The organism is Streptomyces sp. NPDC059696 (genome assembly GCF_042733745.1).
In the GTDB taxonomy this organism is placed as follows: domain Bacteria; phylum Actinomycetota; class Actinomycetes; order Streptomycetales; family Streptomycetaceae; genus Streptomyces.
On sequence record NZ_JBHWFG010000025.1, the window covers coordinates 1 to 113,785 of the forward strand.

102 protein-coding genes, 1 tRNA gene and 2 pseudogenes (1 of these 105 cut by a window edge) are annotated in these 113,785 nt (G+C 71.4%); 61 read left to right on the forward strand and 44 right to left on the reverse strand.

What is annotated here, in order from left to right; genetic code table 11:
* Positions 1-104 precede the first annotated feature (104 nt).
* Complete coding sequence (locus tag ACFV20_RS25195; RefSeq protein WP_385659931.1) at positions 105-2,435, reverse strand: MMPL family transporter; 2,331 nt, start codon at positions 2,433-2,435, stop codon at positions 105-107.
* 121 nt (positions 2,436-2,556) lie between these two features.
* Positions 2,557-3,558, reverse strand: a complete 1,002-nt coding sequence (gene sbnA, locus ACFV20_RS25200; protein ID WP_385659933.1) for a 2,3-diaminopropionate biosynthesis protein SbnA — start codon at positions 3,556-3,558, stop codon at positions 2,557-2,559.
* Positions 3,559-4,031: 473 nt separating this feature from the next.
* Between sbnA and ACFV20_RS25205 the strand changes: the two genes are divergently transcribed.
* A complete protein-coding gene (locus ACFV20_RS25205) occupies positions 4,032-4,709 on the forward strand; it encodes a DUF4097 family beta strand repeat-containing protein (RefSeq protein WP_385659935.1) in 678 nt (225 codons plus the stop codon).
* 107 nt (positions 4,710-4,816) lie between these two features.
* On the opposite strand, the gene ACFV20_RS25210 is transcribed toward ACFV20_RS25205, so the two are convergent.
* The 6 genes from ACFV20_RS25210 to ACFV20_RS25235 form a co-directional block, all read right to left on the reverse strand.
* Positions 4,817-6,700 carry a BTAD domain-containing putative transcriptional regulator gene (locus tag ACFV20_RS25210; RefSeq protein ID WP_385659937.1) on the reverse strand — a complete coding sequence of 628 codons (1,884 nt, stop codon included), beginning with the start codon at positions 6,698-6,700 and terminating at the stop codon, positions 4,817-4,819.
* A 233-nt stretch (positions 6,701-6,933) separates the two neighbouring features.
* The gene (gene sbnB, locus ACFV20_RS25215) at positions 6,934-7,974 is read right to left on the reverse strand and encodes a 2,3-diaminopropionate biosynthesis protein SbnB (protein WP_385659939.1); all 1,041 of its coding nucleotides are present in this window, start codon (positions 7,972-7,974) and stop codon (positions 6,934-6,936) included.
* A 249-nt stretch (positions 7,975-8,223) separates the two neighbouring features.
* Positions 8,224-8,727, reverse strand: a complete 504-nt coding sequence (locus ACFV20_RS25220; RefSeq protein ID WP_385659941.1) for a hypothetical protein — start codon at positions 8,725-8,727, stop codon at positions 8,224-8,226.
* A gap of 97 nt (positions 8,728-8,824) precedes the next feature.
* Positions 8,825-9,106 carry a hypothetical protein gene (locus tag ACFV20_RS25225; RefSeq protein ID WP_051185769.1) on the reverse strand — a complete coding sequence of 94 codons (282 nt, stop codon included), beginning with the start codon at positions 9,104-9,106 and terminating at the stop codon, positions 8,825-8,827.
* Positions 9,103-9,438: a metalloregulator ArsR/SmtB family transcription factor gene (locus tag ACFV20_RS25230; RefSeq protein WP_020277685.1), complete on the reverse strand. Its 336-nt coding sequence runs from the start codon at positions 9,436-9,438 to the stop codon at positions 9,103-9,105. The genes ACFV20_RS25225 and ACFV20_RS25230 overlap by 4 nt, the downstream gene beginning before the upstream one ends.
* A gap of 147 nt (positions 9,439-9,585) precedes the next feature.
* Complete coding sequence (locus ACFV20_RS25235; RefSeq protein ID WP_385659944.1) at positions 9,586-10,644, reverse strand: hypothetical protein; 1,059 nt, start codon at positions 10,642-10,644, stop codon at positions 9,586-9,588.
* A gap of 892 nt (positions 10,645-11,536) precedes the next feature.
* On the opposite strand from ACFV20_RS25235, the gene ACFV20_RS25240 reads away from it, so the two are divergent.
* From ACFV20_RS25240 to ACFV20_RS25265, 6 genes and pseudogenes are all read left to right on the forward strand, one after another.
* On the forward strand, positions 11,537-12,232 hold the full coding sequence (locus tag ACFV20_RS25240; RefSeq protein WP_385659946.1) for a DUF4190 domain-containing protein: 696 nt from the start codon (positions 11,537-11,539) through the stop codon (positions 12,230-12,232).
* Positions 12,233-12,383: 151 nt separating this feature from the next.
* Positions 12,384-12,649 (forward strand): annotated as a pseudogene (locus tag ACFV20_RS25245) (molybdopterin-binding protein); the annotation flags it as partial.
* Positions 12,650-12,982: 333 nt separating this feature from the next.
* Entirely contained in the window at positions 12,983-13,618 is a 636-nt protein-coding gene (locus ACFV20_RS25250; protein WP_385659948.1) for an RNA polymerase sigma factor, read from the forward strand.
* A complete protein-coding gene (locus ACFV20_RS25255) occupies positions 13,615-14,715 on the forward strand; it encodes a CU044_5270 family protein (protein WP_385659950.1) in 1,101 nt (366 codons plus the stop codon). The genes ACFV20_RS25250 and ACFV20_RS25255 overlap by 4 nt, the downstream gene beginning before the upstream one ends.
* The gene (locus tag ACFV20_RS25260; protein ID WP_385659952.1) at positions 14,716-18,105 is read left to right on the forward strand and encodes a S8 family peptidase; all 3,390 of its coding nucleotides are present in this window, start codon (positions 14,716-14,718) and stop codon (positions 18,103-18,105) included. It abuts the gene before it with no gap.
* Positions 18,106-18,343: 238 nt separating this feature from the next.
* On the forward strand, positions 18,344-18,550 hold the full coding sequence (locus tag ACFV20_RS25265) for a hypothetical protein (protein WP_385659954.1): 207 nt from the start codon (positions 18,344-18,346) through the stop codon (positions 18,548-18,550).
* Between the two features lie 893 nt (positions 18,551-19,443).
* Here ACFV20_RS25265 and ACFV20_RS25270 read toward each other — a convergent pair.
* From ACFV20_RS25270 to ACFV20_RS25280, 3 genes are all read right to left on the reverse strand, one after another.
* Positions 19,444-20,580, reverse strand: coding sequence for a pentapeptide repeat-containing protein (locus ACFV20_RS25270; RefSeq protein ID WP_385659956.1), 1,137 nt, complete (start codon positions 20,578-20,580; stop codon positions 19,444-19,446).
* Between the two features lie 585 nt (positions 20,581-21,165).
* Positions 21,166-21,708: a flavoprotein gene (locus ACFV20_RS25275; protein ID WP_385659958.1), complete on the reverse strand. Its 543-nt coding sequence runs from the start codon at positions 21,706-21,708 to the stop codon at positions 21,166-21,168.
* On the reverse strand, positions 21,705-22,919 hold the full coding sequence (locus ACFV20_RS25280; protein WP_385659960.1) for a helix-turn-helix domain-containing protein: 1,215 nt from the start codon (positions 22,917-22,919) through the stop codon (positions 21,705-21,707). The genes ACFV20_RS25275 and ACFV20_RS25280 overlap by 4 nt, the downstream gene beginning before the upstream one ends.
* A 107-nt stretch (positions 22,920-23,026) precedes the next feature.
* On the opposite strand from ACFV20_RS25280, the gene ACFV20_RS25285 reads away from it, so the two are divergent.
* The 5 genes from ACFV20_RS25285 (at position 23,027) to tgmC (ending at position 26,267) form a co-directional block, all read left to right on the forward strand.
* The gene (locus ACFV20_RS25285; RefSeq protein WP_385659962.1) at positions 23,027-23,608 is read left to right on the forward strand and encodes a hypothetical protein; all 582 of its coding nucleotides are present in this window, start codon (positions 23,027-23,029) and stop codon (positions 23,606-23,608) included.
* The gene (locus tag ACFV20_RS25290; RefSeq protein ID WP_385659964.1) at positions 23,605-23,793 is read left to right on the forward strand and encodes a hypothetical protein; all 189 of its coding nucleotides are present in this window, start codon (positions 23,605-23,607) and stop codon (positions 23,791-23,793) included. Before ACFV20_RS25285 ends, ACFV20_RS25290 begins: the two co-directional genes overlap by 4 nt.
* A gap of 91 nt (positions 23,794-23,884) precedes the next feature.
* A complete protein-coding gene (gene tgmA / locus ACFV20_RS25295) occupies positions 23,885-24,196 on the forward strand; it encodes a putative ATP-grasp-modified RiPP (protein ID WP_385659965.1) in 312 nt (103 codons plus the stop codon).
* A complete protein-coding gene (tgmB, locus tag ACFV20_RS25300; RefSeq protein ID WP_385659967.1) occupies positions 24,193-25,143 on the forward strand; it encodes an ATP-grasp ribosomal peptide maturase in 951 nt (316 codons plus the stop codon). Before tgmA ends, tgmB begins: the two co-directional genes overlap by 4 nt.
* The gene (gene tgmC / locus ACFV20_RS25305; protein WP_385659968.1) at positions 25,143-26,267 is read left to right on the forward strand and encodes an ATP-grasp peptide maturase system methyltransferase; all 1,125 of its coding nucleotides are present in this window, start codon (positions 25,143-25,145) and stop codon (positions 26,265-26,267) included. The genes tgmB and tgmC overlap by 1 nt, the downstream gene beginning before the upstream one ends.
* Before the next feature lie 865 nt (positions 26,268-27,132).
* Here tgmC and ACFV20_RS25310 read toward each other — a convergent pair.
* Positions 27,133-27,206: transfer RNA gene (locus ACFV20_RS25310), tRNA-Gly, on the reverse strand.
* 548 nt (positions 27,207-27,754) lie between these two features.
* On the opposite strand from ACFV20_RS25310, the gene dcd reads away from it, so the two are divergent.
* Both dcd and ACFV20_RS25320 read left to right on the forward strand, forming a co-directional pair.
* Positions 27,755-28,330, forward strand: a complete 576-nt coding sequence (dcd, locus tag ACFV20_RS25315; RefSeq protein ID WP_385659969.1) for a dCTP deaminase — start codon at positions 27,755-27,757, stop codon at positions 28,328-28,330.
* Positions 28,331-28,341: 11 nt separating this feature from the next.
* A complete protein-coding gene (locus tag ACFV20_RS25320) occupies positions 28,342-28,851 on the forward strand; it encodes a phosphoribosyltransferase (protein WP_385659971.1) in 510 nt (169 codons plus the stop codon).
* Between the two features lie 95 nt (positions 28,852-28,946).
* Here ACFV20_RS25320 and ACFV20_RS25325 read toward each other — a convergent pair.
* A pseudogene (locus ACFV20_RS25325) lies at positions 28,947-29,245 on the reverse strand (hypothetical protein); the annotation flags it as partial.
* A gap of 241 nt (positions 29,246-29,486) precedes the next feature.
* Between ACFV20_RS25325 and ACFV20_RS25330 the strand changes: the two are divergent.
* Positions 29,487-29,792 carry a putative quinol monooxygenase gene (locus ACFV20_RS25330; protein ID WP_385659973.1) on the forward strand — a complete coding sequence of 102 codons (306 nt, stop codon included), beginning with the start codon at positions 29,487-29,489 and terminating at the stop codon, positions 29,790-29,792.
* A gap of 177 nt (positions 29,793-29,969) precedes the next feature.
* On the opposite strand, the gene ACFV20_RS25335 is transcribed toward ACFV20_RS25330, so the two are convergent.
* From ACFV20_RS25335 to ACFV20_RS25395, 13 genes are all read right to left on the reverse strand, one after another.
* Complete coding sequence (locus tag ACFV20_RS25335) at positions 29,970-30,980, reverse strand: Yip1 family protein (protein ID WP_385659974.1); 1,011 nt, start codon at positions 30,978-30,980, stop codon at positions 29,970-29,972.
* 248 nt (positions 30,981-31,228) lie between these two features.
* Positions 31,229-32,653, reverse strand: a complete 1,425-nt coding sequence (locus tag ACFV20_RS25340) for an FG-GAP-like repeat-containing protein (RefSeq protein ID WP_385659976.1) — start codon at positions 32,651-32,653, stop codon at positions 31,229-31,231.
* A gap of 35 nt (positions 32,654-32,688) precedes the next feature.
* A complete protein-coding gene (locus ACFV20_RS25345) occupies positions 32,689-34,101 on the reverse strand; it encodes an FG-GAP-like repeat-containing protein (RefSeq protein ID WP_385659978.1) in 1,413 nt (470 codons plus the stop codon).
* 315 nt (positions 34,102-34,416) lie between these two features.
* The gene (locus tag ACFV20_RS25350; protein ID WP_385659980.1) at positions 34,417-35,946 is read right to left on the reverse strand and encodes a VCBS repeat-containing protein; all 1,530 of its coding nucleotides are present in this window, start codon (positions 35,944-35,946) and stop codon (positions 34,417-34,419) included.
* 371 nt (positions 35,947-36,317) lie between these two features.
* Positions 36,318-36,698 carry a hypothetical protein gene (locus tag ACFV20_RS25355; protein ID WP_385659982.1) on the reverse strand — a complete coding sequence of 127 codons (381 nt, stop codon included), beginning with the start codon at positions 36,696-36,698 and terminating at the stop codon, positions 36,318-36,320.
* A gap of 20 nt (positions 36,699-36,718) precedes the next feature.
* Positions 36,719-37,282, reverse strand: a complete 564-nt coding sequence (locus ACFV20_RS25360) for a hypothetical protein (RefSeq protein ID WP_385659984.1) — start codon at positions 37,280-37,282, stop codon at positions 36,719-36,721.
* A 242-nt stretch (positions 37,283-37,524) separates the two neighbouring features.
* A complete protein-coding gene (locus tag ACFV20_RS25365) occupies positions 37,525-38,814 on the reverse strand; it encodes a glycosyltransferase (RefSeq protein WP_385659986.1) in 1,290 nt (429 codons plus the stop codon).
* Between the two features lie 41 nt (positions 38,815-38,855).
* Complete coding sequence (locus tag ACFV20_RS25370; RefSeq protein WP_361297021.1) at positions 38,856-39,029, reverse strand: hypothetical protein; 174 nt, start codon at positions 39,027-39,029, stop codon at positions 38,856-38,858.
* A gap of 28 nt (positions 39,030-39,057) precedes the next feature.
* Entirely contained in the window at positions 39,058-40,323 is a 1,266-nt protein-coding gene (locus ACFV20_RS25375; protein ID WP_385659988.1) for a nucleotide sugar dehydrogenase, read from the reverse strand.
* A 495-nt stretch (positions 40,324-40,818) separates the two neighbouring features.
* The gene (locus ACFV20_RS25380; protein WP_385659989.1) at positions 40,819-41,616 is read right to left on the reverse strand and encodes a DUF1963 domain-containing protein; all 798 of its coding nucleotides are present in this window, start codon (positions 41,614-41,616) and stop codon (positions 40,819-40,821) included.
* Positions 41,617-41,697: 81 nt separating this feature from the next.
* Positions 41,698-41,865: a hypothetical protein gene (locus ACFV20_RS25385; RefSeq protein ID WP_385659991.1), complete on the reverse strand. Its 168-nt coding sequence runs from the start codon at positions 41,863-41,865 to the stop codon at positions 41,698-41,700.
* A gap of 90 nt (positions 41,866-41,955) precedes the next feature.
* Entirely contained in the window at positions 41,956-42,735 is a 780-nt protein-coding gene (locus tag ACFV20_RS25390) for a GntR family transcriptional regulator (protein WP_385659993.1), read from the reverse strand.
* The gene (locus ACFV20_RS25395) at positions 42,732-43,274 is read right to left on the reverse strand and encodes a GntR family transcriptional regulator (RefSeq protein ID WP_385659995.1); all 543 of its coding nucleotides are present in this window, start codon (positions 43,272-43,274) and stop codon (positions 42,732-42,734) included. Before ACFV20_RS25395 ends, ACFV20_RS25390 begins: the two co-directional genes overlap by 4 nt.
* 438 nt (positions 43,275-43,712) lie before the next feature.
* Here ACFV20_RS25395 and ACFV20_RS25400 point away from each other — a divergent pair, with 438 nt between their 5' ends.
* Positions 43,713-44,021, forward strand: a complete 309-nt coding sequence (locus tag ACFV20_RS25400) for a hypothetical protein (RefSeq protein ID WP_385660112.1) — start codon at positions 43,713-43,715, stop codon at positions 44,019-44,021.
* 238 nt (positions 44,022-44,259) lie between these two features.
* Here the strand turns inward: ACFV20_RS25400 and ACFV20_RS25405 are convergent, their stop codons facing one another.
* Positions 44,260-46,584, reverse strand: a complete 2,325-nt coding sequence (locus ACFV20_RS25405) for a (Fe-S)-binding protein (RefSeq protein WP_385659996.1) — start codon at positions 46,582-46,584, stop codon at positions 44,260-44,262.
* Positions 46,585-46,835: 251 nt separating this feature from the next.
* On the opposite strand from ACFV20_RS25405, the gene ACFV20_RS25410 reads away from it, so the two are divergent.
* The 7 genes from ACFV20_RS25410 (at position 46,836) to ACFV20_RS25440 (ending at position 54,841) form a co-directional block, all read left to right on the forward strand.
* Positions 46,836-47,855: an undecaprenyl/decaprenyl-phosphate alpha-N-acetylglucosaminyl 1-phosphate transferase gene (locus tag ACFV20_RS25410; protein ID WP_385659998.1), complete on the forward strand. Its 1,020-nt coding sequence runs from the start codon at positions 46,836-46,838 to the stop codon at positions 47,853-47,855.
* Positions 47,856-47,949: 94 nt separating this feature from the next.
* Positions 47,950-49,806 (forward strand): molecular chaperone DnaK, encoded by a 1,857-nt coding sequence (gene dnaK, locus ACFV20_RS25415; RefSeq protein WP_385660000.1) that lies wholly within the window; start codon positions 47,950-47,952, stop codon positions 49,804-49,806.
* Positions 49,803-50,462, forward strand: a complete 660-nt coding sequence (gene grpE / locus ACFV20_RS25420; RefSeq protein ID WP_385660001.1) for a nucleotide exchange factor GrpE — start codon at positions 49,803-49,805, stop codon at positions 50,460-50,462. The genes dnaK and grpE overlap by 4 nt, the downstream gene beginning before the upstream one ends.
* Before the next feature lie 33 nt (positions 50,463-50,495).
* Entirely contained in the window at positions 50,496-51,680 is a 1,185-nt protein-coding gene (gene dnaJ / locus ACFV20_RS25425; protein WP_385660003.1) for a molecular chaperone DnaJ, read from the forward strand.
* 5 nt (positions 51,681-51,685) lie between these two features.
* Complete coding sequence (locus tag ACFV20_RS25430) at positions 51,686-52,138, forward strand: heat shock protein transcriptional repressor HspR (RefSeq protein ID WP_142166878.1); 453 nt, start codon at positions 51,686-51,688, stop codon at positions 52,136-52,138.
* Between the two features lie 282 nt (positions 52,139-52,420).
* Positions 52,421-53,530 (forward strand): substrate-binding domain-containing protein, encoded by a 1,110-nt coding sequence (locus ACFV20_RS25435; RefSeq protein ID WP_385660005.1) that lies wholly within the window; start codon positions 52,421-52,423, stop codon positions 53,528-53,530.
* Positions 53,531-53,788: 258 nt separating this feature from the next.
* Entirely contained in the window at positions 53,789-54,841 is a 1,053-nt protein-coding gene (locus ACFV20_RS25440; RefSeq protein ID WP_385660006.1) for a LuxR C-terminal-related transcriptional regulator, read from the forward strand.
* On the opposite strand, the gene ACFV20_RS25445 is transcribed toward ACFV20_RS25440, so the two are convergent.
* Together ACFV20_RS25445 and ACFV20_RS25450 are read right to left on the reverse strand one after the other, a co-directional pair.
* Entirely contained in the window at positions 54,804-55,793 is a 990-nt protein-coding gene (locus ACFV20_RS25445; protein WP_385660008.1) for a helix-turn-helix transcriptional regulator, read from the reverse strand. The two genes, ACFV20_RS25440 and ACFV20_RS25445, sit on opposite strands and share 38 nt — an antisense overlap.
* Positions 55,790-56,809, reverse strand: coding sequence for a helix-turn-helix transcriptional regulator (locus tag ACFV20_RS25450; protein ID WP_385660010.1), 1,020 nt, complete (start codon positions 56,807-56,809; stop codon positions 55,790-55,792). Before ACFV20_RS25450 ends, ACFV20_RS25445 begins: the two co-directional genes overlap by 4 nt.
* 316 nt (positions 56,810-57,125) lie before the next feature.
* On the opposite strand from ACFV20_RS25450, the gene ACFV20_RS25455 reads away from it, so the two are divergent.
* Entirely contained in the window at positions 57,126-57,461 is a 336-nt protein-coding gene (locus ACFV20_RS25455; protein WP_030846386.1) for a hypothetical protein, read from the forward strand.
* A 167-nt stretch (positions 57,462-57,628) separates the two neighbouring features.
* On the opposite strand, the gene ACFV20_RS25460 is transcribed toward ACFV20_RS25455, so the two are convergent.
* Positions 57,629-58,045, reverse strand: coding sequence for a pyridoxamine 5'-phosphate oxidase family protein (locus ACFV20_RS25460; RefSeq protein ID WP_385660012.1), 417 nt, complete (start codon positions 58,043-58,045; stop codon positions 57,629-57,631).
* A 102-nt stretch (positions 58,046-58,147) separates the two neighbouring features.
* Here ACFV20_RS25460 and clpB point away from each other — a divergent pair, with 102 nt between their 5' ends.
* The gene (gene clpB, locus ACFV20_RS25465; protein ID WP_385660014.1) at positions 58,148-60,745 is read left to right on the forward strand and encodes an ATP-dependent chaperone ClpB; all 2,598 of its coding nucleotides are present in this window, start codon (positions 58,148-58,150) and stop codon (positions 60,743-60,745) included.
* A 10-nt stretch (positions 60,746-60,755) separates the two neighbouring features.
* On the opposite strand, the gene ACFV20_RS25470 is transcribed toward clpB, so the two are convergent.
* Positions 60,756-61,244 carry a hypothetical protein gene (locus ACFV20_RS25470; protein WP_385660015.1) on the reverse strand — a complete coding sequence of 163 codons (489 nt, stop codon included), beginning with the start codon at positions 61,242-61,244 and terminating at the stop codon, positions 60,756-60,758.
* Positions 61,245-61,409: 165 nt separating this feature from the next.
* On the opposite strand from ACFV20_RS25470, the gene ACFV20_RS25475 reads away from it, so the two are divergent.
* On the forward strand, positions 61,410-61,937 hold the full coding sequence (locus ACFV20_RS25475; RefSeq protein WP_234848941.1) for a YbjN domain-containing protein: 528 nt from the start codon (positions 61,410-61,412) through the stop codon (positions 61,935-61,937).
* Between the two features lie 82 nt (positions 61,938-62,019).
* On the opposite strand, the gene ACFV20_RS25480 is transcribed toward ACFV20_RS25475, so the two are convergent.
* Complete coding sequence (locus ACFV20_RS25480; RefSeq protein ID WP_385660017.1) at positions 62,020-63,219, reverse strand: pyridoxal phosphate-dependent aminotransferase; 1,200 nt, start codon at positions 63,217-63,219, stop codon at positions 62,020-62,022.
* Positions 63,220-63,347: 128 nt separating this feature from the next.
* On the opposite strand from ACFV20_RS25480, the gene ACFV20_RS25485 reads away from it, so the two are divergent.
* From ACFV20_RS25485 to ACFV20_RS25570, 18 genes are all read left to right on the forward strand, one after another.
* Positions 63,348-63,653, forward strand: coding sequence for a hypothetical protein (locus ACFV20_RS25485; protein ID WP_385660019.1), 306 nt, complete (start codon positions 63,348-63,350; stop codon positions 63,651-63,653).
* Between the two features lie 727 nt (positions 63,654-64,380).
* Positions 64,381-64,908: a DUF2617 family protein gene (locus ACFV20_RS25490; protein ID WP_385660020.1), complete on the forward strand. Its 528-nt coding sequence runs from the start codon at positions 64,381-64,383 to the stop codon at positions 64,906-64,908.
* 141 nt (positions 64,909-65,049) lie between these two features.
* A complete protein-coding gene (locus ACFV20_RS25495; RefSeq protein WP_385660022.1) occupies positions 65,050-66,705 on the forward strand; it encodes a polyamine aminopropyltransferase in 1,656 nt (551 codons plus the stop codon).
* A 187-nt stretch (positions 66,706-66,892) separates the two neighbouring features.
* On the forward strand, positions 66,893-67,840 hold the full coding sequence (locus ACFV20_RS25500; RefSeq protein ID WP_385660024.1) for an SRPBCC domain-containing protein: 948 nt from the start codon (positions 66,893-66,895) through the stop codon (positions 67,838-67,840).
* Between the two features lie 400 nt (positions 67,841-68,240).
* Complete coding sequence (locus tag ACFV20_RS25505; RefSeq protein WP_385660026.1) at positions 68,241-69,029, forward strand: aldose 1-epimerase; 789 nt, start codon at positions 68,241-68,243, stop codon at positions 69,027-69,029.
* A 10-nt stretch (positions 69,030-69,039) separates the two neighbouring features.
* Complete coding sequence (gene pyrE / locus ACFV20_RS25510) at positions 69,040-69,588, forward strand: orotate phosphoribosyltransferase (RefSeq protein ID WP_385660028.1); 549 nt, start codon at positions 69,040-69,042, stop codon at positions 69,586-69,588.
* A 147-nt stretch (positions 69,589-69,735) separates the two neighbouring features.
* Positions 69,736-70,758, forward strand: coding sequence for a class II fructose-bisphosphate aldolase (gene fbaA, locus ACFV20_RS25515; protein WP_385660029.1), 1,023 nt, complete (start codon positions 69,736-69,738; stop codon positions 70,756-70,758).
* A 70-nt stretch (positions 70,759-70,828) separates the two neighbouring features.
* Positions 70,829-72,295 carry an MFS transporter gene (locus tag ACFV20_RS25520; protein WP_385660031.1) on the forward strand — a complete coding sequence of 489 codons (1,467 nt, stop codon included), beginning with the start codon at positions 70,829-70,831 and terminating at the stop codon, positions 72,293-72,295.
* Between the two features lie 31 nt (positions 72,296-72,326).
* Entirely contained in the window at positions 72,327-72,740 is a 414-nt protein-coding gene (locus ACFV20_RS25525) for a DUF3151 domain-containing protein (RefSeq protein ID WP_190198187.1), read from the forward strand.
* A 150-nt stretch (positions 72,741-72,890) separates the two neighbouring features.
* Positions 72,891-73,721, forward strand: a complete 831-nt coding sequence (locus tag ACFV20_RS25530; protein WP_385660032.1) for a tryptophan 2,3-dioxygenase family protein — start codon at positions 72,891-72,893, stop codon at positions 73,719-73,721.
* The gene (kynU, locus tag ACFV20_RS25535) at positions 73,714-74,925 is read left to right on the forward strand and encodes a kynureninase (protein WP_385660034.1); all 1,212 of its coding nucleotides are present in this window, start codon (positions 73,714-73,716) and stop codon (positions 74,923-74,925) included. The genes ACFV20_RS25530 and kynU overlap by 8 nt, the downstream gene beginning before the upstream one ends.
* 240 nt (positions 74,926-75,165) lie before the next feature.
* Positions 75,166-76,029 carry an alpha/beta hydrolase gene (locus tag ACFV20_RS25540; protein ID WP_385660036.1) on the forward strand — a complete coding sequence of 288 codons (864 nt, stop codon included), beginning with the start codon at positions 75,166-75,168 and terminating at the stop codon, positions 76,027-76,029.
* 208 nt (positions 76,030-76,237) lie between these two features.
* Entirely contained in the window at positions 76,238-77,236 is a 999-nt protein-coding gene (locus ACFV20_RS25545) for an alpha/beta hydrolase (protein ID WP_385660038.1), read from the forward strand.
* Positions 77,229-78,575 (forward strand): acyltransferase, encoded by a 1,347-nt coding sequence (locus ACFV20_RS25550; protein ID WP_385660039.1) that lies wholly within the window; start codon positions 77,229-77,231, stop codon positions 78,573-78,575. Before ACFV20_RS25545 ends, ACFV20_RS25550 begins: the two co-directional genes overlap by 8 nt.
* Positions 78,568-79,944, forward strand: coding sequence for a sensor histidine kinase (locus ACFV20_RS25555; protein WP_385660041.1), 1,377 nt, complete (start codon positions 78,568-78,570; stop codon positions 79,942-79,944). The genes ACFV20_RS25550 and ACFV20_RS25555 overlap by 8 nt, the downstream gene beginning before the upstream one ends.
* Positions 79,941-80,624, forward strand: a complete 684-nt coding sequence (locus ACFV20_RS25560) for a response regulator (protein WP_385660043.1) — start codon at positions 79,941-79,943, stop codon at positions 80,622-80,624. Before ACFV20_RS25555 ends, ACFV20_RS25560 begins: the two co-directional genes overlap by 4 nt.
* A gap of 98 nt (positions 80,625-80,722) precedes the next feature.
* Complete coding sequence (locus ACFV20_RS25565) at positions 80,723-82,063, forward strand: sensor histidine kinase (protein ID WP_385660045.1); 1,341 nt, start codon at positions 80,723-80,725, stop codon at positions 82,061-82,063.
* Complete coding sequence (locus tag ACFV20_RS25570; RefSeq protein ID WP_385660047.1) at positions 82,060-82,725, forward strand: response regulator; 666 nt, start codon at positions 82,060-82,062, stop codon at positions 82,723-82,725. Before ACFV20_RS25565 ends, ACFV20_RS25570 begins: the two co-directional genes overlap by 4 nt.
* 54 nt (positions 82,726-82,779) lie before the next feature.
* Here the strand turns inward: ACFV20_RS25570 and ACFV20_RS25575 are convergent, their stop codons facing one another.
* Positions 82,780-83,157 (reverse strand): SH3 domain-containing protein, encoded by a 378-nt coding sequence (locus ACFV20_RS25575; RefSeq protein ID WP_385660048.1) that lies wholly within the window; start codon positions 83,155-83,157, stop codon positions 82,780-82,782.
* A 146-nt stretch (positions 83,158-83,303) separates the two neighbouring features.
* Here ACFV20_RS25575 and ACFV20_RS25580 point away from each other — a divergent pair, with 146 nt between their 5' ends.
* Positions 83,304-84,509 carry a cytochrome P450 gene (locus tag ACFV20_RS25580; protein WP_385660049.1) on the forward strand — a complete coding sequence of 402 codons (1,206 nt, stop codon included), beginning with the start codon at positions 83,304-83,306 and terminating at the stop codon, positions 84,507-84,509.
* On the opposite strand, the gene ACFV20_RS25585 is transcribed toward ACFV20_RS25580, so the two are convergent.
* Entirely contained in the window at positions 84,510-86,108 is a 1,599-nt protein-coding gene (locus ACFV20_RS25585; RefSeq protein ID WP_385660050.1) for an ABC transporter permease, read from the reverse strand.
* Positions 86,105-87,010, reverse strand: a complete 906-nt coding sequence (locus ACFV20_RS25590) for an ATP-binding cassette domain-containing protein (protein WP_385660052.1) — start codon at positions 87,008-87,010, stop codon at positions 86,105-86,107. The genes ACFV20_RS25585 and ACFV20_RS25590 overlap by 4 nt, the downstream gene beginning before the upstream one ends.
* 74 nt (positions 87,011-87,084) lie before the next feature.
* On the opposite strand from ACFV20_RS25590, the gene ACFV20_RS25595 reads away from it, so the two are divergent.
* A complete protein-coding gene (locus ACFV20_RS25595; protein ID WP_385660054.1) occupies positions 87,085-87,594 on the forward strand; it encodes a GbsR/MarR family transcriptional regulator in 510 nt (169 codons plus the stop codon).
* Between the two features lie 124 nt (positions 87,595-87,718).
* Here ACFV20_RS25595 and ACFV20_RS25600 read toward each other — a convergent pair whose 3' ends face one another.
* Positions 87,719-88,600: a diacylglycerol kinase family protein gene (locus ACFV20_RS25600; RefSeq protein ID WP_385660056.1), complete on the reverse strand. Its 882-nt coding sequence runs from the start codon at positions 88,598-88,600 to the stop codon at positions 87,719-87,721.
* 185 nt (positions 88,601-88,785) lie between these two features.
* Here ACFV20_RS25600 and ACFV20_RS25605 point away from each other — a divergent pair, with 185 nt between their 5' ends.
* Complete coding sequence (locus tag ACFV20_RS25605; RefSeq protein ID WP_385660058.1) at positions 88,786-90,069, forward strand: adenylosuccinate synthase; 1,284 nt, start codon at positions 88,786-88,788, stop codon at positions 90,067-90,069.
* Positions 90,070-90,203: 134 nt separating this feature from the next.
* Complete coding sequence (locus tag ACFV20_RS25610; RefSeq protein WP_190901256.1) at positions 90,204-90,497, forward strand: hypothetical protein; 294 nt, start codon at positions 90,204-90,206, stop codon at positions 90,495-90,497.
* A 9-nt stretch (positions 90,498-90,506) separates the two neighbouring features.
* On the opposite strand, the gene ACFV20_RS25615 is transcribed toward ACFV20_RS25610, so the two are convergent.
* From ACFV20_RS25615 to ACFV20_RS25625, 3 genes are all read right to left on the reverse strand, one after another.
* Positions 90,507-91,157 (reverse strand): hypothetical protein, encoded by a 651-nt coding sequence (locus tag ACFV20_RS25615; RefSeq protein WP_385660060.1) that lies wholly within the window; start codon positions 91,155-91,157, stop codon positions 90,507-90,509.
* A gap of 121 nt (positions 91,158-91,278) precedes the next feature.
* A complete protein-coding gene (locus tag ACFV20_RS25620) occupies positions 91,279-91,980 on the reverse strand; it encodes a GntR family transcriptional regulator (protein ID WP_385660062.1) in 702 nt (233 codons plus the stop codon).
* Between the two features lie 142 nt (positions 91,981-92,122).
* A complete protein-coding gene (locus ACFV20_RS25625) occupies positions 92,123-93,478 on the reverse strand; it encodes an aspartate aminotransferase family protein (protein WP_385660064.1) in 1,356 nt (451 codons plus the stop codon).
* 167 nt (positions 93,479-93,645) lie between these two features.
* Here ACFV20_RS25625 and ACFV20_RS25630 point away from each other — a divergent pair, with 167 nt between their 5' ends.
* From ACFV20_RS25630 to ACFV20_RS25645, 4 genes are all read left to right on the forward strand, one after another.
* On the forward strand, positions 93,646-94,251 hold the full coding sequence (locus ACFV20_RS25630) for a DJ-1/PfpI family protein (protein ID WP_385660065.1): 606 nt from the start codon (positions 93,646-93,648) through the stop codon (positions 94,249-94,251).
* A complete protein-coding gene (locus ACFV20_RS25635) occupies positions 94,248-94,706 on the forward strand; it encodes a MarR family winged helix-turn-helix transcriptional regulator (protein WP_385660067.1) in 459 nt (152 codons plus the stop codon). The genes ACFV20_RS25630 and ACFV20_RS25635 overlap by 4 nt, the downstream gene beginning before the upstream one ends.
* 79 nt (positions 94,707-94,785) lie before the next feature.
* The gene (locus ACFV20_RS25640) at positions 94,786-96,963 is read left to right on the forward strand and encodes a serine/threonine-protein kinase (protein ID WP_385660069.1); all 2,178 of its coding nucleotides are present in this window, start codon (positions 94,786-94,788) and stop codon (positions 96,961-96,963) included.
* Positions 96,964-97,093: 130 nt separating this feature from the next.
* Positions 97,094-98,635 (forward strand): substrate-binding domain-containing protein, encoded by a 1,542-nt coding sequence (locus ACFV20_RS25645; protein ID WP_385660070.1) that lies wholly within the window; start codon positions 97,094-97,096, stop codon positions 98,633-98,635.
* A 225-nt stretch (positions 98,636-98,860) separates the two neighbouring features.
* Here ACFV20_RS25645 and ACFV20_RS25650 read toward each other — a convergent pair whose 3' ends face one another.
* Positions 98,861-99,619, reverse strand: coding sequence for an SLATT domain-containing protein (locus ACFV20_RS25650; RefSeq protein WP_385660071.1), 759 nt, complete (start codon positions 99,617-99,619; stop codon positions 98,861-98,863).
* A 276-nt stretch (positions 99,620-99,895) separates the two neighbouring features.
* On the opposite strand from ACFV20_RS25650, the gene ACFV20_RS25655 reads away from it, so the two are divergent.
* The 3 genes from ACFV20_RS25655 (at position 99,896) to ACFV20_RS25665 (ending at position 101,583) form a co-directional block, all read left to right on the forward strand.
* Complete coding sequence (locus ACFV20_RS25655) at positions 99,896-100,237, forward strand: YbaB/EbfC family nucleoid-associated protein (RefSeq protein WP_385660073.1); 342 nt, start codon at positions 99,896-99,898, stop codon at positions 100,235-100,237.
* 94 nt (positions 100,238-100,331) lie between these two features.
* Entirely contained in the window at positions 100,332-100,931 is a 600-nt protein-coding gene (gene recR / locus ACFV20_RS25660) for a recombination mediator RecR (RefSeq protein WP_003991835.1), read from the forward strand.
* Entirely contained in the window at positions 100,924-101,583 is a 660-nt protein-coding gene (locus tag ACFV20_RS25665; protein WP_385660075.1) for a DUF5063 domain-containing protein, read from the forward strand. Before recR ends, ACFV20_RS25665 begins: the two co-directional genes overlap by 8 nt.
* Before the next feature lie 118 nt (positions 101,584-101,701).
* Here the strand turns inward: ACFV20_RS25665 and ACFV20_RS25670 are convergent, their stop codons facing one another.
* Positions 101,702-102,538 carry a PhzF family phenazine biosynthesis protein gene (locus tag ACFV20_RS25670; protein ID WP_385660076.1) on the reverse strand — a complete coding sequence of 279 codons (837 nt, stop codon included), beginning with the start codon at positions 102,536-102,538 and terminating at the stop codon, positions 101,702-101,704.
* Between the two features lie 410 nt (positions 102,539-102,948).
* Between ACFV20_RS25670 and ACFV20_RS25675 the strand changes: the two genes are divergently transcribed.
* From ACFV20_RS25675 to ACFV20_RS25690, 4 genes are all read left to right on the forward strand, one after another.
* Entirely contained in the window at positions 102,949-104,223 is a 1,275-nt protein-coding gene (locus tag ACFV20_RS25675; RefSeq protein WP_385660078.1) for an aspartate kinase, read from the forward strand.
* Positions 104,223-105,308, forward strand: a complete 1,086-nt coding sequence (locus ACFV20_RS25680) for an aspartate-semialdehyde dehydrogenase (protein WP_385660080.1) — start codon at positions 104,223-104,225, stop codon at positions 105,306-105,308. The genes ACFV20_RS25675 and ACFV20_RS25680 overlap by 1 nt, the downstream gene beginning before the upstream one ends.
* A 745-nt stretch (positions 105,309-106,053) precedes the next feature.
* Positions 106,054-106,629, forward strand: coding sequence for a SigE family RNA polymerase sigma factor (locus ACFV20_RS25685; RefSeq protein ID WP_385660082.1), 576 nt, complete (start codon positions 106,054-106,056; stop codon positions 106,627-106,629).
* A 116-nt stretch (positions 106,630-106,745) separates the two neighbouring features.
* Complete coding sequence (locus ACFV20_RS25690) at positions 106,746-107,783, forward strand: hypothetical protein (protein ID WP_385660084.1); 1,038 nt, start codon at positions 106,746-106,748, stop codon at positions 107,781-107,783.
* A gap of 55 nt (positions 107,784-107,838) precedes the next feature.
* Here the strand turns inward: ACFV20_RS25690 and ACFV20_RS25695 are convergent, their stop codons facing one another.
* Positions 107,839-108,633: an SURF1 family protein gene (locus ACFV20_RS25695; RefSeq protein ID WP_385660085.1), complete on the reverse strand. Its 795-nt coding sequence runs from the start codon at positions 108,631-108,633 to the stop codon at positions 107,839-107,841.
* 100 nt (positions 108,634-108,733) lie between these two features.
* Complete coding sequence (locus ACFV20_RS25700; protein ID WP_385660087.1) at positions 108,734-109,558, reverse strand: class I SAM-dependent methyltransferase; 825 nt, start codon at positions 109,556-109,558, stop codon at positions 108,734-108,736.
* Between the two features lie 104 nt (positions 109,559-109,662).
* Here ACFV20_RS25700 and ACFV20_RS25705 point away from each other — a divergent pair, with 104 nt between their 5' ends.
* Complete coding sequence (locus ACFV20_RS25705) at positions 109,663-111,531, forward strand: prolyl oligopeptidase family serine peptidase (RefSeq protein WP_385660088.1); 1,869 nt, start codon at positions 109,663-109,665, stop codon at positions 111,529-111,531.
* 105 nt (positions 111,532-111,636) lie between these two features.
* On the opposite strand, the gene ACFV20_RS25710 is transcribed toward ACFV20_RS25705, so the two are convergent.
* Positions 111,637-113,532: an NAD-binding protein gene (locus ACFV20_RS25710; RefSeq protein ID WP_385660114.1), complete on the reverse strand. Its 1,896-nt coding sequence runs from the start codon at positions 113,530-113,532 to the stop codon at positions 111,637-111,639.
* Positions 113,533-113,714: 182 nt separating this feature from the next.
* Between ACFV20_RS25710 and ACFV20_RS25715 the strand changes: the two genes are divergently transcribed.
* Positions 113,715-113,785 carry the 5' end (the start) of a permease gene (locus tag ACFV20_RS25715; protein WP_385660090.1) on the forward strand. 988 nt of this gene lie beyond the right edge of the window, so only the first 71 of its 1,059 coding nucleotides appear in the window; its start codon is at positions 113,715-113,717; its stop codon lies beyond the right edge, outside the window.

Consider the following 113,785-nt stretch of genomic DNA (forward strand, 5'->3'; position numbering starts at 1 on the left):
ATTAGTCGCGTTATACGGGTGATTTGGGGCCGGGGGGGAGAACGAGCCCGCCGCGGCCGCCCGGGGGGGGGCGGCCGGGCCGTGGGGTGGGTGAGGGCCGGGGCTCAGACGCGTTCGACGTCCTTCGTCCGGTCCTCCGTACCGCTGTCCGTGGCCGCCTCCTCGTGGCCGGCAGGCGGCTGCGGGGTCTTCTCGGCGGCCACGGCGGGAATCCAGGCGAGCGCCCGCGGCAGCCTCCAGCTGCGGTCCCCGAGCAGGGCCAGTGCCGCCGGCAGCAGCACTCCGCGCACCAGCGTGGCGTCCACCAGGATGGCCACCGCCATGCCGATGCCGAGCATCTTGTAGTCGAGCATGGACAGCGTGGCGAAGATCGAGAACACGGCGATCATGACCACGGCGGCGCTGGTGACGACGCCGGCGCTGCCGCCGATGCCCCGCGTCACCGCGGTGCTCGTGTCGGCGCCCTCCATCCGCAGTTCCCTGATCCGGCTGAGGATGAAGACGTGGTAGTCCATCGACAGACCGAAGAGGATCACGAACATGAAGAGCGGGAGCCAGCTGATGATCCCGCCGTACGACTCGAAGCCCAGCAGGCCGCTGAGATGGCCGTCCTGGAAGATCAGCGTGACGACTCCGTACGCGGCCCCGATGGACAGGACGTTCAGCGCGATGGACACCAGCGGGATCGCCAGTGACCGGAACGCGGAGACGAGCAGCAGGAACGCGAAGACCAGCACGAAGGCGAAGACGACGGGCGTACGGCTGTCCAGGGCGGCCGCCATGTCGGCCGGGCCGGCCGTCTGGCCGGTGACCGCGTAGCGCAGCCCGTCGACCTCGCCGAGGCTGCGCGGCAGTGCCTCCTCCCGCAGCAGCTCCAGCGCCTTCAGCGACGTGGCGTCGTTCCCGGTACCCGCCAGCGGGACGGTGACGACGACGGTCCCGCCGTCGCCGATCTCCGCGGTCCGGACCGGTTCGGCGAGCGCTCCGCCGCTCTTGGCGACCTGCTCGCGCAGGGCGGTGACCGCCTTGTCGAAGGCGCCGGTGCCCACGGCGTCGCCGGTGACGACGACCTGGGCGGGGGCCGGCTTGCCGGGGAACGCCTCCTGGATGGCGACCAGGTGGGAGATCTCCGGCACGCTGTCCGGGAACCGCTCCTGCAGCCCGGGGTCGGCCAGCCGCATCCCGGCGGCCGGCAGCGCGGCCAGCACGAGCGCGGCGACCGCCGCACCGCCCCAGACCAGCGGCCGACGCACGACCTGGGTCACGACGGCCGTCCAGACCCGGGATTCGCGGGCCTCGGCGCGGCGTCGGCCGATCCAGGGCAGGCGCAGGCCGTCCACCTTCGGACCGAGCATGGACAGGACGGCGGGCAGCGCGGTCAGCGAGCCCACGACGGCGAGCAGCACCACGGCGATCGTGCCGACGGCCATGCCGGTGAAGGTGTCGATGCCGGTGAGGAAGAGGCCCGCCATCGAGACGGCGACGGTGAGCCCGGAGATCACGACGGCCCGACCGGAGGTGGCAGCGGTGACCCGCAGGGCTTGTTCCGTGGTGCGCCCGGCCAGCCGTTCCTCCCGCTCCCGGCGCAGATAGAACAGGGTGTAGTCGACGCCTACGGCCATGCCCACGAGGAGCACCACGGAGGAGGCCGTGTCGTTCACCGGGAGCCAGTTGGCCGCGAGGGTCAGCAGTCCCATGGAGGCGAGGACGGCCGTCACGGCGAGCAGCAGCGGGATGCCGGCCGCGATCAGCGCGCCGAACACCACGAGGAGGATGACCAACGTCAGGGGAATGGAGGTCAGTTCGGCCGTGCCGAAGTCCTCGCTGGTGGCCTGCTCGACGGCGAAGTCGACGCTGGCGTCACCGGCTTGGACGATCTTCAGGCCCTTGTGGTCCTCGGCGACCTTCGCGATGCGCTGCTGGGTCTCCTCCACGACGCCCGCCGCGTTGTCCCAGCCGTGACCGGGTCCCGCGAGGGAGAACGTGACGAGTACGGAGCGGCCGTCGGAGGAGACCAGACCGCCGGGTTCGGCGGGTGTCGGGACCACCACGTCCGACACCTTGCCGGACAGGCCGCGCAGCGCCGTGCCGACGTCCTGGACCGCCTGCTGAAGCGCGGTGTCGCTGCGGAAGCCGGGGGAGCCGTCGCGAGCCTGGACGAGGACGTTCTCACTGGGCGGCCGGGTGTCGTCGCCCGCCTCCTCGACCATGACCTGGGCCCGGCCCGACTCTCCCGGGTCGTGGTTCTGCGGGCCTTTGCCGCCCACGGCCGCGCCCACCACGAAGGTGAGCACGACGAAGAGCAACCAGCCGAACAGCGCGGTCTTGCGGCGGCGTGCCGACCACGCGGCCACTCTCTCGACCAGGGGTTCCGGCTGGCCTCTTCCCGGCTGGGACGGGGTCGTGGGGGTAGCCGGCGGACCGTTGGAGGGCACGAGCGGCTCTCCCTTCTCGTTCGATTCCTTCAAGTACCGCGCGGGCGTGCGCGACACGCCTGAGGGCCCGCCGGGGCGCTGTGCGGGGAGCCGGCTGACCGGGACGGGCGGGAGGCAGGGGTCAGCCGTCGCTGTCCTTCTGCTGCTTCCACAGGTGGGAGATCTCCCCGAAGGACGAACTGACCCACCGGTCCGAGTAGATGGTGTCCAGGTATCTGTCGCCCCCGTCCGGGAAGATCAGAACGCAGTTGGAGTCGGGAGTGATGCGGTCGGCGAACTTCTCCAGCGCCGCCACGGTCGCGCCGGAGGAGCCTCCGGCGAGGACCGCCTCGGAGAGCACCAGCCGGCGGCAGGCCACGACACAGTCGATGTCGGACACGTGCACCACGTGGTCGGCGGCGTCGGGATCCAGGAGCGCCGGCGGTACGGAGGCTCCGTGCCCGGGGATGAGCCGGGGCGCTCCCTGCCGGCCGAAGATCCTGCTGCCCACTGCGTCGACCGCCACGACGGTGGTGTCCATCCCCTGGTCGCGCAGGTACTCGGAGCATCCGCGCAGGGTGCCGAAGGTGCTGACGGCGGCGAACAGGTAGTCCACCTTCCCGTCCAGCGCCTCGACGATCTCCCGCATCGTGTCGCGGTGTGCCTGTGGGTTGTGCAGGTTGGAGTACTGGTTGGGCCAGTAGGCGCCCGGCACGGTCGCCACCAGTTCACGCACCCGGGCCAGCCGCGCCGCCAGGTACTCGCCCGACTCGGGGTCCGGTGTCAGGACCACTTCGGGCCTGGCGCCGTAGGCGCGCAGCAGCGCCAGGTTCTGCTGTGTGGTCTTGGCATCGACGACACAGATGAAGTCGATTCCGTAGTAGCGGCAGATCTGCGCGATTCCGACGGCCAGATTGCCGGAGCTCGACTCGACGACGACCGAGCGCCCCGGGACGAGTTCGCCGTCCTGGATTCTGCGCAGCAGCATCCCGAGGGCGGACCGGTCCTTGACGCTTCCTCCCGGGTTGAACCTCTCCATCTTGGCGAAGACCCTGGAACCAAGCCCAGGGAAGATCTTTCCCAGCTCCACCAAGGGGGTTTCCCCAATGGCCGCCAGAATTCCGTTGAGCACGGGACGGCCCATAGTGGCTGCCCTCCGCTGCTTGATCGTTTTGTTCCGGGGCCCGTGGGCAGATGCCGCGGGCCGCCGGCTGACGGCGATCAGCCTGGAGGGCTCCTCTATGGCGCACCTATCGCGCATCCATGGCAATGACTCCCCACCGGTCCGCACGGGCGCCTGACCACCACGAACGTCCATGTCCCAGGCCCCCCGTCGGTCCGCGCACACCACGGCGGCCGAGGCCGGGGGTGTGGGTTGTCTCGCGTCCGGACGGCGAACGCGGCGGCCCCGGGCGGTCGGCCGGGGCACCGCATCACCATGGCACACCGCAACCGGCCGGAGGGGGGAGCTCGGTGCGACCGCGGCGGCAACAACCTGCCACCGCAGGCTCCTGCCAACGCAGTCGCCTGACAGCACTTACACGGGTTGAGCAGACTTGTCGACTGGGGCCTTGGGGCCTCCGTGCGCCGTGTCACTCAAGGCAAAGGAAACACTCCGTGAAGACCAAGGCTTCCGCCGCAGCAGCACTGACGCTCATGGCGCTCGTAGCAGGCTGCACGTCGGACGACGAGAAGTCCGAGAGCAGCTCGTACACGGTGAAGGAAGCCGTCTCGGCACTGAGCGTGAAGAGCAACGGCGGCCTCATCGAACTGATTGCCAGCGACCGCTCGACCGTACAGGTCACCGAGAAGTTCCTCTACTCGGGGTCCAAGCCGAAGACCCGGCACGCGGTGAGCGGCTCCACGCTCTCCATCGAGACCCCCGGCTGTTCGGGCGACTCCTCGCCCTGCGAGGTCTCGTACCGGATCGAGGTGCCGCGGAAGCTGACCGTCAGCCTCAACTCCGAGGGCGGTGACGCCGAGGTCACCGGTCTGGCCGGAGCGCTCACCGTCAGCACCGACGGCGGCAGTGCGAGCGCGGAGAAGCTGGCCTCCACCACCGTCAAGATCACGAGCGGTGGCGGTGACGCCGCCGCCGGGTTCACGTCCGCGCCGGACAGCGCCGAGGTGAGCACCGACGGCGGTGACGTCAGCGTACGGCTGCCCGCCGGGTCGTACGCCGTGGACGCGGACGCCGACGGCGCGGAGGAGAACGTGACCGTCAAGAAGGACCCCGCCTCGTCGCACAAGGTGATCGCCAGGTCCGGCGGCGGCTCGATCTCCGTCACCTCCTGACGCCCTGACGCCCTGACGCCCTGACGCCCCGACGCCCCGAGGCGCGGGGCGTCCGGTGGGCGACCGCCCGCTGTCCCTTCTCCCCGGCGGGAGAAGGGACAGCGGGTTCAGGCCACTTCGCCGCGCTCGCTGACCAGTCGCCGATGCGGCCGGCCGGCCCGGTCCAGCGCCGTGTGCGCTTCCCGGCCCGGCTCTCCCCATGTCGCCCGCTCCCGGCCGAAGGCCCGGACCAGCCGGTTCATGCGGTAGCCGCGGTTCTCGCCCTCGACGGGCTCCAGCAAGTGGTCGTCGACGAGGAGGTCCAGCACGTCCTGCGCCGCGTCCAGCGGCAGTTCGAGCAGCAGCGACGCCGTACGGGCGCAGAACGCGGGGACGTCGTGCCGTGCCAGCACGCGCAGCGCACGCTGGGCGGGCTCGGCCAACCGCTGGTAGCCGGCCTCCAGGGCGTCACGCACCCGCAGATCGGCGAGGCACAGCTCGTCCAGGCTGCGCCGCGGATCGTTGAGCCGGTCCGCCAGGCTGCGCGGCGTCCAGTGCGGCCTGGCCGCCAGTCGCGATCCGGCTATCCGCACGGCCAGCGGAAGCCCCCCGCAGGCCTCCGCGAGTTCCTCGGTGGACTCCGGATCCGCGGCGAGCCGTTCCTCGCCGACCGTGCTGCACAACAGCGCGGTGGCCTCGGCCCGGGTGAAGGTACCGAGGACGAGGGGACGTACGCCTTCCAGGGCGCTCAGCCGGGACCGGGAGGTCACCAGCACACCGCAGCCGGGCGCGGCGGGCACCAGGGGCCGCACCTGCCAGGCACCCGCGGCGTCGTCCAGCATGATCAGACAGCGCCGGTCGGCCAGCGTGCTGCGGTAGAGCCGGGTGCGCTCGGCCAGGCCGGCCGGGAGGTCCCGGCCGTCGACGCCCAGCGCCCTCAGCAGGTCGGCGAGCGCGTCGGCGGGCTCCAGCGGTGCGGACGAGCTCCCGCGCAGGTCCACCCAGAGCTGGCCGTCGGCGTAGTCGTCGACGAGTTGGTGCGCGACGTGCAGCACGAGCGAGGTCTTGCCCACGCCGGGCATGCCGGTGACCACGCCCACGGCCGGTGTCCCGGCGCGGGGCCGGGTGGCCAGCTGGGTCCGCAGCCGGATGGTCTCCTGCTCGCGGCCGGTGAAGTCCCACAGCGCGGGCGGCAGTTCGGCGGGTGCCTGTCGCTGTTCCTCGGCCCGGGGGGCCATCTCGCCCGGAGTGGCCAGTACGGGCGCGGCGACCAGGATGGACTGGTACAGGCCCTGGAGCGAGGGGGTGGGGTCGATGCCCAGTTCGTCGGCCAGGGTCTGGCGGCAGTCCTGGTACACGGTGAGCGCGTCGGCCTGCCGACCGCACCGGTACAGGGCGGTCATGAGCTGGCCGCACAGCTGCTCGCGGAGCGGGTGGGCGGCGGCCAGGCCGATCAGTTCGGAGACGAGTTCGGCGTGGCGCCCGAGGGCGAAGTCGGCGTCGATGCGGCGTTCCAGGACGGTCAGCCGCATCTCCTCCAGCCGTCCACGCTCGGCCTCGGCCAGGAACTCGGTCACACCGCCCAGCACGGGCCCGCGCCAGACCGCCAGCGCCCGGCGCAGCAGGTCCGCGGCCCGGTCCGCCTCACCCGCGGCCAGCGCGTCCCGGCCGAGCGCGGCGAAGTGCTCGAATTCGGCCACATCGGTGTCCCACGTGCCCTCCTGCCCGGGGCCGTCCGGCAGTCGCAGCAGATAGCCGGGTCGCTGCCGGACCACCTCGGCGTGTTCGCCCAGCAGTTGGCGCAGCCGCGACATGTAGGTCTGGATCTGGGCGGCCGACGTCGTGGGGGGTTCCTCGCCCCACAGAAGGGCGGAGAGCCGGGAGTCCGGTACCACCCTGCCTCGCGCGAGGACCAGCGCGGCGAAGGCGGTTCTCAGCTTGGATCCGCTGAGGGCGATCTTGTGGTGGGGCGTCGTCCACGCTTCGACCGAGCCCAGAACCAGGAATCTCATGTTCTCCCTCTCAGTGCATGCGCAAGAGGGGTGCGTCCCCACTGAGGACGCCCGCATGCTGTGGCTGTGGTGCGTACTGGCGAGTGAGCGGGAACCGCGCTTGTGGGGAAGCCCGTCGTTCCGCACGCTCTGGGGCCGGCGCGGCGGGCGGTGGGGGGCACCCGCGGCGCGACCGGGGGGCACGGCTTGTGGCCGTGCGTCACCGGTGGGAAGAGTCGATCGGGCGGGCCGGATCAGCCGCGCCCGTATCGGTCCAGTTCGTGGAAGAAGTTGTCGACGACGGCCAGTTCGCCCCGTCGCCGCATCTCCTCGTAGACGAAGCCGCCGACCGCGAGGTCGAGGACACCGAGGCCGAACGGGGAGAACACCAGGGGCCGGCCCGCGGGCAGGGCGGCCCTGCCGGCCAGCACCTCGGGCAGGGTGGCGTGCACGAACTCCCGGTGGCCGACGCGCTGTTCGGCCAGGTGCGGTGAGGTGTCCGCCTTCAGGCAGTGTTCGACGTCGTCGACGACGTTCGTGGCGGAGAGGATGATCTCCGGCGACAGGTCGCGCAGTGACACGTTCAGCACCAGCGGGTGGTGGGCGAACCACGACGGGTCCGTGATGTGCGGTGCCGCCGCGACGGTGGCGCACACCACCAGGTCGCAGGAGCGGATCAGGTCCTCGGCGCTGTCGTGCACGGTGACCCGGCTGTCGTCGCCGGTGGTGGCGAGGTAGGAGCGGAAGCCCTCCGCGGACTCCGCGGACAGGTCGTGCAGCCCGGTCTCCTCGAAGGACCAGCCGGTGCCCGTGAGGTAGGTGTGGATGTACCGCGCGATCAGTCCGGTGCCGATGAAGCCGACCCGCGTGGGGCGGTGGCGGTCACGGGTGAGGACGTCGGCCGCCAGGGCCGCGGAGGCGGCGGTGCGGGTGGCGCTGACGATGGAGCTTTCCAGACAGGCGAAGGGGTAGCCGGTGTCGTGGTCGTTGAGGACGAGCACCGCGGAGGCCCGGGGAAGCCCGCCCGCGACGTTCTCGGGAAAGCTGGAGATCCACTTCAGGCCGTCCAGCCGGTGCCGGCCGCCCAGAGAGGCCGGCAGAGCGATGATCCGGGCCGTGGGGCGGTCCTGAAAGCGCAGGAAGTAGGACGGAGGATTGACGGTCTCTCCGGCGCCGTGCAGCCGGTAGGTCTCCTCGACCAGTTCGACGATCCTCTTCTCCTGGCCGTGCAGTGCGTCCCGCACCTGCGCGCCGGAGATGACGGCGAACGACGGTGTCGTCACACCTTTGGACATCCAGGACTCCCCCCACCACCCCGCCGGAGGCGAGGTACAAACAGGCCATGTCGAGGGGACGATCCCGATACACATCAGTCTCGTGCAGTGCTCGTTCAGTACTCGTTCAGAAATGATCAGGCTCGCTCGCGAACCATCAGGATTCCCCCGTCGGTCTGAATCCTGCCGCTCTGGCGCGGAACTGTCAGCTCGTCAGGCTGTCAACCTCCTGCAATGACAGGACGATGCCAAAGTGATCTCAGGGGAGTCTCAGAGCATGTGAGGCGTTGCGGGTACCGGCCACAGGGCGCTGTGCAGCCGGTTCTGCGCGGTCGTGACGGTGACCCCGCGATAGTCCCCCGCCGTCTCGGCGAGCCAGAAGTCGGGGCCCAGCCGCGTGGCCAGAATCGTACGCGGGGCGCCCCCTTGCGTCTCACCGACGAACTCCGCGCAGACGCTGAACTCACCGGCGGGCAACCGCCCCCAGGCCAGTGACCACGGCCGCTCACCGCGCCGGCCGTGCAGCGCCCCGGCCAGCACGCGGCCGGAACCGGCCAGGGCCGGGGTCAGCGCCACCGGTTCGTCGTCGGACAGCAGGGCGAGTGCGGGACGGCCGCCGGACGCCGGGTTCGGAACCAGCCGGACCACGATGCCGCTGTTCGCCAGCACCAGGTCGCCGCCGGCACCCGGCGGACGGACCGCGCCCTGGCGGGGTGCGGGCTCGGCCGCCGGTTCGGGGGCCACCGCCAGGGCGGCCGTCGGCGTCTGGGTCATTACGGCGTTCCTGAACACGGAGTTGTCCTTCCAGCCGGGGGTGCGGGCGAGGGGCTCTGGGTGAGCCCCTAGTGACGTATAACCGGGCGGCGCCGAGTCACTCGACGTCCTTGAGGACCCGCTCGACGGTCTTGACCCGGTCGCTCATGTCGTTGAGCTGGAGACGCACCTCGACCAGCTCCCGCTCCATGTCCTGCTGGGCCATCACCGCCTTCTCCGCGATGCTCTTGTAGTCGCTCTCCCGGGACATCACGGTCTTGGCACGCCACACCGCGATCGTCGGCCAGATCACGAGCACCGCGCACACGAGGATGAATCCCATGGACCCGAAGGACCAGATCATGCCGTCGTCGTAAGCGGCCAGCTGCACAGAGCTCATTTACGGTCTCCTTGACTTTGGTCAGCGGTGAGTGAGAGCGCGGCCGCTGCGAGGGCCTCGGGCGTGAGGTGCAGCGAGAACGGCTCGATGTCGTAGTACTTCATGGCCTTGCCGTCCTCGGAGAGCACGAGTCTCGAGGTGACCAGCCCTGCCGCTTCCAGCTTGCGCAGGTGGACCTGGAGCAGCGCACGGCTGATCCCCATTTCGCGCGCCAGCCGGCTCACGTAGTCCTCGCCGCCCGCCAGGGCGGCCAGGATGCGCATCCGGTGCGGGTTGGCGAGCGTGGCCAGGATCTGCACCAGCCGGTCACCCGTCACTTCGGAAAGCTCCATGCTCCTCCTCCATCTGCAAACAAATACTTGCAGGTGCTAGAGCAAGGTGTCAACTGCCTCCTGGAGTGAGCACATGCAATGACCGTGCCCGTGGAACGGCGAAGGGCGCCCCGCCGAGGCGGGACGCCCTTCTGGTGGTGGTGCGGTTCAGCTGCAGCGCCACACGGCCGGGAACCGCGGGAAGGTGCTGCCCGCGCGGGCCTTGGCGCCCGCCAGCGTCCCGTCGTCGGCGAGCGCGTACAGCGAGCCGTCGCTCGGGGCGGCACCCACGCCGGTGGTCAGCTGCCACAGGCTGGCGACCAGCCGCTTGTCGGTGCCGAGGATCAGGCCCTGGCTGTTGATGGCGGAGGCGCTCTGACCCTTCGGCAGGGCCGTCGCCTTGCCGTCCTTGTTCCACAGGACCGCGGACGGGGTGAAGTCGGAGGTCAGCGCCTTGCCGATGACATAGCCGTTCGAGATCCCCGTGACCTGGGCGTGCGCCGCGCCGGCCGGGATTGGCAACTGCTTGGCGACGCCGTCCTTCCACACGTACGGCCGCCAGGTGCCCTTCGGGTTGTCGACGACCGTGATCGCCACCGTGCCGTCGCTGTCGACGCCCTCGACCTGGCTGCCGCGGGGGAGCCCGGGCAGCTTGACCACGGTGCCGGGCTGGTCGGCCGGCCACTTGTAGACCTCGGTGTAGTTCGGGTCGGCGCCCCAACCGTGGCCGTAGATGTCCCCGTTCTCCGTGATCGCGCTGGTGTGCACGTCGTAGGTGCCGGGGAGCACCGGGAGCTTCTCCAGCTTGCCGTCGCGGGAGACGACCGGGAACCAGGACCAGGTCGGGAAGCCCTCCGTCGCACCGGTGATCTTGGCGCCCTGCCCCACGACGGTGCCCTTGGTGTTCACGTCGCTGACCATGAGGTCGAAGTCGGCGCCGTCCGCGGGCCCCAGGTCCGTCACCTTGCCGCCCGACCAGAGGACGGCATGCTGCAGCGAGTCCTCCTCGGGGAACTCGACCTCGCCCGCGTACACCCCGGGCCCCGCCGTCGCCGTCACGGCCCCGGCCTTGATGCCGTCCGGCACCGGCAGGTGGCTCGCCTTGTACGCGCAGGCCTGGGCGGCGGCCTGCGGGGCGGCCTGGGCGGACGGTGCGAGGCCGGTCACTGCGGAGGCGGCGAGGAACGTCGCGGCCAGTAACGTGACGTTGCGTCTTTTCGGGTTCATGTCATCCCATCCAAGCGGTGAAATGCGGCCCGCCCAGTATTCGGGCGGCCTCTATGTTCCGCCTATGTCACACACAGTGACGTCATGGCGTCCTCCCTCCCGCACGAGACAGCGGGCGTACCGGCCACGTCCGACGGCCTCCGGGCACGCGAACCACCAGAGGCTGAGCCGTACGGCGCGCGGCGCGTACGGCGGTGCCGAAGAGCACTGGCGTGGTGAGCCTGCTGACTGGCGGCATCCCGGCCCACCAGGTCGGCGGCCACAGTCGTTCATGTACGGCCGAGACCGACTCCGCCCATCGGAGGGGCAGTTGGGCGATCGGCGGGACACCTTCCGTAACCCGGCGGATGGTCGACCGCTCACCGCCTCGGCAGGGTCGTCCCGATGACCGAGATCGAAAGCGCCCAGAAGACGCCTTCCCGGCCCCTGCCCTCACCCGGGTCCGACACGGCGACGGAGCGCCCCGCGCCGACGGCACAACTGGTCGGGGTGGACCTCGCCCGTGCACTGGCCGTGTTCGGAAAGTTCACCGTGCACGTCGGCCCCGCACCCACGCCGCACGTGCTGTGCGATCACTACGGGAACGGGGACCACCAGCGCCCGAAGGGCCCCCAGCCGGCCGCGTACGTGCGCGTGCTGACGCACTGCCCCCGGGTGGGCCTCCTGCGAACAGTCCGGCGCAGACCTCTGAGCTCCCGTCGCACCTGCGTCCACACCCTGTGGACGGTGCCCGGGCCCTCCGCAAGCTCACGCACTGGCAGGCAGCGGGGCCCGGCCTCGCAGCCCCCGGCGGTTGATAACGATCAGGTGAACACCGCTAGCTCCAGGCAACCACACAGCGGCTTCACAAGTCACACACCCGCAACTCACAACGCAAGTCCCAGGGGGGACCATGAGCCAGCAGTACCCGCCCCAGCTCCAGCAGCCCGGCTACGGCGAGCCCCAGCCGCCCGGCAGCAACGGTCTGGCCATCACCGCACTCGTCCTCGGCATCATCGCCGTCGTGGTCAGCTTCATCCCTGTCCTCAACGTCGTCGTCTGGCCGCTCGCGATCCTCGGCATCATCTTCGGCGCCATCGGCCTCTCCAAGGCGGGCAAGGTCCGCAAGGGCAAGGGTGCCGCCATCACCGGCCTCGTCACGTCGGCCGTAGCGATCGTGATGTTCTTCGCCATGAACGCCCTGTTCTTCTCCGCCGTCGACAAGGCCAGTGAGGAGCTGGACAAGTCGTACGACTCCACCTCCGTCGGCGACGGTAAGTCCAAGACGGGTGGCGCCAAGGAGTCCGAGGTCATGAAGGACTTCAAGGTCACCAAGTGCGACGTGATCACCGGTGACTTCGACATCAAGGAGATGGCCATCCACGTCGACTACACCAACAAGGGCGACCGCCGGTACTCGTACTTCGTCGAGGGCGAGGTCCTGGCCGACGGCAAGAAGGTCGGCGACTTCATGTCAACCGCCGAGAACCTCGCCCGGGGCCAGAAGTTCACCGACAAGGACGCTGGTGCGCTGGTGAACGCGGACGAGATCAAGGGCGCCAAGAAGCTGGAGTGCAAGACCCTCAAAGCGTCCCGATCTGCCTTCTGATCGCTGACGCCGCACGACGCCGACCCCCCACCCCCAGGCCCCGCCGCGCACCCCGCAGCGGCGGGGCTCGCTGCATCCATGGAGGCCACGGAACGCCTTCCCCGGAAAGGCCGACGTAGCAGCAGGGCCGCCCCACCGAAAACTCGGCAGGCCGTTCTCGTTCGTGCCGGTGCACTACGCGGTGGCGTGGCTGGTGACCGGGGCCCTGGTGCTGCACATCGCGGTCAAGACCCCCTGCATCCGGGCGCATTGGAGCCGACGGTCGCCCGGGACGCCGGCCTGCCGGCACAGGACGTCGCCGACCGGCGGTCGTTGCTGGCGGCGGTGGGCGCGTCCGTCGGAGCCGTCACGCTCACCACGGTGGGCCAGTCCTTCACCCCGTTGAAGGACCTCGTCCTGCTCGCGCCGCGCCACCCCGCGTACGACGACAACGGCGCCGTTCACCGTCGGTGAGACCGGTGCCCGCCCGCGCCGGCGGGCGTTGCCGGATCAGCCTGTTCCGCGCCCGTGTTCGGCCTCGACACCTCCAACAGCTTCTCGACCAGCCTGGGAACCCCCGGACCGGGCCCTGCATCAGATCGGGCGCCTTGCTCTCGGGCCTCGCAGCCTGAGCGGTGCGCGGCTGAGCGGTGCGCGGCTGAGCGGGTGCCATGTCCACCGAGTCCTCGTACGGTCACCGCCCCGGTGACCTGTGCGACGGCTGTGACGTGTCTCACGGGAACTCGCCCGCACCATAGGTCAGTTCAAGACGTGACCACAGATATGCGATCCCGGGTGCGAAACGGCGATCCGGACGCCTTCGCGGAACTCTTCGACGCGTGCGCCCGCTCGGTGTACAACCACGCCTTCCGGCTGACCGCCGACTGGTCGCTGGCCGAGGACGTGATGTCGACGACCTTCATGGAGGCGTGGCGGCGCCGTGCCTCGGTCGAGGCCGAAGGCGGCTCGCTGCGGCCGTGGCTGCTGGGCATAGCCACCAACGTCGCCCGCTCCCACCACCGCAGCAACCGCCGCTACCGCAACGCGGCGAGCGCCGCGGCCGCCGCCGAGGAACGGGTCGAGGACCACGCCGAGGAGACCGCCGGACGCCTGGACGACCGGCGCCGTATCAACGCCACGCTCGCCGCCCTCAGCCTGCTCAAGCGCCCCGAGCGTGAGGTCCTGACGCTGTGCCTGTGGGAGGGGATGGAATACGCCGAGGCGGCTCGCGCCCTGGGTATCCCGGTCGGCACCGTCCGCTCCCGCCTCTCCCGCGCCCGCGCCAAGCTGCGCAAACTCGCCGACGCGCAACTGCTCGGAGAAAAAAGGGAACCCACCCGCACGAACCGGCAGATAACAGGTGATCGCGAATACGCGGTCCGGTCCGCACAGGAAGGAAACCGATGAACGCCAGCCCCTCCCACCGGCCCCACCCGGCCGAGTGGACGGAGACGCAGAGTCTGCTGCCCTCCGCCGAGCGGGATCTGCCGGCGGGCCGCCACCAGTTCCACAAGGAGCAGATGATGGCCCGGATCCACGAAGACCTCCGCACGTCCTCCCGCACGTCCGCCACCTCCTCCCGTACGTCCGCTACCGCCCCGGTCGCGCCCGTGAAGCGCTCCAACCCGTTCCTGCGCCGTACGATCCTCCTGCCCGCCGCGGCCTTTGCCCTGGCCGGCGCGGTCGTGGGCGGCCTCGCCCTCACCGGCGGCGGGGCGGACGACGGCAAGACCACCCTGGCCACCGGCCCCGCGCTGACCACCACGATCGGCGTCGCCGACCCCAAGGGCGCCCCCCAGCTCCTCGAACGCATCTCCCTGGCCGCCGCCGACACCTCCGCGCCCGCCCCGCGCAAGGGCCAGTACATCTACATCGCCTCGAAGGTGGCCGACACCTACATCAAGACCGTCGGCGACAAGAGCGAGGCGGTCAGCAACGAGCTGCACTCCCGCCAGGTCTGGAACTCCCTCGACGGCAGGGACGGCTGGTTGATCGAGGCCGGCGAGACCAGCGACAAGGGCATCACCCTGAAGAGCGACGTCCCGTTCAGCGGCGCCTACAACGCCCTGGCCGAGCTGCCGACCGACCCCGACGCGCTGCTCCAGCGGATCTACCGCGAGTCGGACGCCGTCCGGGACCCCGAAGTCCCGCGCGACCAGGCCGCCTTCGTCGCGATCGGCGATCTGCTGTTCGAGAGCTACCCGCCCGCCGAGGTCGGCGCCGCCCTCTACAAGGCCGCGGCCAAGATCCCCGGCGTCGTCGCGGTGAACGACGCGGTCGACGCCACGGGCCGGCACGGGGTCGCGATCGCGCGGGAGAACGAGGGCGAGCGCACCGAGTGGATCTTCGACAAGAAGACGCTGCGGTTCCTCGGCGAGCGCATCGTGGTGGTCAAGGCCACGGCGGGCGATCCCCTCAAGGTCGGTACCGTCACGCACACCAGCGCGATCACCGAGCGCGCGGTCGTCGACGCCGCCAAGCAGGTCCCCGGGCAGGCGAGCTGAATGCGCGACAGAACCGCAAGCGCCTCGCTGGCCGCCCTGCTGGTGGCGGGGCTGATGACGGGCGTCTCGGTGGCCGCCACGGGCTCCGGCCTCGGCGTACGGACGCAGGACACCACCACCGTCGCCGCGCCCGGCAGCCCCGCCTCCGGCGCGCGGACCACCGCCTCCGCCTCCGCGGCCGGCCGGTACGTCACCCTCCTCACCGGCGACCGGGTCCGGCTGGACGCCCGGGGCCGGGTGACGGGCGTACGGCGGGCACCGGGCCGTGAGCACGTCCCGGTGTCCGTGCGCGGCGTCGGGGGCGATCAGTACGTCGTTCCCGCCGACGCCGCCGCCCTGATCGGCCAAGGCGTCCTCGACATGCGGCTGTTCGACGTCAGCGGCCTGCTGCGCGCCGGTTACGACGACACCCGGCGCGGCACGCTCCCGCTGATCGTGTCGTACGAGGGCACGTCCGCCCAGCGCAGGAGCACCCAGAAGGCACTGGTCGCGGACGCGGACGCCACCGTGCGCCGGGAGCTGCCCAGCGTGGCGGGCGCCGCGATCACCGTGCCCAAGGCCGGGGCCGACGACATGTGGCAGGCCCTCACCGAGGAGCAGTCAGTCGCGCGGGTCTGGCTGGACGGCCGGTTCAAGGCGCCGGCGGACGAAGACGGCGCGAACGCCGGGGAGTTGGGTGGCGGCGTCGCGCAGATCGGCGCCACGGCCGCCTGGGCGGCCGGATACGACGGCAAGGGCGTCAAGGTCGCCGTCCTGGACACCGGCATCGACACCACACACCCGGACCTCGCCTCGGCGGTGACGGCGGCGAAGGACTTCAGCGGCACCGGCAGCACCGACGACAAGGCCGGCCACGGCACGCATGTCGCGGCGACGGTGGCGGGCTCGGGAGCCCACTCCGGCGGGCGCTACAAGGGAGTCGCACCCGGCGCGAAGATCCTCAACGCGAAGGTGCTGAACGACGACGGCGAGGGCACCGACTCGTCCGTCATCACCGGCCTGGAGTGGGCCGCCGCGCAGGGCGCCAAGGTAGCCAACCTCAGCCTGGGCCAGGTCGACACCCCGGGGGAGGACCCGGTCGAGGCGGCGGTGAACGCCCTCTCGAAGAGCACCGGCATGCTCACCGTCGCCGCGGCCGGCAACGAGGGCCCCGACGCGGGAACCGTCGGCTCCCCGGGGGCCGCGGAATCGGCGCTCACCGTGGGCGGCGTAGACGGCGAGGACCGGCTCGCCGAGTTCTCCAGCACTGGCCCGACCGCCGACAGCGCGCTGAAACCCGACCTCACGGCGCCGGGCGTGGACATCGTCTCGGCGAAGGCGGCGCACGGCCACATGGGCGACCCGGCGGCCGACGGCTATGTCTCCATGTCCGGTACGTCGATGGCGACGCCGCATGCCGCGGGGGCCGCCGCGATCATCGCCCAGCGGCACCCCGACTGGACCGGCGCACGGATCAAGCAGGCGCTCACCGCGTCCACCACCCCGACCACCGGCGCGACCGTCTACCAGCAGGGGACGGGTCGGCTCGACGTGTCCCGGGCACTTCAGGGGGCGGTGGCGAGCGAACAGACCTCCGTGTCCTTCGGCAAGCAGCTGTGGCCCCACACCGACGACCGGCCGGTCACCCAGCACACCACCTACCGCAACGACGGCGACCACCCCGTCACCCTTGACCTGACGGCCGGCGCGACCGGCCCCGGAGGCAGCACGGCCCCCGAAGGCATGTTCACGCTGAGCACCACTCAGCTCACCGTCCCGGCGGGCGGCACCGCCGGCGTCGACCTCACCGCGGACACCCGCGTCGCGGCGGCGGACGGCGCCTACTCGGGCACGCTGGTCGCCACCGCGCGGAACGGCGCCGACCCCGCGGCCGCCGACCCCGCCGCCGTACGGACCGCCTTCGGCGTCGTACGCGAGGCCGAGGCATACGACCTCACCCTGAAGTTCCTCGACCGCGGCGGCAAGCCCGTGAGCGCTCCGCTGACCGAGATCCTCGGGTACTCGGGCACGTACTGGACCACGAACCTCAGGGACTCCGAGCAGATCTCCAAGGGCGTGTACCGGGTGCGGGTCCCGCGCGGCGACTACGTCGTGGACACCGTGCTGGAGGACGCCGAGGGCACCTCCGCGCTGGTCCGGCCCCGGCTCTCCCTCACCGGGGCCACCACGGTCGTCTTCGACGCGCGCAAGGCGAAGCCGGTCGGGATCACCGCGCCGCAGGGCGCGAAGATGTCCGACGGCCAGCTCAACCTCGCCGTGGGCACCGGGGACACCGGGAGCGAAGCGCACAACAGCACCCTGTTCTGGGGGACGTTCAAGAACCTGCGCACCGCGACCCTGGGGCCGAACGCCCCGGCCGGGAGGCTCAGCACGCAGCTCGGCGGCCTGTGGCAGAAGGGCAGCACCACCTACCACCTGCTCCACAACCTGCCCGACCGCTTCCCCACCGGCTACCGGCACACCACGCGTATGTCCGAACTCGCCCTGCTGAAGCGGAACTTCGGCTCGTCCGTCGCGCACCGCAAGGGCATCGTCAACGTCCTGTGGAGCGGCCCCACCCTGTCGCTGGGCACGGTGAGCGCCCCCTTCCCGCTGCCGACGACTGCGAAGATCTACGTCACCACGCCGAAGGGCTTCAAGTGGACGGCCAACTTGGGCCAGCGAAACGCCTCCGGAGACGACGATGACGTCTTCTACGGCACGGAGAGCGCGAGGTCGTACCAAGCGGGCCGGACGTACGCGGCCACGTACAACGCCGGTGTCTTCAGCCCGATCACCGGCGGCCCGTACGGAGCACGGCGCGACGGCGACACCCTGGACCTGTGCGTCCCCGACCTCGCCGACGGGAGCGGACACCCCGCCTCCTCCACAGCGAAACGCCACACCACGGTGACAGCGGACGGCAGCACCCTGCTCGACAACGACGGCGACCTCTGCCAGACCGTGGAGAAGCTGCCGTCCGTCCCGGCCCGCTACACGATCCGAACGAACCTGACCCGCCCGCCAGGCGTGGCCACGACCACGACCCGCCTGACAGCGGCCTGGACCTTCACCTCCAGCCCGTCCGACTCCGCCCCCCTGCCCCTCTCCACGGTCCGCTTCCACCCGAAGCTGACCCCGACCGGCACGGCCCCCGCGGGCCGCCGCACCACGATCCCCCTCTCCCTCCAGGGCCCGGCGGCCACTGACCTGAAATCCCTGACGGTGAAGGTCTCCTACGACGCCGGCAAGACATGGTCCCCCGCCCCGGTGACCACCACCCACGGCAAAAGGACCCTCACCCTGACCCACCCGGAAAACGCCCGCTCGGTCTCCCTCGAATCCACCCTGACCGACACCACCGGCAACACCTACGCGGTGACGATCCTGGAGGCATACCTCCTGACCTGACGTGGTCCAGACACTCCTCGACGCGGTCACGCATCACCTGGAGCACTTCGCCGCTGCCGACCGAGACACACGTTGTCGTCGATCCGCAGAGGCGGGCAACTGTGGCGGAGGGGCGACTGGGTGAAGGCTCGGAAGGCTGCGGGTGTCACGGCCGAGTCGTACTTCCACGGCCTTCGGCACACGGGCAACACGCTCGCCTCGGCTCCCGGGAGCCAGCACCCGGGAGCCGATGACGCGCATGGGCCACAGCAGCTCCCGAGCCGCGCTGATCTACCAGCACATGACCAGCGACCGGGACCGGGCCATCGCCGACCGGCTTGGGGCCATGATCCAGGGCAGCGAGCGGTATGTGGCCGAGATATCTCCCAGCACTCCGACGAGGAGCGGCAGCGCGAGGTGGCCGCCGGGCTCGACGACCTCGTGCGCGCCCCGCCCACCGGTCTAGACAACAAAGAACCCCCGGGTCCCTGACCTGGGGGTTTCGCATGGAGCGGGTGACGAGAATCGAACTCGCGCTCTCAGCTCGGGAAGCGACGGCGCCTGGGTGGGCTCCATGGCTCTGACCAGCGCATATGCAGGGTCCTTGGGGTGGTCGTGTGGGTCGGATTGCACCGCTGTTGACCGTGGTTTTCCGTTCTTATGGGCGCGCTATGGGCACGCTATGGGCACGGCGCCGGAGCAATAGGTCTGGAGGATAGGGCGACGGACCTTCAGCGCTCCGCCGCACTGATCCCCTGCCGCCGCTCGTACTCATCCCCGGTCTCACTCCAGACCGGGGCAACTACTTTCTGCTCGACGGATGCCATCGCTTCAACGCTGCACACCAAGAGGGATCAGAGAAGCTACGTGCGTGGGTTGCGCACATCGATTGCGGTGGTCGCCCCTTGCCGCACATGGACGACACCGAGTTGGCTGCCAAATAAGAGTCAGCTGATGTACCTGCGCGGCAGAGCGCTGTGACCTCTTCGTCCCGAACGCGATCAGACACCCTCGCGACGTGGGCTTGGGGAACTGGCCTGCTCGTTCAGCTCCCTGCACTGTCCACTACCGTCCGGGACCGTCTCCGTACGGCTGCCACGTTTGGCCCCTTGTTTGGCCCCCCGGCTGCCCGGGTCCTGCCGTATCCCCCTGATCAGGATCACGGTCGAACAGCACCGGCACGCGGCGCCAGTATGTTGATTCGGCTCTCGTTCGCCTTCTCTGAGGTCTGGCGCCGCAGCGTGCCGAGATGTGGATCTAGTAAATAGCTCACAGGTCCGGTTTGTGGCATCGCACAACGGGGCCCGGTCGCAGGGCTGACTTGGCCCCACCGGGCCCATCGCCCCCGATGTGGCAGCGTCACCGTGACGTCGGCAGTCCTCGCGCACCCTTTGTTTTGGCTCCGCTGAAGTCGGCACCAGTTGTCTTCGCACCCGTCAAGTCCGCGTTGGTGAGATCTGCTTTGGATAGGTCAGCAGCCGTTAGGTCGGCGCCGCTCAAGTCAGCACCACGGAGGTTTGCTTCTGAGAGGTTGGCACTCTTGAGCTTGGCCGCGTTCAGGTAGGCCCCGGTGAGATTCGGACATTCTCGCTCGAATACTTCGTCTGGTTCTATGCAGAGCGTGGCACTGGATAGGTCTGCCCCGACAAGGTCCGCCTGGCTCAAATTTGCGCCCGCAAGCACTGTATCGGTGAACTTTGTCTCGCACCTGTAGTCGCCATACTTGATTCCCTTTTCTGCGGGAAATCCTTGACAGAAGTCAGCACCCACAGCATTTACGGCTTGAAGATCGGCATCTGAAAAGTCGGATTCCCATATCGCCGCGCCAGACAGGTTTGACTTGTAGAGGCGTGCGTCTCGAAGGTCCAAGTTGACGAGCTGCGAGCTGGAAAGGTCGGACTCTTCGAATAGGGTGCCCCGATATTTTTTCGTGGGTGGTGGTTCCAGACCCCTTATTTTGGTCTGTCGCAGATCCAGGCTAAATCGATCACGCTCGGCGTTTCGGCTGGCCAGTGCGACAAATGCCGCGTAAATGTCAGGAGGTGGAGGATCGACACTGTCGGAACCGTAGGGGTCGCCAACCTCCTCAAGATCCCGTTCGGACGTGGGCGCATGCTCACGCATGTAGGCGGTGAGTATGGAAACAATCGTCGACTGGTAATTTGGAGAGTCATGCATGATTTGCTCAAGCGCGAATACTCCGCCAAGACGCGCATCTAGTGACGTGGAACTAAGATTAGTGACTGCGGAATTAAACCTGCTGGTGATCTGCCCCCGCTCAGTGATAGCCAGTTCCTTGTTGGTTTGGGAGACCTGCATCCAAGTGAAGAGCAGGGCCAGCAGTGCGGCCAGTCCCGGAAGGCTAGCTGCGATGAGTCCTCCCCAGCGCATCCCGCCTGCGCCTGCAACTCCTTCCTGGCGTGAAGGGTGCTGCCTCCGCTTGGTGCGCCGAGCCGCCACGTTGCGGAGTTGAGTGCGGTTTGGTTTCCAGGCCATGGCCCTTCCATGGCACCATCTGCAGGTCTGGCGCGCCACTGCTCACTGGGGGCAGTCAAGCCTCTGCCGTCGTGGTAGATGAGGCGGAGCAGGCTTGGCAGGTGACCTGCTACGTCTGGGGCCCATTGGGGCCGCTCGACGCGGGGCTTGGCTCAAGGGGTGACTGCAGCCTTGAGGCTGGTCTCCGCGCTCCCGTTGCGTTGGAACTCCCTCTGTCGTCAGGTGGCTGATCGCTGTGTGCGCGGCGCGGGCGCCGGCCGGGCTGGAGCGGGGCGGAGACTGGAGCGCAGGCCCGGCCGGGGGTCGGGCCGCGCGCGGGGGGCGGAGCGAGCCGCCTTGAACCCGTGAAGAAGGTTGTAACTCAGTCGGGGTTCTGCGCCTTTGTCCGGTCCCGGTAGATGCTTGACACTTCGGTCCCAGCTGATGGTTGACAGTGGCCGTGCTCGTCCAACGGTTTGGGTATGGGCATGGGGTGTAGGGGCCGTACAGGCTTTCCTGCGGGGAGAACTGCCAACGTCTGTTCCCTTGAGGGCTCTTGCCCACTCTCGCCTTCGGGTGGAAGGAGGCGTTTCGTCGTGTTCGGGGTCAGCGAGCGCCGGTCTGTCGCCGAACGCCGGCGAGCGCCTTCCCCCAGGGATACGCCTGCGGGTTCCCCCGCTTCGGAGGGTGCGACTGGTATCCGTCCGGGCCATCGAGGACCAGAATGCCCTGCTCGCGCAGGACAGCAGTCGACCGTGCCACCGCTGGCTGCGCGGCCTGGGCCTGGTTGAAGTAGGGCATCGCTACGACTGGCACGCCCATGTGCACCGCTTCCGACGGAATACCGATGGCGACAGTGTCCGAGATGCCGGCCCCCCACTTGTTCAACGTGGTGCACGACATCGGCGCGACCAGCATCGCGTCGGCCTTCGGTAGGGCGTCCTTCTCCCACGGCAACTTGTACCGCGACCGAACAGGGTGCCCAGTCAGCTCGACGAGTTCCTCCATGCGCGGCTCCCACCAGGTCGCTGCGGACGGGGTGAGGATGAGGCACACGTCCCAGCCGTCGGCCTGCGCGGCGCGGACGCCGTCGTCAATGTGCTGGGTCGGGCCAGCGGCGCAGGCGATGAGGTAGAGCACTCGGGTCATGCCCGCAGTCCACAATGCCCGGCGAGCGTGCGCAAGGCCGGTCCGGGGTCCCGGGTAACGCGGACCACGTCCTTGACGAGGTTCACCGTCTCCGGGCGTCCGCGCACCTCCTCGGGCGCCAGCTCGTCGGCCTGGAGCAGGGCTGCTGCGGCGGCGCCCCTGCGCCGGGTCAGCAGCGAGGCACGCGCGATGGCGACTCGGTGCCCGGCCTGCCGCTCCCGGGTCATCCCCGCGAGCGCTTCGGGCCTCGCATCCGCTGCGGCTTCGAGCGCAGACCATCCGTCCTCGAAGCGGAGCAGTACATCCATCCGGTGCAAGGTGACGTTCGTCGGTCCGAACTGGGTGTAGTCCTCGTCCAGGTCGGCGCCCTGCCGCGCGGCCACGTCCCCGGCCTCGTCCACGTACCTGCCCGCTGCCGAGATGCGCCCAGGGGTCCGCTCCTGTGAGGACTCGGCGAGCGCGGCGGACAGGTACAGCATTCCGAGGGTGGACAGGCCGAGCGCCCCCCGGTCGGTGAGCCCGCCGGCCAGGCGCCGCGCGGCCGCCGTCACGAACTCGACCGCCGCGGCCGGACGTTGTTGGTATACGAGGCTCTTCGCGACCCGCCGGGCGGCCGCGCCCATCTGCACCGGGTCACCAGACCGCTCGGCGGCGGCCAGCGCCCGGTCAGCGGCGAGCGCCGCCGGGATCGCCGTCGCCGCACCGTACTTGTGCAGGTACGAGGTGACGAGCTGGTACACGCGGGAGAGCAGCGCATGCGCCTCACCCTGCTCGCCGACAGGCGCCGCGTGCACCGCCCGCCCGGCGTTCCCGATCAGTGCGGGCAGGTCCCGGGAGAGCGCAGCGTAGTGGCAGGCCTGGAATGCCACGCAGCAGTAGTCGAGGCGACGTTGCAGAACGTCCCGCGGGGGCACGTCGTCGTCGCGGTCGGGGCCGTACAGGGCGTCGATGACGCGGAGAGCGTCGGCGGGCGGGGCGCTGTCTGTGGCCTGCTGGGGCGCAGTGTCGGTCAAGAGCTGCTCCAGGGGGACGCGGAGGATCTCGGCCGCGCGCACAAGTACCGAAAGCCTCGGATCCTGTTGGCGCTTGCCGCCTTCGATGTCCTGCACCCAGCGTTTCGTCTGGCCCATGAGGTGGCCGAAGTCCGACTGGGTATAGCCGCGTTCGGCTCGCCAGTAGGCGATGCGCCGGCCGATGCCTGAAGTGTCCATCCCGGAGCCCCCGTACAAGGCACGCACTGTGCGTGCCCACCTCTGTTGTACCGCGCCCTACGGTCCCATGTGTGAGGCGGACCACATACGACAGGGGAGGCGCGAGCATGAACAACGATCACAGCCATCTGGCCTTACGACCGATCGAGGCTGCGCCGGGCGTGCTCATTCACCCCACCGCTGACCGGCGGTTGGCCTCGGAGCAGTGGCTGCTGGCAACACTTCCGGCTCCGAGCCGTGACCGCGCCAGACTGGAATGGGAGCAGTATCAGGTGACGTTGCTGCCGCTGGGCATCCTGTTCTCCGCTGTGCGGATCCCCGGCCGCCTCCTCGTCGCCCTCACTGGCATCACCGAGGCCCCCAAGCTGGACCAGTTCCTGCGCGAAACCCTCGACGGCGGCCCGGTCATCTGCGATCCGCGCTTCCGCCGGTATTACGCCCTGGTCCCCGCAAGCATGCCGAGAACCTGGCAGCAGGCCCTCGACGACTGGCGGGCCATGGAGGTGGACTGCCTGGGCCGCGGCAGCTACCTAGGCGTGCCGAGAGTGGACGCGGTGCAAGGGACTCGCCCCCGCGCCACCTACTGGTCGGCGCCTATGGACTCGCCCTCGACGCTGTGCTCGCCCGTCGAGGTCGCCCGCTTGATCGCTGCCGGACGGCACCGCATGCCCGCGGAGCCGGAGGCGTGAGCGGTCGCGAGTACCCGTCGGCCGTCGAAGCCCCCTGGGCGACCGCGTTCGAGCGCCTGGCCGAGCACTGCCTGACGTGCCCGACGTGCACGGCCACTGACGACCAGGCCGCGAACCTCCGGCTGACATGCCCGGAAGCCGTACGGCTGAGCAGGGAATGCCGGGACGCGGGACGTGGCGCCTGACCCAGGGAGACTCCCGCCTCGGCCCCCAACCCTGGACAGGTCGAGCGCCGGGGCGGGCTCGTCAAGCAACCGAAGAAGAGAGGAAGAACTCTTGTTTGCTCACTCCGATCGGCTCCCGACCGGGACGCCTCTGCCGTCCGGCAGGGCCACGCCGTCCCCTTGGGGGGTGCGGCGCATGGCTCCGTATCCGGCGATGGCGTCGGGCTACGCCCGCGTCGAGCTCGACCCAACCACCCAGACGGCTCGCTACTTCGACGCCGACGACCATGTGTTGGAGATGGGGAAGCACGGCACCAGCAGTGGCACGAACCCGACGACCAACACCGGTAACCCGTCAGACGGCTCCGGCGGCGGTGGCAGCGGCGGTGGTGACCAGGACACCGGGAACGACACCGACCAGTGAGCGATCCCGGTCCGGTGCTGGTCGTCACCAATCTGGACGACCCCACGGCCGACGTGGTGATCAGTGAGCTGCACGACCGGGGTGTCCCGGTCGTGCGGTTCGACTCGGGGGACTTCCCTCACGCCCTGTCGGTCACGGCCACGATCACATCGAAGGGCGTGGGAGGAACGCTGTCCACGCCGTCACGGACCGGCGACCTGACACAGGTCCGGTCCCTGTACTACCGCCGGCCTTCCGGCTTCACCTTCCCGCACCTGGACGAGCAGGACGCCCGGTTCGCGGTCACTCAGGCCCGCTACGGCCTGGGGGGAGTCCTCGCGTCGCTACCCGGCTGCCTGTACGTCAACCACCCTCACCGCATCGGGGATGCCGAATTCAAACCGTCCGGCCTGGCCGCCGCTGCGGCTGCGGGGTTCCATCTCCCGGCCACGCTCATCACCTCGGACCCGGGTGCCGCGCGCCGGTTCATCAAGCAGCACGCACCTGTGATCTACAAGCCTCTGTCGGCGCCGCTGTACCGCATCGACGGGGTTTCCTGCACCGTAGAGGTCGCCGAGGTGGCGGCCGATGACATCGATGAGGCCGTCTCCGGCACGGCGCACCTGTTCCAGCAGCGGATCGAGAAGACCGCGGACGTACGCGTGACCGTCATCGGTGACCGGGTCTTCCCTGTCCGTATCGACTCGGACCTGCTGGACTGGCGCACCGACTACAGCAGTCTGCGCTACTCCGTGACCAGCCCGCCGCCCGGCATCGTCGACGCCCTGCACGCATACCTGGCCCGCTTCGGCCTCGTCTTCGGCGCTTTCGACTTCGCCATCGACCGCGAGGGGCAATGGTGGTTCCTGGAGTGCAACCCGTCCGGGCAGTGGTACTGGCTGGAACCGGAGACCGGCTTGCCGATGCTCGAAGCCATGGCCGACCTGCTGGAAAGGAAGATGCGCTGATGCCCCTGGTGGACTCCGCAGCCCATCGCCGTGCGCTGGCCGGTCGACTCGCCGGTGGAGGCTTCCTGCGCACCCCGCCGTGGCGCGCGGCTGTCGAAACCGTGCCCCGCCATGAGTTCCTGCGCGGCGGTTTCTTCGACCAGGTCGAAGGCTCCGCACCGACCGCCTGGCGGCCAGTCCTGCCCGACACCGCCGGCTGGCTGGAGCGCTGCTATGCGGATGAGTCTCTGGTCACTCAGATCGCCGGGACCGTCATGCCGGGCGACATCCGCGGTGAGATCCTGCGCACCCCCACGTCGTCCAGCACCATGCCGAGCCTGGTCGTGCGGATGCTGGAGGAGCTCCAGGTCGACGACGGCAACCGGGTGCTTGAGATCGGCACCGGCACTGGTTACTCGACCGGGCTGCTGTGCCACCGACTCGGAGACGAGCTGGTGACCTCAGTGGAGGTGGATGCGGAGGTGGCCAGCAGGGCGAGTGCTGCCCTGGGTTCCTGCGGCTACTTCCCCGAGTTGGTTGTCGGTGACGGCCTTGCCGGGCACAAGGACGGGGCCCCGTACGACCGACTGGTCGCCACCTGCGGGGTGCTGGAGGTGCCGCACGCCTGGATCGAGCAGACCGCACCGGGCGGGGTCATCCTGGCGACTCTGTGTGGGTGGCTGTACGCCTCGGAGCTGGCCCGGCTCACTGTCGGCGACGACGGGGTGGCCCACGGCAGACTGCTCGGGGGGCAGATCTCCTTCATGCTCGCCCGGCCGCAGCTGCCGCCCTCGCTAGGCATGCTCCCCGACCTCGACGACGGCCAGGAACGCGAGACCGTCACCGGGGCCGACGTGCTGAACAACTGGAGCGCACGCTTCGTCACGCAGCTCGCCGTGCCGGGCGCTCAACGACTGACGATGCAGCGGGACGGGCGCACCGAGGACGTCCTGCTCGATGTCGGATCCGGTTCGTGGGCCGCGGTGTACGAAGACGGGGGCCGCCGACTCGTCCGGCAGGGCGGGCCGGAGGGGCTCTGGGACCGCGTGGAAGAACAGCTCGGCCGCTGGTACGCCGCCGGTGCACCGGAGCTTGAGGAGTTCACCGTCACCGTTACCCCGGAGGGCCAGACGGTTCGCTGGTAGCCGAAGAGAGGGAACTCGACCGCCGGCGTTGATGTCAGAAGCTCATGTCAAAGGTCCCGGAACGATCATGGTCCGGGACCTTTGCGCTGGTGCGCCGGCAGGAATCGAACCTGCGACACCCGCTTTAGGAGTTCGATCGGAGCCCGTTACGACTGATGCCGCCGACTGGACCAATGGCCGGACAGGAGCGCTGATGTACGTCTCCGTCCGGCGTCGTTGATGTCAGCCATGGATGTCAACGGCCTCTGACCCCCGGCGGCCCGGAGACGGCCCAGCGGACGATTCGCCTACGCCAGAAGGCGTCATGAACTTGCGTGGGCGGACGCCAGCCACCGCTCGGCAGGGAACAGGGCCGCGAGCCCAGCCGTGATTCCGTTGGGGAGGTTCTTCGAGGCGGTTCGTCTGCCTGAGCCGATCGTGCACGGGCAGTCGCCGCTGCTGGCCCGTACACGGTGAGCGATCGATTGGGCCGCTGCCTCGGTGGTGGCCCGGTCATCCGTGACCCGGGATTCCGCCGCTACTACGCCCTCGTCCCGCCCGGCACCGCACGATCACGGCGGGAATCTGCCGCCGAGTACCTGAGTGACGGCACCTACCTTGGTGTGCCGCGAAGTGACCGCTCCCGCCGGTCGCCGGGCCCGGTGGTTATGCGGGTGTGTGGGGAGTCTGAGATCTGATCTTGCGAGTGCTGAGAACGCGGTGACGTGTGAGCGTGTCTGTGTCGCACCTGCGTCCACAAGCTGTGGACGCAGGTGCGCGGCCCTTGTGGTGGGAAGCTGGTGCGGATCTGGCGCGCTTCTGGCATACGCGGACTGATCAGTGCAGACAACAACAAGGCCCAGGTCTCTGACCTGGGCCTTCATCATGGAGCGGGTGACGAGAATCGAACTCGCGCTCTCAGCTTGGGAAGCTGATGTTCTACCATTAAACTACACCCGCGTAAGACGCCGACCGGGGTCGGTGTCGAATGCTCGCTCACTCTACCTCATGCCAGGCCTCCGGCGTTCGCGCCGCGAGGCCTGAGGACGTTTCAGGCGTGGGATGCGGCTGCGGGGGAACGCAGTTGGGGCGTACGGTGGAGTGGCTTGAGAGGGCTCGGGCGGGACCGGAGTGCCGCCTGGAGGGCCGTCCCTTTGATCCCGTACTGTGGCTTTTGTCGTCAGGCAAGCAGCAGCCAGACGCGGCTCTTGGGGAAGGGACTCTTGGACTTGATGGAGCGCACCGTCGTCCGTTGTGCCGATGGGCACGTGTTCAGCACCGCTTCGTTCCCGATGCAGCAGGCCGAGCGGCTCGGCCCCGGGCGGCTGCTTCGGTGCCCGCGCTGTGCGCGGCTCCGGAGCGTGGTGCCCGTCAGCTATCAGAAGCGGTAGCGGCAGCACCGGCCGCCTCGCGGCGGCCGTGACGGACCCAGCAGGACAGCAACAGGCACAAGGCGCGCGGAGACGTCCGGTTGTGGTCGCTCCGCGCGCCTTGCGTATCCTCGGGGCGTGCTTCTCTCAGACAAAGACATCCGGGCCGAGATCGATGCAGGGCGGGTGCGGATCGACCCGTACGACGAATCGATGGTGCAGCCGTCGAGCATCGATGTGCGCCTCGACCGCTTCTTCCGGGTGTTCGAGAATCACCGGTACCCCCACATCGACCCCGCCATCGAGCAGGCCGACCTGACCCGGCTCGTGGAACCGGAGGGCGACGAGCCGTTCATCCTGCACCCCGGGGAGTTCGTCCTCGCCAGCACCTACGAGGTCATCACCCTGCCCGACGATCTCGCCTCCCGGCTGGAGGGCAAGAGCTCGCTGGGGCGCCTGGGGCTGGTGACGCACTCCACCGCCGGGTTCATCGACCCCGGCTTCAGCGGGCACGTGACCCTGGAGCTGTCCAACCTCGCCACCCTGCCCATCAAGCTCTGGCCGGGCATGAAGATCGGGCAGCTGTGCATGTTCAGGCTCAGCTCGCCCGCCGACTTCCCCTACGGCAGTGAGCGGTACGGATCCCGGTACCAGGGGCAGCGCGGCCCGACCGCCTCCCGCTCCTTCCTCAACTTCCACCGGACCCAGGTGTGAGCGACGACAGCATGAGCGCAGTGCGGGAGAACCTGACCTACGAGAAGTTCGGCGTCGCCGTGCGCGAGCTCGCGCAGACCATCGCCGACGACGGCTACGAGCCCGACATAGTCCTCAGCATCGCCCGCGGCGGCGTCTTCGTGGCCGGCGGGCTCGCCTACGCCCTCGACTGCAAGAACATCCACCTGGTGAACGTGGAGTTCTACACCGGCGTGGGGACGACCCTCGAGATGCCCGTCATGCTCGCGCCGGTCCCCAACGTGATCGACTTCTCGCAGAAGAAGGTGCTGATCACCGACGACGTCGCCGACACCGGCAAGACGCTCAAGCTGGTGCGCGACTTCTGCCTCGACACCGTCGCCGAGGTGCGCAGCGCCGTCGTCTACGAGAAGTCCCAGTCGCTCGTGAAGTGCGAGTACGTGTGGAAGCGCACCGACGACTGGATCAACTTCCCGTGGAGTGTCCTGCCTCCCGTGCACAAGTCGGGCGAGGCGCCGAAGGAGAACAGGGAAGCGCTCTGACCTGCTGCTCCACAAAGATCCCCGGTCTGTGGTGACCGGGGATTCTTGGTCTTCGGGTTTCGGATCCGTCAGCCCGTGGCCTCATCCGGTCAGGCTCAGGCCGAGGGTGTGCCGGTGGTCAGGAGTCGGCTCGTGATTCCCGCTCGGCGGAGGCGCTCGTACGCTTCGAGCACGTCGACAGGGAGTGGCCGGCTGATCACGAATCCCTGCTCCGGGTAGATCATCAACCGCTGGCATCTCACGCGAGAAGCGGATGTTCTCGCCCGTATCGCGGGCGCGCGGCTCCACGAGAAGCGCCGTGCCGGGGACGCCACGTCAGTCCCCGCTTGCAGTCCCCGCTTGCAGTCCCCGTTTCCAGTCCCCGCTCCTTGTCGTGGACGGCCTCGCCGCGGGGGCCGACCCGCACCTCGCACAGCCGCCCGTCGTGTACGAGAGCCTTCGTCGGCATCCCTCACCCTCGGCGGAGGCCGAGCATGCTTCGGAACCCACATAGACGCGCCCAAGACTGCGAACCGGGACAAAACGGTGGAGGATGAGGTGTCGATGCGGTCATAGAGGCGAACCGTCCGACGTCAACCGTTCACTTCGGTGCCTGCCGTTCCCGGGCGGCCGAGCGTCAGAGAAGGAGTCCCCTCATGGCCGACGTCAACGTCGCGCTGCACGTACGGGTCGAGGCCCTGCCCGGCAAGGAGGAAGAGGTCGCCGCCTTTCTCCGCAAGGGCCTTGACCTCGTTCAGGAGGAGCCCGGCACCGTCGCCTGGTTCGCTGTGCGCCTGAGCCCGTCCACCTTCGCCATCTTCGACGCCTTTCCCGACGACGATGCACGCCAGGCCCATCTCACCGGCCGCCTGGGCAGCGCCCTGATGGAACGAGCCGGCGAGCTGTTCGCCCAACCACCTTCCGTCGAGCGCCTCGACGTCCTCGCCCACAAGCTCCCCTGAAGAGCAGGCGGAGCGGGCCCTTGATCGAATCGGTGGCGGTGACCTGATCCGGTCACCACTGCCTGCGGACATGGGGCGGACGGGACGGCCAGGTGCTGGACGCCTGACCAGCAGGGACAGACAGAAGACGAGAGAGGGGCTCCCCTTCGGGAGCCCCTCTCTCGTACCCGCGGAAGATCAGACCGTGCCCAGCTTCACGATCGACAGCAGGGCGATCAGCTGGATCGCCGACGCGCCCAGCGCCTTCGGCCAGGGCAAGTCGTGGGAGCGGCTGACCATCAGGGTCAGCAGGGCGCCGCCCGCGACCCAGGTGGCCCAGCCCAGCAGCTGGACGAACGTCGCGTCGCCGCCCGCGAACATCGCGAAGACCAGGCGGGGCGCGTCCGTGAGGGACATGATCAGCATCGACAGGCCGACCGTGGGCTGCCAGGCGCCGTCGCCGCCGAGCTGGCGGGCCAGGGTGTGGGTGACCACGCCCAGGACGAACGCGCTGAGCACCATCGCCACGGCCGTCGTCAGGACGATCGGCACCGCGTTGGACAGTGTGGCGTTGATCGCATCCTCGCGGGCGCCGTCGAAGCCGAAGACCGCCAGCAGGCCGTAGAGGAACGTGACGATGAGGGCCGGGCCCCACATCGAGTAGTCCCGCATCTGGAGGAACGTCTGGTTCGGGGCGAGGACGACCCCCCGGAGCAGGGCCTTCCAGTGCAGGCGCGGGCCGATCGGGCCGGGTGCGGGGGCCGCGGAGCCGGCGCGGTAGGTGTCGCCCTGCGTGTAGGGGTCCTCACCGACCGAGAAGGCCTGGGTGTGGCCCGGGTTGTTCGCCGCGTACGGGTCGGCCGGACCCTGCGGGCCGGGCGGGTACGCGCCGTCACCGAAGTACTCCGGCTCGCCCTGCCCGCCGTAGCCGCCGCCGTGCCCGGCGTTCGGCTGCGGCCACGAGGGACCGCCGCCGTTGCCGTACGGCTGCTGCTGAGGGTACGGCTGCGGCGCCGGCGGGGAGCCGTACGACGGTCCCTGCGGCGTCTGCTGCCCGTACGGAGGGTTGTGCGGTCGCGTTTGAGGAGCGCCGTTGTTCCGGCCGCGTCCGATCCTGAATCCAGCCACGTCTTCGAACGTACCTGGTCCCCGGCGGTGGCGTGCCGGGCCCGGGCTTCCGGGCCCGGCTTTGCGGCCGAGCTGTGACATCCCTTAAGGGGAAGGGGCTTTGGGTGCCGGTGGGGGGTCAGGGTTGGGCCGTACGGGCTACCCGCCGGGGCCCGTCGCTCTCCCGTCGGCCGGTCGGCGAAGCCGCCGCCCGGCTCCGGCGGGGGGCTCGCGCCGCGCGTAACCGAGGGTGTCGCCGGCCCCGCGGCCGCCGGAAGCGGTCTGGGTGAGGGCTGCCGAGGTGCCCGGGGCCGAGGACGCCGGGGGCGTCGGGTGGGACGTGGTGGTGGTCAGGAGGTGAGCGCGGTGCCGTAGCCCGGGGTGCCGGCCGTCGAGATGCCGGTCGTGCTCGGGCCGAAGCTCGTCGAGCCGGAGGTGGTCGGGCCGGTCGCCGTGCCGCGCAGGGACCAGACGGCCCCGTCGCCGGCGTTCTCGCCCGGCGCGGAGACGGACAGGTCGGCGCGGTGGTCGCCGGTGTGGTCGGTGAGGGTGACGCGCTCGCCGAACCGGTCGCCCGCCTCGGAGGCACCCGGCACACCGGCGGTGTTCTGGGTGTACGACGTGGCGCCCTTGGTGGTCAGCCCGGACGCCGAGCCGTACAGGACGGTGACCGCACCGGCGGAGCCGTTCTCGCCCGCGGTGCCGACGGCCAGGTCGGCGTACCCGTCGCCGTTGACGTCCCCGAGCGAGACGCCGCTGCCGAAGCGGTCGCCCTTCTCGGCGGCGCCGGGCACCCCGGCGGTGTCCTGGGTGAGGACGAGCGGGGCGCGGGCGCTGTCAGCGCCGGCGGGTCCGCCGTAGACGACGGTGACCTTACCGCCGAGGGCGCCCCCGGGGTCGGCGGAGGCCTCCCGGTCGTTGCCCACGACGATGTCGGCGTGGCCGTCGCGGTCGATGTCGCCGACGGCGGAGACGAACCCGGCGGGCAGCTTCTGCAGCCAGTCGCCGTAGTTGCTGATCTTCATGTCGGCGAGGGAGGTGGCGGCGGCGTTGTCGTGCGCGGTACGGCCGTGCAGGACGACGCGGGGGCGGCCGTCGCCGGCGACGTCGCCGGAGGAGAGGTGGGTGACGCCGTTCGAGGACGACCACCAGTCGTTGCTCGAGCCCGAACCGCCGTTGTGAGCGCCGGTCTTGTCGATCGGGCCCTTCACGAGGGAGAGGGTGACCGGGCCGGTGGAGCCGACCGCGACGTCCACGTTCCCGTCGCCGTCGAAGTCGCCCGCGGCCAGCGTCCGGCCGTAGCGGTCGTAGTCGGTGCTGAAGAAGCTGAACAGCGTACGGGCGCCGGACAGGCCGGACGGCGAGCCCCACACGATGGTGACCGTGCCGTCGTTGTTGTCGCTGCCGTCCTCGCCGGGCGTGCCGACCAGCAGATCGGCGTAGCCGTCGGTGTTCAGGTCGGCGGAGGCGAGGGCGGAACCGAAGGCGTCGTCGGCTTCGGCGGTGCCCGGCATCCCGGCCGTGTTCTGCGTCAGGAGGGTCCGGGTGGAGGTCTTCGGGCCGCTCGTGCTGCCGTAGACCACCGACACGGCGCCGGCCCGCGCCTGCCCGGCGACCGTGGCGCCGGGCGCGCCGATCGCGAGGTCGGTGCGGCCGTCGCCGTTGAAGTCGTACGGGGCGGCGGCCGGTACGGCGTGCGCGGCCGGGGCGGAGAGGGTGAGGGCGAGCGGGGTCAGGGCCGCGGCGAGGACGGTGGTCGCGATACGGGTGCGCATGGGGGTTCGTGCCTCACGGAAGGGTCGACGGGACGTCACTGAGCGATGGCCGAGCCGAAGTAGAGGCCGGACTTGAGGGCGATGGCGGCGGTGGTGATGCCCTGCGCGCCGCTGGTGGTCAGGCCGGAGGCCGAGCCGCGCAGGAACCACAGGCCGCCCGTGGAGTTCTCGCCGTCGACGCCGACGGACAGGTCCGCCTTGCCGTCCTTCGTCACGTCGGTCAGGTCGACCGCGGTCCCGAACTGGTCCCAGGACTCGGCGGAGCCGGGCACACCGGCGGTGTCCTGCGTATACGACTTCGCGCCGCTGGTCTTCAGCCCCGACGCGGAGCCGAACAGCACGGTCACCGAGCCGGCGTTCTTCGTCGCGCCGATGTCCTCGCCCGGGGCGGCGACCGCCACGTCGGCGTATCCGTCGCCGTTGATGTCGCCGGTGCTCACGGACAGGCCGAAACCGTCGTCCGTCTCGCCCGCGCCGGGCACGCCCTCCGTGTCCTGGTGGACGACGGTCGGCTGCTGCGCCGGGTCGGGACCGTCCGGACCGCCGTACCAGACGGTGATCTGGCCGCCCTTGTGGCCGCCGGGCTTGAGCTCGTACGGGTCCGTGGAGTCGCCGAGGACGAGGTCGCCGTAGCCGTCGTGGTTGATGTCGCCGATCGCGCCCTGGGTGCCGTCGGCGTTCGGCAGCTCGGCCATCTTGTGCGACATGCCGTTCCAGCGGAAGTAGAGGATCTGGCCGCCGGAGTCGCCGTCGACGGTGAACGGGTAGACGCGCTCGGCCGTGCCGTCGCCGGTGAGGTCGCCCGCCATCACCTGGAAGGTGGTGCCGAGTTCGCCGACGCGGAGGTTGTTCAGCGGGCCGCCGGTGCGGGTGAAGGGGCCGTTGTAGATGCGGGTGTGGCTCTGGCCGGTGAGCGTCACGTCGAGGTCGCCGTCGCCGTCGAAGTCGCCGGTGGCGATGCCCTGGGAGAAGCCGCCGTACTCGGCGAGGGTGCTGGGCTGCGGCAGGCCCTTGCCGCCGGCCAGGCCCGACTTGCCGCCCCACAGGACCGTGCCGGAGCCGACGGCGTCCCGGTCGCCGATGCTTTCGTTGGGGGCGCCGACGACGAGGTCGGAGTAGCCGTCCCGGTCCAGGTCGCCCGCGGCCAGAGAGGCGCCGAACAGGTCGGCGGACTCGGCGGTGCCGGGCACCCCCGTGGAGTTCTGGGTGATGACGGCCTTGCGGGTGGCCGACACACCGGACGCCGAGCCGTAGAGCACGACGACGGCACCGGCGCAGGAGGCCGAGCCGACGGTGGTGCACGGGGCGCCGGTCGCGATGTCCCGGTAGCCGTCGCCGTTGAAGTCCCCGGCGAGACCGGAGGGGGCGGCGGTGGCGGGCGAGGCCAGGGCGGTGGTGAGCAGGCCGGTGGTGAGGGTGGCGGCCAGCAGGAGGGTGCGCTTGCGCAAGGTGTGACTCCGGGTGGGAAGGGGCCGGGCCTGGGAGACCGGGCCCCGGAGGGGGTGCGGGGTGCTCCGGCGGCGGGTGGCCCGGCGGCGGTGCGGTGTTCCGTCGGCACGTAGCCCGGCGGCGGTGCGGTGTTCCGTCGGCACGTAGCCCGGCGGGGGCGAGGTGTTCCGTCGGGCGGTGGCTGGGTGGTGTGGGTGGCTCCGCCGCCCGACGGGTGGCTGTTCGGGGCGGGTTGGCTCCGCCCCAGGGGGCTCCGGCGACGTGGGTGGATCCGGCTCGGCCGGTGTGAGACGAGCCCGTCGGATCGGGACGGCTCAGTCGCCGAAGTTCGCGCCGAAGTTCGGGTAGCCCGTCGTCGAGACGCCCGAGTCGCTGGGGGAGACGGTGCGGGAACCCGTGGCGGTGATCTTCGTGCCGTTGGACGGCAGGTAGAGGACCGCGCCGTTGCCGCCGTTCTCGTACGAGCCGGCCACCACGTCGGCCTTGCCGTCGCCGGTGACGTCGTCGAGCTTCACGTCGGTCCCGAGGAAGTCGCCCTTCTCGTCCGAGCCGGGCACGCCCGCGGTGCTCTGCGCGAACGACTGCATGCCGGTCGAGGTGTTGAGGCCGGAGGCCGAGCCGTACAGCACGACGAGCTGGCCGGCGTCGGCGACCGAGCCGATGTCCTCGCCCGCCACCCCGACCACGAGGTCCTGGTAGTCGTCGCCGTTGACGTCGCCGAGTTCCAGCTCGTAGCCGAAGTAGTCGTTCTTCTCCGAACTCCCAGGCACATTGCCGGTGTTCTGGGTGATGCCGGTGGTGGAGCCGACGCCGTCCGCGGTGCCGTAGGTGATCCACACCTTGCCGCCGTCGGAGGCTCCGGGGAAGGTCACTCCGTCATCGGTCTTGTTCCAGTGCATGCCGGTGACGATGTCGCCGAACCCGTCGCCGTTGATGTCGCCGATCCCGGTGATGACACCGGCCTTCAGCGGCTGGGCCCCGGCGGCGGACAGCCCGGAACTCGTGCCCGGCAGCAGGTAGTTGGTGTTCCAGTACTGGCCGGTGGCGGTTTCGAAGCCGTCGACGACCAGGTCCGTGCGGTGGTCGCCGTTGACGTCGCCCGCGGTGATGTTGAGCGGGCCGGAGCCGTCGCCCGACGCCTGGACCGGGGCCTTGACGCCGTAGCGCCCCTTCACCGCCGTGCCGGAGGCGCTGATGCCGCCCTTGAGCACGTAGACGGTGTTGGAGGTGTTGCCGACGGCCAGGTCGGCCTTGCCGTCACCGTCGAAGTCACCGGCGGCGAGATTCCGGCCCCAGCGGTCGTGCTTGGTGGGGGCCGCGTCGGCGATCGAGACGCCCTTGCCGGTGATGCCCTGGGGGGAGCCCCACAGGAGCGTGACGGAGCCGCCGTCCTTGTCGCTGCCGACGTCCTCCATCGGGGAGGAGACGGCGAGGTCGTCGTAGCCGTCGCCGTTGAAGTCGGCGTAGGCGCTGTCGGCGCCGAACACGTCGCCGGTCTCGGCGGTGCCGGGGGTGCCGGTGGTGTTCTGGCTGATCGCGGACCGCTTCGCGGAGGACACTCCGGTCGTAGTGCCGTAGAGGACGACGAGCTGCCCGGCGTCCTTCTTGCCGCTCACGTACGCGCCGGAGGCGGAGAACGCGACGTCGCCGAAGCCGTCGTTGTTGAAGTCGGCCCGCGGGGTGTGCGTGCCGTCGGCGGCCGTCGCCGGGCCGGTCGCGGCCGAGAGCAGCGTGCCGGTCAGCGCGGCCGCGGCGGCGGTCGCCAGGGCGAGCCGCGCGCGGGAGCGCCGGAACGGGCGGGCGGACGCGGGACGGCGCCCGGCGGGGCGCTCGTGCTGCTGCATGCGGGTCTCCTGCTGCATGCGGGGGATGCCTGGCGGACATCCACAGTCGATGGAGGGCCGTACCGGCCGTGTTCGCCGGGCGTTGCCCGGGCGTTCACGGCCGGTCGGCGATCAAGAGACCCTTGGAGGGGCGTAAGGGTTGTACGTGAGTTCGGTTAATTTCCGGGGGCAGGGGCGCCGGGGGTGCGGGGGCGCCCGGAGGCTCCGGGGTCCCGGGCGGGCCGGACGCCGCCCCACCCGCCGGTCACGCCGTCGGACATGTCATTGCACATGTCATTGCGCATGTCATTGCGCATGTCATTGGACATGTGGTCGGACACGTGGTCGGACATGCCGTCACTCATGCCGTCGGTCGGCCGAACACCTGCCGGTCAGAACAGGTGAGGTGCCAGACCGGCGGTCGCGCCTCCGACGACGGGCACGAGCAGGACCGGCCAGCCGCGGGCACTGCGCAGCGGTGACTCCTCCTGGCGGATGATCAGTGCCAGGGCCATGCCGGCCATGGCGGGGAGGGCGATCCCGAGGATGGCGAGCACGAGCAGGTTGGGCACCTCGTGGCGGGTGACGGCCCACCCCGCACCGAGGCTCAGCGCCGCGGCGGTGATCAGCTCTCCGGTGGGCTGGATGAGGCCGAGGCGCGGACGCTCGGCCCCGGCGACCCGCGCCCCGGTGCGGACGACGGCGAGCATCCAGATGATGCCCGTGACGACCAGCAGGGTCTCGCAGGCGAGAACGATGTTGGCTGCCAGCATGTCGATGCCTCCGATCGTTGCTAGTGGCAGGCTGCCTTGACGCCTTCGAGGCCCAGGAGCTGGGCGCCGACCCACTGGAGGTCATTGGCGAGTGTGTGTCCCTTGCCCTTGCGGATGGCCTTGATCGCGCTGACGATCCGCTTGACCCCGACGCGCTTCGCCACCTTGACGATCTTCACCATCTTCGCGGCGGGCAGGAGGTTGGTGCCGATGGCGACCGCGACGGCGCCCATGCAGCCGAAGCTGGGCCAGCCGAAACGCTGCCCGCGGGGCGGCTTGCTCTTCTGCTCCTGCTCCTTCAGGTAGGCGGCGGTGGCCGCGTCCCCCTTCTCCAGCACGTCCTCGGGTATGGACAGCATGGAGGTCAGCAGGGCCTCCCACTGGGCGTCGTCACCGGCCTCGTCGGCGGTGACGGCGGCGGCCGGAGCGGTGATTCCGGCGGAGACCGGAGCGGTGGTGCGCGGGGTGGCGTCGGCCGCGTGCGCACCGGTGCTCGCGGTGAAGATCGCGCCCGCGGTGAGGGCGGACACGAGCATGGCGGTGCCGCGCGTGAAGAGGGTCCGGTCGGTCGTTCTGGTGAACATCTGTCCCCGTATGTCTCTGTGAAGCTGCGCGCACGCGCAACCTCCCGCCCTCGTGAGGCGGGAGGTGTGGGCATGCGACTTGGTGTGGTCGAGATCAACAGAAGCAGATCAAGATCGGGCAGGCTGTGACGGAAGCCACGATTCCGGCCTCTATGTCCGGTAATTGTCGGGATGTCACGCCTTGATAACCATCTGATCCCAGGCGCAGCACCGATGGAACCTTCAAAACTAAACCAGCGCTGCTACAGGGCAAGACCTGCCGGCTCGCCCTTCTCCGCCGAGCCGGCCCTGGGCAGCACCGTCTTCGCCGTCAGCCCGCGCGACTGCCACGCGTTGTCCCGCAGCTTGAACAGGGCCCAGTAGCGGGTGGGGCACAGCAGCACGATGTTCATGAACACGGCCGCCGGGGTGCCGATGAGCCAGGAGTGCCAGCGCTGGCGGGCGGTCATGTCCGGGCGCATCAGCACGTAGAGCCCGGACTGGCCGAACCGCACCACCAGGTACACGGCGAGATACACCAGGCCGAGGCCCGGGTTGTGGTATCGCCCGCCCAGCGTCAGGAGCGTCATGACGACGATCCAGGCCAGCATCACGGGGGTGATGACCAGCTGGAGCAGCCCGAACGTCGGCGAGATGAGCTGCTTGAGCGACAGCCGCGCGTACACGAACGGCAGCATCCACCACCAGGAGCGGGCCCACCGCAGCCGCTGGCGGTAGGTCTTCCTCAGGGTCGTCGGCATGTCGGTGACGACCCCGGCCTCGTTGACCGCCACGACCTCGCCGCGCATCAGAGCCCGGAGCGCCAGCCAGCGGTCGTCGCCCGTGCCGCACTCCACCTCGTAGGCGTCGAGGTGGTCGTAGAGCAACTCGGCACGGTAGAGGGCCAGCGCCCCCGAGGTGGTCTCCAGGGCACCGAGCATGGAGCGCGAGGAGCGCATCATCACGCACGAGGTGCCGATGTCGATGTCCGCCGCCCGGGAGACCCAGGTCTCCTCGAAGTTGCGGATGTAGATCATGCCGGTGGTGGCCTGGATCCGCGGATTGCTCATGGCCCGCAGCTGCTGCTCCAGGGCGTCCGGGAAGGGCTCGCCGTCGGAGTCGATGGTGAGGACGAAGTCGAATCGCCTGCCCTGCTCCTGGAGATGCCGCAGCACGGTGACCTGCGCGCCGCGCTTGCCCTTGTTCTCCTGCCGGTGCCAGAAGACCCGGGGGTGGTCGAAGGGTTCGACGGGGTGCTGACGCGAGCCGTCGTCGATGACGTGGATCTCGTCGATCGGGTGGGTCTGCGCCAGCAGCGAGCGCACCGTGCGGTGCAGGTTCTCCGTGGGCTCCTCGAACGCCGGAATGATCGCCACCGTCCGGCCCGGCGCGACGGGGAGGTGGGTGAAGGACCGGCCCTTCAGGAACGACACCAGGCACAGCACGATCACCGCCATGCCCAGCCACCAGTAGAACGTCAGGACCGGGCTCTTGGACTGGATGTGCACCACCACGGTGGCGGCGGCCAGAGCCGCCACCACCACGGCGGTCACCGCGGTGAGCCTCACCCGCGGCGTCCGGTTCCGGTACGCGCTCAAGCGGTCACTCGCTTGCCGCGGGTCGCCATGCGGAACGCGGCGACACCGCCGATCACCAGGAGCATGGCCGCCAGCACGATCCACCCGAGCGCGGTTCCGCCGGTCGCGGCCAGCGCGGCTCCGCCCGTGGCGGTCCCGATCGCGGCGCCCACACCGTTCTGTCCGTACATGTTGTGCCTCTTTCCTTTGCGGGGCTCGTCAGAGCCGTTCGATGTGGGGTGCGGCGGTCATGACGCCGCGGGTGTCCAGGACGAAGGCGGCCTCGGCGGCGAGCCGGGTGAGGTCGAACTCGGTGTGCGGGGTGAGCAGGACGACCGCGTCGAAGTCGGCGACGCACGCACCCGTCCCCGCGCCCGCCGCGGCGAAGGGGATGGCCCGGCTGCCGCCCTCGGGCAGATACGGATCGACGACGGTGACGTCCGCCCCCATCTGCCGCAGCCGGTCGGTGACTTCGACGGCGGGGGACTGGCGGGCGTCCGAGGTGCCCGGCTTGTAGGCCGCCCCCAGCGCGAGGATCCGTGCGCCGTGGACGCTTCGCCGGAAGCGGCGGCTCAGGGCGTCCTGGAGCCGGCGGACCACGTAGTCCGGCTGGCTCTCGTTGATGTCCTGGGCCAGCTCGATGAGCCGGAAGGTCTGCCCGTGTCGGGCCTTCACGTGGTGGCTGAGGTAGACCGGGTCGATGGGCAGGCAGTGTCCGCCGACCCCGGGCCCGGGCAGGAACCTGGTGAACCCGAAAGGCTTCGTCGCGGCCAGTTCCAGCGTGTGCCAGACGTCGACGCCGAGCGTGTGCGCCATCCGCGACAGCTCGTTGACCAGCGCGATGTTGACGTGCCGGTACGTGTTCTCGAACACCTTGGCCAGCTCGGCCTCTTCCAGGCCGGAGGCCGGCACGGTGACGTCGGTGACGGTGTCGTAGAAGTCCTTCACCCGCCGCAGACAGCCCTCGGTGAGCCCGGCGACGATCTTCGGCGTGTTCTCCAGCCGCCAGTCGGGGTTGCCGGGGTCGATGCGCTCAGGGCTGAACCCGACGTGGAAGTCCCGTCCGGCGACCAGGCCGGAGCCCTCCTCCAGCAGCGGGACGAGGACGTCGCGCGTGGTGCCGGGGTGGGTCGTCGACTCGAGTACGACGGTCGCGCCCGGCTCGATCCACTCGGCGAGCGCGCGGCCGGCCTCCCGTACGCAACTCAGGTCCGGCGCACGGTCCGTGAGCGGCGTGGGGACGGTGATGACGGCGACGTCGAACCCCTTGAGGTCCTGCGGGTCGGAGGTCGCGTAGTAGGCGTCCGTGCCGAGCACCGCCCGGAGCCGCTCGTCGCCGATGTCCTCGACGTACGACGATCCGGCGGCCAGTGCCGCGCAACGCGCCCGGTCGGGCTCGTAGCCGGTCACGGTGTGCCCGGCCTCGGCGGCCCGCACGGCCAGCGGCAGGCCGACATAACCCTGCCCCAGCACACATATGTGCATGTGGATTCCTCACCCCTGAAGTACGGCTGTCTGTTCCTGAAGCAGGCAGCCGTGGCGTGGTACTGCGTGAGAAGCGGCGTGGGAACGGCACCACCGCCGCGTCACCGGTCTGCCGGGCCCCCTTGCCCGACCGTGTGCAAAGCACAACCGGTGATCTTCACAAACCCCCCTCATTTGTGGACCTTCATAGTTCAACAATTATTCGCTGAGCGGAACCCCGTTTACTGATTCGAGACGTGTGAAGTGGCTAACTCGCAGCTCCGGTTGGGGTGTGACGTTCCCTCACCTGCGAGCGGGTTGCAACAGCAAGGAGCCGCGATCTTCACAATTCACGATGAGCCCGAGCTGTGCGCACTCCGCTCGGCGCATGCATCCGCGAATTTCGCGCGCCCCCGAAGTGCGCCCCGTATCGCCGTTGCGTACCACTGCTCCGCGCTCTCGCCGGTTATCCGCGGTCAGCCCAGGTGGCAGGCGGTCGAGTGCCCGCTGCCGGTCTCAGCCGCAGAGGACCTGAGCCACTGCCTTGCCGAAGTCGCCGGCTGCGAGCGCCCCCACCGGGATCGTGAAGTACAGCGCTCCGGCGTCGCCCCAGCCCCACCCGAGTCCGGGGTCCTCGGCCAGCTGGAGCAGGTGGACCGCCGGGCCGTCGGCGTCCCGGGACGTCACCGGCAGGGTGTGGGCGGTGTCGGGCCAGCCGAAGGCGCAGTGGCTGCCGGCGGTGTTGCCGTCGAGGTCCGCCCACTCGGTGAGGAACAGGGACGGCGCTCCCCAGTGCTCGTCCCGGTCGTAGTCCAGATCGCGGTCCTCGACGTCCCAGCAGTCCGGGAGCATGGCCACCTCGACCGCGTGGACGGGCGTCGCCGGGTAACTCCGCGCGGGGCCGGGCGCGGTCACCGGGACGGCCCGCTCCGGGTCGGCGGGAACGACGCGCCACGCCCCGGGGTGGTACACGTCCAGCGTGCGGTACTCCTCGTACGGCAGGTCCGGATCCAGGTAGAAGAAGTTCAGCAGACCGGGCCGCACGGGCAGTTCGGGACCCAGCCAGGGTGCCAGGGCGTCCGTGTCCAGAACGGCGTGCAGGGACAGCGGGACACCGCTCAGTTCGGGCCAGGGGGTGCCCGGTTCGAGGAGTGCGGCACCGCCGAGCCGGCACCGGCCTGTCACCCCGGCCCCGCCCGTCACGTGGACCAGCCGAAAACCGCGACGCGCCAAGGCGGCGAACTGCCGGCCGGCCCTCTCGCCGAGCCGCCGGATGCAGACGTCGTGGAGGCTGCCGTGATCGTCGAACTGCATGGAAGGATCCTGCCAACGACCCGACCGGCCCGTCACCCCGCCCCCTCGACCCTTCAACCGGCCCCCCGCACGCCCTCCGTCTCACGTCGGCCGCCTCGCCCCTGCCCCCTCCCCTCCCAGGGAGCTCTCCCGCACATCGGGGTCGCCGGGCTCCGGATCGAGGAGGGTGGTGGTCCGGGCCAGGCCCGCGTACTCCGGTATCAGCGTCCGCAGGTCTCTCGCGAGCAGCTCGGGGCTGTCTTCGGGCATCGTGCTTCTCAAAGTGCTCGGACATGGACGGATGGCAGCGGCACGTTGACGCTTGCCACCGACAGCGGGGGAGGCGGACGCCTCTTTTCCTTACTCCGGCGCGAACTCGTACTGCAGCTCGTAGAGATGTCCGGCCTTCACCATGGAGGTCGCTTCGATCGGGCGGCCGTCGGCGGCGTAGACGACCCGGAGCGTGCACAGGACCGGCAGGCTGCCGGGAAGACGCAGGGCCTCGAACTGTTCCTGTGTGGGTACGCGGGCCGAGACCCGGTCCACACAGTGGTGGGGCGTGTAGCCCAGTTGTCGGAGCAGGGTCGCGGTGCCGCCCTTGATGCGGCGCCGCTCCATCAATGGCGTACTCCGGGCGACGACCAAGGGGTAGTAGGACCGCACGAGTTCTGCCGGCTCATCGTCGATCAGCAGCAACTGGCTGCGCAGTACGGCCGTGTCGTCGTCTCTGAGACCGAGAGCGGCGCTGATGTCCGTGGGCGCTCTCGTCTCCGTCACGTCGAGGAGCGTGATGCGGGCGTCCCTGCCGTGCTTGGCGGCCTCGGCCAGCCAGGGGTAGGGCTCGTCGTCCGCTGCCGGTGTGAGAGACGTGTCAGGACGTATCGTCCGCTGCCGGTGCTCGCGTACGGTCACCGCTGCACCTGCACGCCCCACCACCAGGCGCTCGTCCTTGAGGAGTTGCAGCGCCTTCTGGATCGTGGCGTTCGAGGCGTCGAAACGGGCCCTGAGCTGCGCGGTGGAGGGAAGGTTCGCACTCGGCGGAAGTGCGCCGGTCATGATGTCGTCGCGCAGGTCGGCCGCGATCCGTTCGTGCAGTGAGCGGCGGTCGTGGGCTTCCGGTTCTGCCTTGGGCACGGTCATCCGATTCTGATCTCGTAGCGCAACTGCTGGCGCCGGGCGGGCATCACCATACGGTCCACCTGAATCGGCCGGTCGTCGTGACTCAGGGTGAGCCTGGTCAGGCGCAGGACGGGGTCCGTCTCGGTGAGCCGCAGGGCCTCTTGCTCGTCTTCATCCGGCAGACCGGCGGTCACGTCCTCCCTGACGAGGGCGCCGACATGCCCCAACTCGGCGAGCAGGGTGACGGCTCCGCCCCGGATCTTCGCCGTTCCGGCAAGAGGGGTACCTCGGGCCATGGGGGCGGGGTAGTAGGTGTCGGTCAGTTCGTTCGGCTCGTCGTCGAGGAGGATCAGGCGGCGTCGTACGACGACCGGTTCTCCATCCTGGAGCCCGAGCAGCTGCGCGACTTCGGCCGGAGCGGGCACCTCTCCGGCATGGACGATGCGCTGGGAGCCACGCCTGCCCCGGGCGGCCGCGCCCGCGGTCCAGGCGTCGCTCTGACCCTGCTCACGGGGCGTCAGATACGGCATCGACGTACTGATCCATCTGCTCGCGCTCACGATGTCCTCCCACAAGTGACGCTCCCCTCGACCTTGCCGCTTTACACGGTAAGCGACTTGGTGACCAGAGGTTCAGGATGAACTCAGCTGTTCAATCTTGCCGCCTTTAGCGAATAGCGATAATGGGCGCGCCATGACCGAGCTCCTGCGCCGTCTCGTAGCCTGGGTGGGCCTTTCATGCCGGCTCCGCCCTGCGCACCGCCCCGCCTTATGTGATCCCCTCCCCGCAACCGGTGCTTCCTCTCCGCGATTCGACCCTCTCCCCGCCCACCGCAGCCCGTACTGCGCGGACATCGTCATCGACGGCACCTCCACCGTCGCCGTGCGCCCTTACCTCGTCGCCCACGAACAGCAACAGTGGTGCCAACAGGGCGACACCACATCGGCATGGCTGCCGGGCGCAGGCCTGTATCCGGCCGCCGGTACCGAGGCAGCTTGATGCACACCGACCCGCGTCGTACCCTCCGACTCCTGCCCTGGAGCGGTCCCGAGGCCAAGGCCTGCTTCCTGATCACGGACGACGGCGGCGGACGTGTGTCCCGCCTGGCCGACATCGCCGAAGCGACCAAGCTCGACATGGGAGCTCAACTCCTCGCCCACGCCGACGACCTGCTCCCCGACGCCACCGAGGCGCAACTCCGCTTCCTCGCCGAGCGTCTCACCGAGGCCTTGCGGGACATCCTCCGTATCGCCGAGAGCCGGGATCAGGCACCTGGTGTCGGGCCCTCGGACTGGTTTTCACCATGAGGCCCGCCGATCAGACGTCTTCGTCCCCCGAGTGCACGCTCGCCGCCCGCCCTGGCTACCAGGACCTCCACACCCACTGCCGTCAGACCCGCGACCTGCCCCTCCCCTTCGCCCTTGGCATCCTGCTCCAGCCGCGCTGCGGCTGCCCGTGCCACCCCTATGGCAGCAGTCGTAGAACGCCGACGCCCCCCGCCCGATGACTCGGACAGGGGGCGCAGGAAAGAACAGTTGAGGCCGCCTACTTCACCGGCTCCGGCTCCGGCGCGCTCGCGGAGTCCGCCGTACCGGCCGGCGGCTCGCCGTCGTCGTCCGAGTCCTCGTCGGCGCTCTCCGCCGGGACCGGCGTCTTCACCGAGTCCAGGAGCAGCTGGGCCACGTCCACCACCTGGATGGACTCCTTCGCCTTGCCGTCGTTCTTCTTGCCGTTGACCGAGTCGGTCAGCATGACGAGGCAGAAGGGGCAGGCCGTCGAGACGATGTCGGGGTTGAGGGAGAGGGCCTCGTCGACGCGCTCGTTGTTGATGCGCTTGCCGATCCGCTCCTCCATCCACATCCGCGCACCACCGGCACCGCAGCAGAAGCCGCGCTCCTTGTGGCGGTGCATCTCCTCGTTGCGGACACCGGGGACGGCGGCGATGATCTCGCGCGGCGGCGTGTAGATCTTGTTGTGGCGGCCCAGGTAGCACGGGTCGTGGTACGTGATGATGCCCTCGACCGGCGTGACCGGGATCAGCTTGCCCTCGTCCACGAGGTGCTGGAGCAGCTGCGTGTGGTGGATGACCTCGTAGTCGCCGCCGAGCTGCGGGTACTCGTTGCCGATCGTGTTGAGGCAGTGCGGGCAGGTCGCGACGATCTTCTTGGCGGACTTGGGCTTCGCCGACTCGGCGACGACCTTGCCCTCCTCGTCCATCTCCTCGCCGAACGCCATGTTCAGCGCCATGACGTTCTCCATGCCGAGCTCCTGGAACAGGGGCTCGTTGCCCAGACGCCGGGCGGAGTCACCGGTGCACTTCTCGTCGCCGCCCATGATCGCGAACTTGACGCCCGCGATGTGCAGCAGCTCCGCGAAGGCCTTGGTGGTCTTCTTGGCGCGGTCCTCCAGGGCGCCGGCGCAGCCGACCCAGTAGAGGTACTCGACCTCGGACAGGTCCTCGATGTCCTTGCCGACGACCGGGACCTCGAAGTCGACCTCCTTGAGCCACTCCAGGCGCTGCTTCTTCGCCAGGCCCCAGGGGTTGCCCTTCTTCTCCAGGTTCTTGAGCATCGTGCCCGCCTCGGACGGGAACGACGACTCGATCATCACCTGGTAGCGGCGCATGTCGACGATGTGGTCGACGTGCTCGATGTCGACCGGGCACTGCTCGACGCAGGCGCCGCAGGTGGTGCAGGACCACAGGACGTCCGGGTCGATGACGCCGTTCTCCTCCAGCGTGCCGACCAGCGGCCGCTCGGCCTCGGCCAGCGCCGCCGCGGGCACCGAGGCGAGCTGCTCCTCGGACGCCTTCTCCTCGCCCTCCATGGTCTTGCCGCCGCCGGCCAGCAGGTACGGCGCCTTGGCGTGCGCGTGGTCCCGCAGCGACATGATCAGCAGCTTGGGGGAGAGGGGCTTGCCCGTGTTCCAGGCGGGGCACTGCGACTGGCAGCGGCCGCACTCGGTGCAGGTGGAGAAGTCCAGCAGGCCCTTCCAGGAGTACTGCTCGACCTGGGAGACGCCGAAGACGTCGTCGTCGCCCGGGTCGGTGAAGTCGATCGGCTTGCCGCCCGACGTCATCGGCTGGAGCGCGCCCAGTGCGGTGCCGCCGTTCGCCTCGCGCTTGAACCAGATGTTCGGGAAGGCGAGGAAACGGTGCCAGGCGACACCCATGTTGGTGTTGAGCGACACCACGATCATCCAGACGAACGAGGTGCCGATCTTGATCATGGCGACGAAGTAGACGAGGTTCTGCAGCGCGGAGACGCTCAGGCCCTTGAACGCGAGCACCAGCGGGTACGACGCGAAGTACGACGCCTCGTAGTGGTCGACGTGGTGGAGCGCGCCCTCCAGGCCCCGCAGCACGTAGATCGCCAGGCCGATGGTGAGGATGACGTACTCGACGAAGTACGCCTGGCCCGCCTTGGAGCCGGCGAAGCGGGACTTGCGGCCCGGGCGGCTCGGCAGGTTCAGCAGGCGGATCGCGATGAGCACCGCGATGCCCAGGACCGTCATCACACCGATGAACTCGATGTACATCTCGAACGGCAGGAACTCACCGATGACCGGCAGCACCCAGTCGGCCTGGAACAGCTGGCCGAAGGCCTGGGCGAGGGTCGGCGGCAGCGTCAGGAAGCCGACGGCGACGAACCAGTGGGCGACACCGACGATGCCCCACCGGTTCATGCGCGTATGGCCGAGGAACTCCTTCACCAGGGTCACGCTGCGCTGGTAGGGGTTGTCCGTCCGGGTTCCGGCCGGGACCGGCTGGCCCAGCTTGAAGTACCGGACGAACTGGCCGATCGCGCGTGCGAGCAGCGCGACGCCGATCACGGTCAGTACCAGCGACACGATGATCGCGGCGAGTTGCATGGGGGCTCCTCGGGCCTGCGAGGGGTTTCGTCGGGGTGACCTGTCGTTGTGCAGGTCTACCCGAAATTACTAAGCGGTAACTTATGCAGTCCGTCTGAGACTACCCCTATCTTCCGCCGCACTGTAGCCGGGTGGGCAGTGATCTGAATCGCTGAGGGTTGCCTCAGGAGGGGACCGGATCCGGCCGCGCCCCGTGCGATCCACCCGTGTTATTCATACCGAAATGTCATAGTCCCGCCTACCTTATATTCGTGCTCTACGGGATCACCGCCGCCGCGACCGCTCTCCTTCTGACCGCCCTGCTCGCCGCCATCCTGCGGACCCCCGCGCTACGGCTGCGACTGGTCGAGCGGCGGCGGCAGCGGGACGTACCGCTGTCCGGGGGTGTGGCCGTCGTGCTCGTCACCGGCCTGGTCGTCGTGGCCGGTGAGTGGCTGGGGTCCGCGCCGCCCGGCGACGGGACGCACGGGGTGCTCGTCGCCGCGGGCGCCGTCGCCCTGCTCGGGCTCGCCGGTGACGTCTGGCGGTTGCGGCGGAGGGTGCTGGCCGCCGGTACGGGTGTGGCGGCCGCGTGTGTCGTGCCGTTCGCGGAGACGGGGATCGGGACCGGACTGCTGGCCGTCGGGTGGGTCGTGGCGGTGGTGGCCGGGTTCCGGGGGCTCGATCACGCCGACGGGCTGGTGGGCACGGTCGGGGTCGTCACCGCCTTCGGGGTGGCGGCCTGCGCGGCCGTCGAGGTGATGGACGCGGTCGCGGGGCTGGTGAGCGTGCTGGCCGCCGCGCTGACCGGCCTCCTCCTGCACAACTGGCATCCCGCGCGCGTGGCGCTGGGCGGCTGCGGGTCGATGGCCGCCGGGTTCGTGATCGCCGTGGGGGCCGTGTACGCCCGGGCCGGGTCCGGGGTCGTGGCGAGCGCCGGGGTCCTGTTCGGGCTGACCGCCGTGGTGGCCGCCGACGCCGTCCTGGTGCTCGTGACGCGCAAGTCGGCCGGGCGGGGGCTCGGGCGCGGCGGGCCCGACCATCTCGCGCACCGGCTGCGGCGGCTCGGGGTGACCGCGCCCGGGGCGTCTCTGCTGCTGGGGGCCGGGGCGTTGTCGGGGGTGCTCGTCGGGGTACTCGCGCATGCCGGCCGGATCGGGGCCGGTGCCCTGTGGTGGGTGGCGGGAGGGGCCCTCGTGGTCGTGCTCTCCCTCTTCCGTGTTCCTGCATACGGCCCCCGACGCAGCGTATCCACGCAGGTCAGCGCGCCGTTGCGTGTAAGGAGCGGATAAGAGTTGAGCCTGCCCGGCTCAGGTCTGTTGACCGGTGGGGAGCCGTCGTGCACACTTGAGTCCGTTCCACTCAAGTCAGCTGGAGGAATCAACCATGGCACGTGCGGTCGGCATCGACCTGGGCACGACTAACTCCGTCGTCAGCGTTCTGGAGGGCGGCGAGCCCACCGTCATCACCAACGCCGAGGGCGCCAGGACCACGCCGTCCGTCGTCGCCTTCGCCAAGAACGGTGAGGTGCTCGTCGGAGAGGTGGCCAAGCGCCAGGCGGTCACGAACGTGGACCGGACCATCCGCTCCGTGAAGCGTCACATGGGCACCGACTGGAAGATCGAGCTCGACGGGAAGCCCTTCAACCCGCAGCAGATCAGCGCCTTCGTGCTCCAGAAGCTGAAGCGGGACGCCGAGGCCTACCTGGGCGAGAAGGTGACCGACGCGGTCATCACCGTCCCGGCGTACTTCAACGACTCCGAGCGCCAGGCCACGAAGGAGGCCGGCGAGATCGCCGGTCTGAACGTGCTGCGCATCGTCAACGAGCCCACCGCGGCCGCCCTGGCGTACGGCCTCGACAAGGACGACCAGACCATCCTGGTCTTCGACCTCGGTGGCGGTACGTTCGACGTCTCGCTGCTGGAGATCGGCGACGGTGTCGTCGAGGTCAAGGCCACCAACGGTGACAACCACCTCGGTGGTGACGACTGGGACCAGCGCATCGTCGACTACCTGGTCCAGCAGTTCCAGTCCGGCCACGGCGTGGACCTGGGCAAGGACAAGATGGCCCTGCAGCGTCTGCGCGAGGCCGCCGAGAAGGCGAAGATCGAGCTGTCCTCGTCCACCGAGACCTCGATCAACCTGCCCTACATCACCGCCTCCGCCGAGGGCCCCCTGCACCTCGACGAGAAGCTCACCCGCGCCCAGTTCCAGCAGCTGACCGCGGACCTCCTGGAGCGCTGCAAGACGCCGTTCCACAACGTCATCAAGGACGCCGGCATCTCCATCAGCGAGATCGACCACGTCGTCCTGGTCGGCGGCTCGACCCGTATGCCCGCCGTCGCCGAGCTCGTCAAGGAGCTGACCGGCGGCAAGGACGCCAACAAGGGCGTCAACCCGGACGAGGTCGTCGCCATCGGCGCCGCCCTGCAGGCCGGTGTCCTCAAGGGCGAGGTCAAGGACGTCCTGCTCCTCGACGTCACCCCGCTGTCCCTCGGCATCGAGACCAAGGGCGGCATCATGACCAAGCTCATCGAGCGCAACACCACGATCCCGACCAAGCGGTCCGAGATCTTCACCACGGCCGAGGACAACCAGCCGTCCGTGCAGATCCAGGTCTACCAGGGCGAGCGCGAGATCGCGGCGTACAACAAGAAGCTCGGGATGTTCGAGCTGACCGGTCTGCCGCCGGCGCCCCGCGGCGTCCCGCAGATCGAGGTCTCCTTCGACATCGACGCCAACGGCATCATGCACGTGACCGCGAAGGACCTGGGCACGGGCAAGGAGCAGAAGATGACCGTCACCGGCGGCTCCTCGCTGCCGAAGGACGAGGTCGACCGCATGCGCCAGGAGGCCGAGCAGTACGCGGAGGAGGACCACAAGCGCCGCGAGGCCGCCGAGTCCCGCAACCAGGGCGAGCAGCTCGTCTACCAGACCGAGAAGTTCCTCAAGGACAACGAGGACAAGGTCCCGGGCGAGATCAAGACCGAGGTCGAGGAAGCCGTCGCCGAGCTGAAGGAAAAGCTCAAGGGCGAGGACTCCGCCGAGATCCGCACCGCCACCGAGAAGGTCGCGGCCGTCTCGCAGAAGCTCGGCCAGGCCATGTACGCGGACGCGGGCGCCGCCCAGGCGGCCGGTGGTCCCGCCGGTGACGCCGGTGCCGCCGGTGGTGCCAAGGCCGCTGACGACGACGTCGTCGACGCCGAGATCGTCGACGAGGACCGGAAGGACGGTGCCGCGTGACGGAGGAGACCCCGGGCTTCGACGAGCAGCAGCCCGACGTCCCTTCCGGCGCCACCTCCGACGACGCCGAGCCGAAGGCCGCCTCCCCCTCCGCGGAGGAGGAGGGGGCGGCCCCGGCCGGGGACACGGGCCAGGACGTGGCTCTGGTGGCCCAGCTGGACCAGGCCCGTTCGGCGCTCACCGAGCGCACAGCGGACCTCCAGCGCCTCCAGGCCGAGTTCCAGAACTACCGCCGCCGGGTCGAGCGCGACCGGATCGCGGTCAAGGAGATCGCCATCGCGAACCTCCTGACCGAGCTCCTGCCCGTGCTCGACGACATCGGCCGCGCACGTGAACACGGCGAACTGGTGGGCGGCTTCAAGTCCGTTGCCGAGTCGCTGGAGAGCACCGCGGCGAAGATGGGCCTGCAGCAGTTCGGCAAGGAGGGCGAGCCCTTCGACCCGACGATCCACGAAGCCCTGATGCACAGCTACGCACCGGACGTCACCGAGACGACGTGCGTGGCGATTCTGCAGCCCGGGTACCGGATCGGCGAGCGGACCATCCGCCCCGCCCGCGTGGCGGTGGCCGAACCCCAGCCGGGGGCGCAGACGGTCAAGGCGGAGGAGTCCGCCGACGCCGACGACAAGGAGAGCGGTGGCCCGGACGAGGGCTGACGTCACAGACGAAGGGAAGGAGGGGCGTCGAGGATGAGCACCAAGGACTTCATCGAGAAGGACTACTACAAGGTCCTCGGCGTCCCCAAGGACGCCACCGAGGCCGAGATCAAGAAGGCGTACCGGAAGCTCGCCCGCGAGAACCACCCGGACGCCAACAAGGGAAACGTCAAGGCGGAGGAGCGCTTCAAGGAGATCTCCGAGGCCAACGACGTCCTCGGCGACCCCAAGAAGCGCAAGGAGTACGACGACGCGCGCGCCCTCTTCGGCAACGGCGGCTTCCGCCCGGGGCCGGGCGGCGCGGGCGGCTCCTTCAACTTCGACCTGGGCGACCTCTTCGGAGGCGGAGCCCAGGGCGGCCAGGGAGCCGGCGGCTTCGGCGGCGGGCTCGGTGACGTTTTCGGGGGCCTGTTCAACCGCGGTAGCGCGGGCGGTCCGGGGACGCGTACGCACCCCCGGCGCGGCCAGGACATCGAGTCCGAGGTCACGCTCAGCTTCACCGAGGCGATCGAGGGCGCGACCGTCCCGCTGCGGATGTCCTCGCAGTCGCCCTGCAAGGCCTGTTCGGGCACCGGCGACAAGAACGGCACGCCGCGCGTGTGCCCGACCTGCGTCGGCACCGGGCAGGTCGCCCGGGGCAGCGGCGGCGGCTTCTCCCTGACCGACCCCTGCCCGGACTGCAAGGGCCGCGGCCTGATCGCGGAGAACGCCTGCGAGGTCTGCAAGGGCAGCGGCCGGGCCAAGTCCTCGCGGACCATGCAGGTGCGCATCCCCGCGGGCGTCAACGACGGCCAGCGGATCCGGCTGCGCGGCAAGGGAGCACCGGGCGAGCGCGGCGGGCCGGCGGGTGACCTCTACGTGGTCGTGCACGTCGACCCCCACGCGGTGTTCGGCCGCAAGGAGGACAACCTCACGGTCACCGTCCCGGTGACCTTCGCCGAGGCGGCCCTCGGCGGTGAGGTGCGGGTGCCCACCCTGGGCGGCCCGCCCGTCACCCTGAAGCTGCCGCCCGGCACGCCCAACGGGCGCACCATGCGCGCCCGGGGCAAGGGCGCGGTCCGCAAGGACGGCACCCGCGGCGACCTCCTGGTCACCGTGGAGGTGAGTGTTCCGAAGGACCTGTCGGGGAAGGCTCGTGACGCGCTCGAGGCGTACCGCGAGGCGACCGCGGACGAGGATCCGCGGGCGGATCTGTTCCAGGCCGCGAAGGGAGCATGAGGCACATGGACGGGCGGCGGCGCAATCCGTACGAACTGACCGAGGAGACCCCGGTCTACGTCATCTCGGTCGCGGCACAGCTGTCCGGCCTGCACCCGCAGACGCTGCGCCAGTACGACCGCCTGGGTCTGGTCTCCCCCGACCGCACCCCCGGCCGGGGCCGCCGCTACTCGGCCCGCGACATCGAACTGCTCCGTACGGTGCAGCAGTTGTCGCAGGACGAGGGCATCAACCTGGCTGGAATCAAGCGCATCATCGAACTGGAGAACCAGGTCGCCGCGCTGCAGGCCCGGGTCGCCGAGATGCAGGACGCGCTCGACGGCGCGGCCGCGGCCATGCGGCAGCGTGAGGCGGCGGTGCACGCGTCGTACCGCCGTGACCTGGTGCCGTACCAGGAGGTCCAGCAGACCAGTGCGCTGGTGGTGTGGCGGCCGAAGCGGCAGCAGCAGTCCGACTGACCCCGCGCACCTCGTGACAGTGTGTGAAAGGGGCCGGGAGTCAACTCCCGGCCCCTTTTGCAGGTCTTGACCCGATTTCGCCGGGTCTCCTGTCCATGGCTGACCGGTGCAGAGCACTTGAAGACGGTTCCGCACCGTCTTCACAACCGCTGCGGAGCGTGCTGTTGCCATCTCGTTAAGTGGTTCCGCTTGACGCTGAGGGGCGCCTCCAAGTTGGCTTTTCAGTCACATGGGCCGTAAAGCTGCGCCCACGTCCGAATCACACGCGAAGTGAGCTCCCCCATGCGTCGTCGTATCTCCATATCCGTGGCCGCGGCCGCGATGTCCGTCACGCTCGCCGGCTGCGGCGTGCTCAACGCGACGGGGAGCAGTGACGACGCGAGCCCGGCCAAGGGCAACGACATCACCGTGGGGCTGCTGCTGCCCGAGACGGCGAACACGCGGTACGAGAACTTCGACTACCCGATCATCAAGACGAAGGTCGAGTCGCTCACCAACGACAAGGGCCGCGTCGAGTACGCCAACGCCGAGGCGAGCGCGGACAAGCAGGCGAGCCAGTTGCAGAAGATGATCGACGACCGGGTCGACGTGATCCTGCTGGACGCGGTCGACTCCAAGGCCATCGCGAGCGGCGTGGAGAAGGCGAAGGAGGCCGGCATCCCGGTCATCGCCTACGACCGGCTGGCCGAGGGCCCGATCGACGCGTACATCTCCTTCGACAACGAGCTGGTCGGCGAGGTCCAGGGACGCACCCTGCTGGAGGCCCTCGGCGAGGACGCCGGTCTCTCCGACAAGATCGTCATGATGAACGGTTCGCCGACGGACCCGAACGCCAAGCAGTTCAAGGCGGGCGCCATGTCCGAGCTGAACGGCAAGGTGACGATCGCCGACTCCTTCGACACCAAGGACTGGAAGCCGGAGAACGCCCAGGCCAACATGGCCCGCGCGATCCAGAAGATCGGCAAGGGCAACATCGCGGCGGTCTATTCCGCCAACGACGGCATGGCCGGCGGCATCGTCAAGGCGCTGCAGGCCGCGGGGGTCACCGAGATGCCGCCGATCACGGGCCAGGACGCGGAGCTGGCCGCGGTGCAGCGGATCATCGCCGGTCAGCAGTACATGAGCGTGTACAAGTCCTACCCGCGGGAGGCGGAGAACGCCGCGGAGATGGCCGTCGCCAAGGTGCAGGGCCGCGACATCCAGTTCGCCGCGCTCGCCCGCGACAAGGTCGACAGCCCCACGGACAAGGGCATCCCGGCGCAGCTCGTGCCGGTGGTCGCGCTCACCAAGGAGAACATCAAGGACACGGTCGTCGCGGACGACATCTACAAGCTGTCCGACATCTGCACGGCCGACTACAAGGCGGCGTGCCGCGCCATCGGCCTGAAGTAACCACACCACCAGCCGAGTTCACCACCCCCGGTCCCCGCCGCCCCTGCCCTCCAGAGCGAGGGGGCGGGCGAACAGGCCCGCGAACAGGCCCGCGAACAGGCCTGCGACCAGGCCCGCGTTCGGTCGGGCCGAGCTCGGAGATACCGGTGCGTACCGGTGGTTTCCGGGGGTCGTCGGCCGGGGAGCCGTGTTGCGGAGCACGTCCGGTCCGCGCATAGTTGCGCTGCGGAAGACGGCGAACCGGGGGTGGGATGGGCGATGGCCGGGCACGGGGCGGATGAGCATCCCCACGGTGCCGACCGGCTGTGCGACGCCGGGGATCGCGTGTATTCCCGGGCCGTACGGCGCGGCCGGGTGCCGCGCCGGGACGCGGAGCCGGTGCCCTGCCTGCTGGAACTCGCCCTGCTGCACCCCGACCCCGACGACATGGACTGGCTGGTGCCGACCTCCCCGCAGGAGGTCATGACCCGGCTGCTGCGCGGGATGTACGACGAGGTCAGCGCGAGCCAGCGGCGGATGGGCTCGGCCGTCGCGGCCGTCGAGTGGTACGCCGGACTGGGCAGCCTGGTGCGCCCGGCCGAGTCGGCCGCGTCGGCGGCGGAGGGCCCGGCCATCCGGGTCCTGGACGGACTCGCCCGGATCCAGGCGGCGATGGACGAGGCGACCCAGGCGTGCACGGCCGAGGTGCTCACGGTCCAGCCGGGCGGCATCCGCCGCGAGGCGGAACTGTCCGAGGGGCTGCACCGGGCGATGTCCCTGCGCGGGCGCGGGGTGCGGATGCGGGACCTGTACACCCATGTCGCCCGGCACGGGCAGGGGTTGCTGACGTATCTGGAGCTGATGGGCGACGCGGTGGAGGCGCGCACGCTGGACGAGGTGATCGACCGGCTCATCCTCTTCGACCGGACGGTGGCGTTCATCCCCGCCAACACCGACCGCACGATGGCCCTGGAGCTACGGCACCCGGCGATCGTCGAATACCTCGTCACGGTCTTCGAACGGCTGTGGCGCCTCGCCATCCCCCTCACGGCCCCGCTCCCCGACACCGGCATCGAGGGCATCTCCCACCGTGAGCAGTCGATCGCGGCGCTGCTGGCGGAGGGGCATCAGGACGCCGTCATCGCGGAGCGGCTGGGCATAAGCGTCCGGACGTGCCGGGCGCACATCGCGCGCCTGTCGGAGACGCTGGGGGCCGCCAGCCGCACGCAGCTGGGCGTCCGCATCGCCCAGGCGGGCCTCGACGGCCCGCCCCCCTCGGCGGCCGCCCCGTCCCTCAGCGTCCCCGATCAAGGATCCCGGACCGCCCGATGAGATACCCCAGCTGCGCCCTGCTCTGACTGCCCAGCGTCGTGGCGAGCTTGGCGATGTGCACGCGCGCGGTGCGGATGTTCATCCCCAGCCGTTCGGCGATGACGGCATCGGTGTGCCCTTCGACGAGGAGCGCGGCTATCGCGTGCTGGCGGGGGGTGATGCCGTCGTGGGAGGGCTGGGGGGTGGTGGCCCGCGGGTGCATGGGGGTGGCGAGCCGCCACAGCCGGTCGAACGTGGTGACCAGGTGGTCCACGAGGGCCGGGTGCCGGATCTCCAGGGCGAGTGTGCCGTCCTTGTCGGCCGGTACGAAGGCCACGGCACGGTCGATGGCGATGAGCCGGTCGGGCACTTCGTCCAGGGAACGCACCTCGATGTCGCCCTTCAGCCGTTCGCAGCGGGCGACGATGGTGGGGAAGTGGCGCAGCGTGTGCGGGTAGAGGGTGCGGATCCGGCAGCCGCGGTCCAGCGCGGCCTGGTCGCGGCCGAGCGAGGCGGCGTCGGCGGCCTCACCGCGTGCCCCGGTCAGTCCGGTGCGGGGCTGCACGGTGACCAGTTCCTCACAGGCGTCCGCCACGGCTTCGGTGATGGCCCGGTTGATCTGCTCCGTTCCGGTGAGCAGCCGGATCACGGGAGTCCCGTTCGCAGTGGGCTCTTGACCGGCGATCCGCATGAGGGAGCCGAACGTCTCGGCCAGCCGTGCCTCGCGCCGCCGTTCGTTCGCGATGCGCTCCCCGGAGCCGCGCAGCAGCCGGTGCAGTGCGACGACCGGGGCGACGGGCTCCAGCCGGGCGGGGTCGTCGAGGGCGGGCTGCAACAGGCCCAGGTCGACGAGGCACGGTGCCGAGTCGGCTTCGGCGGCCGACAACGTCCCCTCACGCACCGCCCGTTCGTACAGGTCCGCGCCCGCGGAGCACAGGTCCTCCGTGCCGTGCTCCGGGTGCGGCGTGCTCACTGGGCCGCACCCGCGCGTTCCAGGATGCCGGACTGCGCGATGAGGTACCCGAGTTGGGCACGGCTTCCGCTGCCCAGCGCGTGCGCGAGCTTGGCGATGTGGGCCCGGCAGGTACGGACGTTCATGCCGAGGCGGCGGGCGATGGCCTCGTCCACGTGACCCTCCACCAGAAGCTTGGCGATGGAGTGCTGGATCTCCGTGATGCCGTCGGGGGCGGTTTCGTACGGGGCGCCGGCGGTCAGCGGGACCGCTCGGTCCCACATGAATTCGAACACCTTGATCAGGTAGCTGACGAGACCCGGATGACGGAGTTCCAGCGCGATCTTCTGGTCGTCGCGCGTGGGGATGAACGCGACCGTCTCATCGCAGACGATGAGCCTCTCCACCAGCCCGTCGATGGTCCGGTGTTCCACCTTGCCGTCGGAGAACTGGCTCGCGTAGGCGAGTCTTTCGGGGTTGTGGCGCGCGGTGTGGGGATACAGCGTCCGTATGCGCACACCACGTTCGATCAGCGGGCGGTCGCGTTCCAGCCCTTGGATCAGGCTGCGTTCGGGCCGGTGACCGCTCGGCTGGATCGTGAGCATCTCGGTCTGGCACTGGGCCGTGGCCAGGTTGAGCGCCGCGTTGATGCGCTCGCTGCCCTCCAGCACCGTGATGGAGTCACTGGACGTCGTGATCTGCGCGCTGAGCGCCATGAAAGGGGCGAAGGTGTCGGACAGTTCGATCGACACCCGCCTGCGCTCGGTGATCTCGTTCTCGATCGGATTGAGCCGCTGGGCAAGTGCCACCGCCGGGGGGACGGGGCGCAGCCAGTCCGGGTCGTCCGGGTCCGGGTGGAGAAGGGCGAACTCGATGAGACAGGGAGCCGCTTCCACGTCCGCTCGCGGAACGCGCCCCGCACGCAGGGCGTTCGCGTAAAGTCGGCCACCTTCCTCGCACATCTCGGTCACCACATGGGGATGTGTCACCTTGGTCCGATTCGTTGTCAAATCTCCACCCCCCAGGGTCCTGAACATGCAGGAACATGATGCATCGATTCTGTGGCCATGACGTGCCCGAATGAGCCATCGTCGTATTCGACGGGGGAAGAGGGGACCTTCAAGTGAGGACGAAGCCGACTATGCGTAACAGAATGCTTCGCTTGGGGCTTGTCGCCGCCTTCTCTGCCGTCGTGGCCTTCGGAACCGTGAGTGGCCTGTCGGGCGCGAGCGGTGATGACCGGGCGGACAGTGTCTGGCCGGCGGCTGCCAAGAGTCATGTTCTGGCCGACAGTGTCTGGCCGGCGGCGGCCCAGTCCGTGGTGGCCACCGCAGGCGGAGCCGGGAGCCGGTCGTGACCACTCCACCCGACGATCGCTCCTTCCGCCGTGAAATGGCCACCGCCTACCGCTCCGGCTGGCACTTCATCGACCTGGTCACCGCCATCCCCCACAGTGGTGACTCGTTGATGGTGACGGTTTTCGGCGAACCGGTGGTCGTCACGCGGGACGACGACGAGGACGTACGGGCTTACCGGTGTCTGCGGCGGCCTCGGGGGGCGCCGCAGCCTGTACGGTGCGCCGTACGGTACGGAATGATCTTTGTGAACCTGGACCAACGGGACCACCAGCAGGTGGAGGCCGACTCCCCTGCCCCGAGGACCATCTCTGCCACCCCCCGCAGTGCCTGACGCGATTCCCCCGTCGTAAAAGATCGCTCAGGTGCTTCCCCCCGCAGCGGCGTCACCGTGACCTGAACACGGTGACGCCGCTGCAGTTTTCCGGGATATTTCCGGGTATCGACACCGTCCCGCAGTGGCCGGATCCCGTCGATCATCGGTGTGGATGTTCACTTCCCTCAACCCCGGCCCATCGCCCGCGTCAGCCGGATCTCGATCACCACGCGTGCGGGATTGGGCGACGGCGTCCGGCCGTAGCGCTCCGCGTACCGCCGCTCCGCCTCGGCCACCCGGTCCCGCTCCTCGTGGACGAAGGCCCGGCCCTCCAGCGTCGCCCAGCGGCGGCCCTCCAGCTGGCAGACGGCGACGGCCGCCCCCTGCTCCCCGGCGGCCCGCACGTACCGCACCTTCGCGCTGCCCCGGTTGGTGATCACCCGAGCCAGACGGGCCTCGGGATCGTATGTGACCCCGACGGGTACCAGGTGCGGAGTGCCGTCCGGGCGGGGAGTCGTCAGGGTGCACAGGTGCCGCTCCCGCCAGAAGCCGAGAAACGACGGGTCCGGAGCGCCGGGGTCCACGGAGTACTTGGTCGCCATGCCCGGAACTTAGACCCCCGAGCCTCCGCGAACCGTCCTTGAGTGCACTAGACTCAACTTTGTGCAAGCCGTTCGGGTCAGTGCAAGGAGGAGAACGCGAACGTGGACGCCGAGCTGACCAACCGGAGCCGGGACGCGATCAACGCTGCCAGCAACCGGGCCGTGACCGAGGGGCACCCCGACCTCACCCCTGCCCACCTGCTGCTCGCGCTGCTCCAGGGACAGGACAACGAGAACATCACCGACCTGCTCGCCGCGGTCGACGCCGACCAGGCGGCCGTGCGTGCCGGAGCCGAACGCGTGCTCGCCGGGCTGCCGAGCGTGACCGGGTCGACCGTCGCGCCGCCGCAGCCCAACCGCGAGATGCTGGCCGTCGTCGCCGACGCCCAGGCCCGCGCCAAGGACCTGGGCGACGAGTACCTCTCCACCGAGCACCTCCTCATCGCCCTCGCCGCGAAGGGCGGCGCGGCCGGCGAGGTGCTGTCCCAGCAGGGGGCCGACGCCACGAAGCTGCAGGCCGCCTTCCAGAAGACACGAGGACAGCGCCGCGTGACCACCGCAGACCCCGAGGGCCAGTACAAGGCCCTGGAGAAGTTCGGGACCGACTTCACCGCCGCCGCCCGCGAGGGCAGGCTCGACCCGGTCATCGGCCGCGACCAGGAGATCCGGCGGGTCGTGCAGGTGCTCTCCCGGCGGACCAAGAACAACCCCGTCCTCATCGGCGAGCCCGGCGTCGGCAAGACCGCCGTCGTCGAGGGGCTCGCCCAGCGGATCGTCAAGGGCGACGTGCCCGAGTCGCTGAAGGACAAGCGGCTCGTCGCGCTCGACCTGGGCGCGATGGTCGCGGGCGCCAAGTACCGGGGCGAGTTCGAGGAGCGGCTGAAGACCGTCCTCGCCGAGATCAAGGACTCCGACGGGCAGATCATCACGTTCATCGACGAGCTGCACACCGTCGTCGGGGCCGGTGCGGGCGGCGACTCCGCCATGGACGCCGGGAACATGCTGAAGCCGATGCTGGCCCGCGGCGAGCTGCGCATGGTCGGCGCCACGACCCTCGACGAGTACCGCGAGCGCATCGAGAAGGACCCCGCCCTGGAGCGGCGCTTCCAGCAGGTGCTGGTCGCCGAGCCGACCGTCGAGGACTCCATCGCGATCCTGCGCGGGCTCAAGGGGCGGTACGAGGCCCACCACAAGGTCCAGATCGCCGACAGCGCGCTGGTCGCCGCCGCGTCGCTCTCCGACCGCTACATCACCTCCCGCTTCCTGCCCGACAAGGCGATCGACCTCGTCGACGAGGCGGCCTCCCGCCTGCGCATGGAGATCGACTCCTCGCCCGTCGAGATCGACGAACTGCAGCGCGCCGTCGACCGGCTGAAGATGGAGGAGCTGGCGATCGGCAAGGAGACCGACGCCGCCTCCCGCGAGCGCCTGGAGAAGCTGCGCCGCGATCTCGCCGACAAGGAGGAGGAGCTGCGCGGCCTCACCGCCCGCTGGGAGAAGGAGAAGCAGTCCCTCAACCGGGTCGGTGAGCTGAAGGAACGCCTCGACGAGATCCGCGGCCAGGCCGAACGCGCCCAGCGCGACGGCGACTTCGACACCGCGTCCAAGCTGCTCTACGGCGAGATCCCCGCCCTGGAGAAGGAGCTGGAGGCCGCCTCCGAGGCCGAGGAAGAGGTCGCCAAGGACACCATGGTCAAGGAGGAGGTCGGCTCCGACGACATCGCCGACGTCGTCGCCTCCTGGACCGGTATCCCGGCCGGGCGGCTGATGGAGGGCGAGACGCAGAAGCTGCTGCGCATGGAGGACGAGCTGGGCAAGCGGCTCATCGGCCAGACCGAGGCCGTGCGCGCGGTGTCCGACGCCGTACGCCGCTCCCGCGCCGGCATCGCCGACCCCGACCGGCCCACCGGCTCCTTCCTCTTCCTCGGCCCGACCGGTGTCGGCAAGACCGAACTGGCCAAGGCCCTCGCCGACTTCCTCTTCGACGACGAGCGGGCGATGGTCCGCATCGACATGTCGGAGTACAGCGAGAAGCACAGCGTGGCCCGGCTGGTCGGTGCCCCGCCCGGCTACGTCGGCTACGAGGAGGGCGGCCAGCTCACCGAGGCCGTGCGCCGCCGCCCCTACTCCGTGGTCCTGCTGGACGAGGTGGAGAAGGCCCACCCCGAGGTCTTCGACATCCTGCTCCAGGTGCTGGACGACGGGCGCCTGACGGACGGCCAGGGCCGCACGGTCGACTTCCGCAACACCATCCTGGTGCTGACGTCGAACCTGGGCAGCCAGTTCCTGGTCGACCCGATCACCAGCGAGGAGGAGAAGAAGGAGCAGGTCCTGGAGGTGGTGCGCAGCTCCTTCAAGCCGGAGTTCCTCAACCGCCTGGACGACCTGGTCGTCTTCTCGGCGCTCACCAAGCCCGAGCTGGAGCGCATCGCGAAGCTCCAGCTGGACCGCCTGGCCCAGCGGCTCGCCGAGCGGCGGCTCACCCTCGACATCACGCCGGACGCCCTGGCGTGGCTCGCCGAGGAGGGCCTGGACCCGGCGTACGGCGCGCGTCCGCTGCGGCGGCTCGTGCAGTCGGCCATCGGCGACCGGCTCGCCAAGGAGATCCTGTCCGGGGAGATCAAGGACGGCGACACGGTCCGGGTGGACCGCTTCGAGGACGGGCTCCTGGTGGGTCCGGCCACGGGCAAGACGCTGTAGGACCGCCCCGTCACATCGTGAACGCCGAGAAGCGCACCCGCGCCGTCTCGGCGTTCTCGTACTCCACCCTCACCTGCACCACGTGCGCCTCCGCCGTCCCGGGCAGACCGTCCTCGTGGGTCACGTCGAGGCAGAGCGCCCCGCAGACACCGCCGCCGGTGCGGGGCTCAGGGGCGTCCGGGTACGTCTCGCGCAGCCAGCCGCGGACGTCCTCGCGGGGCATCCGCAGCACCGCCGAGTACGAGGTGTCGATGCCCCGCTGCACGGTGCAGTCGTGCACACGGGCGTGCGCGGGAGGCTCGGCGGCGCCGAAGGCCAGGGCCTCGGTGCAGGGCACCGACGCCGCCGCGCCCGCACGGGTGCCGTCGCGGGCCTCGTCGTCGTCCGACCAGGCCCACAGGAACAGGCCGATGACCAGCACGCCGAGGACCACCACCGGCAGCGCCAGGAACGGCAGGACGAGCCCCCACCGCGTATGACCTCTGTCCGCCGCCCGCATGGCGACCGCCCCCTCCGTCGACTGCTCAGGAGGACGGATGCGGGTACCCGGAGGTTGCAGTTGACCGGATCGTGTCAGCCCAGGGCTGACAGGCCCTGTCGGGGCTTGCCACCCCCCTCCCCGCATGGGGGAGGATGGCGGAATCCGTACGAAGGGAAATTCACGGTGACCATCGACCCGTCCTCGATTCCGAACTTCGGGGGCCAGCCCGAGCCGCAGCCCGGCGGCCCGGCCGGCCCCGTCGTCCCGGATCAGGACCTCGTGAAGCAGCTCCTCGACCAGATGGAGCTCAAGTACGTCGTCGACGACGAGGGTGACCTCGCGGCGCCGTGGGAGCAGTTCCGCACCTACTTCATGTTCCGGGGAGAGGGAGACCAGCAGGTCTTCTCCGTGCGGACGTTCTACGACCGGCCCCACGAGATCGAGGCCAAGCCGCAGATCCTGGAGTCGATCGACGACTGGAACCGCCGCACCCTGTGGCCGAAGGTCTACAGCCACACCCACGACGACGGCACGGTCCGCCTCATCGGCGAGGCCCAGATGCTGATCGGCATGGGCGTCAGCCTGGAGCACTTCGTCTCCTCGACGGTCAGCTGGGTGCGCGCGGCGATCGAGTTCGACAAGTGGCTCGTCGAGCAGCTCGGCCTGGAGCAGGAGATCGACGAGGCGGAGAAGCCCGAGGACGACGAGTAGGCGACCCACCCGGGCCTTCACGGCGCGTCGGTGCGTACGAACGGGTACGCGCCGTACGCGCCGTCTGCCGTTTCGGGCGCCCTCAGGCGCCCGCGACGCCCTTCAGCCGCCGCGCCGCCTCCTCCAGCACCCCCGTCCGCTTGCAGAACGCGAACCGTACGAAGGGGGCGCCCTCCTCGCGGTGGTCGTAGAAGACCGCGTTGGGGATGGCGACGACGCCGGCGCGTTCCGGGAGGGAGCGGCAGAAGGCGAAGCCGTCCGGTTCGCCGAGGGGGCGGATGTCGGTCGTGACGAAGTAGGTGCCCGACGGGCGGAAGACGCGGAATCCGGCCTCGTCCAGGCCCGCCGCCAGCAGGTTCCGCTTGGCCAGCATGTCGGCGCGGAAGTCCGTGAAGTACGACTCGGGCAGCGACAGGGCCTCGGCGACCGCGTACTGGAACGGGCCCGCCGACACGTACGTCAGGTACTGCTTCGCCGAGCGCACCGCCGTGACCAGCTCCGGGGCACCCGTGATCCAGCCGACCTTCCAGCCGGTGAACGAGAACGTCTTGCCGCTGCTGGAGATGGTGACCGTGCGCTCGCGCATCCCGGGGAACGTCGCCAGCGGTACGTGCTCGGCGTCGTCGAAGACCAGGTGCTCGTACACCTCGTCCGTCACCACCAGCAGGTCCCGCTCCACCGCCAGCTCGGCGATCGCGGCGAGCTCCTCGCGGGTGAGGACCGTGCCGGTGGGGTTGTGCGGGGTGTTGATCAGCAGCAGCCGGGTCCGGTCGGTGACGGCGTCGCGCAGCTCGTCGAGGTCGAGACGGAAACGGCCCTCCTCGACGTCCGCGCGCAGCGTGACCGGCACCCGGCGGCCGCCCGCCATCGCGATGCACGCGGCGTAGGAGTCGTAGTACGGCTCGAAGGCGATCACCTCGTCGCCGGGCTCCACCAGGGCGAGCAGGGCGGCGGCGATGGCCTCCGTGGCCCCGGCGGTGACCAGGACCTCCGTGTCGGGGTCGTATGCCAGGCCGTAGCGGCGCTGCTGGTGGGCGGTGACGGCGGTGCGCAGCTCGGGCACGCCGGGGCCCGGCGGGTACTGGTTGCCCCGGCCGTCCCGCAGGGCCCGCACGGCGGCCTCCCGGATCTCCTCGGGGCCGTCGGTGTCGGGGAAGCCCTGGCCGAGGTTGATGGCACCGGTGCTCAGGGCCAGGGCGGACATCTCGGCGAAGATCGTCGTCCCGAACTCGGCGAGCCGGCGGTTCAGGAGGGGGCGCGCGCTGGAGGTCATGCCGGTCATCCTCCGCCGAAGCTCTGGAGTTCCTCAACTCTGTGTTGGGCCGGGAGCGGGAAGGGCATCACCGCTCCACGCAAGAGCGAGGCGCCCACGGGGGGCCGCTTCGGGGGAAAAGGAAGGAGGGTGACGCCATGATCGTCGGCATCATCCTGGCGGTGGTCGGAGTCGTCCTGGTCGGGGCGCTGGTCTCCAAGGCCCGTAGGGGCGGTTCCCGGCGGACGGCGCGTCGCGGGGCGTGGGCGTCCACCGGTTCGAGCGGCAGCAGCCACAACAGCTGGTGGGCGGGCGGGGGAGACTCCGGCTCGTCCGACAGCGGCGGCGGGCACCACGGGGGGCACTCCTGCGGCGGCAGCTCGTCCTCCTGCGGCAGCAGCTCGTCCTGCGGCGGCGGGTCCTCCTGCGGGGGCGGCGGTGGCTGCGGCGGCGGGGGCAGCTGACCGGCACCGGCATCCTCAACGGCCGAGCCTGCGGCCTCCGAGCCTGCGGCCTCCGAGCATGCGACCTCCGGGACGGCACCGCCGTCCCCGGGCCGCTGCCTCTGTCGAACGCGGGGTCCGCACCCGGGCGGGCCCCGCGTCGTCGTCGGGTCGGTGTTCGGGGGCGGCCCGTGTCGTCGTGGGGTCGGTGTTCGGGGGCGGCCCGTGTCGTGGGGTTCGCGGTCATGGCCGGACCGCGTTGTCGTAACGGTGCTTGGGGCCCGGACGGGCGGTGTGTCGAATGTCTGTCGGGTGGCCTCGTGTGGCCGGCGGCGGCCTCTCCCGTCTGTAGGACAACTTCCGTCGGCCGGGACGCGCTTCCGCAACGGTGCGGGCCGGACGGTCATGCGCGGGGCTCGTCGGAAACGCGTTCGCCCCCTCCGCCCCGGCTGCGGGTGCGAAGCGGGGCGCACCGGCGCACGCCTCCCCGGCAGCGGCGCACGCCGTGGTTGAACAGTTGAGCTGTGGAGCCCTCTGAGGGATGGAAACCCTACGAACTTGGGTAAAAACGCTGTGGCGGCGCCACCGTTCATGATTCCCTCTAAGTCACCGACGCAGCCCCTAGGACGTCCCGCGGACACCTTCCCCGAACCGGCCGACCGGGCTGATCCGGGCCGACATCCCCCGGTGCCCACCGGGGCGCAGCGGACCCCTCTCACTCTCCTTTGTGTGCTTGCGGAGCCGATCCATGCTCACGACCCTGAAAACCTCCTATACCGACACCCGCGCGGCCGATCTCGCGTGGGCCCTGGGGCGCGAGCCGCTTCCCGCACTGGCCGCGCTCGACCTCGAACTGGCGGACGTGAAACTGCAGTTGCGGCTCCTCGGCGCGTCCCACCAGGTCCTCCTGGAGGAGGAGCGGGGCATCTGCTCGGAGACGGTGGCGTGCATCGCGGGCAGCAGCACCCCGCTTCCGCTCGGCGTCGCCAAGCGGGTGGACGACTGGGAGTACGAGTTCGCGGCCCGCGTCGAGGTCCTCTCGCCCGGCTCCTTCGCGGGCCGCGCCCAGGAGTTGCTGGCCCTCGTCTCCGACCATCCGCACGGCCTCGCCGGTGTCTTCCCCGGCAGCCCGTACGCCTTCACGGCCCTGCTCGCCCAGCACCACGAGGGCCAGGTGCACTGGCGGACGTGGCACGCCTACCCGCAGGACGGGCAGCTGGTGGCGACCCGCACGAAGGTCGGCGTGCGCGCGTCGGCGGCGGTTCTCGTCAACTGAGGTCCTGGGAAAGGCCGCCGGGCCGGCCCGCGACGAGCCGCACGGGCGGAAAATCGTCTCGTACCGATGTCCGTCCCGGGTAAACCAGCACCACACGTGTGGGTGACGAACCGCAGTCGAGACGTGACGTAACGTCGCAGCGTGATCGAGCCGCACGCGCCCGCCCCGCCAGGTTGCCCGCCGCCCTGGAGCGCCCCGGGCGGCCCCGCCGGCCCGGCGCGACTGCCCGTACGGCCCGGCACCGGGCGGTTCCTGGTCCTCGCGGGCGTGTTCGTCTGCGCGGCCTGCGGACTCGTGTACGAGCTGGAACTCGTCGCCCTCGCCTCGTACTTGATGGGCGACTCCGTCACCCAGGCGTCCGTCGTGCTGTCCGTCATGGTCTTCGCGATGGGCATCGGCTCCCTCGCCGCGAAGCGGCTGCGTCCGCTCGCCGCGGCCGGCTTCGGTGCCGTCGAGGCCCTCCTCGCGCTCGTCGGCGGGTGCAGCGCGATGGCCCTGTACGCGGTGTTCGCCTGGACCGGCGGCTGGGGCGGGATGTGGGCCAACGGGCCGCTCTGCCTGCTGGTCGCCTTCTCCCTGGCCACGGGGCTGCTCATCGGCGCCGAAGTGCCGCTGCTGATGGAGCTGATCCAGCGCATCCGCCGCCAGGACGCGGGCGGCGCGGTCGCCGACCTGTCCGCCGCCGACTACGTCGGCGCCCTCGTCGGCGGCCTCGCCTTTCCCTTCCTCCTGCTGCCCTTCCTCGGGCAGTTGACCGGCGCGCTGCTCACCGGCGCGGTCAACGCGGTCGTCGGCGGCGCCCTCGTGCTCGGCCTGTTCCGCCGGGACCTGACCCGGCGCGCCCGCTGGCTGCTGCTGGTCGGCAACGCCCTCGTCCTCGTGCTCCTGGCCTCGGCCGCCGTCCTCGTCGACGACTTCGAACAGGCCGCGCGGCAGGCGGTGTACGGCGATGACGTCCGGGTGGCGCTCCGGACCGACGTGCAGGAGGTCGTCCTCACCGGCGGCACGCACGGGCGGCCCCTCGACCTGTTCCTCGACGGCCGGCTGCGGGTCAGCGGACGTGACGAGCCGCGCTGCCACGAAGCCCTCGTCCACCCCGCGATGAGCGGGCCGCACGCGCGCGTGCTGATCCTCGGCGGCGGGGACGGCCTGGCCGTCCGCGAGGTGCTGCGCCACCGCGCGGTGGACCGGATCGACGTCGTCGAACTCGACCCCGAGGTGGTCCGCCTGGCCCGCACCGACCCGGCCCTGTCCGCGCTCAACCGGCACGCCTTCGGCGACCCGCGCGTGCACGTGACGACCGACGACGCCTTCGGCTGGCTCCGCGGAGCGGACCCGGCGGCGTACGACGTGGTCGTCTCGGACCTGCCCGACCCCCGGATGACGGCGAGCACGAAGCTGTACTCGCAGGAGTTCTACGGCCTCGCGCGGCGCGTGCTGGCCCCCGGTGGCCGGCTCGTGGTGCACGCCGGGCCGGTCGCGTCCGGACCCCGGGCGTACTGGACGGTCGAGGCGACCCTGCGCGCGGCCGGTCTGCGCACCGCCCCCTACGGCACGGGCGGCCGCCGTCCCGATGGCGCCGCCGGGCCCGACCGCACCCCCGCCGACCGCTCCCGGGCGCCCCGCGACTGGGGTTTCGTCCTGGCCGCGCGCACCGAGCCGCGGCTGCGGCTGGACCCGGACGGCCCCCGGCCCCGGGCTCTCACCCAGGCGTCCCTCACCGCGGGGGCACGGGCGGCGCGCGGCACGCGCATCGAGGGGCTGCCGGCGTCGACGCTGGTGCATCCGCGCTACTGACGGGTGTACCCCAGCCGCCTTGGTCGGCTGGGGTACCCGTGATGCCGGGTGGTGGGTGCGTGACGCTGACCGGTGCTCTCGCGTCACCGGAGGGGGCGGCCGGAGGATACGCCTGGTGGGGGTGGATCGGGGGCGAATCCCTCGGGCGAGGGTGCGTTTCGGGCTGTGCTGGGTAGAGTCCGTCGACATGGAGCACGAGGTGTTCGTTCCGGTTCCGGCCGAGCGGCTGAGGGAGGTGCTGGACGACCCCGCGCGGGTCGCCCGGGCCGTTCCGGGGCTCCAGCAGGACGCCGGCGCCGAGCCCGTCACCGGGCGGCTGAAGATCCGGGTCGGCAGTCACTCCGTCACCTACCGGGGCGCCGTACGCGTGTCCCGGCGGGACGACGCGTACGCCGTCGAGGGCGAGGCCGAGGAGTCGCGCGGCAGCGGCTCGGTCAAGATCGCCCTGCGGATCGCCCTGCGCGAGGCGGAGGACGGCTGCACCCTCGTCTATGAGGGCACGGCCGCGGCGGACGGACGGATCACGGAATTCCCGGGGGACGCGGTGGAGGGGGCCGTCACCCGGCTGCTGAACCGTTTCGCGGAGCAGCTGGCCGCGGCGGCGCCGGAGAGCACCACGTTCCTCGCCACGCAGGACTTCGAACCGCGCGCGACGACGGACCACGAGACGACGCCCGACGCGGACGACGAGGCACCGCCGCCCCCGCCCGTGAGCGAGGGTGAGGGAGACGTGGCCGGGGCCGAGGGGGGTGCGGCCGGCGAGAAGGCCCCCTCCGATCCCGGCCTGACCGAGGAGCCCCCGTCCCCCGAGCGCCCCTCCTCCTTCGGCGCCGACGTCCCGCTCTCCCCGCCCGGACCCGCGCGCCCCGCGCGCCCCGAGGACGACGAGGACGGCGAGGACGGTGACGACGACGCGGACGACGAGGACATCGCCGAGGCGGCACACGCGCGGCGGACCATGATCGGACGCAGTGCCGAGGAGGTCGACCACGCCCCGCCGCGCGGCCGGTACGCCCCCGTGCCCGCGCCGCAGACCGTGACGGCCACGACCCCGCTGCGCTGGGCGGCCCCCGCCGCGGCCCTGGCCCTGGCGTCGGCCGTCGTGGCGGTCCGTGCCCTGCGCAGACGCCGCTGATCCATGCGGCGGCCGGGCGGCACAGGCAGCACATCCCGGCCCGGCCCGGGCGGACACCCCCGCACCACGCAACGACCCGCGGAACACCCCGGCCCGGCCGCGCAGGGGCCCCCGCACCACGCAACGAGCGCCCGGCACATCCCGGCCGACCCCCGCCGACACCCCCGCACCACGCCACGAGCGCCCGGCACATCCCGGCCGACCCCCGCAGACACCCCCGCACCACGCCACGAGCGCCCGGCACATCCCGGCTCCGCCCATCTCCCGGCCCGGCCCGGCGGACTCCGTGCTGCATCGCGTGACGGCCGGGTGGTGGTGCCCCCGCCCTGCCCTTGGCGCATCCGGCCGAAGTGCACCGTCGCCGGTGAGGCCCTCTTGATCGTCGCAGTAGGGTCGTCCCGTGAGTGACCGAGACATCACGCTGACCGCGGGTGACGCGGAGGTGACCGTGCAGCCGGGCAACGGCGGCCGGGTCGGAGGACTGCGGATCGGCGGCGTCGAACTGCTGCGCCAGGGCGAGCGGTTCGGCTGCTTCCCGATGGCGCCCTGGTGCGGCCGGATCCGGGACGGGCGGTTCCTGGACGGCGCCGAGGTGCGGCAGATGCCGCTGAACGCCCCGCCGCACGCCATCCACGGCACCGTCCGCGACCACGCCTGGCGCACCGCCCGCACGAGCACGCACGAGGCCGTCCTCACGTACGAGCTCGTCGACCCCTGGCCCTACCCGGGCCTCGTCACCCAGATCGTCGCCCTCACCGAGGACGCGCTGACGCTGACCATGTCCGTCGAGACGTACGAGTCGTCCTTCCCGGCGCAGATCGGCTGGCACCCCTGGTTCAACCGCAACCTCGGCGGCGAGGACGTCACCCTCGACTTCGACCCGGCCTGGCAGGAGGAGCGCGGCGAGGACCACCTGCCCACCGGCAACCGTATCGACCCGAAGCCCGGCCCCTGGGACGACTGCTTCGGCATGCCCGGCGGCGTCGAGGCCACCCTGACCTGGCCCGGGCAACTGGAGCTGAAGGTGACCAGCCGCGAGGAGTGGGTCGTGGTCTACGACGAGCAGCGGGAGGCCGTGTGCGTGGAACCGCAGACCGGCCCGCCCAACGGCCTCAACACCCTGCCGCGCCTGGTCACGCCCCTGGAGCCGCTGGAGGCCACCACGACCTGGAGCTGGCGCCGCCTCTAAGCTGGGCGGCATGACGGACACTCGCGGCGCGCTGCTGCAGCAGATCAAGGACAAGGCCGTGGTGCACGGCAAGGTGACCCTCTCGTCGGGTCTGGAAGCCGACTACTACGTCGACCTGCGGCGGATCACGCTCGACGGCGAGGCCGCGCCGCTGGTCGGGCAGGTGCTGCTGGATCTGACCGCTGACCTGGAGTTCGACGCGGTGGGCGGGCTCACCATGGGCGCCGACCCGGTCGCCGCCGCCATGCTGCACGCGGCCGCCGCGCGCGGGAAGCGCCTGGACGCCTTCGTCGTGCGCAAGGCCGCCAAGGCGCACGGCCTGCAGCGGCGCGTCGAGGGCCCGGACATCGCGGGCCGCCGCGTGCTGGTCGTCGAGGACACCTCCACCACCGGTGGCTCCCCGCTCACCGCCGTCGAGGCCGTGCGCGAGGCCGGGGCCGAGGTCGTCGCCGTCGCGACCATCGTCGACCGCGCGACCGGCGCCGCCGAGAAGATCCAGCAGGGCGCCGGGGTGCCGTATCTCTTCGCCTTCTCCAAGGACGAGCTGGGCCTCGACTGACCGGGGACCGACCAGGGCGTGGACGTGGCCTGGACCTTCCGGCCAAGTCTGGAAAGATGGGGCCGACGATGACGTCGCACCCCAAGGTCTAGGTCAGGGCCGTTAGACACAGCAGTACGCCAACCCGCAGATACAAGGAGCGGACGCATGCCCATCGCAACTCCCGAGGTCTACAACGAGATGCTGGACCGGGCGAAGGCAGGAAAGTTCGCCTACCCGGCCATCAACGTGACCTCCACCCAGACCCTGCACGCGGCCCTGCGCGGTTTCGCTGAGGCGGAGAGCGACGGCATCGTCCAGATCTCCACGGGTGGCGCCGAGTTCCTGGGCGGTCAGTACAACAAGGACATGGTCACCGGCGCCGTCGCCCTGGCCGAGTTCGCGCACATCGTCGCCGAGAAGTACCCGGTGAACGTCGCGCTGCACACCGACCACTGCCCCAAGGACAAGCTCGACGGGTACGTACGGCCGCTCCTGGCGCTGTCCCAGAAGCGCGTCGAGGCCGGTCTGAACCCGCTGTTCCAGTCGCACATGTGGGACGGCTCGGCCGAGACCCTCGCCGACAACCTCGCCATCGCGCAGGAGCTGCTGGAGCAGGCCCGCGCCGCGAAGATCATCCTCGAGGTGGAGATCACCCCGACCGGCGGCGAGGAGGACGGCGTCTCCCACGAGATCAACGACTCCCTCTACACCACGGTCGACGACGCGATCCGCACCGCCGAGGCCCTCGGCCTCGGTGAGAAGGGCCGCTACCTGCTCGCCGCGTCCTTCGGCAACGTGCACGGCGTGTACAAGCCGGGCAACGTCGTCCTGCGCCCCGAGCTGCTGAAGGAGCTGAACGAGGGCGTCGCCGCCAAGTTCGGCAAGCCTTCCCCGTTCGACTTCGTCTTCCACGGCGGCTCCGGCTCCACGGAGGAGGAGATCCGCACCGCGCTGGAGAACGGCGTCGTGAAGATGAACATCGACACCGACACCCAGTACGCGTTCACGCGCCCGGTCGCGGACCACATGTTCCGCAACTACGACGGCGTCCTGAAGGTCGACGGCGAGGTCGGCAACAAGAAGACCTACGACCCGCGCACCTGGGGCAAGCTGGCCGAGGCGTCCATGGCCGCCCGCGTGGTCGAGGCCTGCGGCAACCTGCGCTCGACCGGCACGAAGATCAAGTAGTCCCGGTCCGCTCGCACACGTCGGAGCCCGGCACCTCCTGAGGTGCCGGGCTCTTCCGTATGCTCCCTTCATGCCCGATGTCCGGTTGGCCTCACCGCAGGGCAAGTGGGTCCTGCTCACCACCGTCCTCGGCTCCAGCATGGCGATGCTGGACTCGACCGTCGTCAACGTCGCCCTGCCGCGCATCGGCCGCGACCTCGACGCGAACCTGTCCGCCCTGCAGTGGACGGTCAACGCCTACATGGTCACGCTGGCCGGGCTGATCCTGCTCGGCGGGGCGCTGGGGGACCGGTTCGGGCGGCGGAGGGTGTTCGTCGTCGGCGTGGCCTGGTTCGCGGTGGCGTCGCTGCTGTGCGGGATCGCGCCGAACGCGGGCGTGCTGATCGCCGCGCGGGCCCTGCAGGGGGTGGGCGGGGCGCTGCTCACGCCCGGGTCGCTGGCGCTGATCCAGGCGTCCTTCCACCCCGACGACCGGGGGCGGGCGGTGGGCCTGTGGTCCGGCTTCGGCGGGATCGGGGCGGCGGTCGGGCCGTTCGTCGGCGGCTGGCTGGTGGACGGGCCGGGCTGGCGGTGGGTGTTCCTGCTGAACGTGCCGCTGGCGCTGGTGTGCGTGCCGGTCGCGCTGCGGCACGTCCCCGAGTCGGGGGACGGTTCGGCCCACGGGCGGTTCGACGTGCTCGGGGCGGCGCTGGGGGCGCTGGCGCTCGCGCTGGTCACGTACGCGCTGATCGAGGCCGGGGACGGCGGCTGGGCGGTGGCGGTCTCGGCGGTGGCCGGGCCGGCCGCTGCCGTCGCGTTCGTGGTCGTCGAGCGGCGCCGGCCCGATCCGATGATGCCGCCGGACATCTTCGCGTCCCGGCAGTTCACGGCCGTCAACCTCGTCACGCTGTGCGTGTACGCGGCCCTCGGCGGGTTCTTCTTCCTCGCCGCGCTCCAGCTCCAGGTGGTCGTGGGCTACTCGGCCCTGGCCGCCGGTACGGCACTGCTGCCGACGACCGCGCTGATGCTGCTGCTGTCGGCGCGCTCCGGGGAACTGGCCGACCGCATCGGGCCGCGGATCCCGCTGACGGTGGGACCGCTGCTGTGCGCGGCCGGGATGCTGCTGATGCTGCGGGTCGGGCCGGGGGCGTCCTACCTCACCGACGTGCTGCCGGCGCTGCTCGTGCTCGGGCTGGGCATGGTCACGCTGGTGGCACCGCTGACGGCGACGGTGCTGGGTTCGGTGAGCGTGGTGCGGGCCGGGCTGGCGAGCGGCATCAACAACGCGGCGGCCCGGGCGGCGGGTCTGATGGCGGTGGCGGCGCTGCCGCTGCTGGTGGGCATGGGGGAGGAGGCGTACCGGGAGCCGGCCGCCTTCGACACGGCGTTCGGGAAGGCGATGGGGTGGTGTGCGGGGGCGATGGTGCTGGGGGCGCTGATCGCTGCCGCGGTGGTGCGCCGGCCGCCGCCGGACTGCAAGCGGCCGGAATGCCTGCGGCACGGGGGTGTGACGGCGCCGCCGCTGGAGGGGGAGCCGGTGCGCAAGCGGGTGGGGTAGCGGGACCTCCGCCATGCCGCAGACTTGAGGCATGTCCATTCACGAGAACCTTCTCGGGGGCCCGCCCCCGACCCACCTCCCCGATGACCCCGGGCCGCGCGAAATGCTCGCGGCGGGCGCCGCGTCCGTCGAGGTCGCCGGTGCGCACCCCACCTCCTCGCTCGCCTGGGCGCAGCTCGCCGACGAGGCGTTCGAGCGGGGCGCGGCCGTGGAGTCCTACGCCTACGCCCGCACGGGCTACCACCGCGGCCTGGACGCGCTGCGCCGCAACGGCTGGAAGGGCCACGGCCCGGTGCCGTGGGAGCACGAGCCGAACCGCGGCTTCCTGCGCGCCCTGCACGCCCTCGCCCGCGCCGCGCAGGCGATCGGCGAGCAGGAGGAGTACGAGCGCTGCTCCCAGTTCCTGAAGGACTCCTCGCCGACGGCGGCGCAGGTCCTGGGCTGACATCCGGTCCGTGCACGCGAGGCCCGTCCCCGAAAGGCGGGCCTTGCGGTTTCGGGGGACGATTGCGCAAGATGCCCTCGGGGACCGGGGCCCCCGTGTCGGATTCGGCAGGGGCGGACCGCTACCCGGAGTTATACGCAGGAGACAGCGATGTCCCACGAGGCTCACGAGCCCGAGACCCCGCATCTCGACTTCCACGGCACGACGCCGTACGAGGACTACGTCAAGGCGGACGTCCTCACCCACCTCCAGCACACCCTCTCCGACGACCCCGGAGAGATGGTCTTCCTGGTGACGACCCAGGTGATGGAGCTGTGGTTCACCGTCATCGTCCATGAATGGGAGACGGCGGCCGGCGCGCTGCGGGGTGACGACATCCCGACCGCCATCCACGCGCTCAAGAGGTCCGTCCGCGAACTGGAGGCGCTCAACCACTCCTGGAAGCCGCTCGCGCAGCTCACGCCGGCCCAGTTCAACTCGTACCGCAGCGCCCTCGGTGAGGGCTCGGGCTTCCAGTCGGCGATGTACCGGCGCATGGAGTTCCTGCTCGGTGACAAGTCCGCGTCGATGCTGGTCCCGCACCGGGGCGCGCCGCGCGTGCACGCCGAGCTGGAGAAGGCGCTGCACGAGCCGAGCCTGTACGACGAGGTCGTGCGGCTGCTGGCGCGGCGCGGGCACGACATCCCTCAGGACGTGCTGCGGCGTGACGTCTCGAAGCGCTACGAGCCGTCGCCGCAGGTGGAGGCGGCCTGGACGGCCGTCTACTCGGGCGACGAGAGCGACGAGGTCGCCCGGCTGGGCGAGGCGCTGAGCGATGTCGCCGAGCTGGTGTGGCGCTGGCGCAACGACCACCTGGTCGCCACCCGCCGCGCGATGGGCGCCAAGACGGGGACGGGCGGCTCCGCCGGGGTGGCCTGGCTGGAGAAGCGCGCCCAGAAGAACGTGTTCCCCGAGCTGTGGACGGCGCGGTCCTATGTCTGACCTGGCGATCATGGCGCAGAAGCTGGACGCCGTCGACGAACTGGCCCGCAGCCGCGCCGACTTCGTCCTCGACAGCACGTCGGACGGTGCGGACGACGCCGCGGTCGTCTACCTCGACGGCAACTCCCTGGGCGCGCTGCCCGCCGTGGTCCCCGGCCGGGTCGAGGACGTCGTACGCCGCCAGTGGGGCGAGCTGCGCATCCGGTCCTGGGAGGAGAGCGGCTGGTGGACGGCGCCCGAGCGGATCGGTGACCGGATCGCCCCGCTGGTCGGGGCGGCGCCCGGGCAGATCGTGGTGGGCGACTCCACCAGCGTCAACGTGTTCAAGGCGCTGGTGGGCGCGGTGCGGATGGCCGGGGAGGGGCGGGACGAGATCGTCGTCGACGCGACGACCTTCCCCACCGACGGCTACATCGCCGAGTCCGCCGCCCGGATGACCGGCTGCACGCTGCGGCCCGTCGCCCCGGCGGAGGTGCCGGGCGCGCTGGGCGAGCGCACCGCCGCCGTGCTCCTCAACCACGTCGACTACCGCACGGGCCGGCTGCACGATCTGCCCGGTCTGACCGCCGCCGTGCACGCGGCCGGGGCGGTCGCCGTCTGGGACCTGTGCCACAGCGCGGGCGCGCTGCCGGTCGGGCTGGACGAGCACGGCGTGGACCTCGCGGTCGGCTGCACCTACAAGTACCTGAACGGCGGGCCCGGTTCACCGGCGTACCTGTACGTGCGGCGCGAGCTGCAGGACCGTTTCGACTCGCCGCTGCCCGGCTGGAACTCGCACGCGGAGCCGTTCGGCATGCGCACCGGCTACGAACCGGCCCCGGGCGCGCTGCGCGGCCGGGTCGGCACGCCCGACATCCTCTCCATGCTCGCCCTGGAGGCGGCCCTGGAGGTCTGGGACGGGGTGCGGGTCGAGGCGGTGCGGGCCAAGTCCCTGGCGCTGACGGACTTCTTCCTGGAGTGCGTGGCGGCGTATGTGCCGCAGGGCCGGGTGGAGTGTGTGACACCGGTGGCGCACGAGGAGCGGGGCAGTCAGATCGCGCTGCGCTGTGACGACGCCGGTGAGGTGATGAAGCGGCTGATCGAGCGGGGCGTGGTCGGTGACTTCCGGGCACCGGACGTGCTGCGCTTCGGCTTCACCCCGCTGTACGTGGGATTCGCCGACGTGGAGCGGGCGGCCCGGGTGCTGGCGCGGACTCTGGCCTGAGCGGCATTGGCCGGGACGCCCCCGCGGGGTCCCGGCCCGCCGCCCGGGCAGGCCTGTCGGTGTCGCGGCCCCTCCCGCCGGGGCGCCCCCGCGGTGTCCCGGCCCGCGGCGGTCCGTGCGCTCTTCACCGAGCGTGACATCTGCGCGTCCGCGCATGTCACGCGCCTGGTACCGTCCCGGCCAACGGCTGACCCCCTCAACCGGTCCGCCCCGTACGGTTCTTCGCTGGAGGGTTGGAGCATGACGGACGACGTCGCAGCAGCGCGGGCCGCTGCCGAGGAGAAGTCGGCCTTCTCCCACCCGCCCGTCGACCCCGACGCCACCGTGGCCTACGGCGACCATCCGGACCAGGTGATCGACCTCTTCGCACCGCGCCGCGCGGGCGGCCCCGGCCCCGCCCCGGTCGTGGTCGCGCTGCACGGCGGTGCCTGGCGGGCGCCGTACGACCGGCACCACCTCAGCCCTTTCGCGGACGTCCTCGCCCGCCGCGGATTCGCCGTGGCCAGCGTCGAGTACCGGCGCGGTGGGGACGGCGACGCGGTCGCGGGCCGCTGGCCCGACACCTTCGACGACGTCGCCGCCGCGCTGGACGCCCTCCCGGCGCTGGTACGCCAGGCGCTGCCGCAGGCCGACCCGCGCCGAACGGTCCTCACCGGTCACTCGGCGGGCGGACATCTCGCCCTGTGGGGCGCCGCCCGGCACGTCCTGCCGGCCGACTCGCCCTGGCGCGGCGGCGGTCCGGTGTCCCTGCGCGGCGTCGTCGCCCTCGCCCCGATCGCGGACCTGGCCGTCGCCGACAAGCTGGACGTGTGCGGCGGCGCCGCCCGCCAACTGCTGGGCGGGGACGGGCACTTCGCCGAGCGGCAGCCGTACGCGGACCCCTCGCTGCTGCTCCCCACCGGCATCGCCACCACGCTCGTCCAGGGCCGTGCGGATCTCGACGTGCCACAGGCGGTCGCCGAGTCGTACGCGGAGGCGGCGGCGAAGGCCGGGGAGATGGTGGGGGTGACGCTGCTGGAGGACGTGGGGCACTTCCCGCTGATCGACCCGGCGGCGGACGCGTGCGCGGTCGTCGTGGAGGAGATCGCCCAACTGGCCTGGTGAGCGGCGCGCACGGCACGGTTTCCCGGCGGTGCGGCAGCGCCTTCGCCGACCCGTGGGACCGGCCCCCCGGCGCGTCCCGGGTCATACCCGTAGTACCTGAGAGCTACGGCACAGGTGAGTTCCCCGGTGGGACGCGGACGAGGCCTCCTGATCCGTAACTTCCCTTTCACGCAGCCCCGATGGACGGGTGCGCTGGAGGGGGACGACCATGGGGTCCGCGCCGCAGTACCACCATGACGGCGGCAGGCGCCGCGCCGGCCGATGGCGCCGCGCCGCGCTCGCCGCCCTCGTCACGGGCGCGGTGGTGTTCCCCCTCTCCGCGGCCGTACGCCCGCAGACCCCCGCCCCGGCGCCCGCCTCCCTCGCACCGCTGCGCGCGGCGACGCTCGAGCGCGCCTACGCGGCCAACCGGGCCAACGCCGCCGAGGCGGCCCGCATGGCGGCGGCCCACCACGACCGGGACCGCGCCACGACGGACCGTCGACTCGCCTCCTCCACGCGGCGTTTGCTCCACTTCGACGGCCGCGGCCCCGGCCTGGTGACGGAGGTCCTCGGCGACCTCGCCCGGGCCGACCGCATCGCCGTCCTGGTCCCCGGCTCCGACACGAGCCTCGACACCTACGGCCGGTTCCGCGCGACGGCCCTCGCCCTGCACCGGCAGCTCACCCGGCAGGCCCCGGCGGGCACCCGCACCGCGGTCGTGGCCTGGCTGGGCTACGAGACCCCGGGCACGGTCAGCACGACGGTCACCACGACCGGCAGGGCGGAGCAGGCGGCCCCGCGCCTGCGGGCACTGGTCGCCGACCTGCGGGCCGTGGCGGGCCAAGGACCGCGTATCGCGCTGCTGTGCCACTCCTACGGCTCGGTCGTCTGCGGCCGCTCCGCCGCCGGGCTCGCCGTCGACGACATCGCGCTCGTCGGCAGCCCCGGCACCGGCGCGGACTCCGCCGCCGGGCTGCGCACCCGGGCCCGCGTCTGGGCGGCCCGCGGCGCCGACGACTGGGTGGAGCACGTGCCGCACCTCAGCGTGGACCTGTTCGGCACCACCGCCGGCTTCGGCACGGACCCCGTCTCCCCGGCCTTCGGCGCCCGGGTCTTCGCGGCCGGCGACGCCGGCCACAGCGAGTACTTCAGCCCCGGCTCGACCTCCCTGACCAACCTGGCCCGGATCGTCCTGGGCCGGACCGAGGCGGTGACCCATGACTGACATCGGCGTACGCGCCGTCCGGCGGGGTGCGCGCCGGGGTGCCGACCGCATCGGAGCGGCCACCCCGCCCGGCCGCGACCGGGCCGTGGACGCCCTGCGGGCCGCCGCCGTTCTCGGTGTCGTCCTGGGGCACTGGCTCGTCACGGCCCTGGTGTCCGACGGCCGCACCCTGCGCACGGCCAGCCCGCTCCAGCACCTGCCGTGGCTGACCCCCGTCTCCTGGATGCTCCAGACGCTCGCCGTGTTCTTCCTGGTCGGAGGCCATGTCGCCACCCGCGCTCACGTCTCGGCCCGGGCCCGTGGCGTCCCGTACCACCGGTGGCTGACGGACCGGCTGTCCCGGCTGTCCAGGCCGGTCGCCGCCGTCCTCACCCTGTGGACGGTCGCCGCCCTCGCGCTGCTGCTGTCGGGCACCGAGTACGGCACGGTCCGGACCCTGGTGAAACTGGCCCTGTCCCCGATGTGGTTCCTCCTGGTGTACGCCTGCCTGACCGCGGCGACCCCGCTGCTGGCCCGGCTCAACCCGCTGTGGCCGCTGGCCGTCGTGCTGCACGTGGACCTTCTGCGCTTCGGCCTCGGTGGCCCGTCCTGGCTGGGCTGGGTGAACGTGGTGGCGGCCTGGACCGTGCCGTACACGCTGGGCGCGGCCTGGACCCGGGGCGAGCTGGAGGGCCGCCGCGCGGGCTGGACCCTGCTCGTGGGCGGTGCGGCGGCGACCGCGGTGCTCGTCCTCTGGGCGGGCTATCCGGCCTCCATGGTCGGTGTCCCGGGCCGGGCCATGTCGAACCTGTCCCCGCCGACCCTGGCCGTCGTCACGTTCGGCCTGGCCCAGTGCGGTGCCGCCCTGCTGCTGCGCGAGCGGCTGCGGCACGCGATGCGCCGGCCCCTGGCGTGGGCGGCGGTGGCCCTGGTCAACCTGTCCGCGATGACCGTCTTCCTCTGGCACCAGACGGCCATGATGGCGACGACCGCGACCGGCCTCCTCGCGGGCAGGCTGCCCGGCCTGCACACACCGCCGGACGGACTGGACTGGGTGGGGGCCCGGCTGCTGTGGCTGCCGGTGTTCGCGTCGGCCCTGGCCGTGTGCTGGGCCGCCTTCCGCTTCTTCGAGCGGAGCGGCACCGGGGGGAGCGGCACCGGGCGGACCGGTGCCGGGCGGACCGGCACCGGGCGGAGCGGCACCGGGCGAAGCAGCACCGGGCAGACGGGCACCGGGCGGACCGGTGCCGGGCGGGCCGTCGAGGGGTGGGCCGGTGGCGGGGCGGAGCGGGGGTCGCGGGTGGTGCGGGCGCACCGTCCGTCCGGCCGGGACACAGCGGCAGGGGCGCGCCATGTCTAGGCTGAGCCGCGTGACGGACACGGGGGTGGGGCGCGCGCTGCGAGCGCGCGTCACGGGCTGGCTGCGGGGTGTGCGCGAGGACCTGTGGACCGTCCGCGTCGATCCGCTGCCGCCCTCCACGTGGCTGCGCTGGTTGCCGCACGGGCTGGTGTGCCTGGCCGCCTTCGGCGTCACGCTCGGCGGCACGGGTGACATGACGGACAACGGGCATCTCGCTCCCGGACTCGCCCTGATGATCGCGGGCGGGCAGGGCGGTGCCATGGTGCTGGGGCTGTGGCGGCCGGTGCCGGCGTGGTGGCTGTCCCTGGGCCTGTTCGTCCTGGGCGCCGCCACGGTGCGCACCCGGCTCGGCTTCGGCCTGGAGACCTACACCTGGCCCTGGACCGCGGCCGGGATCGTCGCCGAGCTGTTCGTGCTGCTGCTGCTCGCGCTGCGGGTGCCCACCCGTGCGGCGGTGGCGGCCCTGACGCTGACCTGGCTCGCCACGTACGCGTTCGAGAGCCTGTGGCCCGGGGGTGCCTACGACACCACCGGCGTGCTGGCGATCGCCCTGTTCACCGTCGTCGTGATACTGGGCAGCGCCCTGCGCGGCCGCCGTGAGGCCCGCGCGCAACTCGTCGAGCAGACCACCCTCACCGCCGAGGAACGCACCCGCCGCACCCTGCTGGAGGAGCGCAGCCGCATCGCCCGGGAGCTGCACGACGTGGTCGCGCACCACATGTCGGTCATCTCCATCCAGGCGCAGGTCGCCCCGCACCTCGTCGAGAACCCGCCCGACGAGCTCCGGGAGAACCTCGCGGGCATCCGGCAGAACGCCCTGGAGGCCCTGACCGAACTGCGCCGCGTGCTGGGCGTGCTCCGCTCGGAGCACCCCGGACCGGAAGCGCCGTACGGCGGCACCGGGGACGGGGCCACACCGCACGCCCCGCAGCCCACGCTCGACCGGCTCGACGTACTGGTGGCCAACGCCCGGGCCGTCGGCCGCGAGGTCGTCACGGACATCCGGGGCGAGCGGCGCCCGCTGCCGCCCGGCGTGGAACTGTCGGCGTACCGGATCGTGCAGGAGGCACTGAGCAACGCCCTGCGGCACGCGCCCGGCGCGCGGATCACGGTCCGTCTCACCTACGATCCGGACGGCCTGGAGGTGGAGGTCGTCAACGGCCGCCCGACCGGGCCGCCCCCGCCGTCGACGGGCGCCGGGCACGGACTGCTCGGCATGCGGGAGCGGGTCGCGATGCTCGGCGGCACCATGACGGCACACCCCTGGCACTGGGACGGCTTCAAGGTCACCGCCTTCCTCCCGGACACCCCGCCCGCCGACGCCCCGGGCACCGACCACCGCACCACCCCCCGGAGAGGGACCTCATGACGAGCGGCACCGGCGCACCCATCCGGGTTCTCATCGTCGACGACCAGGCCATGGTCCGGCAGGGCTTCACCGTCCTGCTCGGCATCCAGCCCGACATGGAGGTCGTCGGCGACGCGAAGAGCGGCGAGGGCGGTATCGCCGCGGCCGCCGAACTCGTGCCGGACGTCGTCCTGATGGACATCCGCATGCCCGGCATCGGCGGTATCCAGGCCACCGCGCGGATCACCGCGGCCCACCCCGACACGCGGGTGCTGGTGCTCACCACCTTCGACCTCGACGAGTACGTGTACGACGCGCTGCGGGCCGGAGCCTCCGGGTTCCTGCTGAAGGACGCGTCGTCCGAGCAGCTCGCCGAGGCGGTCCGGGTCGTCGCGGCCGGGGAGGCGCTGCTCGCCCCGGTCATCACGCGCAAGCTGATCGCCGAGTTCTCCCGGCTCGACGGCAAGCCCCGCGCCCCGCTCAAGGAACGCGTCGGCGATCTGACCGAGCGCGAGACGGAGGTGCTCTCGCTGATCGCGCAGGGCCTGTCGAACGCGGAGATCGCCCAGCACCTGTTCGTGGCCGAGCAGACGGTGAAGACGCACGTCGGCAGGATCCTGGTGAAGCTGGGCCTGAGGGACCGCACACAGGCGGCGGTGTTCGCCTACGAGTCGGGACTGGTGCGGCCCTCGGGGTACTGAGGGGCGGCGCGGCGGGCCTCGTAGTACCTGAGAGGGACCCTGTGGAACCCGCCTCACTGGGGACGACCGGGGCCCGGGACACGCCTACCGTTCTGTACGTGACCGAGACGACTCACCTGCAGACCACGCCGCCGGGGCCCGGGGCCAAGCCGCGCAGCCCGGAGTACCGGGTGGCGGCGGACTCCCTGCACGGGCTGCGGCAGGACCTTTTCCGCGACGCGTTCGCCTACCGGCCGCTGCCGCGCAGGAGCACGGCCGGGCGGATCATCCGGCTGCTGCCCGCCCGCCTGCGGGAGTACGCGTCCTGGACGCCGCACGCCCTGATAGCCCTGGCCGCCCTGATCACCCTGCTCATCACCGGAGTCGACACCGACGGGCACGTGCTCCTGGTCGCTCCCTTGACCGTGATCCCCGTCCTGCTCACGATGATCCGTCCGGTCGCGGCGTTCTGGGCGTCCATGGTCTCCACCCCGCTGGTCGTCATGCTCGGCAGCAACTGGGGCGAATGGCCGTGGACGGCCGGCAGCTTCGTGTGCCATCTGACCGTGCTGACCGTCGTGGCCATGCGCACCAGGCCGCGCACGGCGGGCTGGATGTGGGCCCTGACGCTCCTGTACGCCCTGATCGCGGACAGCGGCATCGGCCCGACCTACATGTACGGCACCAACTCCGGCCCCATGCTGGTCATATCGGCCCTGATCCTGCTCTGCGTCACCGTGTGGCACATCCGCCGGGACGCCGTACAGAAGGTCACCGCCCAGCAGACGGTCACCGCGCACGAGCGCTCCCGCCGCACCCTGCTGGAGGAGCGCACCACGATCGCCCGCGAGCTGCACGACGTCGTCGCCCACCACATGTCGGTCGTCGCCATCCAGGCGGAGGCCGCGCCCTACCGGGTGGAGAACCCGCCGCCGGAGCTGGAGAAGGCGTTCGCCACGATCCGGGAGAACGCGGTGGCGGCCCTGACCGAACTGCGCCGCGTGCTCGGCGTCGTCCGCGCCGAGGACTACGAGGTCCCCGACGCCCCGCAGCCGACGCTCGCCGACCTGGACGGGCTGCTGGCCAATGTGCGGGAGGCCGGGCTGGGTGTCGACAAGGTCGTGACCGGCGCGGTGCGCGAGCTGCCGCAGGGCGTGGAGCTGTCGGCGTACCGCATCGTGCAGGAGGCGCTGAGCAACACCCTGCGGCACGCGCCCGGCGCGAGCGCCCGGGTGGAGATCGGGTACGTTCTCGGCGGCCTGGGCCTGCGCATCGTCAACGGCCCGCCGCCCAACCCGAGTCTGATCAAGCCCTCACCCGGCGCGGGACACGGCATCACGGGCATGCGCGAGCGGGTCTCGATGCTGAACGGCGAGATGACCGCGGGCGCGAGCGACGACGGAGGCTACGAGGTGGCGGTGTTCCTGCCGGTCGCCCTGCCGGACGAGGGTGACGCATGACCATCCGCGTGCTGATCGCGGACGATCAGATGATGGTGCGCGAGGGCTTCTCGGTCCTGCTGAACGCGATGCCGGACATCGAGGTCGTCGGCGAGGCGGTGAACGGCCGGGAAGCCGTCGCCAAGGTCCGTGAGCTCGCCCCGGACGTGGTGCTGATGGACATCCGCATGCCCGAGCTGAACGGCATCGAGGCGACCCGCGAGATCGTCGCCGCCGACGGCGCGTCGAAGGTGCTGGTGCTCACGACCTTCGACCTCGACGAGTACGTCTACCAGGCGCTGCGCGCGGGTGCCTCCGGCTTCCTGCTCAAGGACGCCTCGGCCCGCCAGCTCGCCGACGGGGTGCGCGTGGTGGCGTCGGGGGAGGCGCTGCTGGCGCCGTCGGTGACCAGGCGGCTGATCACCGAGTTCTCCAAGCTCTCCGAGACACCGCGCCTCATGCCCTCCGCGCAGGCGGCCTACGGGGACCTCACCGACCGGGAGACGGAGGTGCTGGTGCTCATCGCGCAGGGCCTGTCGAACGCGGAGATCGCGGAGCGGCTGGTGGTCGCCGAGTCGACGATCAAGACGCACGTCAGCCGCATCCTGGTGAAGCTGGGCCTTCGCGACCGCACCCAGGCGGCGGTGTTCGCCTACGAGGCGCGGCTGGTGACACCGGGCTAGTCCGGGGCGCCGCCCGCGGACCCGCGGGCCCGGGGCGGCGCGGGAGGGGCCCGGTCAGTCCAGCTGCATCGGGACGCAGTCGCTCACGTACGACTTGGAGACCCAGCCGGTGGTGCCCTTGGCGAGGCCGCTCCGGGACTTCTGGCCGAGCTGCAGCTTGATCCAGGAGCCCTTGGTGGCGAGCTTCTTGCCCCAGTCGTTCTTGTGCAGGATGCCCTTGGAGGCATAGCCGGTGCCGGCGCCCGTGCGGAAGTTCACGCCGCTGCTCTTGTAGACGTAGTAGTAGACGTTCGGCTTGCACGGCATCTCGGCGGCGGTGGCGGCCGGGGCGCCGGCCACCACCGCGCCGGCGGTCAGCGACAGGGCCAGCACGGCCGAGGCGGCCAGACGGGCGGGGACGCGGGAGCGGAGCTTGGTGCGCTGCTGTGTCATGAGTTCTTTCCTTGCGAGGCCGCGTGCCGTTCACGCGACCCGGCCAGCTTAATGATCTTGATGTCGCAGGATCGTTCTCGTCGTGTCCCGGCCGTGTGAAGGAACACCCCTGGTCAGAGAAGGGGTCCGGGGGCTAGCGTCCCGGCATGGCTGCCTTCGACCCGTGGGACCCGGCGTTCCTCGCCGACCCGTACCCCGCTTACGCCGAGCTGCGCGCCCGGGGCCGTGTGCACTGGTTCGAGCCCACGAACCAGTGGCTCGTCCCGCACCACGCGGACGTCTCGGCCCTGCTGCGCGACCGGCGTCTGGGCCGGACGTACCAGCACCGCTTCACGCACGAGGAGTTCGGCCGTACGGCGCCCCCGCCGGAGCACGAGCCGTTCCACACGCTCAACGACCACGGGATGCTCGACCTGGAGCCGCCGGACCACACCCGGATCCGCCGCCTGGTGTCGAAGGCGTTCACCCCGCGCACGGTGGAGCGGCTGAAGCCCTATGTGCGGGGCCTGGCCGACGACCTGGTGTCCGCGCTGGCCGAGGCGGGCGGCGGGGACCTGCTGAAGGACGTCGCCGAGCCCCTCCCGGTCGCGGTGATCGCCGAGATGCTCGGCATCCCGGAGTCCGACCGGGCCCCGCTGCGCCCCTGGTCGGCGGACATCTGCGGGATGTACGAGCTGAACCCGTCCGAGGACACGGCGGCCCGGGCGGTCCGCGCGTCGGTCGAGTTCTCCGCGTACCTGCGCGACCTGATCGCGGCCCGCCGCAAGGAGCCCGGCGACGACCTCGTCTCCGGCCTCATCGAAGCCCATGACGAGGGCGACCGGCTCACCGAGCAGGAGATGATCTCCACCTGCGTGCTGCTGCTCAACGCCGGCCACGAGGCCACCGTGAACGCCACGGTCAACGGCTGGTACGCCCTGTTCCGCAACGAGGCGCAGCTGTCGGCCCTGCGCGCGGACCGCTCCCTGATCCCCGCCGCGATCGAGGAGCTGATGCGTTACGACACCCCGCTCCAGCTCTTCGAACGCTGGGTTCTGGACGAGATCGAGATCGACGGCACGACGATCCCCCGGGGTGCGGAGATCGCCATGCTCTTCGGCTCCGCGAACCACGACCCGACGGTGTTCCGTGACCCGTCCGCCCTCGACCTGACCCGCACCGACAACCCTCACATCTCCTTCAGCGCCGGCATCCACTACTGCATCGGCGCACCCCTGGCCCGTATCGAACTGGCCGCGTCGATGGGGGCGTTGCTGGAGCGGGCGCCGACGCTGCGGCTCGCGGCGGAGCCGGTGCGCAAGCCGAACTTCGTGATCAGGGGCCTGGAGGGGCTGGCCGTGGAGGTGGGCTGATCAGGTGGTCATGTCCCGCCGCCGCAGCCCCGCGAGCCCACCGGCCACCAGCACCACCGCCAGCCCGGTCAGGATCAGCACGGGCCCCCACTCCATGCCGCCGCCGGGCAGCTTCGGCAGGTGCCCGAACGGGGAGACGTCCAGCACCGCCTGCGGCGCGTCCAGCGCGGGCCCGACCCAGCCGATCAACAGCACCGCCCCGGCGACGCCCCACGCCGCCAGGGCCGCCCGGGGGAAGGCGCCGTGCAGCAGCACCGCCACCCCGCCGATCACCCACACCGCCGGGAGCTGCGCCAGGCACGCCCCCAGAATCGGGCCGGTCTGCCTGCCGTAGCCGACGGCGAAGCCGGCACCGGCCAGCAGCATGAGGAGGGCGGAGCCGCCGAAGGCGATCACCAGGTGCCCGGCGGCCCAGCGGAGCCGCCCGACCGCGTTCGCCAGGAGCGGCTCCGCCCGGCCCGAGGTCTCCTCGCCGTGCAGGCGCAGCACCGAGGCCACGATGTACAGGGCCGCGACCAGGCCGAGCATGCCGACCATCGACGCCAGGAACGCGTCCGTCAGGCCCGACCGGCCGCCCATCCGCTCGAAGACGCGCCGGGCGTTGTCGTTGTCGCCGACCAGTTCGGCCGCGCCCTCGGTCATGCCGCCGTAGACCACCCCGGCGAGGAAGAAGCCGATGCTCCAGCCGAGCACGCCGCCCCGCTGCAGGCGCCAGGCCAGGGCGCCCGCACCGGCCAGGCGGCCGGACGCGGGGCCGGGGCGGGTCGGCAGGAAGCTCATGCCGACGTCCCGGCGGCCGGCCAGGGTGTAGGCGACCGCCGCCTGCAGGGCCACCGCCGCGCCGAACAGCGCCATCACCCACCAGCGTTCGGAGGCGTACGGCCGCAGATTCTCCAGCCAGCCCAGGGGGGACAGCCAGGTCAGCACCGACGAGCCGTCGTCGGTGGCCGAGTCGCCCGCGGCGCGCAGCACGAACGCGGCGCCCAGTACCGCCGCCGTCAGACCACGCGCCAGCCGTGCGCTCTCCGTCAGCTGCGCGACGATCGCCGCCAGGGTGGCGAAGACCATCCCGACCCCGGCGATCCCCAGCCCGAGGGCCAGCGCGCCGACCGTGCCCCGGCCGGCCAGCCCGGCCGTGACCAGCAGCGCCAGCACCGCGTTCGCGACGCCCGCCGCCAGCAGTGCCGCCGTGAGGGAGGCGCGGCGGCCCACCATCCCCGACGCCACCAGCTCCTGACGGCCGCTCTCCTCCTCGTCCCGGGTGTGCCGCACGACGACCAGCAGGCTCATCACGGCGGCCAGGGCACCGGCGTAGACGCCGACCCGCCAGGCCGTCAGGGCGCCCACCGAGTCGCCGAAGACCGGGCCGACCATCGCCCGCAGCGAGGCGTTGGTGTCCATCTGGCGGACCAGGTCGGCGCGCTCGGCCGGGGTGCCGTAGAGGCCCTCCAGCGTGCCGGGCATGGAGAGGACCATGAGCGCGTCGACCGCGATCCACACCGGGATCAGCAGCCGGTCGCGGCGCAACGCGAACCGCAGCAGCGTGCCCGTGCCGGCGAGGGGGGACGAGCCGCCGGGCCGTACCGCGATCGCCGTCACCGGGCCACCGCCCCGGCCGTCTCGTCCTGGTAGTGCCGCAGGAACAGCTCCTCCAGGGTGGGCGGCGTCGACGTCAGCGACCGCACGCCGGACTCGGTGAGGGACCGCAGGACGCCGTCCAGCCGGTCGGTGTCGACCTGGAGCCGGACGCGGTGGCCCCGGACGTCGAGGTCGTGGACGCCGGGCAGGGCCGCGAGCCCGTCGGGCGGGCCGGCGAGTTCGGCGACGACGCTGGTCCGGGTCAGGTGCCGCAGGTCGGCGAGGGAACCGGTCTCGACCGTACGGCCCTTGCGGATGATGCTCACCCGGTCGCACAGCTCCTCGACCTCGCTGAGGATGTGGGAGGAGAGCAGGACGGTGCGGCCCCGGTCGCGCTCCTCCTCGACGCAGGCCTGGAAGACCTCCTCCATCAGCGGGTCCAGACCCGAGGTCGGCTCGTCCAGGATGAGCAGGTCCACGTCCGAGGCGAAGGCGGCGACCAGGGCGACCTTCTGCCGGTTGCCCTTGGAGTAGGTGCGGCCCTTCTTGGTGGGGTCGAGTTCGAAGCGCTCGACCAGGTCCGCGCGGCGCCTCGCGTCGAGTCCGCCGCGCAGCCGGCCGTAGAGGTCGATGACCTCGCCGCCGGAGAGGTTGCGCCACAGGGTCACGTCCCCGGGGACATAGGCGATCCGGCGGTGCACCTCCACGGCGTCCGTCCAGGGGTCGCGGCCCAGCACCTGTGCGGCGCCCGAGTCGGCACGCAGCAGGCCGAGCAGGACCCGGATGGTGGTGGACTTCCCGGCGCCGTTGGGTCCGAGGAAGCCGTGGACCTCGCCGGTCTCCACCTCCAGGTCGAGCCCGTCGAGAGCGTGCGTCCGCCCGAAGGACTTGTGCAGTCCGGAGACGGTGATGGCCTTCGTCATGTTCCAGAACGTACGCTTCTTTCAGAAATTTGTGAAGTTAAGGAAGCCTATGAATCGCGGATAGGGTGAGTGCCATGACGGGATCAGCCGGCGACGGCCGGGACGCGCAGGCCGTGTCGAGGTTCGTGGAGTCCTTCGCCGCCCAGCTCGTGGAGGCGGGCATGACGCGTATGCCCGCCCGGGTCTTCGCGGCGCTGCTGTCCTCCGACGAAGGCTCGATGACCTCCGCCGAGCTGGGGGAGCAGCTGCGGATCAGTCCCGCGGCGGTGTCCGGGGCGGTGCGCTACCTGGCCCAGACGCACATGGTCTCGCGCGAGCGGGAACCGGGCTCGCGCCGGGAGCGCTACCGGGTGCACGGCGACCAGTGGTACGAGGCCCTGACCAACCGCGAGAATGTGATGAAGCGCTGGGAGAACGCCCTGCGCGAGGGCGTCACCAGCCTCGGCGCCGACACCCCGGCCGGCCGCCGGCTGGCCGAGACACTCGCGTTCTTCGAGTTCCTCGAGGGCGAACTCGCCGCGCTGATGGAGCGCTGGCGGGAACACCGCGCCAAGACGTTCGGCGAGGCCACCGACCGCTTCTGACCCATCGCCCCACCGCCCCACCGACCGGCTGACCCCCGGTGCCCGACCGCCTCACCGCCCGTCCTCGCACACCCGACTCCGGGGCCGTCACAGCCCGCGCACCAGTCCCCAGGCTCCCACCGCCTCACCGTCCCGCCGGTACCGTCAGCCCCCACGCGCCCTCCCGGACCACCCACGTGCGGGTCCGTACCGGTCCGGACACCACCGAGTCCGCTCGATAGCGGAAGTGCGCCCCGGACACCGTCACCGTGCGGCCCTCCGCGAGGAGCGGTGAGGCCTCCGCGCCCACCGACACCGGTCTGACCTCCACCGACGCCATCCCCGCCGCGGCCGGTGACACCGACACCGCCTGCACCGGCTGGTCCAGATCGACGAGGGTCTCCCCGTCCACCTCCACCCGCAGCCGTGACGGCCCCGGCTCGGGCGCGGCCGCGAGCCGGGACGGACGGCCCGCCGGAACCAGCGTCCGGACCAGGTACTGACAGGTCCGCAGCCAGGGACGGCCCGGCACGTCGTCCGGATCCGGCGCCGCCTCCGGGGCCGCCGCGGCCGGAGCGGGCCGCAGCGGCGGTATCCGCAGCGCGCCGAGCACCACCCCGTCGCTGTCGTCGACCATCAGGTCCATGCGCCGCTCGACCCCGTCGAGCACCGCCCGCGCCGCCGCCACCGTCCCCGTCGGCACCCCCAGCGACCGGGCCAGGGACGACGCGCCCCCGACCGGCACCACCGACAGCGGGCATCCGGCCAGCTCCCGGTGCCGGTGCAGCAGTGCCACCGCGCGGATCAAGGTCCGGTCGTCGCCCACCACCACGGGCCGCCGCGAGCCCCGCCGGGCCAGCGCGCGCGCGAACTCCTCCGGCCCGTCCGGCAGGCACAGCTTCATGCCGGCACCCGCGCCGAGCACGTCTTTCGCGATCCGTACGGACTCGCCGTCCGACCGACGGGCGACCGGGTCGACCACCACCAGCAGCTGCTCGGACGTCGTGGAAGTCGCCACCTCGGCCATGCCTCGCTTCCTCGGGTAGCATCTTTGTGCAAGAGCCCCTTGCGCTATTGCGCCAGGGGCTTCGTCTATTCCGGGGCATCCGGTCCGACGGTTGGCGGCCAACGGCGGTCGCGGTGCACGCGGCTGCGAACCTCCGCGTACGCCCTCGACCATGGACATGCCCCGCCCGGAAGGGGTGTACGCGCGTGCCCGCACTTGTGCTGCTCGGTGCTCAGTGGGGTGACGAAGGCAAGGGAAAGGCCACCGACCTTCTCGGTGGCTCCGTGGACTATGTGGTGCGCTACCAGGGCGGCAACAACGCCGGCCACACGGTGGTCGTCGGTGACCAGAAGTACGCACTGCACCTCCTCCCTTCCGGAATCCTGTCCCCCGGCTGCACGCCGGTCATCGGCAACGGCGTCGTCGTCGACCCGTCGGTCCTGTTCTCCGAGCTGAACGGGCTGAACGAGCGAGGCGTCGACACGTCCAAGCTCCTGATCAGCGGTAACGCGCACATCATCACGCCGTACAACGTGACGGTGGACAAGGTGACCGAGCGCTTCCTCGGCAAGCGGAAGATCGGCACCACCGGGCGCGGTATCGGCCCGACCTACGCCGACAAGATCAACCGCGTCGGCATCCGCGTGCAGGACCTGTACGACGAGTCGATCCTGACGCAGAAGGTCGAGGCGGCCCTCGACGTCAAGAACCAGATGCTCACCAAGCTCTACAACCGGCGGGCCATCGCCGTGGAGCAGGTGGTCGAGGAGCTGCTGGGCTACGCCGACAAGCTCGCGCCGTACGTCGCCGACACCGTGCTGGTCCTCAACCAGGCGCTGGACGAGGACAAGGTCGTGCTGTTCGAGGGCGGGCAGGGCACCCTGCTCGACATCGACCACGGCACGTACCCCTTCGTCACCTCGTCGAACCCGACCGCGGGCGGTGCCTGCACCGGCGCCGGTGTGGGCCCGACGAAGATCAGCCGGGTCATCGGCATCCTCAAGGCGTACACGACCCGCGTCGGCGCCGGCCCGTTCCCGACCGAGCTGTTCGACGAGGACGGCGAGGCGCTGCGCCGCATCGGCGGGGAGCGCGGTGTCACCACCGGCCGTGACCGTCGCTGCGGCTGGTTCGACGCGGTCATCGCCCGCTACGCGACCCGCGTGAACGGCCTGACCGACTTCTTCCTCACCAAGCTCGACGTCCTCACCGGCTGGGAGCAGATCCCGGTCTGCGTGGCGTACGAGATCGACGGAAAGCGCGTCGAGGAGCTGCCCTACTCGCAGACCGACTTCCACCACGCGAAGCCCGTCTACGAGATGCTGCCGGGCTGGAGCGAGGACATCTCCAAGGCCAAGTCCTTCTCCGACCTGCCGAAGAACGCCCAGGCGTACGTGAAGGCGCTGGAGGAGATGTCCGGCGCCCCGATCTCCGCGATCGGCGTGGGCCCCGGCCGGGACGAGACGATCGAGATCAACTCGTTCCTCTGACCGTTCCCCGTGTCCGCAGGCCGCCCCTCGTGCCCACGGGGGGCGGCTCGCCTTTCCCGCGGGGAGAAGCGGCTTGAACGGGCATAGGCTGAAGCCGTACCCCCACGTGCGTCGACCAGAAGAAGGTGACCGCGATGCGCGTACTGCTGAAGATGAGCATGGACACCGAGAAGTCCAACGAGGCCATCCGGAACGGCACCCTGGGGAAGCTGATCCAGGAGTCGATGGAACAGATCAAGCCCGAAGCGGCCTATTTCACCACCGACCACGGCAAGCGCACCGCCTACGTGTTCTTCGACATGCAGGACAGCTGGCAGATGCCGGTCATCAGCGAACCCTTCTTCCTCCAGCTGGACGCGGAGATCTCCTACACGCCGGTGATGAACATGGAGGACGTGCAGAAGGGCCTGTCCCAGCTGGGACGGTGAGGTGCCGGCTCAGCTGAAGACGATCATCGAACCCTGGGCCAGACTGCGGGTCACGGCCGCGTGCAGTCCGAGCCATACGTGCCGCTCGCGGGCGAACGGGCTCGGGTCGTAGGGCGCGGGAACGGCGGGTTCCTCCAGCTCCGTCGGAGCGAGCGGCGGCTGGGGGGCCGCCGGCGGGTTCGCCGGGTCGATCCCGATGGCCGGGGCGACCAGCTCCAGTTCGCGCAGCAGGGCGTGCGAGGAGCCCAGTGGGCCGCCGCCCGCGAGGAGATCGTCGTCGGCGAGCGGGCCGGGGAAGTCGACCGGGACGTAGGCGCCCGCGTGGTCGTAGTGCCAGACCAGGTGCGACTGCTGGGCCGTCGACTCGAACATCTCCAGCAACTGTTCGTAGTCGCCGCCGAGTTCGTCCACGGGCGTCACGGGCAGGCCGCACACCTGGAGCAGGTAGGCGCGGCGCAGGAAGTGCAGCGCGTCGTAGTCGAAGCCCGCGACCGGGGCGACCTCGCCGGTCAGGCCCGGCATGTACTGGTACACCGGCACCGGCGGCAGACCGGCCTCCGCGAGCACCTTGTTGTATTGCGCGAGTTCCTCGGCGAAGGGGTTGTCCGGCGTGTGGCACAACACGTCGACGAGCGGTACCAGCCACAGGTCACAGGCCAAAGAAGGCTCCTCGCTCAGCGCGGTGGTCGGGTAGCACGGTGGTCAAGAAGGGTAGCGGTGCGCCGCCGTCACGGAGCCCGCCGTGCATGTCCCATACCCATACGGACAGCGGCGACGCAGGTCATCGCGGAGCGAGCCGCTCGATGAGGCTGATCGAGTGCGCGTTGTACGCGGCGATGATCGCCCGGGCGGCGTCGTTGTCGCGGTCGATCAGGGCGTCCACCAGCTGGGTGTGACCGGCCCACAGCTCGCCCCGCAGATCGGTGAGCCGGCGCAGGTGCTGCACCGCGCAGACCCAGGTCTGCACGCGCAGCCGGTTCAGGAAGTCGGCGAGGTAGGGGTTGCCGAAGCAGGCGCCGAGCTCGCGCCAGAAGCGCAGGTCGTAGCCGATGAGGACGGTCAGGTCACCGGCCGCGGCGGCCCGCTGCGCCTCCTCGCCGCGCCTGCGGACCCCGGCGACGACGGCGGCGGACCGGGGATCGTCCGGGCGTACCGCACCCGGCCGCCCCTCGGTCAGGGCGAGGAACATGCCCTCGATGACCAGGCCCCGGGCCTCGATCATGCCGCGGAAGTCCTCGACCGAGTACTCGTGGACCCTGAAGCCCCGGTGCTGGTCGGCGTCGAGGAGCCCCTGGGCGGAGAGGTCGACGAGCGCCTCGCGCACCGGCGTCGCGGACACCCCGTACTGCTCGGCGATCTCCTTGACCGTGAACTCCTGCCCCGGCTGGAGCCGCCCGGCCAGCACCTCGTCACGAAGCGCGTCGGCGATCTGCTGCCGCAGGGTGCTGCGCGTCACGGCGCCGTTGCCGGAGCTGGCGGGCATGGTCGGGGCGTCTCCCTCGTCGCGTTCGGGTGGCGTGCGCGTACAGGCACTTCTACGAGCACGCCACCTTACGCGTTCGAATGGGACGCGAGGATGTCGGTTACTGACGGGTTTACAGGCGTTTACTGCCTGTACCCGGCGTCTAGCGAGTGTGCTCGTCCGCGACCGAGAGTGCCGCGTCCAGGACCGCCAGTCCTTCCTTGAGCTCCGCCTCGCCGATGGTGCAGGGCGGCACGACGTGGGTGCGGTTCATGTTCACGAAGGGCCACAGGCCGCCCTTCTTCGCGGCGGCGGCGAAGGCGGCCATGGGGGCGTTCGCCTCGCCGGCCGCGTTGTACGGCACCAGCGGCTCGCGCGTCTCACGGTCGCGCACCAGCTCCAGCGCCCAGAACATGCCCGTGCCGCGCACCTCCCCGACGCTCGGGTGCCGCTCGGCGAGCGCCCGCAGCTCGGGGCCGACGACGTCGGCGCCCAGCCGGGCCGCGTTCTCGACGACGCCCTCCTCCGCCATGACGTTGATCGTCGCCACCGCCGCCGCGCAGGCCAGCGGATGCCCCGAGTACGTCAGACCGCCGGGGTAGGGACGCTTGCCGAACGTCTGTGCGATCGCACCGGAGATCGCGACACCGCCCAGCGGCACGTAGCCGCTGTTCACACCCTTGGCGAAGGTCAGCAGGTCGGGCGTGACGTCGAACAGGTCCGCCGCGAACCACTCGCCGGTCCGCCCGAACCCGGCCATGACCTCGTCCAGGACGAAGACGATCCCGTACGTGTCGCACAGCTCCCGCACCCCGGCGAGGTAGCCGGGCGGCGGGACCATGATCCCGGCCGTTCCCGGGATGGTCTCCAGGATGATCGCGGCGATCGTCGAGGGCCCCTCGAAGCGGATCGTCGTCTCCAGGTGCTCCAGCGCCCGGGCGCACTCCTGCTCCTCGGTCTCGGCGTAGAAGCGGGAGCGGTAGAGGTAGGGCGCCCAGAAGTGCACGACCCCGGCCGTGCCGCTGTCGGAGGCCCAGCGGCGCGGGTCGCCGGTGAGGTTCACGGCCTGCTGGGTGCCGCCGTGGTACGAGCGGTACGCCGAGAGCACCTTCGGGCGGCCCGTGTGCAGCCGGGCCATCCGGATGGCGTGCTCGACGGCGTCGGCGCCGCCGTTGGTGAAGAAGATCTTGTCCAGGTCGCCCGGGGTGCGCTCGGCGATCAGCCGGGCCGCCTCCGAGCGGGCCTCCACCGCGAAGGCGGGGGCGAAGGTCGTCATCGTCGCCGCCTGCTCCTGGATCGCGGCGACGACCTTCGGGTGCTGGTAGCCGATGTTCGTGTAGACGAGCCCGCTGGAGAAGTCGAGGTAGCGGCGGCCGTCGTAGTCCCAGAAGTACGACCCCTCGGCACCGGCGACGGCGAGCGGGTCGATGAGCTCCTGCGCGGACCAGGAGTGGAACACGTGGTCACGGTCGGCGGCCTTGACGGCGGCACCGGCTTCGGGGTTCAGCTGAGGGGTCATGCGGGCGAGCGTAGGCACGGCGCGCGGGGCCGCGAAATCGGCGTCGTGTGTGAGGTCCGGGGGTTTCCGCGACAGGTTGTCGACGGGACGGCACCGCGGGAACGACTCATTGACAACATGCTGCCAAAAGGACAGGATGTTGTCATACTTCGGAGCGAGGAGGCACCATGACCCGCAAGCCCGTCCATCTCGCCGTCTACGACACCCTCGCCGACTGGGAGACCGGCCACGCCACGGCCCACCTCGCCCGCGCCGGCCACGAGATCCGCACCGTCGGCCCGACCACCGCCCCCGTGCGGAGCACCGGCGGACTGCGCATCCACCCCGACCTGGCCCTGGCGGACCTGCGCCCCGAGGGCAGCGCGCTGCTGATCCTCCCGGGCGCCGACCTCTGGGACACCTCCGGCGACCTCGCGCCCTTCGCCCGCACGGCCCGGGCCTTCCTCGACGCGGGCGTGCCCGTCGCCGCGATCTGCGGCGCCACCGCCGGGCTCGCCCGCGAGGGCCTGCTCGACGACCGCGACCACACCAGCGCGGTCTCCTTCTACCTCGCCGCCACCGGCTACGCGGGAGCCGGGCACTACGTCGAGGCCGACGCCGTCACCGACCGCGGGCTGGTCACCGCCGGCCCGACCGAGCCGGTCGCCTTCGCCCGGGAGGTCCTGCGGCTGCTCGGAGTCCTCGACGGCGAGGTGCTCGACGCCTGGTACCGGCTGTTCCACGACTCCGACGCGGCGGCGTACCAGGTGCTGGAGAAGGCCGGCGCGCTGTGAGCCGCGAGCGTCAGGACCTGCTCAGCCGCAGCGCCCTCGGCGTGTTCCGCCTCAACGGCCGGTTCCTCGCCGTCGCGGAGGAGCTGGCCCGGCCCGCCGGGCTCACCGCCGCCTGGTGGCAGGTGCTCGGCGCGGTCCTCGGGGAGCCGCTGCCGGTCTCCGGCATCGCCCGCGCCATGGGCATCACACGGCAGAGCGTGCAGCGCATCGCCGACCTGCTGGTCGAGAAGGAACTTGCCGAGTACCGGCCGAACCCGGCGCACCGCCGCGCCAAACTCCTCGCGCCGACCGGCCGGGGGCGTGCCGCGATCGCCCGGATCGACCCCGGGCACGCGGCGTTCGCCGACCGGTTGGCCGAGGAGTTCGGCGAGGAGGAGCTGGCGGAGGCGGTGCGGCTGCTGGAACGGCTGTCGACGGTGCTGGACCAGGTGGGACCGCCTGTTACGGAACCGTAGAGGTTGTCCAGGTCACCCCGCCCCGGCCCCGCACTATTCTCGGTCTGTTGCTCGCGTGTGGGGGGAAGGCGGCTGAGCGATGGAGAAGCTGGGGCCCGGGGATCCGCAGCAGATCGGTGCGTACCGGTTGCTGGCGCGGCTCGGCGCGGGGGGCATGGGGCACGTGTACCTGGCCCGCTCGGAGCGGGGCCGTACGGTCGCCGTGAAGCTGGTCCGTGAGGAACTGGCCGCGCAGGAGGAGTTCCGGGAGCGGTTCCGCCAGGAGGTGCAGGCCGCGCGGCGGGTCGGCGGGTACTGGACCGCGCCGGTGCTGGACGCCGACACCGAGGCGGCCGTGCCGTGGGTCGCCACCGGGTACGTCGCCGGGCCGAGCCTGCAGCAGGTCGTCGGGCACGACCACGGGGCGCTGCCCGAGCGCACGGTCCGCATCCTCGCGGCCGGGCTCGCGCACGCCCTCAAGGACATCCACGCCGCCGGCATCGTCCACCGCGACCTCAAGCCGTCCAACGTGCTCGTCACCATCGACGGCCCGCGCGTCATCGACTTCGGCATCGCCCGTGCCCTGGAGACCGTGACGGACGGCGGGCTCACCCGCACCGGCGCGCTCGTCGGCTCACCCGGCTTCATGGCGCCCGAGCAGGTGCGGGGCGACCGCATCACCCCGGCGTGCGACGTCTTCTGCCTCGGCTCCGTCCTCGCCTACGCCGCGACCGGCGCCCTGCCCTTCGGCACCGCCAACAGCGGCGTGCACGCCATGATGTTCCGCATCGCCCAGGAGGAACCGGACCTGGAGGGCGTCCCCGAGGGCATCGCCGACCTCGTCCGGGACTGCCTGCGCAAGGACCCCGCCGCCCGGCCCTCCCTCGACCGCGTCCTGCAGCGTACGGGCGCCGACGACACCGTCTCCGACGGCCGCGCCCTCGACCCGTGGCTGCCGAGCGCCCTGGTCGCCCAGCTGGGGCGGCACGCGGTGCGGCTGCTGGACACGGAGGACCCGGAGGGGACGGCCGGGCCCGCCGAAGGAGCACGGGGCACCACGCCCCCGGCCCCCACCGCCCCGCCCCCGGCCCCCACCGCCCCGCGCCCGGAGCCCGACGCCGCGCAGTCGCAAGGCCCGGCTCCCGCGGGTTCGCAGCAGGGGCGTGACGCCTGGCAACCGCAAGGCCCGGCCCCCGCGGTTTCGCGGTCGGAGCCCGACACCGCGCAACCCGGACCCGGACCCGGACCCGGATCAGGCCCCGCGCCCGACGGCGCCCCCGCACCCGACCGCGCCCCCACACCCGACCACGCCCCCGTCGCCGACGAGTCGTCGCGCCCCGCCCTGCCCACCGCCCCGGCGGAGGCGCCCGCCGCGGCCGCCGGCCCGCCCCCGCCGGGCAGACCCGGCGAGGGCCCGCCGCTGAACCACCTGCCCACCATGGCCGCCGGCCAGAGCGCCGCCCCCGCGTCCCGCCGTCCGCAGGCAGCGGGCGCCCCGCCCCACCCGCAGCCCCCCTCGCACCCCGGCCATCAGCCCGGAACGCCCCCGCCCCCGTACCCGGCGTACGGCTACCCCCAGCAGCACCCGCAGCCCGGCACCCCGGCCGCACCCGCGCCCCACCCCGCCTACGGCGTCCTCGGCTCCACCCCGCCTTACGGCCCGCCGCCCTACGGCACGACCCCGCCGTACGGCCCCCCACAGCCCCAGCAGCCGCGCGGGGACGGCCGGTCCACCGCGCTGCTCGTCGTGATCGCCCTGGTCGTCGCACTCGCCGCGGGCGGGTCCGTGTACGCCCTGATGCAGGGCGGCGGCGAGGACCGGGCCGACGACGGACGCGGCGGCACGCAGAGCACGGGCCCGGCCACCCCCGGCCCCTCCCCGACGGCCTCGCAGGCGGACACCTCCCCCTCACCGGTGGACGGCACGATCCCGGCCGGCTACCTCGGCACCTGGACCACGACCATCGACAACGCCGACGGCCGGCACAGCCGTTCGCTCACCCTCCAGCAGGGCGAACCGGGCGACACGGTGCTGTCCCTCGTGGCCGACGGCCCGACCAGGACGGGCGGCACCTACCACTGCGTCTTCGAGGGCCGGCTGACCTCGGCACCCGGGGCCGGCGGCACGCTGAGCATCGGCCCCTCCACCGTCAAGGTCGGGCAGCCCCGCACCGCCTGCACCCCGGGGGCGGCCACGGAGGTGACCCTCCTGTCCGACGGCACGCTCGAGCGCGTGAACACCAGCAGCGGGGAACGGCTGACGTACACGAAACAGTGATCGATTCCCCCCGGCCACCCGGTGGTTGAACGTCCGGCGAATTCCGGCCGACGACCACCGGAGGGTCGCTCGCCCGGCCGTACGGTGACCGGACGATCGATTCGTCCGGGCGGCGGCGGGGGCACTCACGGTGGAGTGGTTGAGCGCGGAGAACCTCGTGGCCGTGGCCACGGCCCTCCTCGGCATCATCGCCTCGGGCGTGATGGTCTGGTACGAACGCCGGGTCCCGCGCCGCAAACGCCTCGGCTACCGGGTGCAGATGGACAACGCCATCGGCGACGACGTGCGCTCGGGCCGCGCCAACCGCCGCCTCGGCCTGTTCGACGAGGCCCCCGGCATGTCCGACGCGACCCTGGTCCTGCTGCGCGTCGAGAACGACGGCTCGCAGGGCATCGACCGCGACGACTACACCGGACCCGAAGTCCACGGCCTGACCGCGGTGTTCGCCGGCCGTACGGTCCGCGGTGTCTCGGTCACCCAGCCGTCGGACACCGACCACCTCATGGACCACTTCACCGCGGCACGCGGGTTCGCCTACGACGGCAACACCCTGCACGTCCCGCGCGTCCCGCTCAACCGCGGCGACCACTTCAAGCTGCTCGTCCTCCTCTCCGGCGGTGACGTCGGGGACGACATCCGGCTGGTCGGCGGGCTGCGCGACGGCGAGGTGCACCCCAACCGCAGCGCCACACCGGACGACAAGCCCCCGTTGTTCAGCCGGGCCGCGCGACTGATCACCATCGCCCTGACGGTGAGCGTGGTCACCCTGGCGGCGATCGTCGTCGCCCGGGACGACACCCCGCCCCCGATCGGCTGCGCGAGCGGCACCCTCACCCTCACCGGCTCCACCGCGTTCGCGCCCGTCCTGCGCGAGGTGGCCGCGAAGTACGAGCGGGACTGCGGCGGGGACCCCGTCATCGACGTGGACGCGCACGGCTCGACGGCCGGGATACGCGAGCTCACGGCCGCGGGCGCCCGGGCGAAACGGGACTCCACGGGCTCCCCGTCGGTCGTGGCCCTCTCGGACGGCCGCAAGCCGTCCGGTCTGCCCGACCTGCGCGAGAACCGGGTGGCGGTGTCCGTCTTCGCGCTCGTGGTCAACGACGACGTGAAGCTGACGAACCTGTCCACCGGCGACGTGCGGCGCCTGTACCGGGGCGAGATCCGCAACTGGCGGCAGCTCGGCGGCCCCGACCTGCCCGTGCGCCTCGTCAGCCGGGACGCCAACTCCGGGACCAGACAGGTCTTCCAGCGCCGGGTGCTGGGCCGGGGCGAGATCGCCAACTCCTCCGTCGACTGCCTCCACAAGGACGACCCCACGGCGACCGTCCCGCGCTGCGAACTCGACTCGACCGAGCAGGTCCTGACGACGGTCGCGGACCTGCCCGGCGCCGTCGGCTACAGCGAACTGAACCTCGCCGGCCGAGCGAAGGGGCTGCACGCGCTGCGCCTGGACGGTGCCCCGCCCTCCGTCGACGCCATCGAGCACGGCACGAGCGCCTACCCCTACCGCGAGATCGAGTACGCCTACACCTACGGCCGCCCCCCGGCCGACTCCCTGGCCTCCAGCTTCCTCACGTACCTGGCCCGCGGCAACGGCCAGGACGTCATCCGCACCCACGGCCACATCCCGTGCTGGACCCCGGAGGGCCTGACTTTGTGCGCGTCCTAGCTGTACGCCCATCACCGGCCGCGGGCCTGCGTGCCGCAGGGGACGGCACGGGTGGGCGTGGGGATCCCCCTGCTCGAACGAAGCCGAGAGGTCGGGGGAGACACCCCGCTCCGCCGGGCTGCGGACCCACCCGGCCTCAGCACCGACGCGGCAGCACCCCGGACGCCGGGTCGCGAACCCACTCACCCCCGGCACCACCGCCGGGCACCACACCCCCCGACCGCCTCACCGCGGCTCCGGCGGCCGCTGCCGCGGCATGTTCGGCCGCGTCCCCCCGTGCGGCGGCACGGTGAACCGCCCGTTCACCCCGACCTCGGCCCCCCGCCCCGGCGACGGGAACACCGCCGCCTGCAACCCCGCCGGCGCGGCACACCCCGACCGGAACTCCCCCATCCAGTCCGCCGTCTCCACCCGCACCAGCTCCGTCACGTCCTCGGAGAACCTCCGCAGCACCCCCAGGCACCGCTCGGCGGCCTCCCCGGCCGTCCCCTCCGCAGGGCCCAGCACCTCCCGCACGCTCTCCGCCGCCCAGTCGAACTGCAGCGCCTGCAGTCGCCGCTGCACGGCCTGCGCGGTGGCCACGTCCCGCATCCACCCCGACGTCACCCCGAAGTACCGATCGACGGCCACGCACGCCGCCCCCACCAGCAGCGCCAGACATCCCCAGGGCGCGATCCCGCCCACGACCCCGGTCAGATCCAGCAGCGGCAGCGCGACCCCGGTGACCGCCCCGGCCGCGGCCCCGCAGCGCAGCACCCGCGCGCACCGCCGCTTCCACACGCGGTCGGCCAGATACCAGGCCGCCGTCCGCAGGGCCCCGCGCTCCACCCACCGGTACAGCTCGTCCAGCCGGAGGGCCGGCTCGCCCCAGTCCCCGAGCGGGAAGACCCGCCCGGTCAGATCGCCCGGCCGCAGCCCGGCCGCCGCCTGCTCGCCCCGCCCGTCCTGAGGCGGCCCCTCGGGCTGCATCTCCGGCTGACCCACCCGGCACTCCTCACTGACCACGAATGACCACGTACGGTTCACTCACCGATCACGCTGCGCGATGGGCGAAGGCCCGCATCCGGCCCGCGCCCGACCCTTCCTACCCCCCAATGGGTGGCGAAGACGTAGCTTTCGCCTCTTTTCCGCCCGGAAGTATTCCTTGATCAGGTATAGGGCGCGAGGGGGACTCACTCGAAAGAGTGCTGGGGCGACGGCAGCCCCGACCACGTAGGCTCGGGGCGAACGGGAAAACCCGTACCGAGCAAGGAGCTGATCGTGATCCCCGGTGGTGGCCAGCCCAATATGCAGCAGCTGCTCCAGCAGGCCCAGAAGATGCAACAGGACCTGGCACAGGCGCAGGAGGAACTGGCGCAGACGGAGGTCGAGGGGCAGGCGGGCGGCGGTCTGGTGACGGCCACCGTCACCGGCGCCGGCGAGCTGCGCGCCCTGAAGATCGATCCCAAGGCGGTGGACCCGGAGGACACCGAGACCCTCGCCGACCTGGTCGTGGCGGCCGTCCAGGCGGCCAACGAGAACGCGCAGACGCTCCAGCAGCAGAAGCTGGGCCCGCTCGCCCAGGGCCTGGGCGGCGGCGGCATCCCCGGCCTGCCGTTCTGACCCGGCGCACCGCCTTCCTCGGACGGGCGGCAGACAACTACGGTACGTACGGGACGGTACGCACCGACCCCGAAGACCCAGGAAGGGCAGTCCGTTGTACGAAGGCGTGGTCCAGGACCTGATCGACGAGCTGGGGCGGCTGCCCGGCGTCGGTCCGAAGAGCGCCCAGCGGATCGCCTTCCACATCCTCCAGGCGGAGCCGACGGACGTCCGGCGGCTCGCGCAGGCCCTGATGGAGGTCAAGGCGAAGGTCCGCTTCTGCGCGACCTGCGGCAACGTCGCACAGGAGGAGCTGTGCAACATCTGCCGCGACACCCGCCGCGACCCGGCCGTCATCTGCGTGGTCGAGGAGCCGAAGGACGTCGTGGCGATCGAGCGCACGCGTGAGTTCCGGGGCCGCTACCACGTCCTGGGCGGCGCGATCAGCCCGATCGACGGCGTGGGCCCCGACGACCTGCGCATCCGGGAGCTCCTGGCCCGCCTGGCGGACGGGACGGTCACCGAGCTGATCCTGGCCACGGACCCGAACCTGGAGGGCGAGGCGACGGCGACGTACCTCGCCCGCATGATCAAGCCCATGGGCCTGAAGGTCACCCGCCTGGCCAGCGGCCTCCCGGTGGGTGGGGACCTGGAATACGCGGACGAGGTCACCCTCGGACGCGCCTTCGAGGGGAGACGACTCCTAGATGTCTGACGCCACGCTGCACGCGACCGACCAGAACCCCGACGATTTCGCGGTCCAGATCGCGGACCAGGTCGAGAGCTTCCTGGTCGCCGTCACGGAGGTCGCGAAGGGCGACGAACCGGAATCGGCTGTTCCCTTCCTCCTCCTGGAGGTCTCCCAGCTTCTCCTGGCCGGCGGCCGGCTCGGCGCGCACGAGGACATCGTCCCCGACGAGCGCTACGAGCCCGACACGGGCCCGGACGCGGACGTCGACGAACTCCGCGAGAACCTGGCCCGGCTGCTGGACCCGATCGACGTCTACTCCGAGGTCTTCGACCCCTACGAGCCGCGCAAGGCCCCGGTACCGGCCCGTATCTCCGACGACCTCACGGACGTCATCACGGACCTGCGCCACGGCATGGCCCACTACCGGGCGGGCCGCACCACGGAGGCCCTGTGGTGGTGGCAGTTCTCGTACTTCTCCAACTGGGGCTCCACCGCCTCGGCGAGCCTGCGCGCCCTCCAGTCGGTCCTCGCCCACGTCCGCCTCAACCAGCCCCTCGCCGAACTCGACGGACTGGACACGGACCAGGGCATGGGCGACGACACCCTGGAGTTCGAGGCGGGCCGCGTGATGGCGGAGGAGATCGCGGGCCCCCTGGGGCTGCGCCGGGCCAAGTAGCCGCCGTTCCCCGCGTCTGCGGCTCGACCGAGCCGCGTCCGAGGACCGGGCCCGGATCCTCGGCGCCCTGGCCGAGGTGATCCGGGCGGTGCGGGGGAGGCGGTGACCTCCCCGCCGCTCAGAGCCGTACGGCCGCACCCGTCACGCCGATGCCCGTGCCCGGGTCCGCCGGTACCGTCACCGTGATGGTGCTGGGGCGTCCCATGTCCGTGCCCTGGTGGATCGTCAGGGTGGCCGGGGTCCGCACCAGACCGAGTTCGCGCAGGTAGCCGCCGAGTGCGGCCGCCGCCGCGCCCGTCGCCGGGTCCTCGACCACGCCACCGGGCGGGAACGGGTTGCGGGCGTGGAAGACGGTGGGGGACTCGCGGCGGACCAGGTCGACCGTGGTCCAGTCCCGGCGGGCCATCAGGGCGGCCAGCGCGGGCATGTCGTAGTCCAGGCCGGCCAGCCGTTCCCGGCTCGTGGTGGCGAGGACCGGGTGCCACGCCCCGGCGAAGGCCACCCGCGGAGGCAGCGCCGGGTCCAGGTCGCCGGCGGACCAGCCGAGGATCGCCAGCAGTTCGGCGAGGTCGGCCTCGTCGAGCGGGACCGTGCGCGGCGGGACGCTCACGAGCGTCGCCACGAGGGTGCCGTCCGCCGCCCGGTCGGTGGTGACGGTGACCGGGCCCGCGGGGGTGCGCAGCAGCAGCCGCCCGGTTCCGTGCCGCTCCGCGTGCGCCACGGCCGTGGCGATCGTCGCGTGGCCGCAGAACGGCACCTCGGCGAGCGGGCTGAAGTACCGGACGTCCAGGGAGCCGTCCCCGGCCTCCACCGCGAACGCCGTCTCCGAGTAGCCCACTTCGGCCGCCGCCGCCAGCATCGTCGCGTCGTCGGCACCGCTCGCGTCCAGCACCACCCCCGCCGGGTTGCCGCCGTCGGGATCCGTGCTGAACGCCACGTAGCGCAAGATCTCCATGCCCCGACGGTAGCGCCCAACCCCCTCCCGCGCAGCGTGATTTGGGGGCTCCTGGTGCGGTCCCGCACGAGGGCTCTACGGCCCTGGAGATGCCAGGACCGCCGTCCCGCCCGCCGGTGCACAGCCGGTGTCCGCGACGAAGACGCGCCGGGCCGTGATCAGGAGTGTCCGGGCGTGCGCCGCCCCCAGTGCTTGAAAGTTGTGGTACCGAGAGTGGCGAGTTCGTGCGATTGTGACGCCGGGCACTTTTCCGAGTGGCCTGTGCCCAGATGGGCAGGAGCGACTCTGGACGGGCGCCGGGATCTCACCATGCGATATCGCGGAGGGGTTTTTCGGACGCTCGTTAGACTGAGCCGACCGCGGTACGAATGCGTATGAGCGGATAGAGACGGATTGAGCGAGGAGCGCACGTGGGCCTTGTCGTGCAGAAGTACGGAGGCTCCTCCGTAGCCGATGCCGAGGGCATCAAGCGCGTCGCCAAGCGGATCGTGGAAGCGAAGCAGAACGGCAACCAGGTGGTTGCGGTGGTTTCCGCGATGGGCGACACGACGGACGAGCTGATCGATCTCGCCGAGCAGGTTTCCCCGATGCCTGCCGGGCGCGAGCTCGACATGCTGCTGACCGCCGGAGAGCGGATCTCCATGGCATTGCTGGCCATGGCGATCAAAAAGCTGGGCCACGAGGCCCAGTCGTTCACCGGCAGCCAGGCGGGTGTCATCACCGACTCGGTCCACAACAAGGCCCGGATCATCGACGTCACGCCGGGCCGGATCAAGACCTCGGTGGACGAGGGCAACATCGCGATCGTGGCCGGTTTCCAGGGTGTCTCCCAGGACACCAAGGACATCACCACGCTCGGCCGCGGCGGCTCCGACACCACCGCGGTGGCCCTCGCCGCCGCTCTCGACGCCGACGTCTGCGAGATCTACACCGACGTCGACGGCGTGTTCACCGCCGATCCGCGCGTGGTGAAGAAGGCCCGGAAGATCGACTGGATCTCCTTCGAGGACATGCTCGAACTGGCGGCGTCCGGGTCCAAGGTGCTGCTCCACCGCTGTGTGGAGTACGCCCGCCGGTACAACATCCCGATCCACGTCCGGTCCAGCTTCAGCGGACTTCAGGGCACATGGGTCAGCAGCGAGCCGAAGCAAGGAGCAAAGCAGGTGGAGCAGGCTCTCATCTCCGGTGTCGCGCACGACACCTCCGAGGCCAAGGTCACGGTCGTCGGCGTGCCGGACAAGCCGGGCGAGGCGGCCTCGATCTTCCGCACGATCGCCGACGCCGAGATCAACATCGACATGGTCGTGCAGAACGTGTCCGCCGCCGCCACCGGCCTGACGGACATCTCCTTCACGCTGCCGAAGACCGAGGGCCGCAAGGCCATCGACGCGCTGGAGAAGAACAAGTCCGGCATCGGCTTCGACTCGCTGCGCTACGACGACCAGATCGGCAAGATCTCCCTCGTCGGCGCCGGCATGAAGACCAACCCGGGCGTCACGGCCGACTTCTTCACGGCTCTGTCCGACGCGGGCGTGAACATCGAGCTGATCTCGACCTCCGAGATCCGCATCTCGGTCGTCACCCGCGCCGACGACGTCCCCGAGGCCGTCCGCGCCGTGCACTCCGCGTTCGGGCTCGACTCCGACAGCGACGAGGCAGTCGTCTACGGGGGCACCGGCCGCTGATGGCCGACCTCCGACAGGACGCCCGGACCGGACGGTCCGGGCGTCCGACGCTTGCCGTGGTGGGTGCGACCGGGGCCGTCGGCACGGTCATGCTCCGGATCCTGTCCCAGCGCGCCGACGTCTGGGGCGAGATCCGGCTGATCGCCTCCGCGCGCTCGGCCGGCCGCAAACTGACCGTGCGCGGCGAGGAGACCGAGGTTCTCGCGCTCACCGAGGAGGCCTTCGACGGCGTGGACGTCGCCATGTTCGACGTCCCCGACGAGGTCGCCGAGCGGTGGGCGCCCGTCGCCGCCGCCAAGGGCGCCGTGGTCGTCGACAACTCCGGCGTGTTCCGGATGGACCCCGAGGTGCCGCTCGTGGTGCCCGAGGTCAACCCGCACGCCGTACGGATGCGGCCGCGCGGGATCATCGCCAACCCCAGCTGCACGACGCTCTCCATGATCGTGGCGCTGGGCGCGCTGCACGCCGAGTTCGGGCTGCGCGACCTGGTCGCCTCCTCGTACCAGGCCGTCAGCGGCGCCGGGCGGGCCGGCGTGACGACCCTGCGCCGGCAGCTGTCCCTGGTCGCGGGCACGGAGCTGGGCGTGCACCCCGGAGACGTGCGGCGGGCCGTCGGCGACGACACCGGGCCGTTCCCGGAGCCGGTCGCCCTGAACGTCGTGCCGTGGACCGGTACGGCGTGCGAGGACGGCTGGTCGTCGGAGGAGCTGAAGGTGCGGGACGAAACCCGCAAGATCCTCGGGCTGCCCGGCCTGCCCGTGGCCGTCACCTGCGTCCGGGTGCCGGTGATCACCACGCACTCCCTGACCGTGCACGCCCGCTTCGAGGGCGAGGTCACCGTGGGCAAGGCGCGCGAGATCCTCGCCACGGCGCCCGGCGTCGTGCTGTTCGACGACCCGGCCGCGGGGGAGTTCCCGACCCCCGCCGACGTGGTGGGCACCGACCCGACCTGGGTCGGGCGGGTCCGGCGGGCACTGGACGACCCCACGGCGCTGGAGCTGTTCGTGTGCGGCGACAACCTGCGCAAGGGGTCCGCGCTCAACACCGCCCAGATCGCCGAGGTGGTCGCGGCCGAGCTCTCCTGAGCCGTCCCGGCTGTTCCTGAGCCGTCCCGGCTGTTCCTGAGTCGTCCGGGCTGTTCCTGAGTCGTCTCGGCTACTCCTGAGTCGTGCCGGCCTCTCCTGAGTCGTGCCGGCCTCTCCTGAGTCGTGCCGGCCGGTCCTGAGTCGTGCCGGCCGCTCCTGAGCCGTGCCGGCCGGTCCTTAGTCGTTCCGTTTCGGTCCGTTCCGGTCTGTTTCGCCCGGTTGAGATCAGGCGGAGCCCCGGGTTTCGGGACGTCTCGCGGTCCTCGCACCCGCCGCCGATGTCAGAGGCGGTTTGTAGGATCTGTGGACGACGTGTGAGCCGGTCCATGATCCGGAGCACTTGTCCGTGGCGCTTCGGCATCAGAGGATTTACCTCCCCGCTCTCCGCAACCGCGCGAAGGGCGGGGAGCGTCTTTGCGGTCGCCCTTCGGCCGTGGGAGCGCTTCATCAGGCGTGGGGACGCCTGGAACCGGGCGTGGGGACGTCCGTTCACATTTGGATATAAGGGAAGAGCGGGACGCATGAGGGCAATGGACGCACCATGGATTGTGCTGCCTGACGCGGGTAGACCGTCGACGGCGACGGCCGGCGTGAAAGTGATGCCCGGCACGTACAACCCTCACGGGGGTCAGCGTGTCCAACAGGCGTGGCAGAGGTACTCGACTTCAGTGCGGCGCGCGGCACGGTCCTTCGACCGCCCCGCCCGGCGGCTCTCCGACCCCGCATGGCCGGTACGCCCGGTGGCATGCCGGTGATCGCGCCCGTGCCCGCAGCGCGGCCGGCCCGCATACCCAACCAGCGTGACGGCGCGGAGGACGATGTCGCGGCCGGCACCTCCGTCGACCACCTCACCGAGACCTACCGCGCGCACTACCGCTCGCTGCTGGGTCTCGCCGCCCTCCTGCTCGACGACACCGCCTCCTGCGAGGACGTCGTCCAGGAGGCCTTCATCCGTGTCCACTCCGCTCGCAAGCGGGTCCGCGACCCCGAGAAGACCCTGGCGTACCTGCGCCAGACCGTCGTCAACCTCTCGCGCTCCGCGCTGCGCCGCCGCATCCTCGGCCTGAAGCTGCTGTCGAAGCCCATGCCCGACATGGCCAGCGCGGAGGAAGGTGCCTACGACCAGCTGGAGCGCGACTCCCTCATCAAGGCGATGAAGGGGCTGCAGCGCCGCCAGCGCGAGGTGCTGGTGCTGCGGTACTTCGCGGACATGACCGAGGCGCAGGTCGCCGAGACGCTCGGCATATCCCTCGGCTCGGTCAAGGCCTACGGCTCGCGCGGCATCGCGGCGCTCCGGCTGGCCATGGAGGCGCCGGCATGAGTGACGGAGACGGGGCGCGCCGTGACGGGCGCGACCGGCACGAGCCCTTCGAGTGGCACGAGCCGACAAGGCTGCACGGGCAAGATCCGAAGCAATCGCACGCTGGGAACGGAACTGTGAACCACGGCCCCGACGACCAGAGCCCCCACGGGTTCGACTCGGACGAGCTGGACCTGCGCTCGATGCTGCACCAGGCGGTGCAGGACGTGGAACCGCGCGACGGCACTCTCGACTACCTGCGCAAGGCGGTGCCGCAGCGGCGGACCCGCAAGCGGCAGGCCGTCGTCGGCATGGCCGCCGCCGCGCTCTTCATCGGCACGGCCGTCCCCGCCCTCGTGCACGTCTCCAACGCCACCGGCTCCGAGGCCAACCCGGCCGTCGCCGGCCACACCTCCCAGGCCCAGGGCGGTGCGAGCCAGGGCAAGGGCCCGGACGGCGGCGAGAGCACCGCCGGCGGCTCCTCCGGCAAGGCCGAGGGCAAGGAGAAGGGCGAGAAGAAGGAGAAGGACAAGGGCAAGGGCACCGGCGCCTCCACCGGCGCGTCCCAGGGCACCGGCCCCTCCTCCACCGCCGCCGCCGGCATCCCGGCGTGCACCGCCGCCCAGCTCGGCCCCGCCTCCGGAAGCAGCAACGCCCCCGACTCCACGGGCGCGGTCTCCGGCTCCTTCCGCGTCGTCAACGTCTCCGGCGCGGCCTGCACGGTCACCGGCCCCGGCTCGGTCAGCGCGCTGCCGCAGGGCGCGGCCGACGCCGCCAAGGTCGGCTCGGCCCGGCACACCGCGGGTGACGCGGCGGCCGGCCTGCTGCCCGACCCGTCGCTGGAGGCGGCCCAGCTGGTGCTCCAGCCGGGCGTCGGCTACGACGTGAAGTTCGCCTGGGTGCCCTCCGAGACCTGCCCTACCCCCGGCGGCAGCGTCGGCGGCCCCGACCCGAGCCCGGACCCCACCCCGTCGGAGGACCCGACGACCACGGCCGGCACCTCCACCGGCGGCGACACGGGAGCGGCCCCCCAGCTGGTCCGGGAGGACGGCACGGTCGACGGCAGCGTGGCGGTGACGTACACCCCGGGCGCCGGCTCGGCGGGGACCTCGGTCACGGTGTCCAACGCCTGCGCGGGCACGGTGTACTGGACGGGCGTGCTGGCGGGCGCGTAGGCAGCGACCGCGGCCCGCGAGGGGCTGCGGCCGGCCGGCCCGGCGAGGACGCCGCTCACTTCACGGCGGCGTCCACGGTCACGGGCTCCTCGTCCGGGACCAGCCCCAGTTCCGCGTCGCGCGCGTACTCCACCTCGCGCCGCAGCAACCGGAACCACATGAAGATCACGAACCCCACGAAGGCGAACCACTCGGCGGTGTAGCCCAGGTTCTGGAACGCCTTCAGGTCCAGCCCCGAGTCCGGCGGCGCGGTGGCCGGCACCGCCCGCATGCCCGAGTCGGCCTGCGTCAGGGTGATCCACGCGTCGTACACGTCGTAGGGCACCAGGTTCACCAGTGCCGCCGCGCTGATCGCGGAGGTCTGCCCGCTCGGCAGGCCGCCCCGTGCGCTGACCCCGTTGTCGCCCGGCGTCTCGGACGCCTGAAGCGCCCCGGTGACGGTGACCTCGCCGGCCGGCGGGGCGGGGGCCTTCGCCGCGTCGGCGGTCCCGGGCAGCCAGCCCCGCACCACCGGCAGCGCCTCACCCGAGTCGGTCCGCAGCAGCGTCAGCACGTAGAAGCCCTGCTTGCCGTCGAGCTCCCGGCCGGGCACCAGCAGCTGCTTGCCGTACCGTCCGCTCGCGGTGACCGGCTTCCCGGACGTCGCCTTGTCCACCGGCAGCATGTCCTTCAGCGGCCGGGGCGCCTCACGCCGGGACTCGGCGATCTGCTCGGTCGCGGTGCGGTGGTCCTGCACACGGTCCTCGAACCGGCCCAGCTGCCAGGACCCCATGAAGATGCAGAAGGGGATGGACAACAGCACGAAGACGTTGATCCCCCACCATCGGGGCGTCAGCAGAAACCGGTACACACCCCCACGGTACGGGGCTGCCGGGCGGCCCCGGCCCGCGGGGTGGGCAACGCCACGAGCCTGGCGGAGGGTTCCGGACGGCCGTGCGTCCCCCCGGGGATCAGTCCTTGCGTGCCCGGATCGAGTACATCAGCGGAACGCGCGGGCGGCCCGCGGGGAAGCGGAAGTAGCCGTCCCGCCGCTCGAAGGTGCCGAACCGCCGGAACAGCGACACGTCGTGCTCGTGCAGGAACTCGATCCGCAGCCCCGCCGCCGCGAGCGCCGAGACCACCTCGCCGACCGGATGCTGCCACTCCACCCGCCGGCCGTTCGTGAACGCGGCGCCCTCGGCCGCGTACGACCCGTCGCTCTCCTCGACCCAGGCGTCGCGGGCGAAGTAGTCGTGCACGATCCGCGAGCCGGTCTCGTCGTCGAGGACGTCGGTGAGCGGGTGGAACTCGGCGAGGTAGAGGAACCCGCCGGGCGCCACCAGCGACGCCGCGGTCCGCGCCCAGCGCCCGATGTCGGGCAGCCAGCACAACGCGCCGCCGCCGGTGTACACGATGTCGTACGACGGCTCCGGGACCGCGGTCACCGCGTCGTACACGTCCGCCGCCACGAACGCCGCCCGCTCCGGGCCGAGACCCAGGTCGCGCGCGAGGCCGCGGGCCAGGTCGACGGCGGGTCCGGAGAAGTCCAGACCGACGACGCGGGCGGCGCCGTGCCGGGCCCAGGACAGCGTGTCGAGGCCGATGTGGCACTGCAGATGCAGCAGAGAGCGGTTGCCGACCTCGCCCACCTCGGCGCGCTCGAAGTCACGCAAGGGGTCCTGACCGGCCCGGAAGGCCTCCAGATCGTAGAAGTCACCGGCGATGTGCAGCGGGACGCGCTCGTCCCAGTGGGCGCGGTTGGCCTCGTTCCAGTCGGCGGGGGTGGGGGAGTACATGGTGCGGGACTCCTGACCTGCTCGGAGGGCGGACCGGTGGAGGTTATCCACAGGCTGGGGACCCACGCGAGCGCATTGTCGGCCCGGGCGGGCAGTATGGGGCCATGACTGAGAGCAACGGGTCCGACGCGCGGGAGCGGCGGGACCAGCACGAGCAAGAGGTACCGGCGGGACGCCAGGAGCGGATGCCGGACTGGGAGAAGCGCTTTCGGGCGCCGCGGGTCTCCCTGCCCGACTGGGCGGACGACGCGCCGGACCGCTCCCTGTTCGTCTCGAACGCGACCGGGACGTACGAGCTGTACGCCTGGGACCGGGCGACGGGCGGGCAGCGCCAGGTGACGGACCGGCCGAACGGCACGACGGACGGCGTGCTGTCCCCGGACGGCGCGTGGATCTGGTGGTTCGACGACAAGGACGGCGACGAGTTCGGCGTGTGGCGCCGCCAGCCCTTCGAGGGCGGCGCGGACGAACCGGCCGCCGCGGGCCTGGACGCCTCCTACCCGGCCGGCCTCGCCCTCGGCCGCGACGGGCGTACGGCGGTCGTCGGCCGCTCCACCGACGAGGACGGCACGACCATCCACCTCGTCCGCACCGGCGAGGACCCGGTGGAGATCTACCGCCACCGCGAGTCGGCCGGGGTCGGCGACCTCTCCCACGACGGCTCGCTCATCGCCATCGAGCACACCGAGCACGGCGACGCGATGCACTCGGCGCTGCGCGTCCTGCGCCCCGACGGCACGGCGGTCGCCGACCTCGACGACACCGAGGGCGGCACCCGTGAGCTGGGCCTGGAGGTCCTCGGCTTCGCCCCCGTCGACGGCGACACCCGCCTGCTCATCGGCCACCAGCGCCGCGGCCGCTGGGAGCCCCTGGTGTGGGACGTGGCCACCGGCGAGGAGACGGACCTGGCGCTGGAGCTGCCCGGCGACGTCAGCGCCGAGTGGTACCCGGACGGCAGCGGTCTGCTCATCGTGCACAGCTTCGAGGCCCGCAGCGAGCTGTTCCGCTACGACCTGTCCGGCCGCACCCTGACGGAGATCCCGACCCCGCCCGGCACGGTCTCCGGCGCCACGGCCCGGCCCGACGGCAGCGTGGAGTACCTGTGGTCGTCGTCGGCCCGGCCGTCGGCGGTCCGCTCCACGACGGGCGAGGTGGTCCTCGACCCGCCCGGGATGAAGTCGCCCGGCTCGGTGCCCGTGGAGGACGTCTGGGTGGAGGGCCCCGGAGGCCGCATCCACGCCCTCCTGCAGAGGCCCGAGGGCACCACCGGCCCGCTGCCCACGGTCTTCGACATCCACGGCGGCCCCACCTGGCACGACAGCGACTCCTTCGCGGCGGGCCCCGCGGCCTGGGTCGACCACGGCTACGCGGTGATCCGTGTCAACTACCGCGGCTCCACCGGCTACGGCCGTGCCTGGACGGACGCCCTGAAGCACCGCGTGGGCCTCATCGAGCTGGAGGACATCGCCGCCGTCCGCCAGTGGGCCGTCGACTCCGGCATCGCCGACCCCGAGCGCCTGGTCCTCACGGGCGGCTCCTGGGGCGGCTACCTCACCCTCCTCGGCCTCGGCGTCCAGCCCGACGCGTGGACCCTCGGCATCGCGGCGGTGCCCGTCGCCGACTACGTCACGGCGTACCACGACGAGATGGAGGCGCTGAAGGCGATGGACCGCACGCTCCTCGGCGGCACGCCGGAGGAGGTGCCCGAGCGCTTCGAGGCCTCCTCCCCGCTCACCTACGTCGACCAGGTCAAGGCGCCGGTCTACATCTCGGCCGGGGTCAACGACCCGCGCTGCCCGATCCGCCAGATCGAGAACTACGTCAAGCGCCTGGAGGCCCGGGGCGCGGTGCACGAGGTGTACCGCTACGACGCCGGACACGGGTCGCTGGTGGTGGACGAACGGATCAAGCAGGTGCGGCTGGAGCTGGAGTTCGCGGAGCGGTACCTGCAGGGGGTGCCGGGCGCCCAGTAGCTCGGGGGCCCGGGGTGGTTCGGCGGCTGCGGACGGTGCGTGGCTGATCGCGCGGTTCCCCGCGCCCCTCGGTCGCTTCGCGCCCGCGGGGCGCACGGCGCCTCGTCACGCCCCCGCCCGCTCCCGCCGTCTGCGTCCCAGCAGCTCCGCGAGGCCCCGCCGCGTCGCCGCCAGCACCACCCGGTCCCCGGTCCCCAGCACATACGAAGGAGGCAGATCCCACACCAGACCCGATGCCGCCGCGCCGTCCTCCTCGGCGCCCTCCCGGTCACCCCGCCGGCCTCCGGAGGGCGCCGTGTTGAGCGCCAGCACCCGCCAGGCCCCGGCCCGGAACGCCTGCGCGACCGTCCGTCCCTCCAGTTGCGGATGCCCGGCCACGTCCACCTCCGCGAACAGCAGCACCCGCCGCTCCACCGGGATCGCCCCCAGGATCTGCCGCCCCATCATCGCCCCGGCGAACGCGGGCGCGGCCAGGTGGGACACGCTCCGGCTCCGCGTCAGGGCGCGCGGATGCGCGGCCCGCAGGGTCCGGTACACGGCCGTCGCGAAGTCGTCGTCGTACAGCCGCAGCACGACCCGCAGGTCGGGCCGTACCGACCGCGCGTACAGCGACGCCTCCAGGTTCGTCGTGTCCGCGCTGGTCAGGGCCAGCAGCGCGTGCGCACGGTGGATCTTCGCGGCCTCCAGCACGCCCTCCTGCGTGACGTCCCCGAGCACCACCGGCACCCGCAGGCGCCGGGCCGTGGCCAGGCCCCGCGCGTCCGGGTCGGACTCCACGCACACCACCGGGATGTTCAGCTCCCGCAACCGCGTCAGCACCCGCGTCCCGATCTTGCCGAGCCCGAGCAGCACCACGTGCCCGCCCAGCCCACGGGGCGGCTTGCGCAGCGCGGACGCGCTGCGGAACGTGCCGAGCGCCTCCAGCACCGCCGCCAGCAGCACCGGCAGCAGCAGCAACCCGACCAGCCCGGACAGCAGTTGCAGCACCTGCCGGGCGGTCGACTGGTGGAGCGCGGGATCGTTGATGCCGAACAGGTCGAGCAGCGTGATGTACGTCGCGTACAGCGGATGCTCGTTCGTCACGATCGTCAACCCGACGGCGAGCGCCAGCACACAGCCCACCAGCCCGGCCAGCGACCACCGCAGCCGCCGCGAGAACAGCGAGGCGAACGGCGGCACACCGCCCCGCCCGGCGGGCAGCGACGGCCCCGTGTACGACACCTGCTCCAGGACGACGGTCCCGCGCCCGGTCGCCGCCGCCACCGCCGCCTCGTCCGGCAGCAGACGCGGCCCCTGCTCCCCGCTGCCCTCGGAACCGTCCGCGCCCGCCGGGTCGTTGCTCGTCGCCGACAGCAGCGCCAGAGTGCACAGCCCCGGGTCGGCCACCTCGCCCGGCCGCGGCGGCTGCCGTTCCACCGCCCGCAGCACGAGCCCTTCCGTCTGGACGACCTTGCTGGTGCCGACGAGAGCGGTGGCGGCGAGCGCGGGGGCGGCCGTGTCGGCGTCGGACAGCACCGTCGTCGACGCGTCGAGGCCGCCCGCCGCCCGGTCGTCCCCGGAGGCGACGGCGGCGGTCTGGTCCAGCAGTTCCTCGATGTGCTGACCCAACCGCCGGTTGTAGAGCCGCAGTACGAGGCGGATGCGGGGGTTGATGCGGCGGGCCGTGAGCGCGGCGCGGATGTTGGTCTCGTCGTCGTCGAAGACGAGCGCCAGCGCCGCCGCCCGGTCGGCGCCCACCTCGACGAGCACCGCCTCGGTGATCTCCGGCGTCTCCACCACCTGCTCGTTCGCGGCCGGTTCGGGGCTCGGGCCGGTCCGGCCGGAGGCCGCGTTCACGACCAGGTCGAGCAGCGCGGCCGAGGCGGCCCGGGCCCGTCCGACGACGGGCTGGCGCACCCGCCTCCCGGAGGGCGGCACGACGAGCGTGACCTGCTCGGCGTAGACACCGCGCAGTTCGGCGGCCAGCCGGTGCGCCAGCCCGTCGTCACCGCACACGATCATGTGCGTGGCCGGTTCGCCCGGCCGGCCCTGGTTCGGAACGCTCCCCACGAGGAGAAGACTGCCTCACCGTGACGACCGGTTCCAGGAGGGGGCGGTGGGGCGTGAACGCCCGGCCGCCGCCGTCCGTACGAAAGGGGAGGGAAGGGGCAATGCCCTCGCGCACCACCGGAGGTACCGGGCCCGTGGCCATCACGAAGACCGCCCCGCAGGACAGCGGTGAGCGCGCCGACCCCGGGCAGGGCCGGGGCAGGGG

What these genes read in the sequence shown, in the direction of transcription:
- sbnA (WP_385659933.1), bottom strand. Translation starts at nt 3,558, where the DNA reads ATGGGCCGTCCCGTGCTCAACGGAATTCTGGCGGCCATTGGGGAAACC.
- ACFV20_RS25210 (WP_385659937.1), bottom strand. Translation starts at nt 6,700, where the DNA reads ATGAGATTCCTGGTTCTGGGCTCGGTCGAAGCGTGGACGACGCCCCAC.
- sbnB (WP_385659939.1), bottom strand. Translation starts at nt 7,974, where the DNA reads ATGTCCAAAGGTGTGACGACACCGTCGTTCGCCGTCATCTCCGGCGCG.
- ACFV20_RS25220 (WP_385659941.1), bottom strand. Translation starts at nt 8,727, where the DNA reads ATGACCCAGACGCCGACGGCCGCCCTGGCGGTGGCCCCCGAACCGGCG.
- ACFV20_RS25225 (WP_051185769.1), bottom strand. Translation starts at nt 9,106, where the DNA reads ATGAGCTCTGTGCAGCTGGCCGCTTACGACGACGGCATGATCTGGTCC.
- ACFV20_RS25230 (WP_020277685.1), bottom strand. Translation starts at nt 9,438, where the DNA reads ATGGAGCTTTCCGAAGTGACGGGTGACCGGCTGGTGCAGATCCTGGCC.
- ACFV20_RS25235 (WP_385659944.1), bottom strand. Translation starts at nt 10,644, where the DNA reads ATGAACCCGAAAAGACGCAACGTCACGTTACTGGCCGCGACGTTCCTC.
- ACFV20_RS25240 (WP_385659946.1), top strand. Translation starts at nt 11,537, where the DNA reads ATGAGCCAGCAGTACCCGCCCCAGCTCCAGCAGCCCGGCTACGGCGAG.
- ACFV20_RS25255 (WP_385659950.1), top strand. Translation starts at nt 13,615, where the DNA reads ATGAACGCCAGCCCCTCCCACCGGCCCCACCCGGCCGAGTGGACGGAG.
- ACFV20_RS25260 (WP_385659952.1), top strand. Translation starts at nt 14,716, where the DNA reads ATGCGCGACAGAACCGCAAGCGCCTCGCTGGCCGCCCTGCTGGTGGCG.
- ACFV20_RS25265 (WP_385659954.1), top strand. Translation starts at nt 18,344, where the DNA reads ATGGGCCACAGCAGCTCCCGAGCCGCGCTGATCTACCAGCACATGACC.
- ACFV20_RS25270 (WP_385659956.1), bottom strand. Translation starts at nt 20,580, where the DNA reads ATGGCCTGGAAACCAAACCGCACTCAACTCCGCAACGTGGCGGCTCGG.
- ACFV20_RS25275 (WP_385659958.1), bottom strand. Translation starts at nt 21,708, where the DNA reads ATGACCCGAGTGCTCTACCTCATCGCCTGCGCCGCTGGCCCGACCCAG.
- ACFV20_RS25280 (WP_385659960.1), bottom strand. Translation starts at nt 22,919, where the DNA reads ATGGACACTTCAGGCATCGGCCGGCGCATCGCCTACTGGCGAGCCGAA.
- ACFV20_RS25285 (WP_385659962.1), top strand. Translation starts at nt 23,027, where the DNA reads ATGAACAACGATCACAGCCATCTGGCCTTACGACCGATCGAGGCTGCG.
- tgmC (WP_385659968.1), top strand. Translation starts at nt 25,143, where the DNA reads ATGCCCCTGGTGGACTCCGCAGCCCATCGCCGTGCGCTGGCCGGTCGA.
- ACFV20_RS25320 (WP_385659971.1), top strand. Translation starts at nt 28,342, where the DNA reads ATGAGCGCAGTGCGGGAGAACCTGACCTACGAGAAGTTCGGCGTCGCC.
- ACFV20_RS25330 (WP_385659973.1), top strand. Translation starts at nt 29,487, where the DNA reads ATGGCCGACGTCAACGTCGCGCTGCACGTACGGGTCGAGGCCCTGCCC.
- ACFV20_RS25335 (WP_385659974.1), bottom strand. Translation starts at nt 30,980, where the DNA reads ATGTCACAGCTCGGCCGCAAAGCCGGGCCCGGAAGCCCGGGCCCGGCA.
- ACFV20_RS25340 (WP_385659976.1), bottom strand. Translation starts at nt 32,653, where the DNA reads ATGCGCACCCGTATCGCGACCACCGTCCTCGCCGCGGCCCTGACCCCG.
- ACFV20_RS25350 (WP_385659980.1), bottom strand. Translation starts at nt 35,946, where the DNA reads ATGCAGCAGCACGAGCGCCCCGCCGGGCGCCGTCCCGCGTCCGCCCGC.
- ACFV20_RS25355 (WP_385659982.1), bottom strand. Translation starts at nt 36,698, where the DNA reads ATGCTGGCAGCCAACATCGTTCTCGCCTGCGAGACCCTGCTGGTCGTC.
- ACFV20_RS25360 (WP_385659984.1), bottom strand. Translation starts at nt 37,282, where the DNA reads ATGTTCACCAGAACGACCGACCGGACCCTCTTCACGCGCGGCACCGCC.
- ACFV20_RS25370 (WP_361297021.1), bottom strand. Translation starts at nt 39,029, where the DNA reads ATGTACGGACAGAACGGTGTGGGCGCCGCGATCGGGACCGCCACGGGC.
- ACFV20_RS25375 (WP_385659988.1), bottom strand. Translation starts at nt 40,323, where the DNA reads ATGCACATATGTGTGCTGGGGCAGGGTTATGTCGGCCTGCCGCTGGCC.
- ACFV20_RS25380 (WP_385659989.1), bottom strand. Translation starts at nt 41,616, where the DNA reads ATGCAGTTCGACGATCACGGCAGCCTCCACGACGTCTGCATCCGGCGG.
- ACFV20_RS25385 (WP_385659991.1), bottom strand. Translation starts at nt 41,865, where the DNA reads ATGCCCGAAGACAGCCCCGAGCTGCTCGCGAGAGACCTGCGGACGCTG.
- ACFV20_RS25390 (WP_385659993.1), bottom strand. Translation starts at nt 42,735, where the DNA reads ATGACCGTGCCCAAGGCAGAACCGGAAGCCCACGACCGCCGCTCACTG.
- ACFV20_RS25400 (WP_385660112.1), top strand. Translation starts at nt 43,713, where the DNA reads ATGCACACCGACCCGCGTCGTACCCTCCGACTCCTGCCCTGGAGCGGT.
- ACFV20_RS25405 (WP_385659996.1), bottom strand. Translation starts at nt 46,584, where the DNA reads ATGCAACTCGCCGCGATCATCGTGTCGCTGGTACTGACCGTGATCGGC.
- dnaK (WP_385660000.1), top strand. Translation starts at nt 47,950, where the DNA reads ATGGCACGTGCGGTCGGCATCGACCTGGGCACGACTAACTCCGTCGTC.
- dnaJ (WP_385660003.1), top strand. Translation starts at nt 50,496, where the DNA reads ATGAGCACCAAGGACTTCATCGAGAAGGACTACTACAAGGTCCTCGGC.
- ACFV20_RS25430 (WP_142166878.1), top strand. Translation starts at nt 51,686, where the DNA reads ATGGACGGGCGGCGGCGCAATCCGTACGAACTGACCGAGGAGACCCCG.
- ACFV20_RS25435 (WP_385660005.1), top strand. Translation starts at nt 52,421, where the DNA reads ATGCGTCGTCGTATCTCCATATCCGTGGCCGCGGCCGCGATGTCCGTC.
- ACFV20_RS25440 (WP_385660006.1), top strand. Translation starts at nt 53,789, where the DNA reads ATGGCCGGGCACGGGGCGGATGAGCATCCCCACGGTGCCGACCGGCTG.
- ACFV20_RS25450 (WP_385660010.1), bottom strand. Translation starts at nt 56,809, where the DNA reads ATGTTCAGGACCCTGGGGGGTGGAGATTTGACAACGAATCGGACCAAG.
- ACFV20_RS25460 (WP_385660012.1), bottom strand. Translation starts at nt 58,045, where the DNA reads ATGGCGACCAAGTACTCCGTGGACCCCGGCGCTCCGGACCCGTCGTTT.
- ACFV20_RS25470 (WP_385660015.1), bottom strand. Translation starts at nt 61,244, where the DNA reads ATGCGGGCGGCGGACAGAGGTCATACGCGGTGGGGGCTCGTCCTGCCG.
- ACFV20_RS25480 (WP_385660017.1), bottom strand. Translation starts at nt 63,219, where the DNA reads ATGACCGGCATGACCTCCAGCGCGCGCCCCCTCCTGAACCGCCGGCTC.
- ACFV20_RS25485 (WP_385660019.1), top strand. Translation starts at nt 63,348, where the DNA reads ATGATCGTCGGCATCATCCTGGCGGTGGTCGGAGTCGTCCTGGTCGGG.
- ACFV20_RS25490 (WP_385660020.1), top strand. Translation starts at nt 64,381, where the DNA reads ATGCTCACGACCCTGAAAACCTCCTATACCGACACCCGCGCGGCCGAT.
- ACFV20_RS25500 (WP_385660024.1), top strand. Translation starts at nt 66,893, where the DNA reads ATGGAGCACGAGGTGTTCGTTCCGGTTCCGGCCGAGCGGCTGAGGGAG.
- pyrE (WP_385660028.1), top strand. Translation starts at nt 69,040, where the DNA reads ATGACGGACACTCGCGGCGCGCTGCTGCAGCAGATCAAGGACAAGGCC.
- fbaA (WP_385660029.1), top strand. Translation starts at nt 69,736, where the DNA reads ATGCCCATCGCAACTCCCGAGGTCTACAACGAGATGCTGGACCGGGCG.
- ACFV20_RS25520 (WP_385660031.1), top strand. Translation starts at nt 70,829, where the DNA reads ATGCCCGATGTCCGGTTGGCCTCACCGCAGGGCAAGTGGGTCCTGCTC.
- ACFV20_RS25525 (WP_190198187.1), top strand. Translation starts at nt 72,327, where the DNA reads ATGTCCATTCACGAGAACCTTCTCGGGGGCCCGCCCCCGACCCACCTC.
- ACFV20_RS25530 (WP_385660032.1), top strand. Translation starts at nt 72,891, where the DNA reads ATGTCCCACGAGGCTCACGAGCCCGAGACCCCGCATCTCGACTTCCAC.
- kynU (WP_385660034.1), top strand. Translation starts at nt 73,714, where the DNA reads ATGTCTGACCTGGCGATCATGGCGCAGAAGCTGGACGCCGTCGACGAA.
- ACFV20_RS25540 (WP_385660036.1), top strand. Translation starts at nt 75,166, where the DNA reads ATGACGGACGACGTCGCAGCAGCGCGGGCCGCTGCCGAGGAGAAGTCG.
- ACFV20_RS25545 (WP_385660038.1), top strand. Translation starts at nt 76,238, where the DNA reads ATGGGGTCCGCGCCGCAGTACCACCATGACGGCGGCAGGCGCCGCGCC.
- ACFV20_RS25550 (WP_385660039.1), top strand. Translation starts at nt 77,229, where the DNA reads ATGACTGACATCGGCGTACGCGCCGTCCGGCGGGGTGCGCGCCGGGGT.
- ACFV20_RS25555 (WP_385660041.1), top strand. Translation starts at nt 78,568, where the DNA reads ATGTCTAGGCTGAGCCGCGTGACGGACACGGGGGTGGGGCGCGCGCTG.
- ACFV20_RS25560 (WP_385660043.1), top strand. Translation starts at nt 79,941, where the DNA reads ATGACGAGCGGCACCGGCGCACCCATCCGGGTTCTCATCGTCGACGAC.
- ACFV20_RS25570 (WP_385660047.1), top strand. Translation starts at nt 82,060, where the DNA reads ATGACCATCCGCGTGCTGATCGCGGACGATCAGATGATGGTGCGCGAG.
- ACFV20_RS25575 (WP_385660048.1), bottom strand. Translation starts at nt 83,157, where the DNA reads ATGACACAGCAGCGCACCAAGCTCCGCTCCCGCGTCCCCGCCCGTCTG.
- ACFV20_RS25580 (WP_385660049.1), top strand. Translation starts at nt 83,304, where the DNA reads ATGGCTGCCTTCGACCCGTGGGACCCGGCGTTCCTCGCCGACCCGTAC.
- ACFV20_RS25590 (WP_385660052.1), bottom strand. Translation starts at nt 87,010, where the DNA reads ATGACGAAGGCCATCACCGTCTCCGGACTGCACAAGTCCTTCGGGCGG.
- ACFV20_RS25595 (WP_385660054.1), top strand. Translation starts at nt 87,085, where the DNA reads ATGACGGGATCAGCCGGCGACGGCCGGGACGCGCAGGCCGTGTCGAGG.
- ACFV20_RS25600 (WP_385660056.1), bottom strand. Translation starts at nt 88,600, where the DNA reads ATGGCCGAGGTGGCGACTTCCACGACGTCCGAGCAGCTGCTGGTGGTG.
- ACFV20_RS25610 (WP_190901256.1), top strand. Translation starts at nt 90,204, where the DNA reads ATGCGCGTACTGCTGAAGATGAGCATGGACACCGAGAAGTCCAACGAG.
- ACFV20_RS25620 (WP_385660062.1), bottom strand. Translation starts at nt 91,980, where the DNA reads ATGCCCGCCAGCTCCGGCAACGGCGCCGTGACGCGCAGCACCCTGCGG.
- ACFV20_RS25625 (WP_385660064.1), bottom strand. Translation starts at nt 93,478, where the DNA reads ATGACCCCTCAGCTGAACCCCGAAGCCGGTGCCGCCGTCAAGGCCGCC.
- ACFV20_RS25630 (WP_385660065.1), top strand. Translation starts at nt 93,646, where the DNA reads ATGACCCGCAAGCCCGTCCATCTCGCCGTCTACGACACCCTCGCCGAC.
- ACFV20_RS25640 (WP_385660069.1), top strand. Translation starts at nt 94,786, where the DNA reads ATGGAGAAGCTGGGGCCCGGGGATCCGCAGCAGATCGGTGCGTACCGG.
- ACFV20_RS25665 (WP_385660075.1), top strand. Translation starts at nt 100,924, where the DNA reads ATGTCTGACGCCACGCTGCACGCGACCGACCAGAACCCCGACGATTTC.
- ACFV20_RS25670 (WP_385660076.1), bottom strand. Translation starts at nt 102,538, where the DNA reads ATGGAGATCTTGCGCTACGTGGCGTTCAGCACGGATCCCGACGGCGGC.
- ACFV20_RS25680 (WP_385660080.1), top strand. Translation starts at nt 104,223, where the DNA reads ATGGCCGACCTCCGACAGGACGCCCGGACCGGACGGTCCGGGCGTCCG.
- ACFV20_RS25685 (WP_385660082.1), top strand. Translation starts at nt 106,054, where the DNA reads ATGCCGGTGATCGCGCCCGTGCCCGCAGCGCGGCCGGCCCGCATACCC.
- ACFV20_RS25700 (WP_385660087.1), bottom strand. Translation starts at nt 109,558, where the DNA reads ATGTACTCCCCCACCCCCGCCGACTGGAACGAGGCCAACCGCGCCCAC.
- ACFV20_RS25705 (WP_385660088.1), top strand. Translation starts at nt 109,663, where the DNA reads ATGACTGAGAGCAACGGGTCCGACGCGCGGGAGCGGCGGGACCAGCAC.
- ACFV20_RS25710 (WP_385660114.1), bottom strand. Translation starts at nt 113,532, where the DNA reads ATGATCGTGTGCGGTGACGACGGGCTGGCGCACCGGCTGGCCGCCGAA.